This window comes from Thermopetrobacter sp. TC1, assembly GCF_000746275.1.
Taxonomy (GTDB): Bacteria; Pseudomonadota; Alphaproteobacteria; order Rhizobiales; family Aestuariivirgaceae; genus Thermopetrobacter.
In genome coordinates this window covers 618,362-731,317 of sequence record NZ_KN050828.1, presented here as the reverse complement: position 1 = coordinate 731,317, position 112,956 = coordinate 618,362, and the positions used below count along the sequence as shown (strand labels likewise).

The 112,956-nt window shown below is 62.8% G+C and carries 103 protein-coding genes, 1 tRNA gene and 1 pseudogene (2 of these 105 only partly in view); 46 read left to right on the top strand and 59 right to left on the bottom strand.

Annotated elements, in window-relative coordinates:
- Together EK16_RS06985 and EK16_RS06980 are read right to left on the bottom strand one after the other, a co-directional pair.
- A protein-coding gene (locus EK16_RS06985; protein ID WP_038035495.1) for a nucleotide sugar dehydrogenase crosses the window boundary here: on the bottom strand, positions 1-977 show its 5' portion. It extends 337 nt beyond the left edge of the window; the window shows 977 of its 1,314 coding nt (coding positions 1-977); its start codon is at positions 975-977; the stop codon falls past the left edge of the window.
- Positions 978-1,209: 232 nt separating this feature from the next.
- Complete coding sequence (locus tag EK16_RS06980) at positions 1,210-2,514, bottom strand: uracil-xanthine permease family protein (RefSeq protein ID WP_038035493.1); 1,305 nt, start codon at positions 2,512-2,514, stop codon at positions 1,210-1,212.
- Between the two features lie 295 nt (positions 2,515-2,809).
- Between EK16_RS06980 and upp the strand changes: the two genes are divergently transcribed.
- From upp to ubiB, 3 genes are all read left to right on the top strand, one after another.
- The gene (gene upp, locus EK16_RS06975) at positions 2,810-3,442 is read left to right on the top strand and encodes a uracil phosphoribosyltransferase (RefSeq protein WP_038035491.1); all 633 of its coding nucleotides are present in this window, start codon (positions 2,810-2,812) and stop codon (positions 3,440-3,442) included.
- 141 nt (positions 3,443-3,583) lie between these two features.
- Positions 3,584-4,036 carry a Fur family transcriptional regulator gene (locus EK16_RS06970; protein ID WP_038035489.1) on the top strand — a complete coding sequence of 151 codons (453 nt, stop codon included), beginning with the start codon at positions 3,584-3,586 and terminating at the stop codon, positions 4,034-4,036.
- Between the two features lie 9 nt (positions 4,037-4,045).
- A complete protein-coding gene (ubiB, locus tag EK16_RS06965; RefSeq protein ID WP_038035486.1) occupies positions 4,046-5,593 on the top strand; it encodes a 2-polyprenylphenol 6-hydroxylase in 1,548 nt (515 codons plus the stop codon).
- 63 nt (positions 5,594-5,656) lie between these two features.
- Here the strand turns inward: ubiB and EK16_RS06960 are convergent, their stop codons facing one another.
- Together EK16_RS06960 and EK16_RS06955 are read right to left on the bottom strand one after the other, a co-directional pair.
- A complete protein-coding gene (locus tag EK16_RS06960) occupies positions 5,657-6,103 on the bottom strand; it encodes an NfeD family protein (protein WP_038035485.1) in 447 nt (148 codons plus the stop codon).
- 130 nt (positions 6,104-6,233) lie between these two features.
- Positions 6,234-7,238 carry an SPFH domain-containing protein gene (locus tag EK16_RS06955; RefSeq protein ID WP_369793091.1) on the bottom strand — a complete coding sequence of 335 codons (1,005 nt, stop codon included), beginning with the start codon at positions 7,236-7,238 and terminating at the stop codon, positions 6,234-6,236.
- A gap of 271 nt (positions 7,239-7,509) precedes the next feature.
- Here EK16_RS06955 and EK16_RS06950 point away from each other — a divergent pair, with 271 nt between their 5' ends.
- The 3 genes from EK16_RS06950 (at position 7,510) to EK16_RS06940 (ending at position 16,121) form a co-directional block, all read left to right on the top strand.
- Complete coding sequence (locus EK16_RS06950) at positions 7,510-9,384, top strand: sensor histidine kinase (protein WP_038035482.1); 1,875 nt, start codon at positions 7,510-7,512, stop codon at positions 9,382-9,384.
- Positions 9,385-9,908: 524 nt separating this feature from the next.
- Positions 9,909-14,612, top strand: a complete 4,704-nt coding sequence (gene gltB / locus EK16_RS06945) for a glutamate synthase large subunit (protein ID WP_081910336.1) — start codon at positions 9,909-9,911, stop codon at positions 14,610-14,612.
- A 78-nt stretch (positions 14,613-14,690) separates the two neighbouring features.
- Positions 14,691-16,121 carry a glutamate synthase subunit beta gene (locus EK16_RS06940; RefSeq protein ID WP_038035480.1) on the top strand — a complete coding sequence of 477 codons (1,431 nt, stop codon included), beginning with the start codon at positions 14,691-14,693 and terminating at the stop codon, positions 16,119-16,121.
- A gap of 225 nt (positions 16,122-16,346) precedes the next feature.
- Here EK16_RS06940 and EK16_RS06935 read toward each other — a convergent pair whose 3' ends face one another.
- Positions 16,347-17,063 carry a rhomboid family intramembrane serine protease gene (locus tag EK16_RS06935; RefSeq protein WP_051929039.1) on the bottom strand — a complete coding sequence of 239 codons (717 nt, stop codon included), beginning with the start codon at positions 17,061-17,063 and terminating at the stop codon, positions 16,347-16,349.
- Positions 17,064-17,091: 28 nt separating this feature from the next.
- Complete coding sequence (locus tag EK16_RS06930; RefSeq protein WP_038035478.1) at positions 17,092-17,673, bottom strand: cob(I)yrinic acid a,c-diamide adenosyltransferase; 582 nt, start codon at positions 17,671-17,673, stop codon at positions 17,092-17,094.
- A 168-nt stretch (positions 17,674-17,841) separates the two neighbouring features.
- On the opposite strand from EK16_RS06930, the gene thpR reads away from it, so the two are divergent.
- Positions 17,842-18,378, top strand: a complete 537-nt coding sequence (thpR, locus tag EK16_RS06925; RefSeq protein WP_038035477.1) for an RNA 2',3'-cyclic phosphodiesterase — start codon at positions 17,842-17,844, stop codon at positions 18,376-18,378.
- Positions 18,379-18,456: 78 nt separating this feature from the next.
- On the opposite strand, the gene EK16_RS06920 is transcribed toward thpR, so the two are convergent.
- Entirely contained in the window at positions 18,457-19,569 is a 1,113-nt protein-coding gene (locus EK16_RS06920; protein ID WP_038035476.1) for a site-specific DNA-methyltransferase, read from the bottom strand.
- A 271-nt stretch (positions 19,570-19,840) separates the two neighbouring features.
- Between EK16_RS06920 and EK16_RS06915 the strand changes: the two genes are divergently transcribed.
- Positions 19,841-20,209 carry a hypothetical protein gene (locus tag EK16_RS06915; RefSeq protein ID WP_038035475.1) on the top strand — a complete coding sequence of 123 codons (369 nt, stop codon included), beginning with the start codon at positions 19,841-19,843 and terminating at the stop codon, positions 20,207-20,209.
- A gap of 152 nt (positions 20,210-20,361) precedes the next feature.
- Here the strand turns inward: EK16_RS06915 and EK16_RS06910 are convergent, their stop codons facing one another.
- Complete coding sequence (locus tag EK16_RS06910; RefSeq protein ID WP_038035474.1) at positions 20,362-22,047, bottom strand: NAD+ synthase; 1,686 nt, start codon at positions 22,045-22,047, stop codon at positions 20,362-20,364.
- A gap of 150 nt (positions 22,048-22,197) precedes the next feature.
- On the opposite strand from EK16_RS06910, the gene EK16_RS06905 reads away from it, so the two are divergent.
- Positions 22,198-23,121: a sensor histidine kinase gene (locus tag EK16_RS06905; protein WP_038035473.1), complete on the top strand. Its 924-nt coding sequence runs from the start codon at positions 22,198-22,200 to the stop codon at positions 23,119-23,121.
- A 128-nt stretch (positions 23,122-23,249) separates the two neighbouring features.
- On the opposite strand, the gene EK16_RS06900 is transcribed toward EK16_RS06905, so the two are convergent.
- The 6 genes from EK16_RS06900 to EK16_RS06875 form a co-directional block, all read right to left on the bottom strand.
- Complete coding sequence (locus tag EK16_RS06900; protein ID WP_051929038.1) at positions 23,250-23,747, bottom strand: F0F1 ATP synthase subunit B family protein; 498 nt, start codon at positions 23,745-23,747, stop codon at positions 23,250-23,252.
- A gap of 47 nt (positions 23,748-23,794) precedes the next feature.
- A complete protein-coding gene (locus tag EK16_RS06895; RefSeq protein WP_051929037.1) occupies positions 23,795-24,280 on the bottom strand; it encodes a F0F1 ATP synthase subunit B family protein in 486 nt (161 codons plus the stop codon).
- Positions 24,281-24,444: 164 nt separating this feature from the next.
- Entirely contained in the window at positions 24,445-24,669 is a 225-nt protein-coding gene (locus EK16_RS06890; protein ID WP_038035472.1) for a F0F1 ATP synthase subunit C, read from the bottom strand.
- A 103-nt stretch (positions 24,670-24,772) separates the two neighbouring features.
- Positions 24,773-25,543 carry a F0F1 ATP synthase subunit A gene (locus tag EK16_RS06885; protein ID WP_051929036.1) on the bottom strand — a complete coding sequence of 257 codons (771 nt, stop codon included), beginning with the start codon at positions 25,541-25,543 and terminating at the stop codon, positions 24,773-24,775.
- 188 nt (positions 25,544-25,731) lie between these two features.
- Positions 25,732-26,181, bottom strand: coding sequence for an AtpZ/AtpI family protein (locus tag EK16_RS06880; RefSeq protein ID WP_038035471.1), 450 nt, complete (start codon positions 26,179-26,181; stop codon positions 25,732-25,734).
- Positions 26,182-26,223: 42 nt separating this feature from the next.
- Positions 26,224-26,706, bottom strand: coding sequence for a low molecular weight protein-tyrosine-phosphatase (locus tag EK16_RS06875; RefSeq protein ID WP_038035470.1), 483 nt, complete (start codon positions 26,704-26,706; stop codon positions 26,224-26,226).
- Between the two features lie 296 nt (positions 26,707-27,002).
- Here EK16_RS06875 and EK16_RS06870 point away from each other — a divergent pair, with 296 nt between their 5' ends.
- On the top strand, positions 27,003-27,746 hold the full coding sequence (locus EK16_RS06870) for a Bax inhibitor-1/YccA family protein (protein WP_038035469.1): 744 nt from the start codon (positions 27,003-27,005) through the stop codon (positions 27,744-27,746).
- Positions 27,747-28,263: 517 nt separating this feature from the next.
- On the opposite strand, the gene EK16_RS11515 is transcribed toward EK16_RS06870, so the two are convergent.
- Complete coding sequence (locus tag EK16_RS11515) at positions 28,264-28,734, bottom strand: c-type cytochrome (RefSeq protein ID WP_197059637.1); 471 nt, start codon at positions 28,732-28,734, stop codon at positions 28,264-28,266.
- 165 nt (positions 28,735-28,899) lie between these two features.
- Positions 28,900-29,064, bottom strand: a complete 165-nt coding sequence (locus EK16_RS12250) for a hypothetical protein (protein WP_156098512.1) — start codon at positions 29,062-29,064, stop codon at positions 28,900-28,902.
- Here EK16_RS12250 and EK16_RS12420 point away from each other — a divergent pair.
- The 4 genes from EK16_RS12420 (at position 29,063) to EK16_RS06850 (ending at position 32,778) form a co-directional block, all read left to right on the top strand.
- Positions 29,063-29,215 carry a hypothetical protein gene (locus tag EK16_RS12420; protein ID WP_197059636.1) on the top strand — a complete coding sequence of 51 codons (153 nt, stop codon included), beginning with the start codon at positions 29,063-29,065 and terminating at the stop codon, positions 29,213-29,215. The two genes, EK16_RS12250 and EK16_RS12420, sit on opposite strands and share 2 nt — an antisense overlap.
- 69 nt (positions 29,216-29,284) lie before the next feature.
- A complete protein-coding gene (gene lysA / locus EK16_RS06860; protein ID WP_038035468.1) occupies positions 29,285-30,550 on the top strand; it encodes a diaminopimelate decarboxylase in 1,266 nt (421 codons plus the stop codon).
- Between the two features lie 253 nt (positions 30,551-30,803).
- Positions 30,804-31,973: a NapC/NirT family cytochrome c gene (locus EK16_RS11905; protein WP_081910333.1), complete on the top strand. Its 1,170-nt coding sequence runs from the start codon at positions 30,804-30,806 to the stop codon at positions 31,971-31,973.
- Positions 31,974-32,133: 160 nt separating this feature from the next.
- The gene (locus EK16_RS06850; protein ID WP_051929034.1) at positions 32,134-32,778 is read left to right on the top strand and encodes a tetratricopeptide repeat protein; all 645 of its coding nucleotides are present in this window, start codon (positions 32,134-32,136) and stop codon (positions 32,776-32,778) included.
- 78 nt (positions 32,779-32,856) lie between these two features.
- On the opposite strand, the gene EK16_RS06845 is transcribed toward EK16_RS06850, so the two are convergent.
- From EK16_RS06845 to EK16_RS06800, 10 genes are all read right to left on the bottom strand, one after another.
- On the bottom strand, positions 32,857-33,660 hold the full coding sequence (locus EK16_RS06845) for an ABC transporter ATP-binding protein (protein WP_051929131.1): 804 nt from the start codon (positions 33,658-33,660) through the stop codon (positions 32,857-32,859).
- Between the two features lie 98 nt (positions 33,661-33,758).
- Positions 33,759-34,505 (bottom strand): ABC transporter ATP-binding protein, encoded by a 747-nt coding sequence (locus EK16_RS06840; RefSeq protein WP_038035466.1) that lies wholly within the window; start codon positions 34,503-34,505, stop codon positions 33,759-33,761.
- Between the two features lie 4 nt (positions 34,506-34,509).
- On the bottom strand, positions 34,510-35,562 hold the full coding sequence (locus tag EK16_RS06835) for a branched-chain amino acid ABC transporter permease (protein ID WP_038035464.1): 1,053 nt from the start codon (positions 35,560-35,562) through the stop codon (positions 34,510-34,512).
- Between the two features lie 13 nt (positions 35,563-35,575).
- Positions 35,576-36,475 (bottom strand): branched-chain amino acid ABC transporter permease, encoded by a 900-nt coding sequence (locus EK16_RS06830; RefSeq protein WP_369793088.1) that lies wholly within the window; start codon positions 36,473-36,475, stop codon positions 35,576-35,578.
- Positions 36,476-36,599: 124 nt separating this feature from the next.
- A complete protein-coding gene (locus EK16_RS06825) occupies positions 36,600-37,832 on the bottom strand; it encodes an amino acid ABC transporter substrate-binding protein (RefSeq protein WP_038035461.1) in 1,233 nt (410 codons plus the stop codon).
- Positions 37,833-38,079: 247 nt separating this feature from the next.
- Positions 38,080-38,943: a D-amino-acid transaminase gene (locus EK16_RS06820; protein WP_038036199.1), complete on the bottom strand. Its 864-nt coding sequence runs from the start codon at positions 38,941-38,943 to the stop codon at positions 38,080-38,082.
- A gap of 247 nt (positions 38,944-39,190) precedes the next feature.
- Positions 39,191-39,421 carry a 30S ribosomal protein S21 gene (gene rpsU, locus EK16_RS06815; protein WP_038035460.1) on the bottom strand — a complete coding sequence of 77 codons (231 nt, stop codon included), beginning with the start codon at positions 39,419-39,421 and terminating at the stop codon, positions 39,191-39,193.
- A 243-nt stretch (positions 39,422-39,664) separates the two neighbouring features.
- Positions 39,665-40,759, bottom strand: a complete 1,095-nt coding sequence (locus tag EK16_RS06810) for a 5-(carboxyamino)imidazole ribonucleotide synthase (RefSeq protein ID WP_038035458.1) — start codon at positions 40,757-40,759, stop codon at positions 39,665-39,667.
- Positions 40,760-40,768: 9 nt separating this feature from the next.
- Positions 40,769-41,269: a 5-(carboxyamino)imidazole ribonucleotide mutase gene (gene purE / locus EK16_RS06805; protein WP_038035455.1), complete on the bottom strand. Its 501-nt coding sequence runs from the start codon at positions 41,267-41,269 to the stop codon at positions 40,769-40,771.
- Between the two features lie 368 nt (positions 41,270-41,637).
- Positions 41,638-42,333 (bottom strand): DUF3426 domain-containing protein, encoded by a 696-nt coding sequence (locus tag EK16_RS06800; protein ID WP_156098511.1) that lies wholly within the window; start codon positions 42,331-42,333, stop codon positions 41,638-41,640.
- A 196-nt stretch (positions 42,334-42,529) separates the two neighbouring features.
- Between EK16_RS06800 and ftsE the strand changes: the two genes are divergently transcribed.
- From ftsE to EK16_RS06785, 3 genes are all read left to right on the top strand, one after another.
- On the top strand, positions 42,530-43,207 hold the full coding sequence (gene ftsE / locus EK16_RS06795) for a cell division ATP-binding protein FtsE (protein ID WP_038035452.1): 678 nt from the start codon (positions 42,530-42,532) through the stop codon (positions 43,205-43,207).
- The gene (locus EK16_RS06790) at positions 43,204-44,196 is read left to right on the top strand and encodes a cell division protein FtsX (protein ID WP_038035451.1); all 993 of its coding nucleotides are present in this window, start codon (positions 43,204-43,206) and stop codon (positions 44,194-44,196) included. Before ftsE ends, EK16_RS06790 begins: the two co-directional genes overlap by 4 nt.
- A 77-nt stretch (positions 44,197-44,273) precedes the next feature.
- Complete coding sequence (locus tag EK16_RS06785) at positions 44,274-45,098, top strand: lysophospholipid acyltransferase family protein (protein ID WP_081910332.1); 825 nt, start codon at positions 44,274-44,276, stop codon at positions 45,096-45,098.
- Between the two features lie 103 nt (positions 45,099-45,201).
- Here the strand turns inward: EK16_RS06785 and EK16_RS06780 are convergent, their stop codons facing one another.
- From EK16_RS06780 to galE, 4 genes are all read right to left on the bottom strand, one after another.
- Positions 45,202-45,918 carry an SH3 domain-containing protein gene (locus EK16_RS06780; protein ID WP_231573630.1) on the bottom strand — a complete coding sequence of 239 codons (717 nt, stop codon included), beginning with the start codon at positions 45,916-45,918 and terminating at the stop codon, positions 45,202-45,204.
- Between the two features lie 98 nt (positions 45,919-46,016).
- A complete protein-coding gene (locus EK16_RS06775; RefSeq protein WP_231573629.1) occupies positions 46,017-47,027 on the bottom strand; it encodes an SGNH/GDSL hydrolase family protein in 1,011 nt (336 codons plus the stop codon).
- Between the two features lie 142 nt (positions 47,028-47,169).
- On the bottom strand, positions 47,170-48,450 hold the full coding sequence (locus EK16_RS06770) for a lytic murein transglycosylase (protein WP_051929033.1): 1,281 nt from the start codon (positions 48,448-48,450) through the stop codon (positions 47,170-47,172).
- Complete coding sequence (gene galE / locus EK16_RS06765; protein ID WP_038036195.1) at positions 48,447-49,433, bottom strand: UDP-glucose 4-epimerase GalE; 987 nt, start codon at positions 49,431-49,433, stop codon at positions 48,447-48,449. The genes EK16_RS06770 and galE overlap by 4 nt, the downstream gene beginning before the upstream one ends.
- 189 nt (positions 49,434-49,622) lie before the next feature.
- Between galE and galU the strand changes: the two genes are divergently transcribed.
- From galU to EK16_RS06750, 3 genes are all read left to right on the top strand, one after another.
- Positions 49,623-50,525 carry a UTP--glucose-1-phosphate uridylyltransferase GalU gene (galU, locus tag EK16_RS06760; RefSeq protein WP_038035449.1) on the top strand — a complete coding sequence of 301 codons (903 nt, stop codon included), beginning with the start codon at positions 49,623-49,625 and terminating at the stop codon, positions 50,523-50,525.
- Between the two features lie 63 nt (positions 50,526-50,588).
- Positions 50,589-51,896, top strand: a complete 1,308-nt coding sequence (locus EK16_RS06755) for an NAD(P)/FAD-dependent oxidoreductase (RefSeq protein ID WP_038035448.1) — start codon at positions 50,589-50,591, stop codon at positions 51,894-51,896.
- 60 nt (positions 51,897-51,956) lie between these two features.
- Complete coding sequence (locus tag EK16_RS06750; protein ID WP_038035446.1) at positions 51,957-52,745, top strand: SDR family NAD(P)-dependent oxidoreductase; 789 nt, start codon at positions 51,957-51,959, stop codon at positions 52,743-52,745.
- 222 nt (positions 52,746-52,967) lie between these two features.
- Here EK16_RS06750 and EK16_RS06745 read toward each other — a convergent pair whose 3' ends face one another.
- Positions 52,968-53,552: a CarD family transcriptional regulator gene (locus EK16_RS06745; protein WP_038035444.1), complete on the bottom strand. Its 585-nt coding sequence runs from the start codon at positions 53,550-53,552 to the stop codon at positions 52,968-52,970.
- Positions 53,553-54,264: 712 nt separating this feature from the next.
- Positions 54,265-55,167, bottom strand: coding sequence for an MBL fold metallo-hydrolase (locus EK16_RS06740; RefSeq protein WP_231573628.1), 903 nt, complete (start codon positions 55,165-55,167; stop codon positions 54,265-54,267).
- 332 nt (positions 55,168-55,499) lie between these two features.
- Between EK16_RS06740 and EK16_RS06735 the strand changes: the two genes are divergently transcribed.
- A complete protein-coding gene (locus tag EK16_RS06735; RefSeq protein WP_051929032.1) occupies positions 55,500-56,750 on the top strand; it encodes a CaiB/BaiF CoA transferase family protein in 1,251 nt (416 codons plus the stop codon).
- A 92-nt stretch (positions 56,751-56,842) separates the two neighbouring features.
- Here EK16_RS06735 and EK16_RS06730 read toward each other — a convergent pair whose 3' ends face one another.
- From EK16_RS06730 to ffh, 6 genes are all read right to left on the bottom strand, one after another.
- A complete protein-coding gene (locus EK16_RS06730) occupies positions 56,843-58,771 on the bottom strand; it encodes a DUF505 domain-containing protein (protein ID WP_038035442.1) in 1,929 nt (642 codons plus the stop codon).
- Between the two features lie 278 nt (positions 58,772-59,049).
- Entirely contained in the window at positions 59,050-59,175 is a 126-nt protein-coding gene (gene ykgO, locus EK16_RS06725) for a type B 50S ribosomal protein L36 (protein WP_038035441.1), read from the bottom strand.
- Between the two features lie 275 nt (positions 59,176-59,450).
- Positions 59,451-60,182, bottom strand: a complete 732-nt coding sequence (gene trmD, locus EK16_RS06720; protein ID WP_038035440.1) for a tRNA (guanosine(37)-N1)-methyltransferase TrmD — start codon at positions 60,180-60,182, stop codon at positions 59,451-59,453.
- Between the two features lie 50 nt (positions 60,183-60,232).
- Entirely contained in the window at positions 60,233-60,865 is a 633-nt protein-coding gene (gene rimM / locus EK16_RS06715) for a ribosome maturation factor RimM (RefSeq protein ID WP_081910331.1), read from the bottom strand.
- 149 nt (positions 60,866-61,014) lie between these two features.
- Positions 61,015-61,410 (bottom strand): 30S ribosomal protein S16, encoded by a 396-nt coding sequence (gene rpsP / locus EK16_RS06710; protein WP_038035439.1) that lies wholly within the window; start codon positions 61,408-61,410, stop codon positions 61,015-61,017.
- 57 nt (positions 61,411-61,467) lie between these two features.
- A complete protein-coding gene (ffh, locus tag EK16_RS06705) occupies positions 61,468-63,096 on the bottom strand; it encodes a signal recognition particle protein (RefSeq protein ID WP_038035438.1) in 1,629 nt (542 codons plus the stop codon).
- Positions 63,097-63,516: 420 nt separating this feature from the next.
- Here ffh and aroB point away from each other — a divergent pair, with 420 nt between their 5' ends.
- The 5 genes from aroB (at position 63,517) to EK16_RS06680 (ending at position 68,963) form a co-directional block, all read left to right on the top strand.
- On the top strand, positions 63,517-64,689 hold the full coding sequence (gene aroB / locus EK16_RS06700; protein ID WP_081910330.1) for a 3-dehydroquinate synthase: 1,173 nt from the start codon (positions 63,517-63,519) through the stop codon (positions 64,687-64,689).
- Positions 64,689-66,020 (top strand): HlyC/CorC family transporter, encoded by a 1,332-nt coding sequence (locus tag EK16_RS06695; RefSeq protein WP_051929031.1) that lies wholly within the window; start codon positions 64,689-64,691, stop codon positions 66,018-66,020. The genes aroB and EK16_RS06695 overlap by 1 nt, the downstream gene beginning before the upstream one ends.
- 214 nt (positions 66,021-66,234) lie before the next feature.
- Entirely contained in the window at positions 66,235-66,984 is a 750-nt protein-coding gene (locus EK16_RS06690) for an electron transfer flavoprotein subunit beta/FixA family protein (RefSeq protein WP_038036183.1), read from the top strand.
- A gap of 1 nt (position 66,985) precedes the next feature.
- Positions 66,986-67,945, top strand: a complete 960-nt coding sequence (locus EK16_RS06685; RefSeq protein ID WP_038035437.1) for an electron transfer flavoprotein subunit alpha/FixB family protein — start codon at positions 66,986-66,988, stop codon at positions 67,943-67,945.
- A 142-nt stretch (positions 67,946-68,087) separates the two neighbouring features.
- Positions 68,088-68,963 carry a 3-hydroxybutyryl-CoA dehydrogenase gene (locus EK16_RS06680; protein WP_038035436.1) on the top strand — a complete coding sequence of 292 codons (876 nt, stop codon included), beginning with the start codon at positions 68,088-68,090 and terminating at the stop codon, positions 68,961-68,963.
- 103 nt (positions 68,964-69,066) lie between these two features.
- On the opposite strand, the gene ubiG is transcribed toward EK16_RS06680, so the two are convergent.
- Positions 69,067-69,849 carry a bifunctional 2-polyprenyl-6-hydroxyphenol methylase/3-demethylubiquinol 3-O-methyltransferase UbiG gene (gene ubiG / locus EK16_RS06675; protein WP_051929030.1) on the bottom strand — a complete coding sequence of 261 codons (783 nt, stop codon included), beginning with the start codon at positions 69,847-69,849 and terminating at the stop codon, positions 69,067-69,069.
- A 210-nt stretch (positions 69,850-70,059) separates the two neighbouring features.
- Here ubiG and EK16_RS06670 point away from each other — a divergent pair, with 210 nt between their 5' ends.
- The 6 genes from EK16_RS06670 (at position 70,060) to EK16_RS12650 (ending at position 78,577) form a co-directional block, all read left to right on the top strand.
- Entirely contained in the window at positions 70,060-71,313 is a 1,254-nt protein-coding gene (locus tag EK16_RS06670; protein WP_038035434.1) for an aspartate kinase, read from the top strand.
- A gap of 160 nt (positions 71,314-71,473) precedes the next feature.
- Positions 71,474-73,741 carry a phosphoenolpyruvate--protein phosphotransferase gene (gene ptsP, locus EK16_RS06665; RefSeq protein ID WP_038036181.1) on the top strand — a complete coding sequence of 756 codons (2,268 nt, stop codon included), beginning with the start codon at positions 71,474-71,476 and terminating at the stop codon, positions 73,739-73,741.
- 152 nt (positions 73,742-73,893) lie between these two features.
- The gene (locus EK16_RS06660; RefSeq protein WP_038035433.1) at positions 73,894-75,021 is read left to right on the top strand and encodes a helix-turn-helix domain-containing protein; all 1,128 of its coding nucleotides are present in this window, start codon (positions 73,894-73,896) and stop codon (positions 75,019-75,021) included.
- A gap of 155 nt (positions 75,022-75,176) precedes the next feature.
- Complete coding sequence (gene prfA, locus EK16_RS06655) at positions 75,177-76,268, top strand: peptide chain release factor 1 (RefSeq protein ID WP_051929029.1); 1,092 nt, start codon at positions 75,177-75,179, stop codon at positions 76,266-76,268.
- A gap of 56 nt (positions 76,269-76,324) precedes the next feature.
- Positions 76,325-77,215 (top strand): peptide chain release factor N(5)-glutamine methyltransferase, encoded by an 891-nt coding sequence (gene prmC / locus EK16_RS06650; protein WP_038036179.1) that lies wholly within the window; start codon positions 76,325-76,327, stop codon positions 77,213-77,215.
- A 441-nt stretch (positions 77,216-77,656) separates the two neighbouring features.
- The gene (locus tag EK16_RS12650; protein WP_051929027.1) at positions 77,657-78,577 is read left to right on the top strand and encodes a DUF4167 domain-containing protein; all 921 of its coding nucleotides are present in this window, start codon (positions 77,657-77,659) and stop codon (positions 78,575-78,577) included.
- Between the two features lie 103 nt (positions 78,578-78,680).
- Here the strand turns inward: EK16_RS12650 and EK16_RS06640 are convergent, their stop codons facing one another.
- Positions 78,681-79,529 (bottom strand): SDR family oxidoreductase, encoded by an 849-nt coding sequence (locus EK16_RS06640; RefSeq protein WP_038035431.1) that lies wholly within the window; start codon positions 79,527-79,529, stop codon positions 78,681-78,683.
- A gap of 165 nt (positions 79,530-79,694) precedes the next feature.
- On the opposite strand from EK16_RS06640, the gene mobB reads away from it, so the two are divergent.
- Positions 79,695-80,228, top strand: coding sequence for a molybdopterin-guanine dinucleotide biosynthesis protein B (gene mobB, locus EK16_RS06635; protein WP_038036176.1), 534 nt, complete (start codon positions 79,695-79,697; stop codon positions 80,226-80,228).
- The gene (gene glp / locus EK16_RS06630; RefSeq protein WP_038035430.1) at positions 80,225-81,508 is read left to right on the top strand and encodes a molybdopterin molybdotransferase MoeA; all 1,284 of its coding nucleotides are present in this window, start codon (positions 80,225-80,227) and stop codon (positions 81,506-81,508) included. Before mobB ends, glp begins: the two co-directional genes overlap by 4 nt.
- Before the next feature lie 306 nt (positions 81,509-81,814).
- On the opposite strand, the gene EK16_RS06625 is transcribed toward glp, so the two are convergent.
- From EK16_RS06625 to EK16_RS12245, 4 genes are all read right to left on the bottom strand, one after another.
- Positions 81,815-82,090: a BolA family protein gene (locus tag EK16_RS06625; RefSeq protein ID WP_038035428.1), complete on the bottom strand. Its 276-nt coding sequence runs from the start codon at positions 82,088-82,090 to the stop codon at positions 81,815-81,817.
- A 73-nt stretch (positions 82,091-82,163) separates the two neighbouring features.
- The gene (locus EK16_RS06620) at positions 82,164-83,126 is read right to left on the bottom strand and encodes an acetyl-CoA carboxylase carboxyltransferase subunit alpha (protein ID WP_038035426.1); all 963 of its coding nucleotides are present in this window, start codon (positions 83,124-83,126) and stop codon (positions 82,164-82,166) included.
- 213 nt (positions 83,127-83,339) lie between these two features.
- Positions 83,340-84,359 (bottom strand): site-specific tyrosine recombinase XerD, encoded by a 1,020-nt coding sequence (locus EK16_RS06615; protein ID WP_081910328.1) that lies wholly within the window; start codon positions 84,357-84,359, stop codon positions 83,340-83,342.
- Positions 84,331-84,480 carry a histidine kinase gene (locus EK16_RS12245; RefSeq protein ID WP_156098510.1) on the bottom strand — a complete coding sequence of 50 codons (150 nt, stop codon included), beginning with the start codon at positions 84,478-84,480 and terminating at the stop codon, positions 84,331-84,333. Before EK16_RS12245 ends, EK16_RS06615 begins: the two co-directional genes overlap by 29 nt.
- 189 nt (positions 84,481-84,669) lie before the next feature.
- Between EK16_RS12245 and EK16_RS06610 the strand changes: the two genes are divergently transcribed.
- Positions 84,670-85,251: a shikimate kinase gene (locus EK16_RS06610; RefSeq protein ID WP_038035424.1), complete on the top strand. Its 582-nt coding sequence runs from the start codon at positions 84,670-84,672 to the stop codon at positions 85,249-85,251.
- Between the two features lie 103 nt (positions 85,252-85,354).
- Here the strand turns inward: EK16_RS06610 and EK16_RS06605 are convergent, their stop codons facing one another.
- Positions 85,355-85,615, bottom strand: a complete 261-nt coding sequence (locus EK16_RS06605) for a DUF2312 domain-containing protein (RefSeq protein WP_038035423.1) — start codon at positions 85,613-85,615, stop codon at positions 85,355-85,357.
- 81 nt (positions 85,616-85,696) lie between these two features.
- Positions 85,697-86,563, bottom strand: a complete 867-nt coding sequence (locus EK16_RS06600; RefSeq protein ID WP_231573627.1) for an N-formylglutamate amidohydrolase — start codon at positions 86,561-86,563, stop codon at positions 85,697-85,699.
- A 159-nt stretch (positions 86,564-86,722) separates the two neighbouring features.
- Here EK16_RS06600 and EK16_RS06595 point away from each other — a divergent pair, with 159 nt between their 5' ends.
- The 5 genes from EK16_RS06595 to EK16_RS06575 all read left to right on the top strand — a co-directional run bounded on the left by EK16_RS06595 (position 86,723) and on the right by EK16_RS06575 (position 92,060).
- Positions 86,723-87,241 carry a DUF1036 domain-containing protein gene (locus EK16_RS06595; protein ID WP_081910415.1) on the top strand — a complete coding sequence of 173 codons (519 nt, stop codon included), beginning with the start codon at positions 86,723-86,725 and terminating at the stop codon, positions 87,239-87,241.
- A gap of 237 nt (positions 87,242-87,478) precedes the next feature.
- Positions 87,479-88,945 carry a pyruvate kinase gene (gene pyk, locus EK16_RS06590; RefSeq protein ID WP_038035421.1) on the top strand — a complete coding sequence of 489 codons (1,467 nt, stop codon included), beginning with the start codon at positions 87,479-87,481 and terminating at the stop codon, positions 88,943-88,945.
- Between the two features lie 205 nt (positions 88,946-89,150).
- Positions 89,151-90,140, top strand: coding sequence for a TRAP transporter substrate-binding protein (dctP, locus tag EK16_RS06585; RefSeq protein WP_038035420.1), 990 nt, complete (start codon positions 89,151-89,153; stop codon positions 90,138-90,140).
- Between the two features lie 124 nt (positions 90,141-90,264).
- On the top strand, positions 90,265-90,777 hold the full coding sequence (locus tag EK16_RS06580) for a TRAP transporter small permease (protein WP_197059634.1): 513 nt from the start codon (positions 90,265-90,267) through the stop codon (positions 90,775-90,777).
- An 8-nt stretch (positions 90,778-90,785) separates the two neighbouring features.
- Entirely contained in the window at positions 90,786-92,060 is a 1,275-nt protein-coding gene (locus EK16_RS06575) for a TRAP transporter large permease (protein WP_038035419.1), read from the top strand.
- A gap of 99 nt (positions 92,061-92,159) precedes the next feature.
- Here the strand turns inward: EK16_RS06575 and EK16_RS06570 are convergent, their stop codons facing one another.
- The 3 genes from EK16_RS06570 to lipB all read right to left on the bottom strand — a co-directional run bounded on the left by EK16_RS06570 (position 92,160) and on the right by lipB (position 94,572).
- Complete coding sequence (locus tag EK16_RS06570) at positions 92,160-92,840, bottom strand: 2,3-bisphosphoglycerate-dependent phosphoglycerate mutase (RefSeq protein WP_051929024.1); 681 nt, start codon at positions 92,838-92,840, stop codon at positions 92,160-92,162.
- Positions 92,841-92,857: 17 nt separating this feature from the next.
- On the bottom strand, positions 92,858-93,664 hold the full coding sequence (gene dapB / locus EK16_RS06565; RefSeq protein WP_038036169.1) for a 4-hydroxy-tetrahydrodipicolinate reductase: 807 nt from the start codon (positions 93,662-93,664) through the stop codon (positions 92,858-92,860).
- 155 nt (positions 93,665-93,819) lie between these two features.
- Complete coding sequence (gene lipB, locus EK16_RS06560) at positions 93,820-94,572, bottom strand: lipoyl(octanoyl) transferase LipB (RefSeq protein WP_081910414.1); 753 nt, start codon at positions 94,570-94,572, stop codon at positions 93,820-93,822.
- A gap of 106 nt (positions 94,573-94,678) precedes the next feature.
- Between lipB and EK16_RS06555 the strand changes: the two genes are divergently transcribed.
- Positions 94,679-94,765 (top strand) — tRNA-Leu (locus EK16_RS06555).
- 15 nt (positions 94,766-94,780) lie between these two features.
- On the opposite strand, the gene EK16_RS06550 is transcribed toward EK16_RS06555, so the two are convergent.
- The gene (locus EK16_RS06550) at positions 94,781-94,990 is read right to left on the bottom strand and encodes a hypothetical protein (protein WP_156098509.1); all 210 of its coding nucleotides are present in this window, start codon (positions 94,988-94,990) and stop codon (positions 94,781-94,783) included.
- A 53-nt stretch (positions 94,991-95,043) separates the two neighbouring features.
- Between EK16_RS06550 and mgtE the strand changes: the two genes are divergently transcribed.
- Positions 95,044-96,438 carry a magnesium transporter gene (gene mgtE, locus EK16_RS06545; protein ID WP_038035417.1) on the top strand — a complete coding sequence of 465 codons (1,395 nt, stop codon included), beginning with the start codon at positions 95,044-95,046 and terminating at the stop codon, positions 96,436-96,438.
- Positions 96,439-96,469: 31 nt separating this feature from the next.
- Here mgtE and EK16_RS06540 read toward each other — a convergent pair whose 3' ends face one another.
- The 3 genes from EK16_RS06540 to EK16_RS06530 form a co-directional block, all read right to left on the bottom strand.
- The gene (locus EK16_RS06540; RefSeq protein WP_038035416.1) at positions 96,470-96,988 is read right to left on the bottom strand and encodes an RNA pyrophosphohydrolase; all 519 of its coding nucleotides are present in this window, start codon (positions 96,986-96,988) and stop codon (positions 96,470-96,472) included.
- Positions 96,989-97,127: 139 nt separating this feature from the next.
- Entirely contained in the window at positions 97,128-98,390 is a 1,263-nt protein-coding gene (locus tag EK16_RS11505; RefSeq protein WP_051929023.1) for a divergent polysaccharide deacetylase family protein, read from the bottom strand.
- A 66-nt stretch (positions 98,391-98,456) separates the two neighbouring features.
- On the bottom strand, positions 98,457-100,637 hold the full coding sequence (locus tag EK16_RS06530; RefSeq protein ID WP_038035415.1) for a primosomal protein N': 2,181 nt from the start codon (positions 100,635-100,637) through the stop codon (positions 98,457-98,459).
- Between the two features lie 40 nt (positions 100,638-100,677).
- Here EK16_RS06530 and EK16_RS06525 point away from each other — a divergent pair, with 40 nt between their 5' ends.
- The 3 genes and pseudogenes from EK16_RS06525 to EK16_RS06515 all read left to right on the top strand — a co-directional run bounded on the left by EK16_RS06525 (position 100,678) and on the right by EK16_RS06515 (position 106,147).
- The gene (locus EK16_RS06525; protein ID WP_081910326.1) at positions 100,678-101,718 is read left to right on the top strand and encodes a tyrosine recombinase XerC; all 1,041 of its coding nucleotides are present in this window, start codon (positions 100,678-100,680) and stop codon (positions 101,716-101,718) included.
- Between the two features lie 91 nt (positions 101,719-101,809).
- A pseudogene (locus tag EK16_RS06520) lies at positions 101,810-103,573 on the top strand (adenosylcobalamin-dependent ribonucleoside-diphosphate reductase); the annotation flags it as partial.
- 468 nt (positions 103,574-104,041) lie between these two features.
- The gene (locus tag EK16_RS06515) at positions 104,042-106,147 is read left to right on the top strand and encodes a L,D-transpeptidase family protein (RefSeq protein WP_051929021.1); all 2,106 of its coding nucleotides are present in this window, start codon (positions 104,042-104,044) and stop codon (positions 106,145-106,147) included.
- 115 nt (positions 106,148-106,262) lie between these two features.
- Here the strand turns inward: EK16_RS06515 and EK16_RS06510 are convergent, their stop codons facing one another.
- The 4 genes from EK16_RS06510 to amrB form a co-directional block, all read right to left on the bottom strand.
- Positions 106,263-107,393, bottom strand: a complete 1,131-nt coding sequence (locus tag EK16_RS06510) for a CobW family GTP-binding protein (protein WP_197059633.1) — start codon at positions 107,391-107,393, stop codon at positions 106,263-106,265.
- A gap of 4 nt (positions 107,394-107,397) precedes the next feature.
- Positions 107,398-108,759: a D-alanyl-D-alanine carboxypeptidase family protein gene (locus EK16_RS11500; protein ID WP_051929019.1), complete on the bottom strand. Its 1,362-nt coding sequence runs from the start codon at positions 108,757-108,759 to the stop codon at positions 107,398-107,400.
- Positions 108,760-108,909: 150 nt separating this feature from the next.
- Positions 108,910-109,419 (bottom strand): cyclic nucleotide-binding domain-containing protein, encoded by a 510-nt coding sequence (locus EK16_RS06500; protein WP_038035414.1) that lies wholly within the window; start codon positions 109,417-109,419, stop codon positions 108,910-108,912.
- A gap of 159 nt (positions 109,420-109,578) precedes the next feature.
- Positions 109,579-110,379 carry an AmmeMemoRadiSam system protein B gene (amrB, locus tag EK16_RS06495; protein ID WP_038035413.1) on the bottom strand — a complete coding sequence of 267 codons (801 nt, stop codon included), beginning with the start codon at positions 110,377-110,379 and terminating at the stop codon, positions 109,579-109,581.
- 117 nt (positions 110,380-110,496) lie between these two features.
- Between amrB and amrS the strand changes: the two genes are divergently transcribed.
- A complete protein-coding gene (amrS, locus tag EK16_RS06490) occupies positions 110,497-111,621 on the top strand; it encodes an AmmeMemoRadiSam system radical SAM enzyme (RefSeq protein WP_038036145.1) in 1,125 nt (374 codons plus the stop codon).
- A gap of 145 nt (positions 111,622-111,766) precedes the next feature.
- Here the strand turns inward: amrS and EK16_RS06485 are convergent, their stop codons facing one another.
- Together EK16_RS06485 and leuC are read right to left on the bottom strand one after the other, a co-directional pair.
- Complete coding sequence (locus EK16_RS06485) at positions 111,767-111,916, bottom strand: hypothetical protein (protein WP_156098508.1); 150 nt, start codon at positions 111,914-111,916, stop codon at positions 111,767-111,769.
- 265 nt (positions 111,917-112,181) lie between these two features.
- Positions 112,182-112,956: the 3' portion of a 3-isopropylmalate dehydratase large subunit gene (gene leuC, locus EK16_RS06480; protein WP_038035411.1), read on the bottom strand. It continues 629 nt past the right edge of the window; only the last 775 of its 1,404 coding nucleotides appear in the window; the start codon falls outside the window, past its right edge; it ends in the stop codon at positions 112,182-112,184.

Here is a 112,956-nt window from a genome sequence, read left to right as displayed (position 1 = left end):
TTGACTGCCCGGCCCCGTTCGTTCAGGGCCAGCATGACCTTGGATATGACGAAATCCGGCATTGAGGAGTTGATCTCGCCCGCAAGCTCGATGAAGCGGGTGTGCACGCCGTATTCCCGCGCCTTCCAGGTCAGATAGAACGGATCGATGGGAATGCAGTGTCCGCCCAGCCCCGGCCCCGGCCAGTAGGGCACGAAGCCGAAAGGTTTCGTGGCCGCTGCGCGAATGATCTCGTGAATGTCCAGCCCCATGCGGTCGGCCACGATCTTCATCTCGTTGACAAGGCCGATGTTGACCGCGCGATGGATATTTTCGAGCAGCTTGGTCATCTCCGCCGCCTGCGTGGAGCTGACCGGCACCACCTCCACCACCACCTGTTCATAAAGCGCAATGCCCACATCCCGGCACGCCGGCGTGGACCCGCCCAGAACCTTGGGGATATCTCGCGTGCCAAAACGCGGGTTGCCCGGATCCTCGCGCTCGGGCGAATAGACGACAAAGATCTCCTCGCCCACGTGCAGCCCCCGCGCCTCGATCGGCGGCCGGATCACCTCTTCCGTGGTTCCGGGCCAGGTCGTGCTCTCCAGCGACACCACCTGACCGGGCCGCAGATGGGGCAGGATGGCCTCAAGCGTGCTGGTGACAAAGCTGAGATCCGGCTCGCGATGCACATCCAGAGGCGTGGGCACGCACAGGATCAGGGCATCGGCCTCCTGCGCCCGCGAAAAATCGTCCGTGGCGGTCAGCCGGCCTGAATCCGCCGCCCTTTTCACGCGGTCGGTGCCGATATGACGAATGTAGCTTTCCCCGGCGTTCAACGCCGCCACCTTCTTGGCATCGATGTCGAAACCGAGAACGTCAAAGCCCTCCTCCACATAGGCGAGGGCCAGCGGCAGGCCGACATAGCCCATGCCGAGAATGCCGATCCGCGCACGCTTTTCCTTCAGTTTCGCAATCAGGGAAGTCTTGTAATTCATGAAACGCGTCCCGAACGGATGTCAAAGCTGATGACGGGCGTGAAAAGCCCGCATGGCGCATGAGTCGTTGACGGCCATAGACCAATCGCGTTCCGCAGGCAATGATTCCGCACCTGTTTCCTCATGCCGCGCCCACACTCTCCGGGGTGAAAAAGAACACCCGCGCCTGAAGATCTGGCGCGGGCGTCGTTTTCGGGATGGATGGCAGAGCCCTTTGGGCGCAAACGGGCGCTCAGGCCTCTCCCTTTTCTTCAAGTTCGGCCTTCACCTCGCTCCAGCGCCGCCGCCCGGGCAGCAGCAGATGCAGGGCCAGGCCGACCAGGGCGGCAAGGCCAATGCCCCCGAGGGCGAAGCTGCCCACCGAGAGCTTCAGATTGCCGATGCCGACCACGAGAATGAGCGCGACAATGGCGAGATTGCGCGGCTTGGTGAGATCCTCCTGTGCCCGCACCAGCGTGTTGATGCCAACCACGGTAATCGCGCCGAACAGCAGCATGAGAATGCCGCCCATCACCGGTGTCGGAATGGTTTGCAGCACCGCGCCCAGCTTGCCCACGAAGGAAAGCGCAATCGCCCACAGCGCCGCCCAGGTCATGATGGCGGGGTTGAAGGCCTTGGTCAGCGTCACTGCGCCTGTGACCTCCGAATAGGTGGTATTGGGCGGACCACCCAGAAGGGCCGCGGCCGAAGTGGCCAGACCATCGCCGAGCATGGTGTTTTCCACGCCGGGGTCCTTCAGATAGTCCTTGCCCGTCACGTTGCTGATGGCGATGATGTCGCCGAAATGCTCAATTGCCGGCGCCAGCGCCACCGGCAGCATGAACAGGATCGGCTCCAGGCGGAATTCCGGAAAGACGAAAGCGGGCACGGAGACGAGCGCCGCCTTGGAAATGGGCGAGAAGTCCACAAGATTGGCTATGCCTGCCTGGGTCATGATGATCGCCGCCACATAGCCCACCGCGGCACCGCCAAGAATGGGCACCACCCGCAACAGCCCCTTGCCCTTGATGGCGAGCAGCACCGTTGTGCCCAGAGAAATGGCCGCCAGGGCAATGGCCGGCCCCTGATCGAAGAGCTTGCCCGTGCCGTCGCCCGTCTTGCCCAGGGCGAGGTTGACCGCCACCGGCGCCAGGATGAGGCCGATGACCATGATGATCGGTCCTGTCAGCACCGGCGGCAGATAATGCTCAAGCCAGGCGCTGCCCTTGATCCGCACGAGAAAGCTGATCACCACATAGACCAGACCCGCCGCGGCCAGACCGCCAAGTGTTGCGGCCATGCCCCATTGCTCCTTGGCAGCGATGATCGGAGCGATGAAGGCAAAGGACGAGCCGAGAAAAACCGGCACCTTGCCGCGGGTGACGAGCTGAAAGATGAGCGTGCCAAGCCCGGCGGTAAACAGCGCCACGTTGGGATCCAGCCCTGTCAGCAGGGGCACGAGCACCAGCGCGCCGAAAGCGACGAACAGCATCTGCGCGCCGACGAACCACTGGCTGATGTGAAAGTGGTATTGCGGCGTCGACAAGTCGAGTTTCATGATCTCCTCCCCTCGTACCGCTCCCCCGGCGCCGGGCGCCTCCCTCTAGTCCGGGCGCGCTTGTCCGCGCCCGCCTTGCGCACCGGCGGCTTGCGGGCAGCCTATGCGGCGGCATTGAACGATGGCAAGCGGGCTTGCGGCGTTATCCAAAGAATTGGCCGGTTTTTCGCACCTGTGGACAAGCGATCCGGCGACACTGGCCCGGATGCCGCAATCGGCCCTATCTTCTGGGCACCCAGGATCATGGGCCGGGATGGACTTTCCGCCTCCCGGCCACAGCCCGAGGAGAACGGAGATGTCCGCCGAGGTGACCATCGTCGACCACCCGCTCATCCAGCACAAACTGACCCTGATGCGCGACAAGAACACGCCATCGGCCGTGTTCCGTCAGCTATTGCGCGAGATTTCGCTGCTTCTCGGCTATGAGGCCCTGCACGATCTGCCGCTCACCACCCGCCATATCGAAACGCCGCTGGCTCCGATGGATGCCCCCATCCTCAAGGGCAAGAAGCTGGTGCTCGTTTCCATCCTGCGCGCGGGCAATGGTCTGCTTGAGGGCATGCTGGATCTCGTCCCCTCCGCCCGTGTCGGCTTCATCGGCCTCTATCGCGATCCCGAAACTCTGCGCCCGGTGGAATATTACAAGAAGCTGCCGGAGGGCATGCCGGAGCGCACCTCCGTGGTTGTCGATCCCATGCTGGCCACGGGCAACTCCGTCTGTTTCGCCATTGACCGGCTGAAGGAAGCCGGCGCCCGCGACATTCGCTTCATGTGCCTGCTCGCCGCGCCGGAAGGCATCTCCAATCTGCAGAGCCGCCATCCCGATGTGCCCATTTTCACCGCCGCCGTGGATGAACGCCTCAATGATCACGGCTATATCGTGCCCGGCCTTGGCGATGCCGGCGATCGCATGTACGGCACCAAGTGAGCGCCCGGCCGGCGGCGGGCATCTCCGATCACTCGCACATCTGTTGTGCGCGGCGAAGCGGCGAATTGCCTTGTTTCTGCAAAGCTTCTAAAAACGGGTTCGAAAACGGGGGCCGGTCCCCGCTGGGAGCGAGAGGATGTCATGAACCGCATCGAGAAAGCCTGCCTCGAGAAAGGCATGCGGATGACCGAGCAGCGGCGCACCATTGCCCGCGTCATCGCCGAAGCCACCGATCACCCGGACGTGGAGGAGCTGCATCGCCGCGCAGCCGCCATTGATCCGCGCATTTCCATAGCCACCGTCTATCGCACCGTGAAGCTGTTCGAAGATGCCGGCATCCTCGAACGTCACGACTTCGGCGACGGGCGCGCCCGCTATGAGCCGGTCAGCGAGGAGCATCACGATCATCTCATCGATCTCAACACCGGCGAGGTGATCGAGTTCAGTTCTCCGGAAATCGAGGCGCTGCAGGAAAAGGTGGCGCGCGAGCTGGGCTACAAGCTCGTCGATCACCGTCTGGAGCTCTATGGCGTCAAGCTGAGCGAGGCGGAGAAGAAAACCGACGCGCCCAAATCATCAAGCGATGAGAGCTGACGGTCTCCCATGCTGCGTGCGCCGGGCCATATACTGCGGCTGGCGCGGGCCGGTCGCGTGCTGGCCCGTCACGAGGGCGTCATTCCTGAAAGCGAACTTGCCGAAGCGCCCCTGATCGCACGTCTGGCCGTGCGTCTGGCCCGCATTGGCGGCCGGCCGCGCGGCAAGGAGAAGGGCGGGCTGTCCCCACTTTCCGCCGCGCTTGCCGATCTCGGCCCCAGCTGGATCAAGCTCGGCCAGTTTCTGGCCACGCGTCCCGATATCGTCGGCATGGAGCGGGCGCTGGAGCTCACCGAGTTGCAGGATAAGCTGCCGCCCTTTCCCACCGAACAGGCGAAAGAAGAAGTCGCCCGCGAGCTGGGCCGTCCCGTTGAGGCCCTGTTTGCCGAATTCGGCCCGCCTGTCGCCGCCGCCTCCATCGCTCAGGTGCACAAGTGCCGCACCAGCGACGGGCGCGCGGTGGCGGTCAAGGTCCTGCGCCCGGGTGTGGAGCGCCGTTTCGCCCGTGATCTTGCCGATTTCTATTTCGCCGCCCGCCTCATTGAAAAATGGCACCACCCGTCGCGGCGCCTGAAGCCGGTGGAAGTGGTGCAGACCATGGAGCGCACCGTGCGCAACGAGATGGACCTGCGCATGGAGGCGGCCGCCCTTTCGGAAATGGCCGAGAACACCCGTGATGATCCGGGCTTTCGCCTGCCGCAGGTGGACTGGACGCGCACATCCCGCCGCGTGCTCACTACCGAGTGGATCGACGGCACGCCACTTTCCGATATCGAAGCCTTACAGCGGAAGGGGCATGATCTGGAGCGTCTCGCCGATACCGTCATTCAGTCCTTTCTGCGCCAGACCCTGCGCGACGGCTTCTTTCACGCCGACATGCACCAGGGCAATCTCTTCGTGGATGATGTCGGAAACCTCGTTGCCGTGGATCTTGGCATAACCGGCCGCCTCTCCCCCTTTGAGCGCCGGGTGTGGGCGGAAATTCTCTATTGCTTCATCACCCGCGATTATCGCCGCAATGCCGAGGTGCATTTCGAAGCCGGTTATGTGCCCTCGCACCATAACATCGACGAATTCGCCCAGGCCCTGCGCGCCATCGGCGAGCCCACGCTCGGCCGCCCTGCCGAGGAGGTTTCCATGGGCCAGCTCCTGGGCCAGCTGTTCAAGACCACGGAGCGCTTCGACATGGCCACCCAGCCGCAGCTGCTGCTCATGCAGAAGACCATGGTGGTGGTGGAAGGCGTTGCGCGCACGCTCAACCCGCGGCTGGATCTGTGGCGCTCCGCCGAGCCGGTGGTGCGGGAATGGATCGAGACCCACCTTGGCCCTGCCGGCCGCGCCGGACAGGCCGCGCGCGACGCCGCAGGCGCCGGCCGCGCTCTCTTGCGCCTGCCGGAGATGCTCGATCAGGGCGCTAAAGCGGCACAAGCCCTTGCCGACATGGCCCGCGCACAGGAAGAAGCCGCCCGCCGCGGCAGTGACTGGAAACAGGCCCTACCCCTGTGGATCGCCGCCGCCGCCCTCATCGCCATCGCCCTCGGCCTTTGGCTGACGTGAACGGCACAAACCGTGCCATCCGCGAAAAATCGCCTTTATGCCTTTATTCAGACTCGGCCATTCTCAGGCCGGTTCCACGCTCAGCGTCATGCGTTTTTCATCCACGCCCACGACCTTCACCCGCGTGCCCTTCGGCAGGTCAGGCCCGGTTACCCGCCAGAGCGTATCGCCGATCTTCACCTCGCCATGACCGTTCTGAATGGGGCGAGTAAGTGTCGTTACTTCTCCGATGAGAGAATACAGCCGCCGGTTCAGGTCCGGCCGGTCGGTTTCCTTGTTCAGTTCAAGGCCGATATAGGGCCGCACGCCAAAGACCAGCCCCACCGACAGAACGGCGAAGGCCAGGGCCTGAATCTGCCAGGACAGGCCGGGAATGAGCCAGTCGATCACACCGGTGAACAATGCGGCAAGCCCAAACCACATGAGAAAGATGCCGGGAATGATCACCTCGGCAATCAGCAGCAGCATTCCTAAGGAAAACCAGCCGTAGTTATCCAGAAACTCGGCCATGTTCTGTCCTCCGTTCCCGTCCCGGCGCGCGTGCACGTCACGCGTGGCTTCAGGCGGAAATGCCCTTCTCCTTCAGGCTTTCTCGGGTTTCGTGACTTCGAGGCAGCCTCTCCGCATCAATCCTGAAGGCTTATCGTCCTCCCGTGGGCGGAATGGGGCTGCCGCGGCCGGAGCGCGCCCCGCCGGCGGCCGGCGATGATGGTGTTTCTGCGGCCGCGCCCTCCTTGCCCAGCGCTTCCTTGGCGATTTCCGCAATGCCGGCCAGCGAACCGATCACGGAAGAGGCCTCCACCGGCATCATCAGCACCTTCTGATTCGGGGCCGCTGCCAGTTGTTCCAGCGCCTTCATGTAATTGTTGGCCACGAAATAGTTGATGGCGCGCACATCACCCTCGGCAATCGCCTGGCTCACCATGCGTGTGGCATTGGCCTCCGCCTCCGCCAGACGCTCCCGCGCCTCCGCTTCGCGATAGGCGGCCTCCCGCTCACCTTCCGCCTTCAGGATTTTCGCTTCCTTCTCGCCTTCCGCCTTCAGGATCTGCGACTGGCGCACGCCTTCCGCCTGCAGGATGGCCGCGCGCTTCTCACGCTCGGCGATCATCTGCTGCGCCATGGCATCCACGAGATCCTGCGGCGGCAGAATGTCCTTGATCTCAATGCGCGTCACCTTCACGCCCCAGGGGCCGGCCGCCTCGTCCACCACCGAAAGCACCCGTGCATTGATCTCGTCACGGTGGGAGAGGAGCTGATCGAGATCCATGGAACCGACCACCGTGCGGATATTGGTCATCACCAGATTCATCATCGCATATTCGAGGCGGTTCACCTCATAGGTGGCGCGGGCGGCATCGATGATCTGGAAAAAGGCCACGCCATCCACCTGCACCATGGCGTTGTCCTTGGTAATCACTTCCTGGCTCGGCACCTCCAGCACCTGCTCCATCATGTTCGCCTTGTTGGATATGCGGTCGAACCAGGGAATGATCACATGAAAGCCGGGCTGGAGGGTTTTCAGGTATTTTCCGAACCGCTCCACCGTATAATTGTAGCCCTGCGGCACGATCACGATGCCCTTGTAAAGCGTGATCAGGACCAAAAGCAGCAGAATGATGATGACGATGGATGCGCCCTGAATAACCATGCCTTCTCTCCCATCCGTCCTGATGCGGCAATACAGCCGCGATTCACTCCGAAAATAAAGGATCACCATCGAAAAGGCGAGAAAAAGGCCGTTCTGTCCTGATGCTTGCGCCCGGAAAGCAATGATAAACCCTGAAAGACGGAATCCTTCCGGGATTTCCCTTCCGTTAAGGCTTGCCGGTCTCTGCTTGGCGTGACGGGGGCGTAATGGAGCGCATTCCGGCCAAGGGCCGCATGAATGCGCGGGGAGGGAACGGAGGGCGACCATGGCCCCGATCGACCAGGACACCCGATCCGGACCGGCCGGATCCGCACGGCGGCTCAAGCCGCAAGAGACGGAACCTTCGCTGATCGATGGCAGAAGCGGCCTGCCAGATTCCGAACGACGCGCCCTGCGCATTCAGCAGGCGCAGTCGATCATGCGCATGACGCCCTGGAATTTGCTGCTCAATATCGCCGCTTCGCTGGTTCTGCTTTTTGTCGGACACAAGGCCCTGCCCGGGCGTATTCTCTTCATCTGGGTGGGCGTCAACATCCTGCTGTCCGTGCTCATTTTGCTGCACTGGCGCATGGCGGCCCGCCGCTGTGCATCCCGCGCCTGCGCGGCAGGATACGTGCGCGCCATTCTCATTCAGGGCATTCTGCTTGGCATCACCTGGGCCATGCCGCCCCTGCTGTTCCTGCATGTGAAGGATCCGGAGCTGTCCATCCTTGTCGTGGTGCTCACATTAGGCGCGTTCTCCCTCGGCGCCTTCCGGCTCTCGCAGGTGCCGGCGGCTGCCGCGTTCTACATCGCCCTGCCCACGGCCTCCCTCACCGTCTATGCCATCACCGGCCTGTCCGGCGCCGTCGGGGCCGCGGCCGCGCTTTTCTGCATCGGCTATGCCGCAGCGCTGATGCTCATGGTCATGCTGCGTTATCAGGATGCCGTCGCCATCATCCGCAATCAGGCCGAACTCAAACGCCAGCGCGATATCATCCGCCTGCTGCTGCATGAATTCGAGGAAAAGGCCAATGACTGGCTCTGGGAGGCCGATGCTGAGGGCCGGCTTACGCACGTAACCCCGCGCCTGGTGGAGCTCACGGGCCTGCCTGCCGAGCGCCTGCGTGGGCGTGCGCTCGCCGATGTTCTCGGTGCCGGAGAAAAGAGCGAGGCCTGGCGGACGTTCGAGAATGCACTGCGCCGCGGCGACAAGGTGGAAGGGCAGGTGCTGCCCGCCTGCATCCGTGGCCGGCGTCGCTGGTATCGGCTCTATGCCCGTCCCCTGAAGGACGCCAAGGGCCGTCTCATCGGTTTTCGCGGTGTTGCCAGTGATGTCACGGCCCAGGTGCTGAGCGAGCGCAAGCTGAAGCGCGAAAAGGAAGAGGCCCAGCGGGCCGCGCGTGCGCGCACGGATTTCCTTGCGCTCGTCTCGCATGAGCTGCGCACGCCGCTGAATGCCCTCATCGGATTCTCCGAGCTTCTGGAGAAGGAAAGCGCCGGGCCGCTTTCCGCCGAGTATCAGGAATATGCCCGCCACATCTCCGATGGCGCCCGTCAGCTCTCCCGCCTGATCAACGACATCCTCGATTACACCCGCTTCGAGCGCAAGAAGCTTCGCCTCATGGAGCAGGACGTGGAGCTGATCGACCTCGCCGAGATGGCCATGCGCCAGATCGCGCGCGATCCCCGCGCCAGCGGCCTTGATCTCAGGCTCGATGCCCCCGACGGCGAGCTGCTTGTGCGCGGCGATCCCGTGCGCCTGAAACAGGTACTGGACAACCTGCTGACCAACGCCGTGAAATTCACCGATGAAGGCGAAGTGCGCCTGCACATCGGCATCATGCCCGATGGCGGCGTGAAGGTCTCGGTCAGCGATACCGGCCCCGGCGTGGACATGGAGGAAGCCGAAAAGCTCTTCGAACCCTTCCGGCAGGCGGAAGGCACCCTGACTCGTCGCCATGACGGCATCGGCCTCGGCCTGCCCATTGCGCGCTCGCTCATTCGCCTGCACGGCGGAGATCTGTGGCTGGAGGAGGCCGAGGGCGGCGGCTGCAAGGCCGTGTTCACCCTGCCGCCGGAGCGCGTGCTCTCCCGCCCGGACGATCCCGCCGGCAAGACCCGGGAGGAGAAAGAACATCACCTCTCCCAGGCCGCTTGAGGACACAACGGTCCCATCGGCCGAAAGCGTGATCCCTTCCGTCCACATCATGAAAGCCCCCCTGCGGCCAATGGCGCAGGGCGGGCTTCTTGCCTCATATTGGTTAATCTGGCATAACCGCTGAAACTGGGACAGAATGGCTGTCCTATCTTGGCGGCGCGCGGCAGCAGGGGGTAGCCGGGACGGATAGACCGGACAGGCCGCGCATGCAGACATGGCGGACAAGGCTGCGATCAGGCGTCCGTCATGCGATGCCGTTGGATTGCCGGCCGATTTCGTCATGGGCCGGCCTGGGCAAGACGGCGGTCCCGGGCGGTTTTATCCCCAAAGGGACCGCATCGTCCGCGGGCATCGTCCCTGCCGCCAGCTTCCAGCCGAACGGCGCAACGCCCGCATCGGGGCGCACGCCGCGCCTGCTGACTCATGGCGCGGTGCGGGGAGAATGACCGCAACAAACGCGCATCACCGGCCGGAAGAAAAAACGAAGGGGCAGAGGGAAGTCAGGAGAAGCCGAAAGGAACGACATGAACACGCATCCGAAGGTCTTGCACGAAGCCCGTGATCTCCCGGGGCGCAAGCGGCAGGGGCTTTATGACCCCGCCAACGAGCACGATAACTGCGGCGTCGGCATGATCTGCCGCATTACCAACGAGAAGGATCACGGCATCATCGAGAAGGGCCTGGAGATCCTGCGCAATCTGGAGCATCGCGGTGCGGTGGGCGCCGACCCGGAGGCGGGCGACGGCTGCGGCATTCTCATTCAGCTGCCTGATGCCTTCTTCCGCAAGGAGGCGGAGAAGCTGGGCATTGCCCTTCCCGAGGAAGGCCAATATGGCATCGCTTTCCTGTTCCTGCCGCGCGATGAGGAAAAGCGCGCCGCGGTTGAGAAGCTGTGGGAGGAGGTAATCCCGCAGGAGGGGCTGACGATCCTGGGATGGCGCGACGTGCCCACCGATTCCTCCCAGCTCGGCTATTCGGTGAAAGACGGCGAGCCGGTGAGCCGGCAGATCTTCATCGGCGCCGGCGAGGGGATTGCCGATCAGGATCACTTCGAGCGCAAGCTGTATGTGGCGCGCAAGGTGGTGGAAAACCGCGCGCGGCAGGAGCTTAAGCTGTCGGAGGAGGAGTTTTACGTGCCCTCCTGCTCCTCGCGCACCATCACCTACAAGGCGCTGGTGCTGCCTGACCGGCTGGAGAAGTATTATCCGGATCTCGCCGATGAAACCATGGTCTCGGCGCTGGCGCTGGTGCATCAGCGCTTCTCCACCAACACCTTCCCGTCGTTCCCGCTGGCCCAGCCGTTCCGCTTCATCTGCCACAACGGCGAGATCAACACCCTGCGCGGCAACATCAACTGGATGGCGGCGCGGCGCATGGCCATGAAGTCCGACGTGCTGGGCGAGGATCTGGAGAAGCTCTGGCCCATACACTACGAGGGCCAGTCGGACTCGGCCTGCTTCGACGCGGCGCTGGAGCTTCTGTATCACGGTGGCTACTCGCTGCCCTACGCCATGATGCTGATGATCCCGGAGGCGTGGGAAGGGCATCCGCTCATGGACGAGGAGCGCCGCGCCTTCTACGAGTATCACGCCGCCATCATGGAGCCGTGGGACGGCCCGGCGGCCATCGCGTTCACGGATGGCCGCGTCATCGGTGCCACGCTTGATCGCAACGGCCTGCGTCCTGCACGCTACTTCGTGACCAAGGACAACTACCTTGTCCTTGCCTCGGAGATGGGCGTGCTTCAGGTGCCGGAAGAGAACATCGTGGAGAAGTGGCGCCTGCAGCCGGGCAAGATGCTGCTCGTTGATCTGGAGCAGGGCCGCATCATTCCCGACGAGGAGATCAAGAAGCAGTTGGCCACCCGCCGCCCGTGGAAGAAGCTTTTGGAGCAGGGGCAGTTCAAGCTCAAGGAGCTGCCGGAGGTGGGCCAGTCCGCGCCGAAGACCAATGTCTCGCTGCTCGATCGCCAGCAGGCCTTCGGCTACACGCAGGAAGACATCCGCATGATCATGGCGCCCATGGCCAACACCGGCCAGGAGGCCGTCGGCTCCATGGGCACGGACACGCCGCTGCCGGCGCTCTCCGACAAGCCGCGGCTGCTATATGACTACTTCCACCAGCTCTTCGCGCAGGTGACCAACCCGCCCATCGACCCCATCCGCGAGGAGTCGGTGATGAGCCTCGTTTCCTTCATTGGTCCGCGGCCGAACCTGCTGGGGCTCAATGACGAGACGGTGCTGAAGCGGCTGGAGGTCTCCCAGCCCATCATCTCCAACAAGGGGCTGGAGAAGATCCGCGGTATCGGCGACATCTCCGACAACCAGTTCCGCACCATCACGCTGGACATCACCTATAACGTGGAGCGCGGGCCGGAGCACATGGAGGCGGCGCTCACCGACATCTGCGCACAGGCCGAGAAGGCCGTGCATGACGGTTACAACATCATCATCCTCTCCGACCGCCTCGTTGGGCCGGATCGTGTGCCCATCCCGGCGCTGCTCGCCACCTCCGCCGTGCACCATCACCTCATCCGCAAGGGGCTCAGGACGTCCGTCGGCCTGGTGGTGGAAACGGGCGAGGCGCGCGAGGTGCATCATTTCTGCACGCTTGCCGGCTATGGCGCGGAGGCCATCAACCCCTATCTCGCCTTTGAAACGCTGGAGCATCTCCGGCCCTATCTGGCCGAGGACATATCGGCGGAGGAGGCCGTACACCGCTACGTCAAGGCGGCGGACAAGGGCATTCTGAAGGTGATGTCCAAGATGGGCATCTCCACCTACATGTCCTATTGCGGCGCGCAGATTTTCGACGCCGTGGGTCTGAACTCCGAATTCGTGGAGAAGTATTTCGCCGGCACCAACACCGCCGTGGAGGGCGTGGGCATTCGCGAGATCGCCGAGGAGACCTTCCGCCGGCACATGCTGGCCTTTTCTGATGCGCCGGTGCTGGAAAACCTGCTGGACGTGGGCGGGCATTATCACCAGCGCGTGCGCGGCGAGCGGCACGTGTGGTCTTCAACCGCCATCGCCAACATGCAGCACGCCGTGCGCGGCAATATTCCGGAGAAGTATCGGGCTTTCGCTGAAGAGATCAACAAGCAGGGCCGTGAGGCCTGCACGTTGCGCGGCCTGTTCCGCATCAGAACCGCGGAGGAAATGGGCCGCAAGCCGGTGCCCATCGAGGAGGTGGAGCCGGCCGAGGAGATCGTGAAGCGCTTCTCCACCGGAGCCATGTCCTTCGGCTCCATCTCGCGCGAGGCGCATACCACGCTGGCGATCGCCATGAACCGCATCGGCGGCAAGTCCAACACCGGCGAGGGCGGCGAGGAGCCGGACCGCTTCAAGCCGTTGCCCAACGGCGATTCCATGCGCTCGGCCATCAAGCAGGTGGCCTCCGGCCGCTTCGGCGTCACCACCGAGTATCTGGTCAATTCCGACGTCATCCAGATCAAGATGGCCCAGGGCGCCAAGCCCGGCGAGGGCGGCCAGCTGCCCGGCCACAAGGTGGACGCGGTGATCGCCAAGGTGCGTCACTCCACACCAGGCGTGGGCCTTATCTCGCCGCCGCCGCACCATGACATTTATTCCATCGAGGACCTGGCGCAGCTCATCTTCGACCTGAAGAACGTCAACCCCAGGGCCGACATCTCGGTGAAGCTGGTGGCGGAAGTGGGCGTGGGCACCGTCGCCGCTGGCGTGTCCAAGGCGCGCGCCGATCACGTGACCATCGCCGGCTGGGACGGCGGCACCGGCGCCTCGCCGCTCACGTCCATCAAGCACGCCGGAAGCCCATGGGAAATCGGCCTTGCCGAAACCCAGCAGACGCTGGTGCGCAACCGGCTGCGCGGGCGCATCGCCGTGCAGGTGGACGGGGGCTTACGCACCGGGCGCGACGTGGTGGTCGGCGCGCTGCTGGGCGCGGATGAATTCGGCTTCGCCACCGCGCCGCTGATCGCCATGGGCTGCCTGATGATGCGCAAGTGCCATCTCAACACCTGCCCGGTGGGCATCGCCACGCAGCACCCGGAGCTGCGCCGGCGGTTCAAGGGCGCGCCGGAGCACGTCATCAACTACTTCTTCTTCGTGGCCGAGGAGGTGCGTGAATACATGGCCATGATGGGTTTCCGCACCTTCGACGAGATGATCGGCCAGACGGAGTTCCTCGACAAGGAAGAGGCGCTGGAGCACTGGAAGGCCAAGGGACTGGACTTCACCCGCCTGTTCGAGAAGCCGGACGTGCCCGACGACGTGGCCATCTATCACTGCGAGGAGCAGAAGCACCCGATCGACAACGTGCTTGATCGCAAGCTCATCGAGATCGCCCAGCCGGCGCTGGAGAAGGGCGAGCCGGTGCGGGCCGAAATCGCGGTGAAGAACACCGACCGCACCATCGGCGCCATGCTTTCCGGCGAGGTGGCCAAGCGCTACGGCCACGCCGGCCTTCCGGATGACACCATTCACTTCTCCATGCGCGGCACCGCCGGGCAGAGCTTTGGCGCCTGGCTGGCGAAAGGCATCACACTCGATCTCGTGGGCGATGCCAATGACTATGTGGGCAAGGGCCTCTCCGGTGGCCGCATCATCGTGCGCCCGCCGGAGAAGTCGGGCATCGATCCGGAGAAGAGCATCATCGTCGGTAACACGGTGCTCTATGGCGCCATCTGCGGTGAGGTCTATTTCCGCGGCATCGCAGGCGAGCGCTTCGCCGTGCGCAACTCCGGCGCCGTGGCCGTGGTGGAGGGCGTGGGCGATCACGGCTGCGAATACATGACCGGCGGCTGCGTCGTCGTCATCGGCCCCACGGGGCGCAACTTCGCCGCGGGCATGTCCGGCGGCATCGCCTACGTGCTGGACGAGGAGGGCGACTTCGAGCGCCGCTGCAACCTCGCCATGGTCGATCTGGAGCCGATCCCGGCCGAGGACGAGGCGGCGGAGGACGTGCTGCGCCGCGGCGAGATGGAGACGCACGGGCTGGTGGACGTGCTGCACGAGATGGACAAGCACGACGCCCAGCGCCTGCGCATCCTGCTGGAGAACCACAAGCGCTACACCAACTCGCCGAAGGCGGCGCACATCCTGGAGCACTGGGATGAGTATCTGCCGAAATTCGTGAAGGTGATGCCGGTGGAATATCGCCGGGCGCTCAAAGAACTGGCCGAGAAACAGGCCCGGGAAGGCGACCTGGAGAAGGAAATCGGCGTTGCCCCGTCACCGGCGGCGGAGTGATCTCAAACAAACGAAAACAATCAAAGGCCGGCGCGCGAAAGCAGCGCGCATGCCGGCGGGAGCAGACAGGGCTGAACCATGGGCAAGGTTACAGGGTTTCTGGAAATTCCGCGGCGCGACCGCGGCTATCAGCCGGTGGATGAGCGCATCCGCCACTGGGATGAGTTCGTCATTCCGCTGTCCGACGAGGAGCTGAAACAGCAGGCGGCGCGCTGCATGGACTGCGGCATTCCCTACTGCCACAACGGCTGCCCCATCAACAACCAGATCCCGGACTGGAACGACCTGACCTATCGCGGGGACTGGAAGACGGCCATCGAAAACCTGCACACCACGAATAACTTTCCCGACATCACCGGGCGCGTCTGCCCAGCGCCATGCGAGGCCGCCTGCACGCTCTATCTCGAGGACATTCCCGTCACCATCAAGACGGTGGAATGCCAGCTGGCCGATCATGCCTGGGAGCAGGGCTGGATTGTGCCGAAGCCCCCGGCGAAGAAAACCGGCAAGCGCGTGGCCATCGTCGGCTCCGGCCCGGCGGGGCTGGCCGCGGCCCAGCAGCTGGCGCGGGTGGGTCACGAGGTGCACGTCTACGAGAAGAACAAGTATCCCGGTGGTTTGCTGCGCTATGGCATTCCGGATTTCAAGCTGAACAAGAAAATCGTGGAGCGCCGCGTGCAGCAGATGGAAAAGGAAGGCGTGACCTTCCACACCGGCGTGCACGTGGGCGTGGATTTGTCCATCAAAAGCCTGCTTGATGAATTCGATGCCGTGCTCATGGCCGGCGGTTCGGAAAAACCGCGCGACCTGCCCATTCCGGGGCGCGATTTGCATGGCATCCATTTCGCCATGGAATTCCTCACCCAGGCCAATCGCCGCGTCTCTGGCGAGGGCCTGCGCGAAGGCGAGGAGCCGATCACGGCCGAGGGCAAGCACGTGCTGGTCATCGGCGGCGGCGACACAGGCTCGGACTGTGTGGGCACCTCCATCCGCCAGGGGGCGCTGTCGGTGACGCAGGTGGAAATTCTCCCGAAGCCGCCGGAGCGCGAAGACAAGCTGCTGACCTGGCCCAACTGGCCGCGGAAACTCCGCATCTCCACCTCGCAGGAGGAGGGCGCGGAGCTGATGTGGTCGGTGCGCACGGAGGAGTTCCTGGGCGACGAAGAGGGCCGGGTGCGCGCCGCGCGTATGGTCAAGGTGGATGAGAAGCTGCAGCCCATCGAGGGCACGGACTTCGAGCTCAAGGCCGATCTCGTGCTGCTTGCCATGGGCTTTGTGCACCCCGTGCACGAGGGCATGATCGAAGAGCTTGGCGATGCCCTGGAATTGGATGAGCGCGGCAACGTGAAGGCCGATGAAATCACCTATCAGACCTCCGTGCCGAAGCTTTACGTGGCCGGAGACATGCGGCGCGGTCAGTCACTGGTGGTCTGGGCCATCCGCGAAGGCAGGCGGGCAGCCGCCGCCATCGATGAAGCGCTCATGGGCGAAACCCTGCTGCCGCGCTGATAAACATCATAACGCGATAAAAAACCATCGCCCCGCCGGTTTCTTGTGCCTGCGGGGCCTTTTGCGTGGTCGCCTCCATCTACACTCGTCATACCGTAGATCAGCCGGTATCTAAGGACACAAACGCATGAGTTTGCGGCACGAGACCTAAGGCTTTCGCCGGGGTGACGAGATAAATGGCATTGGCGTGTCGTGTAATGTGGTTCGCCTCAAAGAAATTTGCATTCATCCTTGCGCGCGCCCGGTCTTCTCCGCCCGTTGCAGCCGTGCCGTCAGCCAGGGGCGGAACAGCATCGTGAGGACAAAACCGGTGACAAAGCCGCCGATATGCCCCCACCAGGCGATGTTCTGCCCGGTGCTGCCGCCAATGAGCACGGAGAACACCTGAAACCCGATCCAGCCGCCTAAGGCCCAGGCAGCGGAGATGCGCAAGGGAATGCGCATGAACAACAAGACCCACACCCGCGATTTCGGATAGAGCAACATGTAACTGGCCAATACGCCGGCCACTGCGCCCGAGGCCCCGATCATCGGCAGTTGCGATTCCGGCACCATCAGCGTGTGCAGAAGCGCCGCGGCGATGCCGCAGAGAAGATAAAAGGCGAAAAAACCGAGATGCCCGAACCCGTCTTCCACATTGTCGGCGAATACCCACAGAAAGGCCATGTTGCCGATCAGATGCAGCCAGCCGCCATGCAGGAACATGTAGGTCATGAGCGTTAAAAACCCGGGAATGACCACCAGGGCGGGATCGAGCACGGCCTGATGGGAGATCACCGCCGGAATTGCCCCGAAGGAGAGGGCCACGGCCTGCGCCTCCCGCTCCGCCAGCCCGTAGCGGGTCCAGAGAAAAATCGCCACGTTGATCAGCACGAGGCTCAAGGTCACCACCTGATAGCGGATGACCCGGATCCGCACGGAATCATGCAGCGGCAGGAACATGTCCCTTGCTCCCCGAGCCCGTAACGCCTCACATCTCCCGCTTGCGCCCCTCGCCGGGCACCCACAGCACGTCTCCGCCCGCATCTTTCGCCGCATGCCGCGCGGCCACGAACAGATAATCCGACAGGCGGTTGACATAGGCCAGCGCATCGCTGCCGACGCTGCCCGGTTCCGCCGCCGCCAGCTTGACCAGACTGCGCTCCGCCCGCCGGCAGATGGCGCGGGCCAGATGCAGATGCGCCGCAAGCGGCCCGCCTCCCGGCAACACAAAGGAGCGCAGCGGCTCAAGATCGGCATTCAGCGCATCGATACGCGATTCCAGCCAGGCCACCTGCGCCGCCACGATCTTCAGGCCGCCCTCGTTTTCCGCCTGCGGGGTGGCCACCTCGGCGCCAAGATCAAACAGATCATTCTGAATCAGCGACAGATCGGCATCGATGATCGCATGCGCCTCGGCATATGTGCGCGCAACGCCCAAGGCGGCATTGGTCTCGTCCACATCCCCGATGGCCATAAACCGCGGATCATCCTTGCGCCGCCGTGAACCGTCGGCCAGGCCGCTTTCTCCGGCATCGCCCGTTCGTGTATAGATGCGATTGAGCTTGACCATGCCGCCATTCCCCGCTGATCACTCAGGATACTTGATCAAACCGCCGGTCTCTCTCCGGTCAGTGATCCGCCCTTTGACTGGACTTGCCGGGCATCACACGGCAATTCTACATCACCGCTGCGGATTGTGAACGACCCGCACCGTTTCAGGGGATTTCAGGAGGCTGTCATGCCACGCTTGTTCACGGGGCTGGAAATACCGGAAACCATCGCCGAACGCCTGAACATGCTCAAGGGCGGCGTGCCCGGCGCCCGCTGGATCGAGCCGGCGGACTATCATGTCACCTTGCGCTTCATCGGAGACGTTGATGACGCCACCGCCCGCGAGATCGAGGAGCGGCTTTCAACCATCCATCAGCCGCCTTTTTCCATCCGTCTTTCCGGTCTGGACTGGTTTGGCGGCCGCAAGCCCCATTCCATTCATGCCCTTGTTGAGCCGAATGAGGCCCTAAGCCGCCTGCAGGCCGCCCACGAACGCGCCTGTCAGGCCGCGGGCTTGCCGGCCGAGGGCCGCCGCTTCATCCCGCATGTCACGCTGGCGCGCTGCCGCGGCGCCTCTCTGCCCGCCGTGCGCTCCTTTGTGCAGGCCCATGGCCTGTTCGCCACCGAGCCGTTTCCGGTCTCGCGCTTCGTGCTCTTTTCCGCCCGCCCCTCACGCGGCGGCGGCCCCTATCTGGTGGAACGCGCCTGGCCCCTGCAGGCCTGAGCCATGACCTGCGCTCGATGAAGATCCCGCCCGCATGGGACAAACCGGTATGTGCATGAAAAACGCCGCGCCAGAACGTCAGGAGGCCAGTTCCTTCATTTCGGCGCGGATCTGCTGCCTGAACATGTCGATGGGAACAAGCCGCCCCTTGCGGCGCACGTGCCAGAATGTCCAGCCGTTGCAGGCCTCCATGCCCTGAACATGTGCGCCGATCTTGTGAATGGAGCCGGTGGCATCACCCGCCACCAGCGAGCCATCCGCCCGCACCTTGGCGGAATAACGCTGCTGCGCATCCACCAGCACCTCGCCCGGCTTGATCAGGCCGCGCTCCAGCAGCATGCCGAACGGCACCCGCGGCTCGGCCCGTTTGCCGCGCGAAACCGAAAGCGCCTCGCCATTCAGCCGCCGTACCTTCGCAATCCGCGCCCGCGCTGCCTCGGCATAGGCGGCATCGCGCTCAATGCCGATGAAGCGCCGCCCAAGGCGCTTGGCTACCGCCGCCGTGGTGCCCGACCCGAGGAAAGGATCCAGCACGATATCGCCCGGCTTGGTGGAGGCCAGAATCACCCGATGCAAAAGCGCCTCCGGCTTCTGGGTGGGGTGCAGTTTCTTGCCCTTCTCGTCCTTGAGGCGTTCCGCGCCGGTGCAAATGGGCAAAAGCCAGTCGGAACGCATCTGAACATCGCCGTTGAGCGCTTTCATTGCTTCATAGTTGAAGGTGTAGCGCGCCTTTTCGCTCCGCGCTGCCCAGATGAGCGTCTCATGCGCATTGGTAAAGCGCCGCCCGCGGAAATTGGGCATGGGGTTGCTCTTGCGCCAGATGATGTCATTGAGGATCCAGAAGCCCAGATCCTGTAAGATTGTGCCGACGCGAAAGATGTTGTGATAGGAGCCAATCACCCACAGCGTACCGTCTGGCTTGAGAATGCGGCGGCATTCCGCCAGCCAGGCGCGGGTGAAATCGTCATAGGCCGCAAAGGAATCAAAGCGGTCCCACGCATCGGTCACGCCCTGAACGCGCGACTGATCCGGACGATGCAGGGCCTTGTCGGAAAGCTGAAGGTTATAGGGGGGATCGGCAAACACCAGATCGACGCTGCGCGACGGAATGCGCCGCAGCTCCTGCAGGCAGTCACCGACAATGACCTGATCCAGCAGCGGCTTGATATCCCCCTTGGCCTCAAAGCCCATGACCCTGACATCCCCCCTGACGCATGACAAACACACAGATCAAGGCCGCCTCTGGCCGCCTTTGCCCGAAGGCGTGCCATCCCCAGGCGACAGGGAAAGGATAGGGCCGGCCTGCACGGGGCTGAATCGCTTTTGTGTTTCGTGGTTAACGCCCCATTGACCATCGCCGCGGCTGAAAACGAAGCCTTTGCTTCCCATATAGACAGGAAAAGGGGCAGGCCCGGATATCCTGGAGCCTGTGGTGTGTCATTCAGGAAGGGGAGAAACCGAAATGAGCATAGAGGCCCATGTCGCCGTCGTGCGCAGCTGGAGCGTGCACATGTCCTTTCGCACGGCGGAAGGCGGCATCGCCCGCCATACCATCACCCTGAAATTCCGTCCCAACGGCGAGCCCCTGCGCCATGCCTATCTGCATTTCATCTCCGGCGGGCAGGGCAAGGAAAGCACCTATTCGGAAAGCAGCCTGTCCATCGCGCTGCCCTATGAGGAATTCCGTGACTGGCTGCATATCCTGCAGACGGAATCGCCGCTGACGTTCACCTGGACGGTGGACACCAAGAGCGGCAAGGTCATGGGCGTTTCCCTCTTCACCGGCGAGGAGCCCCCCGGCGAAGGTCTCGCCGATGCCGATTCGCAATAGATTTTGGCAGACCATGCTGTGTCTTCAGACAAGCACGCACCACCCGCACCCATTCTGTATGGGTGTGGGTGTTGCGCTCATTCTGCCCATGCAGGAATGATCCACCACCCTTTCGCATCCGGGCGGTCTGCCCGCCCGCGTGACCCTCCCGATCAAGGGCGCTCGCGAAAGGCGTTGGTGATGGGATACCGGCGGTCGCGGCCGAAGTTGCGCCGGGTGATCTTCACACCCGGCGCGGCCTGCCGGCGTTTGTATTCGGCCACATAGAGCATGTTCTGCACCTTGGCCACGAGCGCGACATCGAAACCATGCCGTTCGGCGATGTCTTCCACCGCCGCTTCCTCCTCGATCAGCCCGCGCAAGATGGCATCCAGCACCTCATAGGGCGGCAAGGTGTCCTGATCCGTCTGGTGTGGTCTCAGCTCCGCCGTTGGCGGACGCGTGATCACGCTTTCCGGGATCACGGGACCTTCCGGTCCGTGACAATCCGGCGGCCGCATCTGGTTGCGCAGGCGGGCGAGCCTGTAGACATCCGTCTTGTAGACATCCTTGATCGGGTTGAAGCCCCCGTTCATGTCGCCATAGAGCGTGGCATAGCCCACCGCCATTTCCGACTTATTGCCCGTGGTCAGCACCAGCGCGCCGAACTTGTTGGAAATGGCCATGAGGATGGTGCCGCGCGTGCGCGATTGCAGGTTCTCCTCGGTCACATCGAAGGTGGTGCCCGCGAACATGTCCTTCAGAGCGTCGAGAAAGCCCCTCACCGGCTTATGAATGGGCACCACGTCATAGCGCACGCCCAGGGCCTGGGCCACGTCATGCGCATCCTTGAGCGATTCCTGGGATGTATATTCATAGGGCAGCATCACGCAATGCACCCGCTCCGGCCCCAGGGCATCGGCGGCAATGGTGGCCACCACCGAGGAGTCGATGCCGCCCGACAGCCCCATGACCACGCCGGGAAACCTGTTTTTCTCCACATAGTCGCGCGTGCCCAGCACACAGGCGCGCCAGACCGCTTCCATGCCGAAGGGGCGCTCCGCACAGGTCTCCGGCAGAAAGCGCCAGCCCTCCGCCGTTTTCTCCAGCGCCACCGTCAGGGTATCTTCCGCGAAGGACTGCATGCGCCAGGGCACGTCCGGCTGCGTGTCATCAGGCGCGGGATGGGGGTTGACGGCAAAGGAGCCCCCGTCGAACACCAGCTCGTCCTGCCCGCCGACGAGATTGAGATAGGCAAGCGGCCGCCCGGTTTCGGCCACGCGCTCACGCATGAGATGCAGGCGCACATCGAACTTCTCCACCTCGAAAGGCGAGCCGTTGATCACGATGAAGGCATCCGCCCCCTTTTCCGCCAGATGGGCGCAGACCTGGGGTTTCCAGGCATCCTCACAGATGGGAACGCCAAGACGCACCCCCCTGAATTCCACCGGATCCGGCAGCGGGCCGGCCGTAAACACCCGCTTTTCGTCAAAAACGCCATAGTTGGGCAGGTCATGCTTGAAGCGCAGGGCCTTGATCGCCCCGTCGGCCAAGAGCGCCACAGCGTTGTAGGGTTTGTCCCCATCCAGCCACGGCGTGCCCACGATCACACCCGGACCGCCCGCATGCGTCTCTTTCGCCAGCGCCTCCACCGCCCGCATGCAGGCGCGCACGAAAACCGGACGCATCACCAGATCCTCCGGCGGATATCCGGCGATGAACAGCTCCGGCAGGATGACGAGATCCGCTCCATCCGCCCGCCCCTCGGCCAGGGCGGAACGGACGCGCGCGGCATTGCCCTCGACATCGCCGACAAGGGCATTCAGCTGGGCAAAGGTTATGCGCAGACGCGTGCTCATGAGCACGATGTTTACGGGGCCATGCGCCTGAAAGCAATGCGCGTAAGGGTCTATGACAAATCAGTAATACGCCCATTAAGGGTGTTTTAAGACCTGTCGGATACAACCTTGGGTGTTCCTGGTCGAACGTCCCTTGTGTCTTCGTTCCCTATGACGGTGGAAGACAGAAGAAACGAAGCCACTCGTCATTCCGTCTCTGCCGACGACGGGGCGAAGAGCGGTACGGCGGGCAGCCCGGAAAGGGCGGCCCGCCGTGCCCGCCACAGGCTTATCAGGGCTCTGGCCCAGGACTTCCGAACCCCGCTGGACCTTATCATCGGCAACGCTGACCTTCTTCTTTCCCCCGATCACGCCGGCCGTCTCGATCCGGAGATGCTGCTGTCGGTCAAGACCATGCGCTCCGCCGGCCGCATCCTGTTGCGCAACATCACCGATCTTTTGGACCTCATGCGCCTGGAAGCCGGTGAAGTGCATCCGGAGCCGGAAGGAGTCTCCCTTCAGGCAATCATCGATCGCGCCATGTGTGGACTCGCCGCAGAAGCGGCGGAACGCGACATATCCCTCGCCGCGGAATTCTTCTGGCAACAAGAGCCGCAAGTCCATCTGGATCGCCGCCTGCTTCTGCAAGGCTTGAATCGTCTGTTCCGGCATGCTCTGGCTGTTAACGGGCCGGACGGGCATGTCGCCATGCGCTGCTGGCGCACGACGGGTGAACGGGAAGAGGCGCACATGGCCGTTTTCTTCGGCCTTGGTATCTATAGTGCCGATCACTTAAGGCGCGCCTGGGAGGACGAAGCCGGCCTGCCCGAACTGGGCCTGAGCGATCTGGCCAGCAATCATGCCCTGCCTCTTGCGCGCGGGCTTCTCGGCATGGGCGGTGCAAGGCTTGCCCTCTCACTTGCGCCCCATGAAGACATCCAGGCCCTGCTGAACCCGGACGTTCGCGCAAAGACAACGTGCAAAGACGCCATTGCACGTTTCGCCGATTCCCTGAACACGGAAAGCCGCGCCTGCCTGCTCGTCAGCTGGCCTGTGCATTGGCCACGGGGGAGGAAGAAGAAAAAGGCACACTGAAATGCAGCCGCACTGCAGCGGTTCATCACGTCCCTCCCCTTTCTGAAACAGAAGCCGCATGACGAAAAGCGAAAGGCCGCCCTGCCGGACGGCCTTCAACATTCCGGATCATTCATGGGAACGGGCAATCAGTGAAGCCGCTCACTGATCGTCTTGACCGAATCGTCGATCAGCTTCGTGGCTTTCGCTCCCTTGATGTGCTTGCGCAGAACCTCTTCTGCCGTGGCGACCGAAAGCTCGGCGGCATGGGTGCGAATGTCCTGCACCGCCTCGATCTCCGCGCGCTTGATGGCATCCTCCGCCGCGGCCCGCCGCCGCTCTATCATGGCCTCGAAATCCCGCCGCATTTCCGCCGCCAGGGCCTCGGCTTCCTGCTTGGCCACGTCAAGGATCTCCTGCACGTCCCGTTCCGCCTGCTTGCGCTTGGCTTCGTGGCTGGCCAGAAGTTTCTGGGCCTCCTCGCGCAACTTGCGCGCATCTTCCAGCTCCTGGCGGATGAGATCGGCCCGCTCGTCGAGAATGGCGCCAACGCGCGCCGGCACCTTGTAATAAAGCGCTGCGCCGACGAGAATCACGAAGGCCACGGCCACCCAGAATTCGATATCCGACAGGAGTTCGAGCATCATCCGCCTCCTTGCACCAGCACGCGAAAAATGAGCGCCAAAAAAGGAGCCTATCCGCGCAGTCTTTTTTCCAGCGCGCTTTTCAGCTCCTTCTCCTCCACCGTCTCACCCGCCACTTTGGCCACAATCTCGCCGGCGAGATCCGTAACGGCCTCTTCAATGCCCTTCAGGGCCTTCTCCTTGGCCTCGCGCACCTGTTTCTCGGCAAGGGCAATCTTCTCCGCCAGCTCCGTTTCGATGCGCTGGCGCTCCTCGCTCAGTTCCCGGGAAATTTTCTCGCGTGTCTCGGCGATCATCGCCCGCGCCTGCTCTCGCGCATCCCGGATCGCCGTCTCATAGGCCTCAAGCGCCGCCTCAGCATCGCGCCGCAGCCGTTCGGCCTCCTCGATATCGTCCTGAATGCGCGAGCGCCGGTGTTCGATGGCTGCGCCGATGGCCGGAAGCGCCTTCCTGGCCACGATCCAGTAGAGAAGGCCGAAGGTGATGATCAGCCAGAAGATCTGAGACGGATAGGTGGATATCTCCAGGTGCGGCATGACCTGATTTCCTCTCGCAGATGGCTCCGGCAAGGCGCCTCATCCCGCCGATCCCGGGCGGAATGCCGAAGACCGGCGGGATGATGAGTTCTTTCAGAAAAACCTGCACATGCCAGGCCCGAAGCTCCGCCCGGCTTCTCCCGTTATCGCCCGATGAAGGAAAATCAGGCATACAGGATCAGCATGGCGAGACCGAAACCGATCAGACCGGTCGCCTCCGCCAGGGCGAAGCCCATGAGCAGGTTCATGCGCTGGCTGTCTGCTGCAGCGGGATTGCGCAGGGCTCCGGCGAGATAGTTGCCGAAGATGTGACCGATACCGATGCCGGCACCTCCCAGAGCGACCGCTGCCAGACCGGCGCCGATGTAGCGTGCAGCTTCAGCTTCCATGGACCACACTCCTTTGATTGGTTGAAAGGGTTGTTTCGTTGTTTCCTTTGTTGGCCTTCCGGCCTGTTGCCGGATTGCTGCTTTGCTCCAATCCGTTCCTGCTTCAGTGATTCATGTGCAGGGCGTCGTTGAGATAAATGGTGGTCAGCAACGCGAACACGAACGCCTGCAGAAAGGCCACCAGAAATTCCAGAGCCGTGATCGCCACCAGAATTGCCAGCGGCAGCCAGCCGCCAAGAATGCCCAGCATGATCACGAAGGCTCCAAAAATCTTGAACAGGATGTGCCCCGCCGTCATGTTGGCCGCCAGGCGGATGGACAGGGTGATCGGCCGCAGCAGATAGGAAAACACCTCAATGGGCACGATCAGCGGCAACATCAAGAGAGGCACCCCCTTGGGCACGAACAGGCGAAGATAACCCGCCCCATGCTTGATGAAGCCCACCACGGTGGCCAGCACGAACACGAAGATCGCCAGCGTGAAGGTGACGGCGATATGGCTGGTGACCGTGAAGGAGTAGGGAATGAGGCTTAGGGTGTTGGCCGCAAAGATGAACATGAACAGGGTGAAGATGAGCGGAAAGAAGGCGCGGCCGGCGTCTCCCAGGGTATCGCGCACCATGCTGGCGACGAATTCGTAGGAGACCTCCTTCATGGATTGCCAGCGCCCCGGCACCAGGCGCGTACCGCCGCCCAGCAGGAACACGGCCAGCACGACAAGCGTGATCACCATCCACAGCGAGGAATTGGTGAACGACAGATCCAGCGCCCCGATCTTGAGCGGCACGATCGGCTGAATTGCGAACTGATGCAGGGGATCGATCCCCTTTTCAGCGCCATGCTCGGCTGCGGCCGCCGCCGCTTCCGCTGCCATGTTCGCTGCACTCGCCATGTTCGGCTCCGTCATGTCGAATGACGCCATCCGCCCCGCCAGCCTTGGCAAAGAGGGCGGATGCCGTTCCGATTGCGACTGCCTTCCGCGATATGACGGACACAACGTGCATCCGTCATCCGGATCGCGCCCCTTTTATCCTTGTCCGCGCACAATCTCAACGGCCAATTTCATACGTCATTGGGCGGATTGCCGCAGGTTTCGCCCTTTCTTCCGCCATGCGAATGCAAGGGCGCCCGCTCTGTCTCCGCGTCCTTTTCCGAACCTCGCGTTTTCATTTCCCCGCGCATGATGTTGCGCACGGCCGCGGCAAGGCCAATCAGCAGGAAAAGAACGATGAAAAGCGGACGCGTGCCCGCCCAGCGGTCCAGCCAGTACCCGATGAACAGACCAAAGGCGATGCCCGCCGCCAGCTCCGCAAGCAGGCGCACGGCCGTATTCAGGGCCGCTCCTGCGTCTCTTGCCGCGCCTGCCTCGCCCTTGCGCCGGCTGCCTCGCGTCGCCTTGAAGCGCTCAATGCGCGCTTTCAGCTCCTCAAGCCGGGCCTGCTCATCCGCCCCGCCGGGGCGATCCTTTTGAAGCGTGCGAAGCTCTTTTTCTTTTCGCGGCGAAGGCATCATGCTGATTAATTATCATTACGGGGCAGGCGCCTGAGAAAGGCTTCACCGCCCCGGACCGTTCAGGCGCTCTTCCACATGATCGGCAAGGCCGCGCGCCGCCTCTTCCAGAAGGGACAGCACATAGGCAAATCCCTCCTCGCCGCCATAATAGGGATCCGGCACCTCATCCTCCGGAGCGGAGGGCGCAAACTCCATGAACAGCCGCACCTTTTCCGCATGTTCCGGCCCGGCCATGCGCAAAAGGTGATCCAGGTTTTCACGATCCATGGCCAGCACAAGATCATAATGCGCAAGGTCCTGTCGCGTCACCTGCCGTCCGCGCAGATGGGCAATGTTGTAGCCCCGCGTCCCTGCCGCCTTCACCGCCCGCGGATCCGGCGGCTCGCCTACATGCCAGTCGCTGGTGCCAGCCGAATCGATCTCCACGCGCTCACCCAGGCCCCGACGCGCGATCTCGGCGCGGAACACGCCCTCGGCCATGGGCGAGCGGCAGATGTTGCCCAGGCAGACAAAAAGGATCTTCATGAAGCCTTAACCTTCCCGTCAATGCGTGTCAGGAAGCCATGCTCCCTGACGAAGAATTAAGGTGGTTTTGCGCCCGCATGCTATAGAATGGATAGGGACATGTGCCAATGCCTCTGTCCGGAAACCTTTTGCCGCAACAGTTGCATTCCGGAAACGGAATCGCCATATGGCGCAAAGCGGCTTTCCGGCATAAGATGGCAGCACACAGAACGCATGGAGAGAGCGCCTCTCCGGACAAACATGCACGAACCATTACCAACGCAACAAACATCGACGAGGGAACGGAGCAGACGCACATGAACAGATACGATCTCAGACCGACGGCGCAGACCGACGCCCGCGTTGGCGCCCGCGCCCGGATTGACGAAGGCCTGCGCAGCTATATGCTGCGGGTCTACAACTACATGGCGCTCGGCGTGGCCTGGACGGCCATCGTCACCCTTTTCCTGGGCCTCAATCCGCCGCTGATGCTCACGCTGGCCACGGGCATCGGCATGTGGGTTGTCTTTTTCGCCCTGCTGGCCCTGGGCTGGTTTGCGCCGCGCCTGATCTTTTCCGGCAATGCCGCAACCGCCTGGCTGGCCTATTTCGCCTATGCCACGCTCTGGGGCGTGCTGATCTCGCCGATGGTCTTCTTCTACCTCAGCATGAACCCGGCCATCGTCGTGCGCGCCTTGCTGATCACGGCCATCACCTTTGGCGCCACATCCCTTGCCGGATACGTGACGAAGAAGGATCTTTCCGGCTTTTCCGGGTTCTTCTTCATGGCCTCCATCGGTCTGCTCATCGCCATCGTGGTGAATGCCATCTTCTTCCAGTCCACAATGGCGAGCCTGATCACCTCCATCCTGGTGGTTCTGCTGTTTGCCGGCGTCACGGCCTGGGAGACTCAGACCATCAAGCAGATGTATGTGGAGGGTGATCTGCCCGAGATGGCGCGCTCCAAGGCCATCTTTGGCGCCTTTGCCCTTTATGGCAGCTTCGTCACGCTGTTCATCCACATCCTGAACATTCTGGGCATCATGAGCAGCGATGACTGAGCGCCGCGCTCCCTGAAGCTGCAGATTCGCAGATTCATTTCTGCAGCCTTCAGTGATCAGGAGACACACAGGATTTTCCGGCCCGGCATCAGGCACGATGCCGGGCTTTTTTATCCCTCACGCTCATATGCAGACATGCGCCGCCCCAATGGGCCCTCACACCGTCTCGCCTAAAAAGAGAGGCGTTGGGCAATGTCTTGAGCATAGGGTTGCGAAACTGACGCAAACCGACGCCTGATCGCCACGATTTCGGCACGATTTCATCACCCTCTGGTCATCAGCATGGATGATTCTTTTACGCGTTGCCTCAGCAGAAGGCCCGGCACCCGGCAGGATGTTGCGCGGCAGACGGTCCAGCCAAGCCCCCCAGCCCCGTTCCGTCTGCCCGCTCCCGCCAAAAGGTGCCGGGCCGCTTTTTTACTCACAAGGCCGGAGCCCCCATCCGGAAACCAAAACAGGCTCCGGAAAGAACCAGAGCCTGCATGATGCACGATTGTTGGATAAGAAAACCAACCTGTCACATCTTTTTGGGCAGGCGGTATTCCTTGTGACACGCCTTGCAGCCGTCATTGCCAAGGGCCATCACCGCCTTGGCCAGCTTCTCTTTCGTATCCGCCCCTTCGATCTTGCCGGCAAGAGTAATGGCCTTGTCGAAAAGGGCGTTGAACTCATCCTTCATCAGCCAGATTTCCGGCTTGGCGCGTGTCTCGCCCTTGTCGGAGCCTTCAGGAAAGTTCGCCTTGGCTTTCTCAAGTGCGGCCATGAGCGCCTTGGCATGCGCTTTCACCGCCGCCGCATCAAAGGCCATCTCACCCTTCACCATGCCCACAAGCGGCTTGAAATTCTTCTTCGCCTCCTTCATGGCCATCTTGCGCTCGGCAATGGGGCCACCCTCCGCCCCGCCTTTCATCATGCCGGACGCCATGACCATGCCGGCCATGGCAACCATGCCGGTCGCAAACGCAGCCACCGCCAAACGTTTCTTCATGCCTGTCATTGTTTCCATCCTCTTGATAGGACCAAACCCTGTTTGGAGCCGCCATGGGACGGCCCGCTCACATGAAAATCCCCTGTCCTGCCCATGCGCTTTCGCATGGCTGTCCCGCGGGGAATGCTGGGGAGCACATCCAATTTATCATTATTCTAATGTGCATCAACGAAAAAGTGCCGAAATGCCCTGTTCCCGCTCTGACAATTTCGTGAGCGGCGCCTTGCCGTTGCGCGATGAAGAAATCAGGAGTGCTTGGTTCCGCGCCGCTTTTGGCCTATCAGAAAAATGAAACTTGAAAGCCACATCCGCTTCGGGGACTTCGGCCATGAACCGCCTGCACAAGATTCTGATCGCCATTTTGTCTGCCGCTTTCCTTGCCGCCTGCGGTGCCGCTGGCAAGCCCGAACCGCCACCGGGAGCCAAGAAACCGGATCCGGACCGCGAGATCGTTCTCGATCCGTTGATCCGCGAGCGTTAACACTTAGAAGACGCAATCAATTCTCCAGAGACCACAGGATGGATTGTTCCCTCAGGGACGAGGATCTTCATGCATCATTTTGAATACAGAAACGGCATTCTCCATGCCGAAGACATCCCCATCCCCCGCATTGCCGAGGAGGTGGGCACACCGGCCTACATCTATTCCCAGGCCACCATCCTGCGTCACTTTGATGTTTTCGATGCGGCCTTCGCCGGTGATCCGCATCTGGTCTGCTATGCCGTGAAGGCCAATTCCAATCAGGCGGTGCTCAGGCTGCTTGCCGATCGCGGTGCCGGCTTCGATATCGTTTCCGGCGGCGAGCTGGAGCGCCTGCGCGCGCTTGGTGTGCCTGGCGAACGCATCGTCTATTCCGGCGTGGGCAAGACGGCGCAGGAAATGGCCGCGGCGCTTCAGATGGGCATTCGTTGCTTCAACGTCGAATCCTGGCCCGAGCTGGAAAGGCTCTCCCGTGTCGCCATCGGCGTGGGCAAGACGGCTCCTGTCTCCATCCGCATCAACCCGGATGTGGATGCCAAAACGCACGAGAAGATCAGCACCGGCCGCCGCGCCGACAAGTTCGGCATCTCCTGGCTCGCTGCCCGCGAGATCTATGCCCGCGCCGCCCGCCTGCCCGGCATCACCATCCGCGGTGTGGACATGCATATCGGCAGTCAGATCACCGATCTTGAACCGTTTGAGCGGGCCTTTGCCCTGCTGGCGGAGATGGTGGAACAGCTCCGCGCCGACGGGCATGACATCCGCCATGTCGATCTCGGCGGCGGCCTGGGCGTGCCCTATCACGGCGATACCGACATTCCGCCCCATCCCGACGACTATGCCGCCATGGTCCGCCGCATCTTCGGTCACCTCGATGTGGAATACCTTATCGAGCCGGGCCGGCTCATTGTCGGCAACGCCGGCATCCTCATCGGCCGCGTCCTCTATGTGAAGGAGCAGGAGGACAAGATCTTCGTCATTACCGACATTGGCATGAACGATCTCATCCGCCCCACGCTCTATGAAGCCTTTCATCACATCCTGCCGGTGCAGCAGCGCCCCGATGATGCGCCGCTGTTCACCGTTGATGTTGTGGGGCCGGTTTGCGAAACCGGCGACTATATCGCGCGCGATCGCGCTCTGCCGCAGCTGGAGCCGGGCGAACTCATCGCGGTCATGACCGCGGGCGCCTATGGCGCCGTGCAATCCTCCTGTTACAACACCCGCCCGCTGGCGCCGGAGGTTCTCGTGAACGGCGAGACATTCGCCCTTGTCCGCCCCCGTTTCGAGATCAGCGACATCATCGGCCTCGACAGGCTTGCCCCCTGGCAGTGATACCAAGTTGTGTAAAGGCTGACCGGTGAAATCGCCCCGCGCCCCCACCCAAGCCCTTGTTTTTCATAATTGGGGGGTTGGGTGGGGGCGTGGGGCGGTGGGCGGTTCATTATGCAGGGTGGTATGAGAGGCTCCTTCAGCAATCTTCTTGTTCGCAATTGACAATCATCAAGTACCTGTGCCCCTCCTGCCGCCATAGGAAGGGCCGCCTTTTTGGCATGAGGGGAAGGAAAACACTCAGGAGAGGGTCTGCATGCGCGCGTTCTGGCGTGGAAGTCTTTTTGCGGCCATTGGTCTGATCGTGCTTGGCGCCATTCTCTGGGGCGGTTTTCTCACCGCGCTGGAGGCCACGAACCGCACCGGTTTCTGCATCTCCTGTCACGAGATGCGGGACAACATCTGGCCCGATTACAAGCAGTCCGCCCACTATGCCAACCGCACCGGCGTGTCTGCCGAATGTGCGGACTGTCACGTGCCCAAGGCCCTGGGGCCAAAGCTGTGGCGCAAGCTGCTGGCCGCCAACGATCTGTGGCACACGATCATCGGCAGTGTGGATACGCCTGAGAAGTTCGAGAAAAAGCGCCTCACCCTCGCCAGGCGCGTCTGGGCCCGCATGAAGGCCAGTGATTCCGGTACTTGCCGCTCCTGTCACAATGCCGAGCGCATGGATCCTGCCCGTCAGGCCCGCTTCGCCCGCCGCATTCATGAGGATGCCTTCAGGCAGGGCAAGACCTGCATCGACTGCCACAAGGGCATCACCCATCGCCTGCCGAAGGACATGCCAAAGGAAGAGCGGCTGGTGGAAGACACCAGCAAGTGGAAGGACGATCCCGATTACGCCGAAGAGATCATGATGACCTGCGCGCCCTGCCACGGCCCCAAGGGGCAGGGCAAGCCGGACGGTACCTATCCGCGCCTCGCCGGGCTTGATCCGGTCTACCTCGCCCGTCAGCTGCGCGCCTTCAAGGCGAGAAAACGCATCAACATTCCCATGCAGCCCTACGCCACCGAGCGCGAACTGCCGGAAGAGGACGTACAGATCATCTCGCTCTATCTCTCCCGCATCAAGCTGCCCAACCGCCTGGGCAAGATCGACAAGAAGAATTTCGATCCGCTCGCGGTGCTGCAGCGCTCCAAGATGGTGGTGAACGTGCCCCTGTGGCGGCGCGGCAAGGTGGAGGCCGGCGCCCGCCTCTACGCCCGGGAATGCGCCGGCTGCCATGGCAAAAAGGGAGAGGGCGACCCCAACCGCGCCATTCCGCCCCTGACCGGACAGTACAGCGCCTATCTCAAGCGCCAGATCAAGGCCTTCGCCGAAGGCCGCCGGCAGCATGACGATCCGCGCGATGCCGCCATCTTCGCAAGCTTCAGCGAAGGCGAGATCGACGACATCCTCGCCTGGCTCTCCGTTCAGGACGACTGAACGGCCCACCCCTGAAAACGATGTGCGGGGCGGTCGGCTCCGATCGCCCCGCAAACTGTGCCTTGCTGCCGAAAAAGCGGTGCACGAGCTGCTTACCGCAATGGGGATGCAAGCCTGATCATGCCCTTGTCCCTGATTGGCCAGGCGTTATGATGCGTGCATGCGCAAGATCCTGAACATCCTCTTCGTTTCTTTCCTGCTGGCAGGTGGTGAGGCCTCCGCCGTTTCCGCGGCGCCTAAGGCGGTTCCCGCACCCCCGAAGGCTGAAAAGACAAAGCCCGATGCCGGCAAGGATACCCGCAGGAATGCGGATCCCGGCCAAACCCGCGCCGATCTGCTCGATTCGCTGTTTGCGCGCCTGCATCAGGCTGATGATCCCGCCACCGCTTCCGTCATCGCGCAAAGCATCCGCGACATTCTGGCAAAACCGGATTCCCCTTCTGCCGCCGTCTTGCTGTCTCAGGCCGATCGCGCCTTGAAGGCGGGACGCATCGATGTCGCCCTTGATCTTCTCGATCTGCTCACCGAGCGCTACCCCGAGTTTGCCGAAGGCTGGTATCGCCGCGCCCTTGCCCGTTATCTCATGGAGGATCGCAAGGGCGCCCTTGCCGATCTTGACAGAACACTTGCGCTGGAGCCGCGCCATTATGAGGCATGGATGACCAAAGGCTCCATCCTGCAGGAGATGAAACGCTTGCGCGAGGCGCTCACGGCCTTTGAGGCGGCCAGCACCATCTATCCTGCGCTCAAATCGGCGCAGGATGCCGTGCGCGAGCTGCGCTTCAAGCTTGATCAGCAGATCTGATCGCCCCGTCCATCACCATCCCGGCGCGGCGCGAACGCGGAGCATGCACCACAAGCATGTCTCTTCCGGCAAACGCCTTTAGCCACCGAGGAAGAGACGGCCTACGTCCGGGTCTTCCAGCAGTTCATCGCCCGGTCCGGCCTTGGCCAGCTGCCCGGAAACCAGAACATAGCCGATATCGGCGAACTCCAGCCCCTTTTTTGCGTTCTGCTCGACCATGATGATGGTCTTGCCTTCCGTGCGCTGCAGATCATCGAGAATTTCAAACACCATGTCGATGAACCGCGGCTCCAGACCGATGGAGGGCTCATCCACCAGCAGCACCTCAGGCTCCATGACCAGGGCGCGCGAAATCTCCAGAAGCCGCCGCTCACCGCCGGAGAGCACCCGCGCCGGCTGGTTGCGCCGCGCCGCCAGCCGCGGATATTTCTCAAAGACGCGCTCGGCCGCCTCTTTCGCCTCTTCCGGCCTGTCCTTGAGAAAGCCGCCCATCCACAGGTTCTCTTCCACCGTCATGTCGGGGAAGACGGAATTGTCCTGCAGGATATAGGCCACGCCGGCTTCCTTCAGCTTCTGGTTCGGCTTCATGTGGGTGACATCCCGCTCGCCGATGCGGATGACACCGGAATAGATGTTGGTGAAGCCGAAAATGGAATGCAGCACTGTGGATTTGCCCGCGCCGTTCGGGCCGATCAGACACAAGGACTGCCCCTTGCCCAGGCGCAGCTCCATGCCGTGCAGAATTTCCATGCGCCCATAACCGGCGTGAAGCTTCTCAATGGAAACAAAAGCATCGCCCCCGGCCAGATGCAAAAGCTCCTCCGGCGTCGGCGCGTTTTCGGCGATCCTTTCCGCCTCCCGCGCCACGGCGTCCACGGACATCACCACATCCACGCCGCCCTCGCCATAGCCGGAGATGCGGCGCCGGCGCTCTTCCTCGCTCTCGCCTGTGCGTTTGTCCCTGTTGTCCTCGGCCATCGTCAGTGCGCTCCCAGATAGGCGTCGATGACGCGTGGATCGTTGCGGATCTCCTCCGGCTTGCCCTCGGCCAGCATCTCGCCATGGGCCAGGCAATAGATGCGTTCCGCCAGATTCATGATCACCCGCATGTTGTGCTCGATCACCAACAGCGTAATGCCCAGCTCCTCGTTGGCACGCCTGAGCCGGTCGATGAGGCCGTTGATCAGGGTGGGGTTGATGCCGGCCGTCGGTTCGTCCAGCAGCAGCATGTCGGGCTCGTTGATCAGCGCCATGGCGAATTCCAGCAGCTTCTGCTGGCCGAAGGAAAGATCACCGGCATAATGATAGCGTTTGGAATAAAGCCCGACGAACTCGAGAAGCTCCTTGGCCCGCTCGATCCCCACCGAATGCCGGGAATGCAAAAGGTCGAAGAAACCGCTTTTCCGCTCCGGCAGGGAAATGAGCATGTTCTCCATCGCGGTCATGCGCCCGTAAATGCGCGTCTGCTGAAAGGTGCGCAACAGGCCGCGCCGGGCGATGGCGCCCACGCGAAGCCTGGAGATCTCCTCCCCCTTGAACCAGATCTCGCCTGCATCGATGGGATGATATCCCACGATGGAATTGAACAGGGTCGTTTTACCTGAGCCGTTCGGGCCGATCAGCCCCACGATTTCGCCCCGCTTCACCTGCAGCGACACGTTGCGATTGGCGATCACGCCGCCGAAAGCCTTGGACACATTGCGCACATCCAGAAGCGGCCGGCTCATGGCGTCAGCTCCCCTTTCTGGCATCGGCGGCCTCCATTTCCTCCTCCGTAGGTCCGAAAATTTCCGGCCAGCGCTCCTTGAGCCAGCCCACGATTCCCTGCGGGAAGAAAACGACGATGATCACAATCAGCGCACCCAGCGCCACCCGCTGCCAGCCCAGCAGGAACGTCCAGAACAGCTCCTTGGTGATGTAGAACACCGCCGCGCCGATCACCGGGCCCCACAGCGTGCCCATGCCGCCGAGAATGGCCATCAGGATCATCCACACGCCGATCTCCGCGCCGTTGAAGGCGACATCGATGGGATCGATGAACTTGGAGATGTTGCCATAGATGCCGCCGGCAATGCCCAGGAAGAAGGCGGAAAGCGCCCAGGCGATGATCTTGTTGCGCGTGGTGCGGTGGCCCATGGCCTCCGCCTTGTCCTCATCGTCACGAATGGCGTTGATCGCCAGGTGATAGCGCGTGGAATACAGCCAGGCGAGAAAGCCGAAGGTGACGGCGGCCAGCGCGAAGCTGAGGTAGTAGAACAGGATGGTGGTATCGATCGAATCGGGAGGCGTCGGTGTCACCATGCCCGATCCGGCACCGATGAATTCCCAGCCCGAGGCCAGTTCACCCGCCGCCACCGCCAGCCCCAGCGTGGCAATGGCGAAATAATGCCCGCGCATGCCGAGGATCAGGCTGCCGAGCAGCAGCGCAACGAGCGCCGCAATTACGCCTCCGACAGGCAGGCCCACGGCCAGCCCCGTATAAAACTGCGCGGCATCGAAGACGAATTCGGTGCCGCCGCCCTTCGCCGCCGTATAGGCCGCCACCGGATAATAAAGCCCCACCTGCACCACCGCTGCGGCATACATGCCGATGCCGAAGAAGACGATGTTGCCGAAGGAATTGTAGCCCATCTGCCCGCCGACGAGGTCCCACGTCAGCGCCAGCACGATGAACAGCCACAGCTTGGAGAACTGCGAGACATAGGCGGGAAACAGCCAGGGGCCGAAAAGCCCGAGGAGCCCCAGCGCGACGACTGCGAGGATGCTGACCAGGCGCTTGTTCATGGAGCCGCCCTCCTCACTTCAGATACTGCCGCCGCTGCGCCAGCCGCCACTGCCGCCACACGAGCACCACCACCAGCAGCAGGAAGACGAAGGCGAGCTGGAATTCCGTGCCCAGCAGGAAGCCGGCGAACTGTTCCGCGACACCCAGCCCCAGGCCCGAGGCGATCACCCCGACCAGATTGCCCAGGCCCGCCAGGATCACGATCATGAACGAGCGGATCGTGTAAGGCAGGCCCATATAGGGATGGATGGAATAGGCCATGACCACCAGCGCACCCGCCGCACCGCACAAGGCGGCATTGATGGCGTAGGTGGCGGCATAGACACGGTCGGTGTCGATGCCGAGAATGCGCGCGGCGCGGGCGTTCTGCGCGGTGGCGCGGATGGCCTGTCCCATGCGCGAGCGCTTCAGGAACAGCCACAGCCCGAAACCGATCACGAAGGCCAGCACGAAGGCCAGCGCCTTGATGTGCGGCACCGTGACCATGTTGTCGAACAGATAGGAGATCCCGAGATTGCTCTCCGCCGTGCGCACATCGGAGCCGAAGATCTCGTTCATCAGCTGCTGCAGCATGATGGAGATGCCGAATGTGGCCAGCAGCGAAATGAACATGTCGGCATCGACGATGCGCCAGATCACCAGCCGGTAAAGCCCCCAGCCGAGGATGAAGAGGACCACGGCGGCGATGGGAATACCCGCCAACGGCGGCAGGCCGAACTGCATGGCCAGAAGCGTGATGAATCCGCCGAGTATGACGAACTCGCCCTGGGCGACGTTGATGATGTTCATCACGCCCCACACCAGCGCCATGCCGAAGGCGGCCAGCGCGAAAATGGCGCCGATCCACAGCCCGTCGAGCAAAAGCTGGATGTTGAAGATGGGAGCGTTAATGAGCAGCGACAGATTGTTCACGGGATCCGCCCTCCGCGCGACATCGCTGAAAACGAGGCAATGGGCCTTGAACAGTGCGCCGCATGCCGGCCGCCCCCCTAATTACGGGGCGGCCGGTGCATGCGTCAGGCCGTTCTGGTGATGATCACTTGCGCTCAGACCACTTCGGCCGCGGGATCACAGCCTTCGCCTCGGCCCATTTCGACGGCGCCACCACCACGTACTTTCCATTCAGCACCTGATAGAGCACCATGGGCTTGGCGATGTTCTTGCCCGTCTCGTCGAACTTGACCGGACCGTAGAACGTCATGAGATCCGTCTTGGCCAGCGCATCGCGCACCTTCTGCGGATCCAGCGACCCGGCCCGCTCGAAGGCGTCCTTGTAGACAAGGAGCGCCGCGGCCGATTCGGCGGCCTGATAGGGCGGATCGTAGTTGTAGGTCTTCTTGAACAGCTTGGCGAAATCCATCGCCGAGCCGAAGATCTTGTCGGAATACTTCAGCGTCGGCGCCCACTGCGAGGCACAAAGCGTATATTCGGCCGCCTTGCCGAACTTCTTGATGATCTTGGCGGAATCGCAGTGGGTCATGGCCACGACCGGCACGTCCACCTTCATTTCCGCGATCTGGCGCACCGCCGTGGCCGCACCCTTGGCATGGCCGGAGACCACCAGCATGTCCGGCTTGAGCGCCTTGACCTTGGTCAGCGTGGTGGTCATGTCGTTGAGCTCCTTTGGGAGCTTGTCGTCGATGACCACCTTCATGCCGTATTTCTTGGCATCCTCGATGACGCCGGCGCGGATGTCCTGGCTGAAGGGATCGTTCTCCATGGCGAGCGCCACGGTGATCTGATTAGGCTTCTTGCCCAGCTTGTCGGCATTCTCAGCCGTCAGCGCCACCGCGGACTGCAGATACTGCTCGGAGGTGGAGAGTACCGCGAACAGATACTTGTAACCCTTGGTGAACAGCGAGCGCGAGGCACCGTTCGCCTCGACCATCGGCACCTTGTACTTTTCCGTCACCGGCGCGATGGCCTTGGTCAGGCCGGACGAGTACGGCCCGAGCATGAACTTGATGCCGTCCTGCTTGATCAGGCGCTCGGCAAGCTCCGCGCCGCGGGCGGGCGTGGATTCGTCATCGTAATACTTCACGGCGAACTTGCAGGTCTGATTGCCGACCTTCACGCCGCCCTTCTCGTTGATCACTTTGACGGCCAGATCATAGCCGTTCTTCGTGTGCGTGCCGTTGGTGGAATACTTGCCCGTCAAGGACACGGCAGCGCCCAGCGTGATCGTGCACTCGGCAGAGGCGGCACCGGCCGCGGCAAAAAGCGCGCCCGCGGCGACGGCCACCATCAGGCCCTTGCGAAACGTTTTCATCTGAACTCCTCCCTCTTGGCTCCAAATGCCCGGGTTCTTTCTTGTTCCGGGATCATTCGGAAACAGGCGCAAAACACGCTACACTCTTGCCCGCCCCCTGACAAGCATTCCTTGCCCGGATTGGACAAAAGGGCTTACCTCTTTGACAGACAAGGGAGAATTCAGCAAGGCGTCTTCCTGAGGGCCTCTCCTGTCACCAGCGCAAGAAGCCGTTTTCGGCACGAAAGGAGAAACGGGCGGGATTGGATCAATCCGCGGCCCGCACCTGAGCGAGGGCATGATCGAGATAGGCCTGACGCAGCCTTCTGGTGATCGGCCCCGGCTCGCCATTGCCCACCGGCCTGCCCTCGATCTCCACCACCGGCAACACGCCGAACGTCGCCGCCGAGGCGAAAGCCTCATCCGCGTTCTGCGCCTCTTCGGGCGTGAAGGGCCGCAAGTCCACGGGGATGCCTTCCTTTTCCGCGATCTCCAGCAGCACGGAACGCCTGATACCGGGCAGGATGTGCCCCCCTTCCAGGGGATGGGTGATGATGGTGCCGTCCTTGACGATATAGGCGGAAGAGGAGGTACCCTCCGTCACGTGGCCGTCTTCCACCATCCAGCCCTCAAAGGCATGCTTCTCCACCGCCTGTTCCTTGGCCAGCACCTGCGCCAGCAGGGCGATGGACTTCACCGAGCGCAGTTTCCAGCGCAGGTCTTCCACAAAGGCCACGGAAACGCCCGTTTCCGCCCGCGGGTTGTCGATGATGGACAGCGTCTTGGTAAAGGCAATAACCGAAGGCAGCGCCCGCCGGGGAAAGGCAAAATCGCGCTCGGCAACGCCGCGCGTCACCTGGGAATAGATCATGCCCTCCACGAGCGCATTGCGCCGGATGAGCTCCCGGTGCATCTCCACATAGGCATCCTTGTCCATGGGCCACTCAATCCCCAGCGCCGCCAGCGAATTGTCCAGCCGCGCCAGCATCCGCTCCACGTCCACAAGCTGCCCTTCCAGCACCGGGATCACTTCGTAGGCACCATCGCCGAACAGGTAACCACGGTCGAAGATGGACACGCGCGCCTGATCTTCACGCACATATTCCCCGTTCACATAGACGATGCGGGCCATGCCCTTCTCCCTGCTTTCATGCGCTTTGTTCCGTTCCAATCTCGCCAGCCAGTTTCGGAGATCCCGCCCATGAGCGCAAGAGTTTCACGCATTCCTGCCGTCCTTAAAACATCCGCCCTCGGAAGGCCGCCATGAAAAAGGGGATTCACGAACCTTCCATTCGCGAATCCCCTAAAAAGCTTTGGTCACGTTCGGCTTTTAGCGCCGCCGGCACATTCGCGCCAGCATACCCGGCGGCATGACCGATTCAGCGTCCCTTCTTGCCACCCTTGGGCAGAAGGCCCTCGCGCTGGAGCTTCTTGCGCAGAAGCTTGCGCGCCCGCCGGATCGCCTCTGCCTTCTCGCGCTTGCGGCGCTCGGAAGGCTTTTCGTAGTAGGCACGCAGCTTCATTTCGCGAAAGATGCCCTCGCGCTGCATCTTCTTTTTCAGGGCCTTCAGGGCCTGATCGATATTGTTGTCGCGTACGATGACCTGCACTGTTCGTTCACCCGCCTTTCGCCTGAATGTTCATCCACGTTTCCGGTTTCACCGATCAGAACGCCCCACCCGCCCTCAGACCACCTTCATGGCCCGGACGGCATGAAACGCCCTGTCGGAAAATGCGAAAGAACCTGCCGCAAGAAGCAGGCCCCTTGCGGTTCGGGCCTTGGATAACAGAAAACCCCTTCCGTGTCGAGAGGGCAGACCCTGCCGAAAGTCACCGCGCCATTAATCAGGGCTTCAATCGTGGCTTAGAGGCTTCAGCCGGGTCACGTGCCCCATCTTGCGCCCCTCCCGTGCCTCCCGCTTGCCATAGAGATGCAAAACCGCATTGTCCTCGCCGGCAATCGCGCGCCAATGCTCCACTTCACTGCCGAGGATGTTTTCCATCACACAATCGGAATGCCGCGCCGGATTGCCCAGGGGCCAGCCGCAAATGGCCCGGATGTGCTGTTCGAACTGGGAAATGGCGCAGGCCGCCTCCGTCCAGTGTCCGGAATTGTGCACCCTTGGTGCCATTTCGTTGATCAACAGCACCTCTTCACCATTCCCGACATCCGCCACGAACATCTCCACCGCCAGCACGCCCACATAATTCAGCCCTTCCGCGATCGTCCGCGCCATCTCCACCGCCCGCCGCTGCATGGCGTCAGAAATGCCGGCCGGCACCGTGGAACGCCGCAGAATGCCGCCTTCATGCACATTGCGCGGAATGTCATAGGCGACAAAGGCGCCATCCATCCCCCGCGCGGCAATGACGGAAATCTCGCAGGAAAAGGTGACGAACGCCTCCAGAATGCAGGGCACGCGCCCCAGCCGCTCCCAGGCGTCAAAGGCGCTGTCGCCCGGATAGAGGATCGCCTGGCCCTTGCCGTCATATCCCAGCCGCCGCGTTTTCAGAAGCGCCGGCATGCCCACCCTGGCCAGGGCCGAGCCCAGTTTCGCCGCATCATCCACCGGCGCGAACTTCGGCGTGGCAAGGCCAAGCTCCTGCACGAAGCTCTTTTCGATCAGGCGGTCCTGCGCAACCTCAAGGGCCCTGGGCTCCGGCCGCACCGGCACCCGCTCGGCCAGATGGCGCGCCGTTTCAACCGGCACGTTCTCGAACTCGTAAGTGACCACATCCACGTCGGCCGCAAAGGCATCGAGCGCAGAGAAATCGTCATAGGCCGCTTCCGTATGAGCGTGTGCCACCTCGAAGGCCGGATTGTCCCCCTTCGGCGCGAAGATATGGGTGCGCAGCCCCAGCCGCGCCGCGGCCATCGCCAGCATGCGCCCCAGCTGACCGCCGCCGAGAATGCCGATGGTTCCGCCCGGTCCGATCACCCCGGTCATGAACCCGCCTCACGCCTCCTCATCCGTGGGAAATTCCGCCACCGCCTCGGTCTGTTTCCGCCGCCACTCATCCAGCCGTTGTGCCAGCGCCTCATCGGAAAGCGCAAGCACTGCCGCCGCCAGCAGCGCGGCGTTCACCGCGCCTGAGCGTCCGATCGCCAGCGTCCCCACCGGCACGCCCGCCGGCATCTGCACGATGGACAGAAGCGAATCCTTGCCCGAAAGCGCCCGCGACTGCACGGGAACACCAAACACGGGCAGCGGCGTCAACGCCGCGGTCATGCCGGGCAGATGCGCCGCACCGCCTGCCCCGGCGATGATTACCTTGAAACCCTTCTCCCGCGCCGTTTGGGCAAATTCGTAAAGCCGCTCAGGCGTTCTGTGCGCCGAAACGATGCGTGCCTCATAGGGCACGGCCAGGGCATCCAGCGTCTCGCAGGCTGCCTTCATCGTCGGCCAGTCGGACTGCGACCCCATGATCACCGCCACCAGCGGCCGCTGCCTGTCCATGCGTTTTCTCCCTCTCCCCTCGCGTCAGCACACCGCGCCGGGCCCGGCATCGCCAAAAAGCCCGACCGATTACGGGCCGGAGTATAGCCGCAAATGGTTCCGGGAAAACCGCCGGGCTTGAAGCGGGACAAAACGTCTCGCCCGACTGTTCATGACCACGGCCGAAACGGACTAACTTTCATTTAAGAATCCAGCCAGTAATTCACAAAACCGTCTCGCGTCCCCGCCCAAGCACCCTGCACATATACAATATCGGGTGGCCTAAGCGGGGGCGCGGGGCGGTGGGTGGTGCGAAAATTCGCCTTTGGGCGAATTTTCGATTGGACTACGGCGAAAGGTAAAAGGCCCTTGCTTGCGGGGAAGCGCAATCAGGAACGCGGCAGGGCCTTCACCTCCACGTGATGCACGCCTTTTGGCGGGTGGGCCAGGCGCGTGGCGAACTGCAGTGGCTTGCCGGGCGCGGCCCGCACCACCTGATCATCCTTGAGTTCCCATTCGTGCAGCACCTTGCCCTGGGCGTCACGCAGGATGAATTTCAGCCGCGGCGTCTTGCGCGGCAGGCTGCTGATATTGCGGATGCGCCCGGTCACGGTCAGCACATCCTCGCCGCCCGTGGTCCGTCCCAAAGTGGCCATCACGCCCGTGGCCTCAAACCCCACCGGATGCACCGGCACGCCCGCCTTGGCGTAAAGCCGGCTCGTGCCGGGCAGCATCTGCGCCACACGATCCGGCATGCTCACAAGCACCCCCGCAGAGGCCAGAACGAACACGGCAAGGGCGATCCAGCGCCGTCTCTCCTGCCGCAGGCGTTGCTCCCGCGCCCGGCGCGCCTCTTCCGCCGCCAGGGCCTCACGCGCCAGGATTTCCGCCTCATCATCCACCGCATCCGCTGCCGCCGTCTGCGCCTTGCGCGCATGAGCGTGCCGTGCCGGCATCAATGATGCAGACGCCTTCAACCCGTCTTCTTGCACCACCCACTCATGACCGCAGACATGGCAGCGCACCAGGCCGGTTTCGTCCGGCATGTCGCCGGTGGTTGCGCAGGACGGACAGGTCACTATCATCGTTTTGGCAATCCCTCGCTCATCAAGTGATTCTTCTTTCCCGCCCGGCCATGTCATTCCGGTATCCATGAAATAGGCACACGTCGCCACATGCGGCTTTAGCCGGACGAGAAGAGCGCCTCTTAACGCCATGTTAGGGGCGATCATGGTTAAGGGGGGGTAAAGGAGCATCAAAAGGGGCAGGAGAGGTATAGGCGTGATCACGCTGGAAAACGTCGGCGTTCGCTATGGCACAGGGCCGGAAATCCTCCGCGATGTCAGCTTCCGGCTTGCCAAGGGCGAAATGGCCTTTCTCACCGGCCCGTCCGGCGCCGGCAAGACCACGCTTTTGCGCCTGCTTTACCTGGCGCTCAGACCCACGCGCGGGCTGATCCGCCTTTTCGGTGAGGATGTCACCGCCGTCTCCCGCGCCCGCCTGCCGGAACTGCGCCGGCGCATTGGTGTCGTCTTTCAGGATTTTCGCCTTCTTGATCATCTCACCACGTTTGAAAACGTCGCCCTGCCCCTGCATGTCGCCGGGGTTCGCGCCGATGAATATCGCGACAACATCCTGGAACTTCTTGAGTGGGTGGGCCTTGGTGATCACGTCAATGCCTATCCACGGGTGCTCTCCGGTGGTGAGCGCCAGCGGGCGGCCATAGCCCGCGCCATCGTCAGCAAGCCGCATCTGCTGCTCGCCGATGAACCGACGGGCAACGTCGATCCCCAGCTCGCCCGCCGTCTGCTGCGGCTTTTTGTGGAGCTCAATCGTCTGGGCACCACCGTGATCATCGCCACCCATGACGCCAGCCTGATCGCGGCAACGCCCGGTGCCCGCGTCATGACTCTGCATCAGGGACGCCTGTCCATCACGCCGGCGGGAGAGGCGGCATGACCGCGCAGACGAAAAAGCCCGGCGGCTGGGGCGCTCCCGTGCCGAAAGGCTTGAGCGGTCGCAACATTCTGCCGCGCACGCATGCCCCCTTGCGCACCTTCATGGTCGCCATGGCCGTGATGACCTATCTCGCTGCCGTGGCCATTGGCGGCATGTTCATGACCTGGCGCGCCATTCAGATCTGGAAAAGCGGCGTGGTTGCGGAAGCCACGGTGCAGATCCTGCCGCTGTCCGAACCTGAACAGAACAGCGGCAAAGCGCAGAAATTGCCTGCAACCGACATGAACACGCGCGTGCAACAGGCCGTGCGCTTTTTGGAAAAACGCCCGGAAGTGAAATCCCTGCGTGTTCTGACCGATCGCGAAAACCGCGCGCTTTTGCAGCCCTGGCTGGGCGATGTCTCCATCATGCAGGACGTGCCCCTGCCGCGCCTCATCGCCATTCGCCTCAACCCCGAACGCAAGATCGACATCGCCGCGCTTGACCGCGCCCTGCGCGCGGCCGTTCCGGGTGCGCGGCTGGATGCACATGGCCGCTGGGTGCGCGCCCTCTCTCACATGGCCAGCACCGTGTTCTGGCTGGGGCTTGGCATTCTTGCCGCCATCATCATTGCCGCTGTCGTTCTGGTCGTGCATGCCGCCCGCGCCGCCCTGGAAAGCAACCGCGAAACCATCGAGGTGCTCCATCTCGTGGGCGCCAGGGATTCCTTCATTGCGCGACAAGTGCAGCGCCTGTTTCTGCGCGCAGGCTTCCTTGCCGGCATGCTCGGCGTCGCCGCTGCCTGGCTCACCTTCGCCCTGCTCGCCCTGCTTGCTCCGGCGGAAGGCATTCGCGAGGGCGCCTGGCAATTGCTGTTCGGCGCACCGGAAAAAATCGCCTATCACTATGGGGCCTGGCTCATCATCGTGCTGACCGCCACCACCATTTCCCTCTTGAGCGCCCGCACGGCGGCCATGCGCATCCTTGCCGAAATGTTTGCCGAGCCCTGATTGCGCATGCATGCTATCTGACAGGCACGATTCGCCCACGCCGCACACGATCGGGACTGCTGTCGGGATACGTGACCATGAGCACAGAAACGCAAGGATCCACGCAAACACAATCCACATCCAGAACCCCGCGCCTGACCGCCAGGGTCATCATCGGTTCCATCGCGCTCAACCTTGCTTTCTACACTCTCTATCCCCTGGTCATGATCGGCGGCTTCTTCTTTCTCTTCACGCCCCGCCGCTGGTCCATGGCCGCGCTGAAATGGTGGTCCGGCGTTTTCCGCTTCCTTTGCCGCTCTCTTGCCGGCATTCGTGTGGAATTTCGCGGTGTGGATCGCATCCCGACCGGTCCCCTTCTCGTGGCCGGCAAGCATCAGTCCATGTGGGAGACCTTTGCGCTCTATGATCTTTTCGAGGATCCCGCCATCGTTCTGAAAAAGGAACTCATTTATATTCCGCTCGTTGGCTGGTTCATCCTCAAGTTCCGCATGATTCCCATCGCGCGCGAAAAGGGCCCCAAGGCCTTAAAAGACCTGGTCAGGACAGCGCAGGCCGCCATCAGGGAAGGCCGGCAGATCATCATTTTCCCGGAAGGCACCCGCCGCCCCGTGGACGCGCCGCCGGATTACAAGCCGGGCGTTGCCGCTCTTTACGGCCGCCTGAATGTGCCCTGTGTGCCTTTTGCACTCAATTCCGGCCTGTTCTGGCCGCGGCGCTCCTTCTGGCGCTGGCCGGGCACCATCGTCGTTGAGTTCCGTCCGCCCATTGAGCCGGGCCTGTCCAAGCGGGAATTCATGGAGCGCCTGCAGGACGCCATAGAGCCCACCGCCCATAACCTCGCCCGCGAAGGCCGCCGCCAGCTCGCCGAACAGGGTTACCTCCCCTGGCCGGAAGAGGAATGAGCTTCAGGCCGGGTTTCAGGTCTTGAAAGAGACTGAAGGGGGTACGCCAGGGCTTTTCGCCCCTGGCCCATACAATTTTAGGGTCACAGACGCCCGCAAGGGATCATTTGGCGGCGGCGAATTTCTCCTCGGGATAGACGCCCCACAGGGCATCCTGCTCGATCCAGCCTTCGATGTCATGAACGACGAGACGGCACCATTGTCCGTTGCATTCCTTGAGCTTGCCGATGACGCCGCTTTTCACCCTGGCGATGATCCGTCCGTCCGGTGCATCGCGCAACGCCAGCAGGCCGGACTTGTTCCATGGCGCCACCATTGCCGTGCGCCAGCCAGACAGCAGCGTGCGCAGCACCCAGCCTTCGGAGCCATCCGCATCGCGAATGCGCCGCCAGTTACCGAATTCCGCCACCACTTCCACCGGCAGGCCGCGCACGTGATAGACCCAGGCCACACTGTATTCACGCGACGGCCCCCGGCGCACCCGCACCTTGTTCCGTTTGAGGGAAACGAATCGCGGCAAGGGCAGGCCCGAGGCCGGCCCACGTGCGATGGGCAGAGAGGCCGTTTGCAGCGTGGCGTCGGCCTCCGTTACCGCTTCACCGGAAAGGGAAGGAGAAGCGTTTCCCGCCTGTGCGGCCATGGCCGCCAGAGCTGCGGTATCATAGCCGCCCTTCTCCGTGGCGGCCGTTTCATGACGCGCATCGGCGGCGCCATCGAGAAACAGATAACCGGCACCGACGGCCAGCATCACCACCACGCTGACTGCCACGCCCCCCAGCAGACCGAAACGGGTTCTCAGGCGCCCATCCTCCGCACGCATGGCTTCTCCCCTCGTCACTCTCCGGCTCGCATCCTCTGTTCCGTGCGCGAACGCTTCACAACCCTGCATATATCACACACAAGAGCATTTATTCTTGCCTAACGGGGCGGAAAACTGAAGTCATCGCTTCGCCCCGGCTGCGCTCCGGGCCATATGCCGTCCCGAAACAGCCGCCCTGCCACGCTCTCCTTGGCCACAAGCCGCCGCAGACGCGAAAGCGTATAACTGCCCTGCCCCTCTCCTTCAGCGACGATCGGTGCGTTCTCTTCCGGCAAAAGCTCCTCTGGCACGATCCAGGCCCCGCCGGTTGGGGTTTCCATGCCCACGAGCACCCGCTGTGCGGCCGCAGTGGAGGGGGGCTTGGCACCGTCCTGCGCCACTTCGCCGCTGCCTTTTTCCACCACATCCACATCCTTGAGCATCACGCTCGCGACCAGACTGGCGAGCTTGGTGTTGCCCGGCTTGATGAATTGCACGCCATTGCGCGCGCGCAAACGCCGGAAGAGACCATTGACGTCAAAGCCGTTTTCCGTGAATTCGCCCTCGTCATTGGCGAATTCGCGATAGATGTCGATGTAACGCACGCCATTGGCTTCTGCCTGCGCCCGGATGATGGCGGCGATGTGCTTCAGCTTCTCGTTCAGCGCCTTGTCACGCACCGGCGGCAGGCCGACGATGTAAAGCGCCACCCGTCGTTTCAGGAATTCACTGATCAGGCGATTCCAGCGCTCGGCATAGGCCTTGTCCCATTCCGGCGAGCCGAACGGCAGCGTCACATCCCCCATGCGGATATCGCGGGCATCGTTGGCCCCGAGCATGACGATGCCGATATCCACCGGGCGCGAATCGAGTGTATTGGCCACGACCTGACGCCAGTCATAAAACCCCGGCCGCGCAAGCCCGGTGCCTTCGCGCAGGCGTCCTTTCGCCTCAAAGCGATCATCACCCTTCAGAACGCGCCACAGCCCGGCCAGAAGCCCCGTGGCCATGCGATCGCCAAAGACCATGATGCGATAGCGCTCCTGCGGCTGGGCGATGTAGCTCGCCGCCTGCACGCGTATGCTTGGGGCAAAGGCCAGTGCAATGAGAAGCGAGGCAAAAAGCAGCATGCCGATCCGCCAGGACGGCTGCGAAAGAGCTCGGCGCTGGCGCCCGATTGAGCGAAGGTTGTCTCCTTCCTGGAGCATGGGCATCATCGCGGTATGGCGGAACGGATCCGGCCGGGCTTCGTCGCTGCGCTAGTGTGCCCGATCAGCGCCCGCGACGCAATCGCTCCAGAAGGCTGGCATTGACATAGCCGTCCGCCGGCAGACCGGCCGCCTGTTGAAAACGCCGCACGGCCGCGCGCGTTTTCGGTCCGATGTGCCCCTCGAAAGCCCCGCGATAGAGCCCTTCCCGCGCCAGCATCTTCTGCAGCTCGATGCGTTCGGACCGCGTCAGTAGCCTGTCCTGAACCGGCCAGCGCGCAACCAGCGGCCGCCCGCCCGCGATGCGATGGGCAAGCCGCCCCACCGCCAGCGCATAGGCATGCGACTGATTGTAGGCGAGAATGGCCCTGAAATTGCGCGTCACCAGAAAAGCGGGCCCGCGGCTGCCTGCGGGTAACAGGATCCAGGCCTTTTCATGCCGGGCATAGAAGCGCTTCGCCGCCGCCGGCCGCACGCCTAAGCGCTCCCAGTCCCGGATGCGCCGTCCGTGATGCATCCCGGCCAGCGCGTAATTGAACCCTTTCGGTAACCGCACCTCCCAGCCCCAGGGCAATCCGCGTCGCCAGCCCCGTTTTGCAAGATAGTTGGCCGTGGAGGCCAGGGCATCGGAAATGGAATTCCAGATATCCCGCCGCCCGTCCCGGTCGAAATCGACCGCGTAACCGAGATAGGTGGTGGGAATGAACTGCGTATGCCCCATGGCCCCGGCCCAGGAGCCGGTCATGCCCGTCAGCGTGATATCGCCAGACTGCAGGATTTTCAGGGCGGCGATCAGCTGGTTGCAGCCATATTTCTGGCGCCGGCCCGTATAGGCCAGCGTCGCCAGAGAGCGGATCACCGCCTTGCGCCCCTTGTGTGCGCCGAAATTGCTCTCGATTCCCCAAATGGCCAGAAGAATATGCCGGTCCACACCATATTTCAGCTCAAGCGCGCGCAGCAACCGCGCATGCTTGCGCAGCAGGGCCCGGCCCTTGGCGATCCGCTCCGAGCTCACCCGGCGCTCGATATAACGCCAGACGGGTGTTGTGAATTCCGGCTGCTTCTCCTGCCGTGCCAGAACCTCCCAGTCGGGCTCGAGGCCGGAAAAGGCGCGACGATAGGTCTTGCGCGAAATGCCCGCCCGCCGCGCCACTGGCCAGAATTCATCGATGAACTGCTTGAAGGATGCCGCCGCCGAAAGCCTGGCCAGCCCGCTCAAGCCCGCCCGTTCGGCCAGCGCACCCTCCGAAAGGCCACACAACAGGGCCAGCGCAACAAGCAGCGCGCGCCGTGTTCCTTGCCGCCTCGAACGACCATTTCTCCTTGTGAGCCACAAGAAGCTCATGCGTTGCGCTCCATCAAATGCCGCTCCCAGGCATAGGCGGAGGCCACGATCTCCTCCAGGTCATCATGCTGCGGCTGCCATCCCAACAGCTTGCGCACCTTCTCCGCACCTGCCACCAGCGCCGGCGGGTCCCCCGGCCGCCGCGGCGCTTCCTCCACGGGAAAGTCATGCCCCACCACCTTGCGCACGGTGTCGATCACCTCACGCACGGAAAAGCCGCGTCCATAGCCGCAATTCATCACCTCGCTCTCGCCGCCGCGGCGCAGATGATCCAGCGCATCCACATGCGCGGCGATCAGGTCGGTGACATGGATGTAGTCCCGGATGCAGGTGCCGTCCGGCGTGTCATAGTCCGTGCCGAAGATGTACATCTTCTCGCGCAGGCCCAGCGCCGTCTGACAGGCCACCTTGATCAGATGCGTCGCCTCCGGCGTTGACTGCCCGGTGCGTCCCTGCGGATCGGCCCCGGCCACGTTGAAATAGCGCAGCGCCACATAACGCAGATCGTGCGCAGCGGCCACGTCGGCCAATGTCCACTCCGTCATCAGCTTGGAGCGCCCATAGGGATTGATCGGCGCAAGCGGCGAATCCTCAAAGGCCGGATTATGCTCCGGAATGCCATACACGGCGGCGGTGGAGGAAAAGATGAAATGCGGAACGTCCTCCTGCACCACCGCCTCGATGAGGTTGCGGCTCTTGCAGGTGTTGTTGTGATAGTACTTCAACGGATTTTCCACCGATTCCGGCACGATGATGGAGCCGGCGAAATGAATGACGGCATCCACCTTGTGCTCGCGAATGATTTTTTTCACCAGCGCCGCATCGCCGATATCCCCCACGACCAGCTTTGCCGCCGGTGAGACCGCCCAGTCGAAACCGGTGGAGAGATTGTCGAGAACAACCACGTCCTCGCCGCGGTCGGTCAGGGCATACACCATGTGTGATCCGATATAGCCCGCACCCCCGGTAACCAGAACTGCCATGATCTCCAATCCTCGCCTTGCGCAATCGTTCGGCTCACATCCCGGCCGGCAGTCGGACGGGCAAGAAGGAATTCCGAAAGAAAAGTCTGCTTCAATCCCCTCAGCAAAAGGTAAACGGCCGCATGATTTTCACGCAGCAATGCGCCGGCCGATCAAAACAATTCATCAACGAACACGGAGAAGTGATTCATGACGGATCGCCCCTTATCCCGCCCTGTGCGCAAGGCGGTTCTGCCCGTTGCCGGTCTTGGCACCCGCCTGCTGCCCGCCACCAAGAGCATTCCCAAGGAGATGGTCACCGTCGTGGACCGTCCGGCCATTCAGTGGGTTGTTGATGAGGCCCGCGAGGCCGGTATTGAGCATTTCGTCTTCGTCACCGGCCGGGGCAAGCAGGCCATCGAGGACCATTTCGACCGCGCCTACGAGCTGGAGGACACCTTGAAGCGCCGCGGCAAGACCGCGCTTCTTGAAAGACTCCTTGATGATCTGCTCCCGCCCGGGCAGTGCAGCTTCGTGCGACAGCAGGAACCCCTGGGCCTTGGCCATGCCGTCTGGTGTGCGCGGGATGTTATCGGCGATGAGCCCTTCGCCCTGCTGCTGCCGGACATGCTGGTTCAGGGCACGCCGGGGTGTCTGCGCCAGATGATGGATATCTATGCCAAAACCGGCGGCAACCTTATCGCCGTGGATGAGGTGCCGCGCGAGGAGGTGCACAAATATGGCGTTGTCGGCATCGACGAGGACCAGACAGTCGGCCGCGCCATGCGCATCACCGAGATGGTGGAAAAGCCGGATCCTCAAGAAGCGCCGTCCACCTTCATCATCTCAGGCCGCTACATCCTGCAGCCCGAAATTTTCGCTCTCATCGAGAAAACCGAACCCGGCGCCGGCGGCGAAATTCAGATCACCGATGCCATGCGTGCCCTGTTGCGGGATCAGCCTTTCTGGGCCGTGCCCTATGAGGGGATCACTCATGACTGCGGCTCGCCGCTTGGCTTTCTCAAGACCAACCTCGCCTTCGCCATGGATGATCCCGAATTGGCGCCTGCCTTGAGGGAATTCTTCGAGGGGTTCGGCAAAAGCGGCTCTTGACGCTCAACGGGCAACAGGCGCAGCATCGGCGCTGACGCACATCTGAATGCGCCTTGCTTCGCCATGCCCTCATCACAAAAACAGCCGGATCCGCGCCCTTTGCCGCAGCGTGCCGATGTCGTCATCGTTGGCGGTGGCATTGTCGGCGCCGCCAGTGCCTTTTTTCTCGCCCGGCGTGGTCTGTCCGTTCTTCTGCTGGAAAAGGGCGAGATCGGAGGCGAACAGTCCGGCCGCAACTGGGGCTGGGTGCGGCGCATGGGCCGCGATCCCCGCGAAATCCCCCTGGCGCGGCGGGCGTTGCACCTCTGGCCGCGCTTGAAAGAGGAATACGGTATCGACACCGGCTTTGTCCCCTGCGGCATTCTCTATCTCTGCCGCACGCCACGCGATCTGCGCGCCCGTCTGCGCTGGTTCGAGCGCCATGCCGGCGAGGCCGGAAGCGACATTCGCCTTCTCACAGAAAAGAAGACCGCCGCCCTCCTGCCCGGGCTATCCCGGCCCGTGGCCGGTGCGGTTTACGCCCCGCGGGATGGCCGCGCCGAACCTGAAAGGGCCACCCGCGCCTTCGCCAAAGCCGCAGAAAAGACAGGCGCCCGTATCCGGGAAAAATGTGCCGTTCTCGCCCTTTCACGCACCACTGGCCGCATCGATGGCGTGATCACCGAGCATGGTGAAGTGCGCGCCGAATCGGTTGTTCTCGCCGCCGGTGTCTGGTCGCGCATTCTCCTTGAACGCTTAAATACCACCCTGCCTCAGCTTGGCGTCATCAATTCCGTGGCCACGCTGTCGGTTGCCGGCGATGTGCCGCAAACAAGCCTTGGCGCGGGCGCCTATGCCTTCCGCCGCCGCCATGACGGCACATTCATCTTTGCCCACGGCCGCATTTCCGAAACCGTGTTCACCGTTCAGCACATCCGCTTTTTCCGGCATTTCCTGCCCGCCCTGAAGGACGAATTCGCAAACCTGCGCCCGCGCCTGGCCAGCCCCTTTCAGCCCTGGGCACACAGCACCTATCCTGGCGACATCAGCCCGGAGCCGTTCACACACTTCCGGGTGCTCAACCCCGCTCCGTCGCTGCGCATCCTGAACAAGGCGTTGAAGGAGGCCAAAGCCGATTTTCCGGCTTTTGCAAACGCACGCATGCTGAAAGCTCATGCCGGCGTCATCGACGTTCTGCCCGATGCCGTTCCCGTGATCGATGCGCCGGATGCCACGCCGGGCCTTGTGATCGCCACCGGATTTTCCGGACACGGTTTCGGCCTTGGGCCCGCAACGGGTGAGCTGGTGGCCGCTCTCGTGACGAATGATGAGCCCCGCGTTGATCCCACGCCCTTCCGGCTGGCCCGGCTGGGATCGGGCGGAAGGATCTGATAGGCTCGGCCGGCCATTCTTGAAAGTGTCAACAAGGACCACTGAGGGGAGGAGAGAACCATGCGCTTCGCTGGCAAGACCGTCATCGTCACCGGTGGCGCCAAGGGCATCGGCAAGGCCTGCGTGCAACGCTTTGCCAGGGAAGGCGCCCGCGTCGTCATCGCCGATATCGACGAGGAAGCCGGCGAGGCCGTGGCCGAAAGCATCAGGGCCGCAGGCGGCGAGGCCCTCTTTCGCGAATGCGATGTCACCCGCCGGCTGGATGTGCGCAATACCGTACAGGCGGCGGTGGATGCCTATGGCCGCCTCGATTTTCTGATCAACAACGCCGGCATTGTTCATGCCGCCGATTTTCTGGAGCTGAATGAGGAGGACTTCGACCGTGTTCTTTCCGTAAACCTCAAGGGCGCCTTTCTCATGGGCCAGGCTGCCGCCCGTCAAATGGTCGCACAGGTGGAAGCTGGTGAGGCACCGGGCGCCATCGTCAACATGAGTTCGGTCAACGCCGTGCTCGCCATTGCCAATCAGGTGCCCTACACCGTCTCCAAGGGCGGCCTCAATCAGCTCACCCGCGTCATGGCCCTGGCCCTTGCGCCCTATGGCATCCGCGTCAATGCCATTGGCCCGGGCTCCATCATGACCGAAATGCTCGCCGCTGTCGCCACCGACGAGACCGCCCGCCGCAAGGTGCTTTCACGCACGCCCCTGGGCCGCATCGGCGATCCGGAAGAGATCGCCGCCATCGCCGCCTTTCTCTGCAGCGAAGACGCATCCTACGTCACCGGCCAGTGCATCTATGCCGACGGCGGCCGCCTGCCCCTCAATTACACGGTGGAGCCCAAAATGTGAGCCCAACATGGTGCACGCGGGCATGGCGGCACCAACCACAAGCGTGCCGGCAGATGCAGATAGAGAAAGAAAGCCGCCTTCCCTGTTACGCCTTCGCAAACGTGCACCGGTTTTCACAGCTGCTTCTTCCTGAAAGAAAAAAGGGAAAATGAAAGGGCCGGCGCCTTGCGGCCCCGGCCCTTGAACATCCATCCTGGAAAGAATGCGAGACAGGCACGCGCTTCAAGCGGCCTTGCTGGACTTGCCCTTGCGCGCCGCTTCGTGCTTGGCGGCAGCGTCCGCAAGCACTTTCTCGATCTCGGCGATGGCTTCCTTTTCCGTGATGTCCTTCACCGCCGCCACTTCGCGCGCCAGCCTGTCCAGCGCCGCCTCGTAGAGCTGACGCTCGGAATAGGACTGCTCCGGCTGGTTCTCGGCGCGATAGAGATCACGCACCACTTCCGCCACATGCATGATATCGCCGGAATTGATCTTGGCGTCATATTCCTGCGCCCGGCGCGACCACATGGTGCGCTTGATCCGCGGCCGCCCGCGCAACACCTTCATCGCCTCCTCGATCACGCCGGAGCCGGAGAGCTTGCGCATGCCCACCTGCTTGCACTTGTTGGTGGGCACCCGCAGGCGCATCTTCTCCTTCTCGAAATCGATGACATAAAGCTCCAGCTCCATGCCGGCGATCTCTTCCTTCTCGATGCCGACGATCTTTCCCACGCCATGGGAGGGATAGACGATGAACTCGCCCGGCTGGAAGGAAAGCGCGTCCTTGTCCTTCTTCTCCGCCTTGGAGGTCTTCTTCTTGGCTGCCATGTCTGGGTATCCTCTCGCTCCGGATGAGCCCCTGTCGTTGCGGATGCCTCGCCCTGCAGCCCGATGCGGCACGGGCGACACATCCGTCCGGACATTTAAGCAGGCGATCACGCTCGGCGCTGGCGATGGCCCCGCAATGAGGGCATGACACGACATTCCGCCGATCGGCCATTCGCACAGCGGACGCGAAATACGCGCGCCCTGCCCTCTCGGCGGAACCGGTCACATGTTCAGCCTTGGCTGAAATGGAGCCCGTGCATGCCGATTGTGACTGCCCGCAGACGCAAAAAAACGGACCTGCGCGCGGCAGGATCCGAGAATTCCAATGCTCACGCTGCCATGAATACCATATTTTAACGAAAGGTTAAAGAGGCACAGAGGGCACAACCCCTTGCCGGAGGCCGGATTCTGCCCTCATGGTTAACGCGCGTTCACCATTTTCTCCGCAATTCTTGGCATACACCAACACGCCAACAAAAGAACCCGCCGCCCGAGGGGAAGGCGGCGGGTCTTGCCTGTCTGCATGAGGGGAAGTCAGGCAGGCGGTCAATGCCGGAACGGAGGGGGAAGGGAGGGGAGGAAAGGAGAGAAGAGGGAGGGGACTGCTCTTCTGTTCACATCTCCGTTCCGGCAATCCGTGATGTTTCGTTCGTTTCCCTTGTCTCTTTTGGCTCCTGCTGTCCCTGTCTCAGTCCCGTGCCCGGCCTTCGGCTTACAGGACGTTGATGGGCACCTTCAGGTAGCGCACGCCGTTGTCCTCCGGCTCCGGAAAACGCCCGGCATGGATGTTCACCTGGATGGAGGGAATGATGAGCTTCGGCAGCGACAGCGTCGCATCGCGCGCCGTGCGCATCTTCACGAAGTCCTCCTCGCTGATGCCGTCGCGCACATGGATGTTCTTGCGGCGCTGTTCGCCCACCGTCGTCTCCCAGGCCGGTGCGCGCCCCTTCGGCGGATAGTCGTGACAGACAAAGATGCGCGTCTCTTCCGGCAGGGAGAGAATGCGGCGGATGGAGCGATAGAGCGTGCGCGCATCGCCGCCGGGAAAATCGGCCCGCGCCGTGCCCACATCCGGCATGAAGATGGTATCGCCAACAAAGGCGGCATCACCGATCACGTGGGTCATGCAGGCCGGCGTGTGCCCCGGCGTGTGCAGGGCAAAGGCCCGCATGGAGCCGATGCGGTATTCCTCACCATCCGTGAACAGATGGTCGAACTCTTCCGCCTTGCCCGCCAGCGCACGCGGATCGTTGAACACCTTGCCGAAAACCTTCTGCACCGTGGTGATGGGCCGGCCGATGGCGATTTTGCCGCCCAGGCGCTCCTTGATATAGGGCGCCGCCGAGAGATGATCGGCATGGGCGTGCGTCTCGATGATCCAGTCCACCTTCAGCCCCTGCCCACGCACGTGCTCCACAAGGCGGTCGGCCGAATCCGTATGCGTGCGCCCGGCAGCGGCGTCATAATCCAGAACCGGATCGATGATCGCGCAATGATCGCTTTCCGGATCCTTCACCACATAGCTGATGGTCGCCGTCTGCGGATCATAAAAGCCGGTCACCTCCGGCTTCACGGAAAGATCGACGCGCGGCAGCTCGATCGTGTGCATGGTCATCGTCCTTCTCAAGGCCCCCGTTTTGCACCCGCGCCTGTGCATTGCCCAAAGGCAGGCCTTGCGGCGACGGGCGTATATTAGAAATTCGTGATATGTAATGGGGTGCACCCAGCGAATAATCAAGTGAATTAGTCGGGATTTCCATATATTGGAATGATTCTGAATTTCTCGTCACAATCCGTTTCGGCAAAAAATCCGAAAGTCGGCCTTGACCGCCGCGCGCTTCGCCGAAACTCTGGGCCATGTCCGCTGGCGGGATGGGATAACAATGCAACACGCCCATCAGTCGCCGCCGAGCATTATCACAAGCATGCCAAACCGTGGTCAGGGCCATGCCCAACGACAAGACTCCGCCCGAAACACCGCCCGGACAGGTCACCGGTCCGCTTGCCGGTATTACCGTGCTCGACATGACGCGCGTTCTCGCCGGTCCCTACATGACCCAGATTCTGGGAGATTTCGGGGCGGATATCATCAAGGTGGAGCGCCCGGGGCGCGGCGACGACACCCGCGGCTGGGGCCCGCCTTTCGTGAAGGATGCTGCCGGCAACGACACCGCAGAGAGCGCCTATTATCTCTGTGCCAACCGCAACAAGCGTTCCATCGCGGTGGACATTTCCACGCCGGAAGGCGCAGAGATCATCCGCCGCCTCGCCGCGCAATCGGATGTTTTCGCCGAAAATTTCCGCCCCGGCAGCTTAAAGCGCTACGGGCTGGATTATGAGAGCCTGCGAAAGATCAACCCACGCCTCATCTATTGCTCCATTTCCGGCTGGGGTCAGACGGGGCCGAACCGCGACAAGCCCGGCTATGACCTCATGGCGCAGGGCTTCGGCGGCATCATGAGCCTAACCGGCGAGCCGGACGGCGAACCCATGAAGGTGGGCGTGGCCGTGGCCGATGTCGTCTGCGGCCTTTATGCCGCCAGCGCCATTCTCGCCGCCCTGCATCATCGTGAGCGCACCGGCGTTGGTCAGCACATCGACATTGCGCTCGTCGATACCCAGATCTCCTGGCTCGTCAACGCCGGCATGTATTATCTCATATCAGGCGAAAACCCGCCGCGGCTGGGCAATGCCCATCCCAACATCGTGCCCTATCAGGTCTTCGCCTGCGCCGATGGTCATGTCATTGTCGCCGTCGGCAACGATGCCCAGTTTGCCCGCTTCGCCCGGTTCATCGGCCGCCCCGAACTGGCCGAGGACGAGCGCTTTGCCACCAATGCCGCCCGCGTTCGCAATCGCGCACAGCTCATTCCCCTCATCGCCGATCGCTTGAAAGTCATGCGCCGCGAGGACATCGTCAGCGGGCTGGAAGCCATCGGCGTGCCCGCCGGCCCTGTCAACCGCCTCTCCGATGTCTTCGCCAGCGATCAGGTGGCCGCCCGCGACATGCTCGTGCACATGCCGCACCCCCTGGCGGCACAGGGAGAGGTGCCGCTGATCGGCAATCCGGTGAAATTCTCGCACACACCGGTCAGCTATCGCCGACCACCACCCCTGTGCGGAGAACACACCGAGGAGATTTTGGCCGAATTCGGAATCCACCCGTCGACGGAGACGGATGAGGAGTCTTCCGCCTGAACCGGAAAAGGCCGGGAAGAGAGCTTCCCGGCCTTGAGGTAAGGCATCCGTCATGTTGCTGCTGTCATGCCGGATGCATGACCGTGCTTTTATCAAGCGGCATAGGCCCGCTCTTCGCTGGCGCGCGGCGACATGCGCTCCACCGCCTCCAGCAGCAACAGCCCGGCCTCGTTGATGCTGTTGCGGCCGATAAGCCCCGCGGCCCTTGCCTGCTCCAGCGCGTTTTCAAACGCCTCCTGCGACAGGCCGGAGCGCTTCATCGCCTCCTTGACGTTGCGCGGCAGAATGCGCACCTTGCGCTCCTTCACATAAAGCGAGCCCACCTCGCGCAGCGCCTTGAGCAGACGATAGACCACCGGGTTCACCGGATTGCCAAAGCCCTCCGGCACGCCCGCCAGGGCGCGGTCCATCAGCTGCCCGGCCTCCGTCTCCACCACATTGCCATCCGGCAGGATATCGATGAGATGCCGGGTCTCCAGTTTCTCCAGCGCCCAGCGGATGCGCTCCCGGTCCAGCTTGTCCTCCAGCGCCGCATAGACCTCATCCACGGTCATGCCGCGATCGGGAATGCGATGGAACACCTCCATCTCGTAGCGCGTGAGCAGCGGCAGCCGCTCCACCGTCTCGGCCAGGTGCGCATAGAAGCGCCCCGATTCCGTGGCCTCCATGGAGCCGACGATCTGCTGCGCCCGCGCTTCGTCCCACCAGGCCCGGGCCGGCGCATCATAGGTGCGGCGGGCGATGGACACCGCCTTCACCGCCGTCGCCGTCACGTCACGGTGATTACGCTCCTGATCGCGGCGCACGGCATGCCCGGTTTCAGTCACGGCATAGACCGTCTGCCCGCGGGTGCCGATGCCGGAGTGGACAAGCCGAACCGCCTCCAGAGACAACAGCGCTTCCCGCAGCTCGAAGTTGTCGTCATACCAGCGCGCCAGATCCTTGGCCTCGGCAAACTTTTCCGCAATCAGCCGGAACTTCTCCGGCATCTCCTTCAGGCGCCGGCCATAGCGCTCCAGCAGGGCCTTGTACTGGCGCGCCTTGCGGTCGATCATCTCGCGGCGGATGGTCTCGAAATCGGCCTCAAGATCCGGATTGTCCTTGCGCTTCTCCTCGATGCGGCAGATGGCCTCCAGAACATCCGCCTCCTCCGCCTCGATGGAGAAGGTCCACACCCGGCCCTCATCACCGCAACGCCACAGGCGCCAGACCTCAAGCGCCCATTCGCCGGCGGGCAGAAGCTCGGTCATGTCCCGAACATAGCCCAGCGCCTCCAGCTGCACATAGCCTTCCGCATCCAGCTCCACGCCATCAGCACAGGCGGCCAGGAGCTTCAGGATCTCCTCGCTCAAGGCATAGCCCTCGCTGACGAAGCCGCCGAGCTCCAGCGTGCGCTTCACCGCCTGCCCGAGCGTGGTGAAGGCATAGATGTCGGAATTGGGCGCCGAGTAGGCAATCAGGCGCATGCCTTCCAGCATGTGCTCTTCATGCGAGCCCGTGGACAGACGCGCCGATTCCGCAGGGCCTTCCATCAGGTGCCGGATGTGATTGGCAAGCTCCGCCGTGATCGCGATCTCGGGATCCAGCGCCCGCCAGATCCTGAGAACATTCTTGCCGGCCTCGCTTAAAATCACGCGCCGCGAGCCATCCTCGCCCTTGCTTTCCTCGGCAAGACCGCGCTCGAGCAGGGGCTTTTCGCCCAGCGGCCCCACGCGCCCGGCCCGGTCCGCCGCCCTGAGCAGGGTAATGATGTCCGAACCGATGAAGCGCCAGCCATCCGGCCACTGATCGAGCGTGGGCAGCTTGCCGCCCAGCACCAGCGCGCGAATGACCTCGGCCAGCTCCTTGCCGAGCGTGGTCGGGATCCGCTTCAGCGGCCCGTCCTCCCGCGCCAGACCCTGCACCTCCAGCTCGAGATAGGTCTTGCGGTCCACTTCCTCGATGTCCGTCCACGCCTTGCCGGATTCGGCGTCCTTGCGCATGTTCTCCAGCGCAATGGCATGTTCCTTGGTGATGATCATGGGATGTCCGTCCTCCAGAAATGATTGACTGATGACCGATGAATGCAACGTGCGGGGAGACCTCCCCTTAAGACGATTTTCGGATGGGGCTGAGAGATTTTGCCCGCCCGCCTTCACTCTTTTGAATGGGAACAGAGCGGGAGCGTTTCAATGCCCTTCATGGCGAAATGTCCGGTTCATGCATGACGCACAGGGCCAAAATAAAAATGCCGGGGCATGCAAGGGCATGACCCGGCATTGATCCCGTATGAACCCGGCGCAAAAGCCGGATAGGTGCTTCAGCCCTGGCGGGCCTTGTAGCGCTTCTTGACCTTGTTGATCACATACAGCCGGCCGCGGCGACGCACGATGCGATTGTCCCGGTCACGCTTGGCCAGCGAGCGGAGCGAATTGCGGATTTTCATGGTGCTGCCCTGCTCTGGTTCGATGTTGCCGTTCTTGCCTCTTGCCTGCCGCCTCTGCCGCGCTCCGTTTTCAAGAACATCCTGGCTGCCCCGGCAGGACGGGCATTAAGAAAACACAAACGAGCGCGCAAAAGCCCTTTGCGCGCCCCGCCTGGTGCGGCAGGGATACAGAAGCCACGCCTATGCTGTCAAGCCATGGCGCACCAAAAGCCATCATGGCATGACCATGCAACACAGACACACGGCCGCAATCCCGCCGCCGGAGACGTGTCCGATCAGCCGTCCGTGTCTTCCGCCCTGTCCCTGCGTGCGAGATAGCGCTGCCAGAGATCCGGCCGTCTGGCCTGGGTGATGGCCTCGGCCTGTTTCAGGCGCCAGCGTGCGATCTCGGCATGATTGCCCGAAAGCAGCACCTCCGGCACCGTGCGCCCCTCCCATTCCCGCGGGCGCGTATAATGCGGATATTCCAGCAGATCCTTCTCGAAGCTCTCCCACTCTCCGGATTCGTACTTGCCCATCACGCCGGGCAGAAGCCGCACCACTGCATCCAGCAGACAAATGGCCGCAGGTTCGCCACCGGAGAGCACGAAATCGCCAATGGAAATCTCTCGCAAGCCGCGCCCCTCAATCACGCGCTCATCCACGCCCTCGAACCGCCCGCACACGATGAGCAGCCCCGGCGCTTTCGCGAATTCCCGCACCAGTTCCTGGGTCAGCGGTTCGCCGCGCGGGCTCATCAGAAGGCGCGGACGCGGATCATCCGCGCTTGAAACCGCATCGATGGCGCGCGCCAGCACATCCGGCTTCAGCACCATGCCCGGCCCGCCGCCATAAGGCGTATCATCCACCGTGTGATGCTTATCAAGCGCGTAATCCCTGATGTTTTCCACCTGCAGCGACCAGATGCCCTTCTTCAGCGCCTGCCCCGCCAGCGCGAATCCCAGGGGCCCCGGAAACATGTCCGGATAGAGCGTCAGCACCGTGGCGGCAAAGGCGGGGTTCGACATGCGTTCAGCGCTCCGGCAATGAAAAAGGGTATGTCGCGGAAATGCAGGGCTCAGGCCTTTTCGGCATCATCGGAAGGCGTCTTTTGCGCCTGACGGGCCTTGTTCTTTTTCTGCCGGCGCTGCTTGTGGCGTCCGGAACCGGTGCGCTTTAAGGCATCCTCTTCCAGCTCCTTGGGCGGATTGATGATGACCCGCCCTTTCGCGATCTCCACCTGCGGCACCGCCTCTTTCGTGAACGGCAGATAATAGGTTTCCCGCGCGCCTTCCGGACGGATTTCCAGAAGATCGCCGCTGCCGAAATCATGCACGGCGATCACCTCGCCCCCCGGCGAGCCGTCGCGTTTTATCGCTTTCAGGCCCACGAGATCGGAATAATAGAAGGTGTCCTCATCCTCCGGCTCCGGCAGGCGCTCCCGTGGCAGCTTCAGTTTGCACCCCCGCAACAGCTCGGCAGCATTGCGGTCCTCAACGCCTTTCAGCCGCGCAATGAAGGCCCCTTTTGTCGGGCGCAACCGCAGAATCTCCACCTCCTGCGGCCCGTCATCCAGCAGCAACGGCCCATAGGCCGCGATATCTTCAGGCGTTTCCGTAAAGCTTCGGATCTTCACCTCGCCGCGGATGCCATGGGCGGAAGTGATCACGCCCATGACAACCAGCTTCTCGTGTTTTTCCTTTCGGCTCATGGCCGCAGTCCTTCACGCAACGCCAGATGGCGGTGCCCGGAACCCGAAAGGCGCAATGAACCATCCGCGCCCACGACAGCGCCCCCTCCCCGGACATGACGGACGAAGCGGCAAATACGCGCTTTTTTTTACGCGGATGGCTCCGCCCTTCAGCTCTCGGCGGCTTCGGCCTCGCCCTCTCCGCCTTCGTTCTCGGCGGCGGCAGCCTCCGCGGCCTTGGCCTCCTTCTCCGCCTTGCGTGCCAGAGCCTTCTCGCCCGGCTGACCCTTCTTGGGATTGTAGCGCGGCGGCCGCTTGGCAAGACCGGCGGCATCAAGGAAGCGCAAAACACGGTCCGTGGGCTTCGCCCCCACCGACAGCCAGTACTTGATGCGATCCTCTTTCAGGGTCACCCGCTCGGGATGATCCTTGGGCAGCAGCGGGTTGTAGGTGCCCACCTTCTCGATGAACCGCCCGTCACGCGGCGCGGTGTTCTCCGCCACCACGATGCGATAGAACGGACGCTTCTTGGCGCCGCCCCGCGCCAGACGAATGCGCAAAGCCATGTGTCGTCTCTCCTTTCTGCTTGTTTTTCGAAAAACCGAAAACCTCGTTCGTGATGATTAGCGCTTCTTCTTGCGACCCTTGCCCTTGCCGCGGCCAAGGGGCGGAAGGCCGCCAAGCCCCGGCAAGCCGGGCCCGCCCATGCCCGGCAGGCCTCCCATACCCGGCAAACCCGGCATGTTGCCAAGCCCGGGCAGACCGCCGCCCGGCAACCCGGGCATGCCGCCGGGCGCTGCCGGCTGGCCACCGCCATCCTTCAGCCCCTTGGCGAGATCGCGCAGCTCCGGCGGCAGGCTGGCCGGATCCATGCCGGCAAGCTCCGCCTGCAGCTTCTCGATTTCCTCCGGCGAAGGCCCGCCGCCAAAACCGAACATGCCGCCCAGCCCCCCTTTCTTCCGGCCCATTTTCTTCATCATGTCCGCCATCTGCCGATGCATTTTCAGCAGGCGGTTGACATCCTGCACCGTGGTACCGGAGCCGGCGGCGATGCGTTTCTTGCGTGAGGCGTTGATGATCTTGGGAAACAGCCGCTCCTTCGGCGTCATCGAGGAGATGATGGCAAGCTGGCGCTTCAGCACCAGATCATCGAGATCAATCCCGGCCAGCTGCTTGCGGATCTTGCCCATGCCCGGCAGCATCTTCAGGATGCCCTGCATGCCGCCCAGCTTCTGCATCTGCCTCAGCTGCTCGGCGAGATCCTCCAGGGTGAAGGCGCCTTTCTTGAGCTTCTCGGCCAGCTTGCGCGCCTTTTTCTCATCAATGGTGCGCGCCGCCTTCTCCACAAGCGAAACCACATCGCCCATGCCCAGGATGCGATCGGCGATGCGATCCGGATGAAAGGCCTCGAGATCTTCCAGCTTCTCGCCCACGCCCATCAGCTTGATGGGCTTGCCGGTCACCGCCCGCATCGACAGCGCCGCGCCGCCCCGGCCATCACCATCCACGCGCGTGAGCACGATGCCGGTGATCCCCACCGCCTCATCGAAGCTCTTGGCCAGGTTCACGGCATCCTGACCCGTCAGCGCATCCGCCACCAGCAGCGTCTCGCGCGGCTCGGCCACGGCCCGCACATCCTGCACCTCTTTCATGAGGTCTTCGTCGATGTGCAGCCGCCCGGCCGTATCGAGAATGACCACGTCATAGCCGCCTCTGCGCCCTTCCCGCACGGCGCGTTTCGCAATCTCGACAGGATCCTCGCCTTTTACGATCGGAAGGGAATCCACGCCGGCCTGCCGCGCCAGCGTCGCCAGCTGCTCCTGCGCCGCCGGGCGATAGACGTCAAGCGAGGCAAGCAGCACCTTCTTGCGTGCCGCATCCTTGAGCCACTTGGCGATCTTCGCCGAGGTCGTCGTCTTGCCCGAGCCCTGCAAGCCCACCATCAGGATCACGTTCGGCGGCTCGCCCTCCACCAGCAGCGGTGCATGCGCGCCCAGAGTCTCCACCAGGGCATCATGCACGATCTTGATCACCATCTGGCCGGGCGTGACCGACTTGATCACCTCCTGGCCGACGGCGCGCTGCCGCACCGTGTCGATGAACGAGCGCACCACGGGCAGGGCCACGTCCGCCTCGATCAGCGCCCGGCGCACCTCGCGCATGGCGGCGTCCACATCCTTTTCCGAAAGGGCGCCGCGCCCCGTGAGCCGGTCGAAAATATCCGAAAGACGATCCTGCAGCGTATCGAACATGGGCCCTTATCCCGTTTTGTCGTGCTTTCCGCTTGCGATCGCGCCTGTTGCGCAACCCGCCGGTCAGAATGACACATCCATGCCGGCGATACCATGGCGGCCGATTGCGCAAACACCGATCGCGCCCGTGGGCGAACCCTCGCTGACGGGCGTTGACCCTCCTGCCTCCCGGTCATGCAGCGCCTTAAGCGCTATGCCATGTGCAGGACGGCCGGCGTGACGATTTCATCGCGCCTGTATGGAAAGCCGGCTTGTTCTAGAAGAAATTCCGCACAGGGTCAACGCTGCCTTTTCGCCGCTTGAGGCCGTGCGCCTTGCCATTTTCCGGCCGCCGCCCTTTGGCTTTTTGTCAAAAAGACGATAGAGGACGAAAAGGATGAAGGGATCACGCCCGGCAATCATGATCATGAAAGCAATACGATGACGGATCCGAAAGACGATATCAGGGAAAACGACGAGGGGCTCGATATTGAGATCGTCGAGACCACCATCGTGCCGGTGGACCTGGGCGAACGCGCCTATGACATCGAGATCGGCCCGGACATTCTCGAATTCGCCGGCATCGAGGTGGCCGAGCTTCTGCCCCGTCCCAAAACCCTGATCGTGACCGACGAAAACGTCGCCGCCCTGCATCTTGAAACCTTAAGCGAGTCGCTGAACGATGCCGATATCGAACACGAGGCCATGGTGCTGCCCGCCGGCGAGGCCACCAAGAGCTTTTCGCATCTGCAGGCGGTGGTGGAGCGCATTCTCGAAAGCGGGCTTGAGCGGCGAGACGCCATCATCGCCTTCGGCGGCGGTGTCATCGGCGATCTGGCAGGCTTCGCCGCCGCCATCGCCCGGCGCGGCATGCATTTCATCCAGATTCCCACCACCCTGCTCGCACAGGTGGACTCTTCTGTCGGCGGCAAGACGGGAATCAACTGCCGCCTCGGCAAGAACCTGATCGGCGCCTTCCATCAGCCGCTCAAGGTCATTGCCGATACCGCCGTCCTCGACACCCTGCCGAAACGGGAGCTGCTCGCCGGCTATGCGGAAGTGGTCAAGTACGGTCTGCTGGGCGATGCCGCCTTCTTCACCTGGCTGGAGGAGCACGGGCCTGCCCTGCTGGCAGGAGACATGGCCGCCCGCCAGCACGCCATTGCCCGCTCCTGCGAAATGAAGGCTCAGATCGTCGCCGCCGATGAAAGGGAAAGCGGCCGGCGCGCCCTGCTCAACCTTGGCCACACATTCGGCCACGCCCTGGAAGGCGCCCTCGGTTATGACGGCACCCTGCTGCATGGCGAGGCCGTGGCCATCGGCATGGCGCAGGCCTTCCGCTTCTCCGAGCGCCTGGGGCTTTGCCCGGCCGGGCGCGCCGAACGCATCGCCGCCCATCTGCGCGCCGTGGGCCTGCCCACGGACCTGTCGCATGTACGCGATCGCCTGCCCGATGCCGCAGGCCTGCTTGAATTCATGCGACAGGACAAGAAGGCGACTGGCGGCAGGCTCGTTTTCATTCTCGCCCGTGACATCGGAGAAGCCTTCATCACCGATACCGTGGACGAAAAGGAGCTGCTCGCCTTTCTTGATGAAGAACTGGAGCGTGCCTGATGGATGCCCGCATCTGGCTGCTGGCTCTGGCCGTGGCCTTTCTCATTGTCCTCTCGGCCTTCTTTTCCGGCTCGGAAACCTCCATGACCGCCATTTCCCGCGCGCGGGTGCATCGCCTCGCCCAGAAGGGAGACAGGCGGGCCAGGGTGCTGGAACACCTGCTGTCCATGCCGGAGCGGCTGATCGGCGCCATCCTTCTTGGCAACAACCTCGTCAACATTCTCGCTTCCGCCCTGGCCACCACGCTGTTTCTGGAGCTCTTCGGCCCCGCCGGCGTGCTGTGGGCCACGCTGGTCATGACCGCGCTCGTCCTTGTTTTCGGCGAGGTCATGCCCAAGACCTACGCCATCCTCAATCCCGACCGCTTCGCCCTGCATGTTGCGCCTATCGTTTCCCTTGTCGTCAAGGTTTTCGCTCCCGTGGTATCCGTGGTGGAAAAGCTGGTGCGCATGGCGCTCAAGGCCTTGGGCGCCGATACGCGCAATGCCGGCAATGCCCTGTCTTTCCGCGAGGAGCTGCGCGGGGCACTGGATCTGCATCATGCCCGCGGCGAGGTGGTCAAGCGCGACCGCGACATGCTCGGCGGCGTGCTTGACCTGCGGGAGCTCACCGTTGCCGATGTCATGGTCCACCGCACCGACATGAAAAGCATCGACATCTCCCGCTCCCCCCGCGAAATCCTGCAATACGTGCTGGACAATGGCTTTACCCGCTACCCCGTCTGGCATGAGGAGCCGGACAACATCATCGGCATTCTTCACGCCCGCGATCTGCTGGCCGCCATTGCCGGCGCCGGCGGCAATGTCGATGCCATAGACATCCGCACCCTGCTCATCGCCCCCTGGTTCGTGCCCGATTCCACGCCGCTTGCCGATCAGCTCGCCGCCTTCCTCCGGCGCAAGATGCATTTCGCCCTGGTGGTGGACGAATATGGCGAGCTGGAAGGGCTCGTTACCCTTGAGGACATTATGGAGGAAATCGTCGGCGAAATTGCTGACGAGCACGATCGCGCAGCCCAGGGCATCCGCCGCGAGGGATGCAGCTATATCGTCGATGGCGCCATGCCCGTGCGTGATCTCAACCGCCTCTATGACTGGTCACTGCCCGAGGACGAGGCCATTACCATCGCCGGTCTCGTCATTCACGAGGCGCAGATGATCCCCGATCCGGGTCAGGCCTTCACCTTTCACGGTTTCCGCTTCGAGATCCTGGACAAGGAGCGCCACCGCATCACCCGCCTGCGCATCACCCCCCTCAATGACGACACCTGCACCGATGCGGAGCGACCATCTTCTGTCTCCGCTAGCGAAAACGGAAAAACTGACTCTTGAATACGCACACGCATAATCAGGAAGCCTTGTACTGAAAGCCGAAATCACCGGCCAATGGCTTGCGCGTGGGAGATGACACGAAAGCGTCCTAGGAAATTGGTCTGAACAGCGGACCTTCCGCCCCTGGCCTGCGTTGACTTTTCACCACCCCTTCTTCAATCTCGCCCTCGAAAAAGGCGTCCTGACATTCAGTCAAAAGAGCGAAAGGGCCATCATGAAGATCCTGGTCCCCGTGAAACGGGTCGTGGACTATAACGTGCGCGTTCGCGTCAAGGCCGACGGCTCCGGCGTCGATCTCGCCAACGTGAAGATGTCCATGAACCCCTTCGACGAAATCGCTGTGGAGGAGGCCGTGCGCCTTAAGGAGGCGGGAACGGCCGAAGAGATCGTCGCCGTCAGCATCGGCCCGAAGGCCGCCGAGCAGACGATCCGCACCGCGCTGGCCATGGGTGCGGACAGAGGCATTCTGGTCCAGACCGAGCAGCGCACCGAGCCGCTGGCCGTGGCCCGCATCCTCGCCGCACTGGTGGAGAAGGAGCAGCCGCAGCTCGTGATCATGGGCAAGCAGGCCATTGATGACGACTGCAATCAGACTGGCCAGATGCTTGCCGCGCTTCTCGGCTGGCCGCAGGGCACCTTCGCTTCAAAACTTGTCATCGAGGGCGAGCATGCCGAAGTCACCCGCGAGATCGATGGCGGCCTTGAAACCCTGCGTCTGAAGCTGCCTGCGGTGATCACCACCGATCTGCGCCTGAACGAGCCGCGCTATGCCTCCCTGCCCAACATCATGAAGGCAAAGCGAAAACCCCTGGAGGTGACCGATCCCGACGCGCTTGGCGTGGACATCACCCCCCAGCTTGAAATCCTCAAGGTGGAGGAGCCGCCGCAGCGCAAGGCGGGTGTTCGCGTGAAATCCGTGGCGGAACTGGTCGATCGGCTCAAGAACGAGGCGGGAGTGATCTGAAATGGCGGTTCTTCTCGTTGCCGAACATGACAATGCCACCCTTAACCCGGCCACGGCCCGCGCCCTGACCGCGGCCAGAGCCATTGACGAGACAGTCGATGTTCTCGTTGCCGGCAAGGATTGCGCCGGCGTTGCCGATCAGGCCGCCCGCCTGCAGGGCGTGCGCCGCGTGCTCCTGGCCGATGGCGACAGCCTCGCCCAGCAGATCGCCGAGAACATGGAAGCCCTGATCGTGCCGCTCATGCAGGGCGAGAGCTACTCCCACATGCTCACGCCGGCCACCACCACGGGCAAGAACTTCGCGCCGCGCATCGCCGCCCGCCTCGGCGTCATGCAGATTTCCGACATCATCGCGGTGATCGATGCCGAAACCTTCAAGCGGCCCATCTACGCCGGCAATGCCATAGAAACCGTGCGCCAGCCGGCGGAGAAAAAGATCATCACCGTACGCACCACCGCCTTTCAGGCAGCGGAAAGCTCAGAAATAGCAGCCCCGGTTGAAACCGTTGCAGCGCCGGCACCCAATCCTGCTGTCGAATTCGTTTCCCGTCAGCTCACCGAATCCGACCGCCCCGAGCTCACCCAGGCCCGTGTCGTCATCTCCGGCGGTCGCGGCATGGGCTCGGCCGAGGCCTTCGAGATGCTGGAACGCATCGCCCGCAAGCTCAACGCCGCCGTTGGCGCCTCCCGCGCCGCTGTCGATGCCGGTTATGTGCCCAATGACTATCAGGTGGGCCAGACTGGCAAGGTGGTGGCGCCCGATCTTTACATCGCGGTGGGCATTTCCGGCGCCATCCAGCATCTGGCCGGCATGAAGGATTCCCGCGTCATCGTCGCCATCAACAAGGACGAGGAAGCACCCATCTTTCAGGTGGCGGATTACGGCCTCGTCGCCGATCTCTTCGAGGCGCTTCCCGAGCTGGAGAAGGAGCTGGACCGCGTTCTCGGCGACAAGGGCTGATGCGCCGGATTTTATGAGGAGATGCCCTGGGTCCTGCAAACGAGGCTTGCCGCCCGCCGCGCGCGGTTATAGGCTCTGCCACTGCCCGCGAAGGAATCGGGCGGATAAGAACGGTTGCGGCTAGGCGCAAGGGGCTTTCGTCATGGAGATTCGCAAGGTCGGGATCATTGGCGCCGGTCAGATGGGAACCGGCATCGCCCATGTCTGTGCAGTGGCCGGATACGACGTCTTGCTCAACGACGTATCCGAGGACGTGCTCAAGAACGCACTCGCCACCATCAACGGCAACATGGCCCGCCTCGTGCGCAAGGGCAAGCTGGACGAGGAGACCCGCAAGAGCGCGCTGGAGCGTATCCGGCCGGTGGCCGATCTTTCCGCCATGGCCGAATGCGACATCGTCATCGAATCCGCCACCGAAGACGAGGACATCAAGCGCGCCATCTTCGCCGAGCTCTGCCCGCACCTGCCGCCGGCCACGCTGATTGGCACCAACACCTCCTCCCTGTCCATCACCCGCCTGGCGGCCGCCACCGATCGCCCGGAGAAATTCATGGGGGTTCACTTCATGAACCCCGCGCCTTTGATGGAGCTTGTTGAGCTCATCCGCGGCATTGCCACCGATGATTCGACGTTCGAGACCTTCAAGGCCTTTGTCACCTCCCTCGGCAAGACCATTGCCGTTGCCGAGGATTTCCCCGCCTTCATCGTCAACCGAATCCTCCTGCCCATGATCAACGAGGCCATCTACACCCTCTACGAGGGCGTAGGCACGGTGGAGGCCATCGATACCGCCATGAAGCTGGGCGCCCATCATCCCATGGGCCCGCTGGAGCTTGCCGACTTCATCGGCCTCGATACCTGCCTGTCGGTGATGCAGGTGCTCTATGAGGGACTGGCCGATTCCAAATATCGCCCCTGCCCGCTGCTGGTGAAATACGTGGAGGCCGGCTGGCTGGGCCGCAAGACCAAACGCGGTTTCTATGACTACCGCGGCGAAAAGCCCGTTCCCACCCGCTGACACGCCCGCAAAAAGCCGCCCACTGCTTCCGCCCGGAACGAAAAGGGCCACAAGGGCAGCGCGTCCGTTCTCATCCGGACAGCTCCGGAATGACCTCCCCTGGTCAGGCGGGGCGTTTGCGGGCCAGCAGCATGTAGTTCACGTCCATGTCCCGGGGCGCCTTCAGCCATTTGCCCGAAAAGGGATTGTAGGCCACGCCGGTGCGGTCGATCACCTCCAGCCCGGCCGCATTCAGCCAGTCCTGAAGCTCTTCGGGCTTGACGAATTTCTCCCACTGATGCGTGCCGCGCGGAAGCCAGCCCAGGACATATTCCGCCCCGACAATGGCCATGGCAAAGCTCTTGAAGGTGCGGTTGATGGTGGCACAGAACATCAGGCCGCCTTCCCGCACCAGCTGCCCGCAGGTGCGGATGAAGGCCGGCTGATCGCTGACGTGCTCGATCACTTCCATGTTGAGCACGACGTCAAACGTCTCTCCTGCTTCCGCCAGCGCTTCTGCCGTGGTCTGGCGATAGTCCACCGCAACGCCGCTTTCCTCCGCATGCGCGCGGGCGGCACCGATGTTTTTCGCAGAAGGATCGATGCCTGTGACATCCGCCCCCATCTTCGCCAGGTTTTCCGAGATGAGCCCGCCGCCGCAGCCGATGTCGAGAATGCGCACATCCTTAAGCGGCAGCCGTTCGCGCGGATCCAGGCCGAACTGCGCCGTGACGTGATCCCGGATATATTGCAGGCGCACCGGATTGAAGGCATGCAGCACTGCGAATTTTCCATCCGGCCGCCACCATTCCGCCGCGAGTGCGGAAAATTTGGCAATCTCCGCCGGATCGACCGAGGCCGCCTGCGTCTCTTCGTTTGCTCCCGCGGCTTTCTCACCCGCACCCATCTCGTCGCCTCCCGGAGTTGTCACGCATCCTCTTCATCGGCTCTTCAGGTCATAGCGGGCGGGCCGAATTTGCGCAAATGCCTTGCCTTTCCTTTCCGGCGTGGCTAAGGGTTGGCGCGTCGCGATCCTGACATGCGGATCGCACCGAGGGCAAAAGCCACCATCCGCAACCATCCGTGTGAGGCGAACAGGCAACGGGCTTTGAGTGTCATGAGCCGGCTGGTGATGAAATTCGGCGGCACGTCTGTGGCCGATCTGGACCGCATCCGCAACGTCGCCCGTCACGTCAAGCGTGAGGTTGAGGCCGGGCATCAGGTCTCAGTCGTGGTCTCGGCCATGGCCGGCAAGACCAACGAGCTCGTCGCCTACTGCGAGAACATCTCACCCCTCTATGATGCGCGCGAATATGACGTGGTGGTGGCTTCCGGTGAACAGGTCACTTCCGGCCTTCTTGCCATGACCCTCCAGGAAATGGGCATTCCCGCGCGCTCCTGGCAGGGCTGGCAGGTGCCGGTGAAGACCGACGGCATGCACGGCGCCGCCCGCATCATGGACATTCCGCCGGACAATCTCGTTTCCGCCCTGGATCGCGGCATGGTCAATGTCATCGCCGGCTTTCAGGGCATTGGCCCCGACGGCCGCATCACCACGCTGGGCCGTGGCGGATCGGATACCTCCGCCGTTGCCGTCGCCGCCGCTCTTGGCGCGCGCTGCGACATCTACACCGATGTCGATGGCGTTTACACCACCGATCCGCGCATCGTCTCCAAGGCCCGCCGTATTGAACGCATTTCCTATGAGGAGATGCTGGAGCTTGCTTCTCTGGGCGCCAAGGTGCTGCAGACCCGCTCCGTGGAACTGGCCATGGTGCACAAGGTACCGCTGCGGGTACGCTCCAGCTTCGACGATCCGGATTCTCCCTTCCAGGTCACCGAGGACGGGCGCGGCCCCGGCACACTGGTTTGCGACGAGGATGAAATCATGGAACAGCAGGTCGTTTCCGGCATCGCATACTCGCGCGACGAGGCACAGGTCGCCATCCGCAGGGTCAAGGACAAGCCGGGCGTTTCCGCCAGCATCTTCGGCCCGCTCGCCGATGCGGGCATCTCGGTGGACATGATCGTGCAGAACGTCTCGGCAGACGGCGTGTTCGCCAATCTCACCTTCACCGTCGCCCGCAAGGACCTGCCCCGTGCGCTCAAGGTTCTTGAAGAGAACCGGGAGCAGATTGGCTATGAGGAGATCGCCTCCGCCGACAATGTCGCCAAGGTCTCCATCGTCGGCATCGGCATGCGCTCCCATGCGGGCGTTGCCGCCAAGATGTTCCGTACGCTGGCGGAAAAGGGTATAAACATCGAGGCCATCACCACCTCCGAGATCAAGGTCTCTGTCCTGATCGATGAGGCCTATCTGGAGCTGGCCCTGCGCGCGCTGCATTCGGCCTACGGGCTGGATGCCGCCTGAAGGCGTGTGACGGACGCTGCAAGACCGCAAGGAGACGGATCGTGAAAACCGCCATGCTTATCGCGCTTCGCATTCAGGCAATCGCCGCCGCCGCGCCGTGCACCGCGGTAGCGGGCGTATGCGCATGGCGAAAAATTCGCGCGCAGGGAGGCGCCGGCTGATGACATTCACCGCCATTGGCCCGCGCGTCCTGCTCCGAAGGTTGCGCGAGGTCATGGCGGAGCAGGGCACGGCGCAGGAAAAGCTCGATCACATCGCGCACCTCGTGGCCGCCAATGTGGTGGCGGAGGTCTGTTCCATTTACGTCCTCAATGATGAGGGCGAACTGGAGCTTTACGCCACCGAAGGCCTGAAACCCGAATCCGTGCACCGCGTGCGGCTGCGCCCCGGTGAAGGCTTGGTCGGCACCATCGCCGAAACGGCCGAAACCCTCAATCTCTCCGACGCTCAGGCGCATCCCGCCTTCAAGTATTTCCCCGAGACGGGCGAGGAGATCTATGCCTCCTTCCTCGGCGTGCCCATCCTGCGCGGCGGCCGTGTTACCGGCGTGCTCACGGTGCAGAACCGCCGCCCCCGCCACTATACGGAGGAAGAAGAGGAAGCCCTGCAGACCACGGCGATGGTCCTGGCCGAGTTCTTTGCCTCGCCGGAATTCCGGGCCGAATATGAACGGCGCGGAGAAAGGCGCTCCCGCCGCCTGCATCTAAGAGGCGAGGCCCTGCACCCCGGCGTGGCCCTGGGCCATGTCGTGCTGCATCAGCCCCGCGTCGTCATCCGCAATTTCGTCGCCGACAACATCGAGACCGAAATCGAGCGCCTGCACGAGGCTTTGCAAACCCTGCGCACCCAGGTCAACGATCTCATCGCCACAACGGGGCTTGCCGCCCATGGCGAACATGCCGAGATCTTCGAGACCGTGCGCATGTTCGCCCATGATCGCGGCTGGGTGCGGCGCATCGAGGAAGGCATCCGCCGCGGCCTTTCCGCCGAAGCGGCCGTGGAGCGCGTTCAATCCGACAATCGCGCCCGCATGCTGCGCCAGACCGATCCCTACATGCGCGAGCGCATGCATGATCTTGATGATCTCGCCAACCGCCTCCTGCGCATCCTCACCGGTCAGGTCGGCACCGCCGCCCAGGGCAAGCTGCCCAAGGATGCCGTGATTGTCGCCCGCAACATGGGCCCGGCGGAACTGCTGGATTACGACCGTGAGCGCCTGCGCGGCCTCGTTCTTGAGGAAGGAGGCACCGGCTCACATGTGGCCATCGTCGCCCGCGCCCTGGAAGTGCCGACCATCGGGCAGGTGGAGGGCATCACCGATCTCGTCGAGAACGGCGATGCCATCATTCTCGACGGCCGCACCGGCGATGTCCACGTGCGCCCCACGCCCGAGATCGAGCAGGCCTATGTGGAAAAGGTCCGCCTTTATGCCCGGCGGCAGGAACGCTTCGCCCGCCTGCGCCACAAGCCGGCCATCACCCAGGACGGCGTGCGCGTTTCTCTCAACATCAACGCCGGGCTGCTCGTCGATCTGCCCCATCTTGAGGATTCCGGCGCGGACGGCATCGGGCTTTATCGCACCGAACTGCAGTTCATGCTGACCCGCACCCTGCCCCGCCGCGAGGAGCAGGAGAAGCATTATCGCGCCGTGCTCGAGGCGGCCGGAGACAAACCGGTCGTCTTTCGCACCCTTGATGTCGGCTCCGACAAGGTCCTGCCCTACATGCAGACGGAGCGGGAGGAAAATCCCGCCATGGGCTGGCGTGCCCTGCGGATGGGGCTGGATCGTCCGGGCCTTCTCAAGATGCAGCTGCGCGCCCTGCTCGCCGCCGCCAGTGGCAGGGTTCTGAACGTCATGTTCCCCATGGTCACCGATGTGGGAGAATTCCTCGCCGCCCGCAGCTATGTCGTTCAGCAGATCGAGGCCATGCGCAAGACAAACCGCGCCCTGCCGAAGCGCGTGCGCATCGGGGCCATGGTGGAGGTGCCGGCCCTGTTCTTTCAGCTTGACGAGCTGCTGCGCCACGCCGATTTCATCTCTGTCGGCTCCAATGATCTGCACCAGTTCCTCTTTGCCGCAGATCGCACCCATCCGCGCATGGCCCATCGCTATGATCCGCTGCATCCCGCCATGATCCGCCTGCTGGATCAAATGGCGAAAAAGACACGCGCCCGCGGCGTGCCTCTCTCATTGTGCGGCGAAATGGCGGGCAACCCCCTCGATGCCATGATCCTCATCGCCCTTGGCTTCACATCCCTCTCCATGGCGCCCGCCGCCATCGGGCCGGTCAAGGCCATGGTGCGCTCGCTCAACCGGGCCGATCTCGCCCGGCGCATCCCCGTCTGGCTGGCGGAAGGCCGCGAATCCTTGCGCGAACGCGCCGCCATCTATGCCCGGGAACATGGCGTTGTTCTCTATTCCCGCTGATGAGGCCACGCATATTCGCCAAAGCACCGCCTTCCCGCGTATGTGTTCACCAAACGCTTACCATTCCCGTTTACCATGAGCGCAGGCATGAAACGGAAAGTTGGCACAGAAAAAGTCTGTGCCATGGTTGTGAGCGTCACGGACACCTCGCCATGTACGATCATCCTCATGCGCCGGCGCCGCGCGCCAGTTTTCGCCCCAAACCGGACGGATCCAAGGATCCTGCCGGCGAGATTGGCTGGTATCTCCAGCGCGAGCGTGAGCTGCGCGGCATCTCGCTGGAGCGCGCCGGGCAGGAGACCGGCATTCACCCCAATCATATCGACGCCATCGAGGCCGGCGCGCTGGATCGCTTGCCCGATCGTGCCACCACGCTGGACATGATTGGCAAATACGCGGCCTATCTCGGCTACGATCCGCAGCCGCTCGTGCGCCGCTATGCCGCGCTGTTGCCGAAGGCCGAAAAGAATGGCCTGCTCTCTTCAGCGCGCATCATCGCCTTTCCGCTTCTGAAACGATTGAGCGACGTCTCATCCGGTGCCGGCGGTATTGTCGCCTCCGTGCTTGCCGTCGTGCTCGTCTTTGGCGGGCTGGTCTGGGCCTTCCTGCCCGGCTCCGATGAGCCCGGCGAGGGCTGGACGGAAATCACCGCGGAAGCGGAAACGTCAGGAAAAACGGCTTCGGCCGATCAGGGCATGCCCGCAAATCAGGCCGCCGATCCGCGCATCGTCGGCTCCATTTCCGCTCTCGCGGAAAAGGTCGCCGGGGAAGATACACCCGCAGCCGCGGCCAGCGCGGAGGGCCAGAACACCGCGCCTTCACAGCCCGATGCCATCGCCGCTCTCATCGCCCGCACAGTTCCTGACCTCGCCACCGAAGCCGCAGGCCACGGCGCGATAGAACAAACAAGGCAGAAAGCTGAACCAGCTGCCGCTTCCAATTCGGGAAAGGCCGTCAAAGCCCATGAGAAAACCAGGGTCTCCACAGCTGCCCCTGCTGCCGCGCCTGCGCACAGCATCACCCTGCGCAGCCGTGCCGAGATCTGGGTGCAGCTGGAGGACAAGCGCGGCCGCTCGCTCTATCGTGGCACCATGATCCCCGGCGCGACCTATACGCTGCCGCGCACGGTCGATCCCGACACCCTGCTCCTGACTACGGGCAACGGCGCCGCCCTTGAGCTCATCGCCGACGGCAAGGCCTTGGGCCCGCTCAAGCCCGAAGGCGGCCCCATCGTTGCCGCCGAATTCGGCAAGCTCATCAAGGAGCGCCTGAAAAACTGAGTGCCCGATCAAAAACGAAACGCCTGAAACCGCCCCGCGCCCGTCCGGCGCGGGGCTCTTGACTTTCCCGCCCGCCTGTCTCACCACCGAAGCGTGATTTTCCCGCCATGACGGCGATGATGCATGCATGATCCGGCAAGGAGGCAACGGCGGCGATGTCCATCGCCCACTCCGAGAAGATCGACCGTATCCTGGCCCGCTTTGATGCCGTGGAACAGGCCCTGGCTCAGGGGCCAACGGGCGAGGAATACGTGCGCTTGTCCCGTGAATATGCCGAGCTGCAGCCCGTTGTGACCATAGCGCGGGACTTGCGCGCCGCCTTGCAGGAAAAGGCCGACCTTGAGGAGCTTCTCGCCGATCCGGAAATGGCCGAAATGGCCCGCAGCGAGCTTGCCGAGGTGGAAAGGCACATAGAAACCCTTGAACACAGGCTCAAGCTGGAGCTTCTACCCAGGGACAAGGCCGATGAGCGCAATGTCATTCTTGAAGTGCGCGCCGGCACCGGCGGCGAGGAGGCCGCGCTGTTCGCCGCCGATCTCTTCCGCATGTATCAGCGCTATGCCGCCGCCAAGGGCTGGACGGTGGATGTGCTCTCCGCGTCCGAATCCGATCGCGGCGGTTACAAGGAGATCATCGCCGCCATCAAGGGGCCTGCCGTCTATTCCCGTCTGAAATTCGAATCCGGCGTGCACCGGGTTCAGCGCGTGCCTGAAACCGAGGCCGGCGGCCGCATTCACACTTCCGCCGCCACCGTTGCCGTTTTGCCCGAGGCGGAGGATGTGGACATCCGCATTGACGAGAAGGATTTGCGCATCGACGTTTTCCGCGCCTCCGGCGCAGGCGGCCAGCATGTGAACACCACCGATTCCGCCGTGCGCATCACGCACTTGCCCACGGGCATCGTCGTCACCCAGCAGGATGAACGCAGCCAGCACAAGAACCGCGCCAAGGCCATGCAGATTCTCCGCGCCCGCCTTTTCGAGCGCGAACGCCGCCGCCAGATGGAAGAGCGCGCCGCCGCCCGCCGCGGCCAGATCGGCTCCGGTGATCGCTCCGAACGCATTCGCACCTACAATTTCCCACAGGGGCGCGTCACCGACCACCGCATCAACCTCACCCTTTACAAGCTCGACGAAGTCCTTGCCGGTGAAGCGCTGGATGAAATCATTGACGCTCTCATCGCCGAGGATCAGGCCGCCCGCCTCGCCGCCCAGGAGGAAGGTGCGAAAATCTCTGGCGAAACATGATCCATCGCTCCAATTCTCCCCAAGGCTTTGCCGAGCAGGCAGGCCTCATCCCCGGCATGCCCCGCCAGCAGGCCCTTCATGCCGCCGCCCGCCGGCTGCAGGAGACCCTTGGCCTGACTTTCGACGAAGCGGTGCGCGATGCCCGCCTTCTGCTCCTGGATGTTCTCGACATTTCCCACGCCGCCCTCATCGCCGAGGGCGATGTGCCCATAAGCCAGGCTGAATGGCGTCAATTCGCCACCCATCTCAGCCGCCGCGCCCGGCACGAACCTGTCTCGCGCATCCTCGGCACCCGTCACTTTTTTGGCCGCCCCTTTCTAATCACGCCCGCCGTGCTTGATCCCCGCCCGGAAACCGAGCATCTCGTCGAGACCGCTTTAGCGGCCCATGCCCTTCTGCCCGAACCCTTGCGTGAAGCGCCGCGCATTCTCGATATCGGTGCCGGTTCGGGCGCCATCATCGTCTCCCTTCTCGCCGAACTGCAAAGAGCAAAAGGGCTTGCTCTCGACATTTCAGAAGCCGCCCTTGCCGTCACCATGCGCAATGCCTGCCGCCATGGCGTGGCCGGCCGCTTAATCTGCCGCCGCAGTGACTGGCTCTCCGCCCTGAAGCCGGATGAGCACTTCTCCCTCATCGTCTCCAATCCGCCCTATATCGCTCAGGAAGAGCTCGATACGCTCATGCCGGAAGTACGCCATTATGATCCCCGCATCGCCCTGGATGGCGGCCCGGGCGGCCTGCGTGCCTATCATGCGCTCACGGCGGCCGCGTCCCATCTTGCGCCGGGCGGTTTTCTCATCGTGGAAATCGGTATCGGACAGGAACGCGCCGGGCGTGCCATCCTTGAGCGGGCCGGGCTGAAGGAACACCCGCGCCTGCCGGCCGTACACGCCGATTATGCCGGCATCCCCCGCGTCATCTGCCTTGCGCGATTGACCAATGAGTAAGGAAGTGGACAGATTCCTTGACAAATGGCTTGGAAAATGAACATCAGCGCGGTAAAAGAGATTCGATCCGCATGGAACGCAGAATTGTTGCGGGGGGCGAAATCGCGTATCATTCGCCCATGACGCAAGCAGCCGGTGAGCGGCGCACCGGCAAAGGATAAGGCCGCTACACGAAACACGCGGCCACATGAACGTGACAGGAGGCCACTCGTCTCCAGCGGTTTGCATGGAGAGACTGGAACAATAACGGGCGTTTCCGGATAGTCAGTCAAAAGGCCGACACACGAACAGCAACGCGACAGAACCATCGAAAGCCAGCCCCTGCCCCTCATCCGCCCAAGTGCAGGAAGAGGTGACGGGCGTGTGCATGCCATGGCTTTCGATCCGGCAGGCAAGAGAAGAACCAGACTCGTTTTCAAGGTTGGAAGAACCGAAGCACCGATGAGACAGCCACAGCACAAGCGCAATGCCCGCGCCCGCAACCGGCGCCAGCCCAATCCCATCAACCGCGTCTATGAAAGCAACGGGCCGGACGTGAAGGTGCGCGGCACCGCCCAGCACATTGCGGAAAAGTACATGCAGCTGGGCCGCGATGCGCTCTCCGGCGGCGACACCATCAAGGCGGAAAGCTATTTCCAGCATGCCGAACATTATCTGCGCATCATCGCCGCCGCCCAGGAGCAGATCCAGCAGCGCCGCCAACAGCAGCAGGAGGCGCGGGAACAGCGCATGCGTGGCAATGGCCGCAGCCGTCCGGCGGCAGACCCCGCGCCGGCCCCGGTGGAGGAAACGCCTGCCGAGCAGCCGGTTGAACAGCCGGTTGATCCCGCTCTTGCCGCTTCCGTCGAGGACGCATCCGTCACCATGAACGGTGATGGCGCCATGCCGGAAGCCACCGTGGACCTTACCGCCGAGGCTGCTCCTGCCGCCGCTTCCGCCGATCCGGCCAATGGCAATGGCGGCGCTGGCGAGATGACCTTCGTTCTCGCATCAACAGACTCTGCGGACATGCTCGCGACTGAGGAGACGGGTCCGGTTGCGGCCGATCCCGGTAACGGCATCGACAGCGCCTGGGAAGGCCCGCAGCCGAGCTTCCTCATCACCCCCGCCCTGCCCGCTGAATCCGAGCCGGAACCTGCCGCCGAGACCGAGGCCGGCGATGGGGCTGGCGATGAAGCTTCCGCCGCAGAAACGCAAGCCTCTTCAGCGGAAGCGGAAGCCAAGGATGAAGCGGCGGAAAAGACCACCACCAAGCGCCGGCGCACACGCCGCACACGCACCACGACCACCCGCAGAACCCGCAAAACAGCGACCAAAAGCGAAGATTCCGGCAATGAGGCCACTGATTCTCCCGGCAGCTGAGCAGCCCGGAGGATGAATGGGTCAGAACAATCCTCTCCAAGGCGCTGAACGCCGGATATGCCTTGCGAATGATTGAAGGCAGGACAGGAGGGATCCGGTCCGGTCAGGTCCGGTCCGATGCCCGATCCAGGAGTGCATCCAGCCAGCGCGTGGGCAGAAGGCGCTTCAGCATCGCCATGACGTGGGTCGGCACCGTTACGTAATAGCGCGGTTTTGGCCGCGGGCTTTCCACGGCGTGCACAAGCTTCTTCAACACCGCCTCCGGCGGCAGCTTGAAGGGATTGGGCCGCCCCTCGCCTTTCAGCGTTTGCATGCGCTTCTTGTAATAGGTGCGCCAGTAAGAATGCTCGATGTCGATATTCTCCCGGAAATGCCGCAGTGCCGTCTCGGTGAACTTCGAGAAAATGGGCCCCGGCTCGATCAGGGAGACGAAAATGCCACTGCCGCGCAGCTCCAGCCGCAGGGTATCGGTCAGCCCCTCGATGGCGAATTTCGAGGCATTGTAGGCGCCGCGCCACTTCATCGCCACAAGCCCGAGCACCGATGAATTGTTCACGATGCGGCCATGCCCCTGTGCCCGCATTACGGGGATCACCTGCCGGGTCAGATCGTGCCAGCCGAAAACATTGGTCTCGAATTGCCGGCGCAGCACCTCTCTTGAGAGATCCTCCACCGCTCCGGGCTGACCATAGGCACCGTTGTTGAACAGCGCATCCAGCCGCCCGCCGCTCAACCGTAAAACGTCGGAAACACAGGCGGCGATGGATTCCGGCTCGTCATAATCGAGATAGAGCGCATCCAGCCCCATATCCTTGAGGGCCTCGATGTCCTCTTCCCGCCGTGCCGTGGCAAACACGCGCCAGCCCCGCGCCATCATGCCCAGCGCACATGTCCGGCCGATGCCGGAGGAACAGCCCGTGATCAGGATGCAGCGTCTTTCTTCTCTCGTCATGGCCCCAGGCGCGAATCGCCGGAATGCTTTCGTCCTGCCGGGTGTGCCCGCCTGCCTGCGTCAGGTCAAGAGCATGCAACGGAAAGCCTCTTGCCTTGCCGCTGAAGGCGCAGGATAACCTTCGCAAGCCTGTGAGTGCGGAAGAAGGAAAGAGACATCCCGCCCATGCGCAAGACGATCTGCGGACGCAAGGTTATCGGTGTCGCCGGGTTCAAGAACGCCGGCAAGACCACTCTGGTGGAAGGTCTCGTGCGCGCTCTTTCCGCCCGCGGCTATTGCGTCTCCACGGTCAAGCACGCCCATCACAGCTTCGATATCGATCACGAGGGCCGCGATTCCTTTCGTCACCGCAAGGCGGGGGCGCGTGAAGTCGCCGTCGTTGCCCGCAACCGCTGGGCCATCATCCATGAAAATCCGCCAAACGAGGACGCGCCCGGCCTGGAGGAGATGCTCGTGCGCATGAGCCCCTGTGACCTCGTGATCGTGGAAGGCTACAAGGGCGGGCCGCATCCCAAGATCGAGGTGCGCAATCTCGCACTTGATCATCCCCGTCTTGCCGATGAGGAACCGGAAATCGTCGCCATTGCCGCGTCCGGCCCGCTAAAGGATGAACGCCTGCCCGTTTTCCTGCGCGATGATTATGAGGCCATCGCCGACTTCATCGTCGAATTCATGCAGCTGGGGGAGCCAAAGTCATGAATCGCCAGCCCAGACGCCTCGCCAACGACTGTTTCGCCGCCCTTGACACGCTCATGCCGCATGCGCAGGCCATGGCCCTGCTCAAAGAGCGCATCCGCCCCGTCGTTGATACCGAGGAGGTGGCGCTCGAAGAGGCGCTTGGCCGTATTCTCGCCGAGGACGTGATCGCGCCACGAGACATTCCCGCCTTTGACAACGCGGCCATGGACGGTTTCGCCGTGCGGCATGCCGACCTTAGCCCCGATGACGAAACAGCCCTTCCCGTTTCCATGACCGTTTTTGCAGGCGATGTGCCCCGCCCGTTGCCGCCCGGCACGGCTGCCCGCATCTTCACCGGCGCCCCCATGCCGCAAGGGGCTGACACCTGTGTCATGCAGGAGGACGTCGAATATGACGAGGCGGCCAAGATGGCCCGTTTTCCCGCCGGGATTCCTGAGGGAATCAACGTGCGCCCAGCCGGCGAGGATCAGGCCCGCGGCAAGGCGGTGGTGCAGGCAGGCTGGCGCCTGCGCGCGCCGGAACTGGCAGCTATTGCCTCCACCGGCCAGGCCCGCGTGCGTGTGTTCAAGCCGCTCACCGTGGCGCTGATGTCCTCCGGCGATGAAATCATCCGCCCCGGCACACCCTGGCACGAAGGCGCCATTTATGACGCCAATGCCTATATCCTGCGCGGCGCGCTCGCCGGCCTTGGCGTGCGCATTATCGATTTTGGTGTTCTGCCTGATGAAAGGGACGCCATCGAGCAGGCCTACGCCAAGGCGGCCGAGGAAGCAGACGTGATCATCACCTCCGCCGGCGCCTCCCAGGGAGAAGCCGATTACATGGCGGAAACCGTCGCCCGCATGGGGCAGCTGCATGCCTGGAAACTCGCGATCAAGCCGGGCAAGCCCATCGGCTTCGGCCAGATTGGCGATACCGTCTTTCTCGGCCTGCCCGGCAACCCCGTGGCCGCGTTCGTCACCTTCCTCATTTATGGCTGGCCGCTGCTCAACACTCTGGCCGGGCATGTCTGGCAGGAGCCGCGACGCATCGTCCTGCCCGCCGGCTTCACCATGAAGAAGCGCAAGCAGGGCCGGCGCGAATTCCTGCGCGGCTGGCTGGAAACCACAGCCGATGGTCAAACGGTGGTGCGGCGTTTTCCGAAAGACGGTTCTGGCCTGATCTCATCGGCGGTGGCCGCCACCGGCCTCATCGAGCTCACCGAAGACATGCCCGCCGTCAACGAGGGCGATTCCGTGCGCTTCATTCCCTTTGGCGCTTTCGGCATTCCCCCGAAGTGATGCGCGGCCAAAAGCGCCTGACGGCAACGGTGCAATGATCTCCTGAAAACGTCAACAACCTACGGGATTCACACATCTCTTAATACCAAACAAATTCAATAGGTTAACTGTTAACTAAGGTTTTGTGAAACACTCTAACACGATACCCACCTCGTCATACGGGCGAAAGCCGGTATCTCAGCCCATTGACTCATGCATTTGGGTCCCGAGACCCCGGCTTTCGCCGGGGTGACGCAAAAGATAGTGACCTTATGTTGTGTGTGAATGCCGTAGGTCAGGAAGCAGCCTGGCGGCGAACGGAACCGTTTATTCTCCCGGCGCCTTGGCGGTGATGGACAGGGCGTGGATGCGCTCTTTCAGAAGATCGCCCAGGGCCTCGTTGACCATGCGGTGCCGCTGCACCAGCGGCTTGCCGGCAAAGGCCTGTGAGACGATCACCACATGAAAGTGTGATTCGCCTTCCGGATGGGCGCCGGCATGCCCGGCGTGGTGATGGGACTGATCAAGGATCTCCAGATGCTCCGGCTGCAAGGCGGCGCGCAGCCGTTCTTCCATCGCGCGTCCCACGGGTCCCAGTGTCATCGCCGCTGTTCCTCTTCGAGGCTGTTGTTGCCCTGATGCGATGCGCCAGATCTGGCCCGATTGCTTTCCGTCGTCATCCCAGATTCCGCCCTATGGAGAGAAAACGCTCCCGGCGCAGACGGCGGATTTCATCCGGTGACTTGTCCATGAGCGGCTCAAGCGCCCGGGCAATCGCCTCGCCCGCCGCCTTGATCGTCTCCTGTGGCGCCCTGTGCGCACCGCCCACCGGCTCCGGCACGATCTCGTCGATCACGCCGAATTCCTTCAGATCCTGCGCCGTCAGCCGCAGCGCCTTGGCGGCATCGGGTGCCTTGGCCGAATCCCGCCACAGGATCGAGGCCGCTCCCTCCGGCGAGATCACTGAATAGATCGCGTGTTCGAGCATGAGCACACGGTTGGCGGTCGCAATGGCGATGGCGCCGCCCGAGCCACCCTCGCCGATGATAAGCGCCACATTCGGCACCCCCAGCGTCAGGCATCGCTCCGTGGAGCGCGCGATGGCCTCGGCCTGTCCGCGTTCCTCCGCGCCCACGCCCGGATAGGCGCCCGCAGTATCCACGAAGCTGATCACCGGCAGGTTGAAACGCTCGGCCATGTCCATCAGCCGCACAGCCTTTCTGTAGCCTTCCGGCCGCGCCATGCCGAAATTGTGCTTCTGGCGGGAGGCGAGGTCATGCCCCTTCTCCTGTCCGATCACCATCACCGGCTCGCCGCGAAACCGGCCCGGCCCGCCGATGATGGCATGATCCTCGGCAAATTTCCGGTCGCCGGCCAGCGGCGTGAAATCCGTGATCAGCTCCCGGATATAGTCCAGCGTGTGCGGCCGCTCCGGATGCCGGGCAACCTGCGTTTTCTGCCAGGGATCGAGATTGGCGTAGAGATCGGCCAGCGCCTTTTCCACTTTCTCTTCCAGGCGGCCGATGTCTTCATCAAGCGAGACGGTATCCTCCTCGCCCTCGGCGGCGAGAGACTTCAGCTCCGCAATCTTGCCTTCCAGCTCCGCGATGCGCGTTTCGAAATCGAGATAGGTTTTCATGACGTATTCCTGCGGAAGACATGCCGTGCATGACCAAGGACGACACAGGGCATGTCTCCGTTGCCCCCTGGATGTGACGGAATCGGGGCGGAAGAAAAGCAAAGGGCTTTTCCGTCCGGCCCGGCCGCCCGTTTCTGACCGTTCCGCAAACCGGCCAGAAAGTGGCCGCCGCACCCCGTTCTGTCAACCGCAAATCCCATGAAAGCGCATGCCTCACCCGCGCCGCGCCAGCGGGTGATGAGTCTCCACTGTGCGGCGCAGGGTTTCCCCCTGCACATGGGTATAGATTTGCGTCGTGGCGATATCGGCATGGCCCAGCATGAGCTGCACCGCACGCAGATCCGCCCCGCCTTCCAGAAGATGCGTGGCGAAGGCATGCCTGAGCACATGGGGCGATATGCGGCGGGCATCCAGACCGGCCCGCTTAGCCAGCCGCTTCAGCTCGCCGGCGAACTGCTGCCGGGTCAGATGACCGCTGGCGCCGCGGGACGGAAAGAGAAAATTCTCCGCATTCAGCGGCACGCCGCCTCTTTGTCGCACAAGCAGCGCCTTCCATTCCTTCACAAGCGCCATCACCGCCGGCGCCACGGGCACGATACGCTCCTTGCCGCCCTTGCCGCGCACCCGCAGGAAACCGTCCTGCTCATGCACCTGCCCGGCCTTCAGCCCCACCAGTTCCGAAACACGAAGCCCGCTGGCATAGATCAGGGCCAGAAGCGTGTGCATCCGCCGTGTGCGCAGCCGCGCCGCCTTCGTGCCCGACTGCTCGGCCACCGCCATCTCGGCCTGCGCCTGTTCAAGCAGCCGCACCACCTCCTGCCTGGAAAGCGTCTTTGGCAGATTGCGTCGCACACGCCCGCTTTCCACCGCCTCCGCCGGATTGTGAGAAAGCAACCCCTCGCCATAGAGAAAGGCATGAAACTGCCGCACGGCAGAAAGCCGCCGCGCCTGCGTGGCGGGTGAAAATCCGGCATCGGCCAGCCCTTCGTGCCAGGCCTGGATATCGCCCCGTTCCACTGCTTCAAGCGCCATGCCGCGCGAGGCCAGATATCCCAGATAGTCCTCAAGATCACGGCGATATGCGGCCAGGGTGTTCTCCGCCGCGTTGCGCTCTGCGCTCAGCATGTCGAGAAAGCGCTCAAGCCACGCCGCCGCCCGCCTGCTGTCAGCGGCGCCTTTTGATGGTGCCGTGGTCTTCCGGCTTTCAGCGTTCCGTGTTCTCGAAGCGGTCATGGGGCAGATCCCGCACCACGTTCTGGGGCTTGGGCGGAAAACTGGATAGCGCCCAGCCCGCCGCGTAGACGAGTCCAGCAAGCACGAGCAGCGTTAACAGAAAGCGAAGACTGTCCGGCATGGCCTTTTTCCCCGTTTGCTGGCCGTGTTGAAGGAAACGGACAAAACGCGCGTTTTCATGCCTTTTGACCGATACGCCCCGGCGCGCTAGAAGGGCCGCACATGAACGCCGCAACAATCCGGCGGCGAACGAGAACCATCACGACCGGCACTGAACAAACGGGTTGAACCTCAAGGGATCCTGGCGCGCATGGGTGCGAAGAGCATAAGGAATTGCATCGAGCGCATCAATGCCCGCCTGGGCGATCGCTCCATTGTGCTCGTTGGCCTCATGGGCGCCGGCAAGACCACCGTCGGCCGCCGCCTGGCCAAGCGCCTGGGTATTCCCTTTGTCGATGCCGACATGGAAATCGAGCGTGCCGCCGGCAAAACCATTCAGGAAATCTTCGAGGAGGATGGCGAGGCCTTTTTCCGCGCCGGCGAGGAGCGGGTCATCGCCCGCCTGTTGAAGAACGGCCCGCAGGTGCTCGCCACCGGCGGCGGCGCCTGGATGAGCGAAAAAACGCGCCAGCGCGTGCGCGAAACCGGCATTTCCGTCTGGCTGCGCGCCGATCTCGACATTCTCATGGAACGGGTCTCGCGCCGCCCCGGCCGGCCCTTGCTGAAGGCGCCGGATCCGCGCCGCGTCATGCAGGAGCTCATGGAAAAGCGCTATCCCGTTTACGCCGAGGCCGACATCACCGTGGAAAGCCGCAACGTGCCGCACAAGGTTATCGTCAACGACATCATCCGCGCCCTCTGCGCCCACCTCGCACGGGAAGGCGATTCATGAGCGCCACCTGCACGCCTTTTGCAACGCTCAACCGTTTCAGGCAAAAACAGTCTTTGCATCAGCAGCAATCTCAATCGCAGGAACGCAGGCTTCACCCGCCGTTTCAGGCCTCCGGCTCCGGCGCCATGCCAAGGGCGTGCAGATAGGTGGCGAGCAGGGCCTCTTCCTCTTCGCGTTCGTGCGGATCTTTCTTGCGCAGGCTGATGACCTTGCGCAGGATCTTGGTATCGAAGCCCATGGCCTTGGCCTCGGCATAGACTTCCTTGATGTCCTCCGCGATCGCCTTTTTCTCTTCCTCGAGGCGCTCGATGCGTTCAACGATGCTGCGCAGCTGTTCCTGAGCGAACGAAGGCGTTGTGTTCATGGCGTTTTCTCAATCCCCCATTCCGGAGCCTGTTTGAGAGTGTCCCTCCGCGCGCGGAAATTGCGAATCGCCGCGCGCAGTTCAGCCCGTGTTTGCGTCGGGCTCACCTATGCCGTCAAGAGCTTCGCGCACGGCCCTGGCAAGCCGCCGTGCCCAAAGGCGCTGCCCTTCTTCGCCGGTCACCAGATCCTGCCTGAGCTCGATGAGCACATGCGGCAGCCTGCGGGAAAAGCCATGCCGGTCCATGGTATCGCCCGCCAGACCGCCGCGATAGGGTTCGTTGTCGCCAATGAGCAGATCGGGATTTTGCCTGATCAAGGCATCCCGCACCGCCTGCGAGAAACCGGGATCGCGCGGATCATAGAGGACCGCCGCATGCCACGGCCGCGGCACGCCCCGCCAGACCGGCGTGAACGAATGCACCGAGACCAGTGCCGGCCGCGTTCCGGCGGCGAGAAAGGCGTCGATCGTCTGCGCGATGGCCTTGTCATAGGGGCGATAGAATCGTTCAAGCCGCCTTTGCCGTTCTGCGGCATCAAGATGCGCATTGCCGGGAATCACCGATCCGTCCGAGATGCGCATGATCAGGGTCGGATCATCCTCGCCCCGGTTGGGATCGATGAGCAGGCGGGAGAAACGCGACAGCACCGCCGGCGCCGAAAGCGCCTCCGCCAGCAGGCGGGCCACGCCGGCCGCGCCGATATCCCAGGCGATGTGCCGCATCAATTCGCTCGGCGGCAGACCCAGGTCGGCATATTCGGGGGGAATGGCATTGCTGGCGTGATCACAGATCACGATCACCCCCGAATCAATCCGGCCCGGCAGGCGCTCATGGCTTTCCGCCTCGATTCCCGGCAAAACGGCACCATTGCCGGACCGCGCCGGCCCGGACGCCATGCCGTTGCCGGATGTGAAGCCATCGGTTTCTGTGAAGGATATCCGCTCCATGCGCCGTTACATGATCCAGAACACCGACCGGTTCAAGAGGGCCGCATGTCATCAGACGGCCATTTTCCCGCCGCATTCGCATAGGATTTGACGGGCTGCTCCCCGGCGGTCTAGAACACCTTCACGCACGTGAGTGCCATGGCGTCAACGAAAATGAACATGTCCCATCCCGCAGCAGCGCCCGCAAAAGGCATGAAGGCTTTGCGCAACGTTTCCCTCTTTGCCTGCGTATTTCTGGGCATTGCAATGGGCCTTTCCGCATCGGCCCGTGCGGATCTCAAGCTCTGTAACAAGACGAACAGCACCGTTGGCGTGGCGCTCGGCTACAAGGATTCCAAGGGCTGGGCCTCGGAAGGCTGGTGGAACATTCCGCCGCGGGAATGCAAGACCTTGCTGGAGGGCCCCCTGATCGCCCGTTACTATTACATTTTCGCCGTGGATTACGATAAGGGCGGCACCTGGGGCGGCAAGGCCACGCTCTGCACCCGCGACAAGATTTTCACCATCCGCGGCCGCAAGCATTGCGAGGCACGCGGTTTCAGAACCACCGGCTTTTTCGAGGTGGATACGGGCGAGGAGACGGACTGGACCGTCACCCTGTCCGACGAGCCGGGCACGGCATCACCCGGCAGCAACACCTCCGCCAGTCCGGGCAAGACCCGCCCGCGCAAGAAATGAGCCCTTAAGGGGACGGATCCGGGCACCGGCTAATGGTGATCATCCCGTGATCGGGATGGCAGGGCAGGCATGCAGGCCTATTCGGCGTGAGGGGCAATGCCCAGACGAAGCCTTGCGCATCATGCGCGTTCATGATGATCGGGCCGGACCTTTTATGAGCGGATCCGGAACCATGAGCGCAACGCGCACACCAAGACGGGGAAGGAAGAAAACATCGGGGACTGTAAGAGGGGAGCCGTGAGACGGGAACGCAATGTCAAGATCCTGGCCACACTGGGGCCGTCGTCCAGCACCGAGGCCATGGTGGAAACGCTCTTTCTGGCCGGAGCGGATGCCTTTCGCATCAACATGAGCCACTCCACCCACGAGATGCTGCGGGAATATCATGCCATCATCCGCCGCATCGAGGCCCGTTACAATCGCCCCATTGGCATCCTCGTGGATCTGCAGGGCCCCAAGCTGCGCATCGGGGAATTCGCCAACGAGCCTGTGCTCCTGAAACCCGAACAGGAATTCGTCCTCGATGACGATCCCACGCCTGGCGATGAACATCGCGTCTATCTGCCGCATCCGGAAATCTTCACCGCCGTGCGTCCCGGCGATCAGCTCCTGCTCAATGACGGGCTCATCCGTCTCGCCGTGAAAAGCGTCGAGCCCGGCCGCATCGTCACCCGCGTCATCTACGGCGGCGAGCTTTCCTCCCGCAAGGGTGTGAACCTGCCCGATACCGTGGTGCCTCTCTCGGCCATGACCGAGAAGGACAAGGCCGATCTTGATGCCGCCTGTGAGCTGGGGGTGGACTGGATCGCCCTGTCCTTCGTGCAGCGGCCGGATGATGTTGCCGCCGCCCGCAAGCGCATCCGCGGCCGCGCCGGTGTTCTGGCCAAGATCGAAAAGCCTTCCGCCTTGCGCTGCCTGCGCGAGATCATCGAACTCTCCGATGCTCTCATGGTCGCCCGTGGCGATCTCGGCGTGGAGCTGCCGCTGGAATCCGTCCCCGGCTGGCAGAAGCGCATCACCCGCGCCGCCCGCAAGGCCGGCAAGCCCGTGGTCATCGCCACCCAGATGCTCGAATCGATGATCGAAAATCCCTCGCCCACCCGGGCGGAGGTCTCGGACGTGGCCACCGCCGTCTTCGAAGGCGCCGATGCCGTGATGCTCAGTGCCGAATCCGCCGCCGGCAAATGGCCGGAGGAGGCGGTGCTCACCATGGATCGCATCGCCCAGAACGTGGAAAGCGATCCCAATTATCGCACCATCATCTCCGGCCAGCTGGAGACCCGTCCTGAGCCCACCACCGCCGATGCCATCTCCGCCGCCGCCCGCACCATCGCCGAAACCCTGCGCGTGGCCTGCATCGTCAGCTACACCTCTTCCGGCTCCACGGGCTTGCGCATTTCTCGCGAGCGGCCGGCCGTGCCCATCATTGCCTTGTCTCCCCGGGTGGAAACGGCCCGTCGCCTCTCCATTGCCTGGGGGCTGCATTGCGTGCTCACCGATGACCCCCGCGATCTCGATGACATGGTGGATCGCGCCTGCAGCATTGCCTACCGCGAGGAATTCGCCCAGATTGGTGATCGCGTCCTCATCACCTGCGGCGTGCCCCTGGGCACCCCCGGCGCCACCAACATGCTGCGCATCGCCGACGTAACCCCCGCCATGGCCCGTGAGATCACCGAGGAAACCGAGCCCCGCCTTCTCTGACACAAAGAAGCGAAGACCTTTTCATCCCCGGCCATGGTCTTTTCCGCCCCGATGGATGGAGTCCATCCTTCCATGGATCCGGGCCATCTGCGCCGAAAGTGGCAAGGATGGTTGACCTTTGCCCCGTATCCGTCCTTTAATCCCGCAAGGGGGCACATGAGGGAAGACGCACAACGGACGGGTCAGGTCCGGGGAGGAGAAACTCATGATCAGACGCACCATGCTGGGATTGCTGGCCGCCGCTGCCATTGCCGGTCAGGCGGTGATGGCGCAGGCCGAGACGGTTCTGCGCGTGACCCTGCAGCTGCCCATCAAGCACCACCTCGGGCAGAACATGCTCGATTTCAAGAAGGAGGTGGAGGCCAAGACCAACGGCGAGATCAAGATCGAGATCTACCCCTCCGCCCAGCTCTACAAGGACAAGGAGGTGCCGCAGGCGGTCTCCTCCGGCGCCATCGAGATGGGCATCGCCTCACTCACGCGTTTCGCCGGCACCATCCCGGCCGTGGACATCTTCTATGTCCCCTTCATGTTCGACAGCCAGGAGAAGGTGAAAAAGGCCACAGCGCCCGAGTCTCCCATCCGCAAGGCGCTGGATGAGGCCATTCTGAACACGGGCGCGCGTGTTCTGTGGTGGCAGGCTTTCGGTCAGGCCATCGTGCTGTCCAAGAAGAAGCCCATCCGCCTGCCCGAGGACATGAAGGGCTTAAAGGTCCGCGTCTTTGGCAAGACCATCGGCGAGACGGTCAAGGTTCTTGGCGGCTCGCCCGTGCTCATGAGCGGCTCTAAGCAGTTTCTCGCCTATCAGCGCGGTGCGGTGGACGCCGGCATGACCGGCATCACGGCGGTGAAATCACGCAAGCTCTATGAGGTGATGGACTATCTCCCCCTCCCCCGCCATGCCGACATCGAGTTCATCGTCATCATCAACGAGAAGGTCTGGCAGGGGCTCAAGCCTGAACACCGCAAGATCATCATGACCGCGGCGCGCCGGGTGGAAAAGGAGCTGCGCGACAAGATGAACGCCATCGAGAACCAGGCGCTGGAAGACATCCGCCCGAAGATCAAGGTCATCGACTTAACCGAGGAAGAGCGTGACAAGTGGCGCAAGGCCACCCGCCCGGTTGTCGATGCCTACATCAAGAACGCCGGCGAGCTGGGCCGCAAGCTCGTGGACATGGCAGGCAAGCTGTGATCGGCGCTTCCGGCGTGATCGCGTTCTCTGTGTGAATGATCCTGCTGCGGGGCGCCGGGGAAGGCGAAAGTCTCATCGGCGCCCCGCGCACTCTCCTGGCGGCGTTCATGAAAGGAAATCCGGCATGAGGATGCTGTCCCGGATAGATCGCATCAGCGCCCTTGCTGCGCGTCTGGCGGCGTGGATGTTCTTTGCCATCGGCCTGATGGTCACCTGGGAGGTGATCACCCGCAAGGTCTTCAACAGCCCCACTATCTGGGTGGATGAAGTGGCCCGTTTCACCCAGGTCTGGGCCGTCTATCTCGCCGCCGCTCATGTTCTCAAGCGCCGCGAGCTCATTCTGGTGGAGATCATTCCCGTTGAAGGCCGCCCGACCCGCCGCCGCCTGCTGGAAAGCCTCACCTTTGTCATCGTCGCCGTCTTCTCCGCCGTCAGCGTCTGGTACGGCACCGCCATCGTCATCGAATCCATCCAGCTCGGACGCCACACCTCCACCATGCTCGCCGTGCCCAAGTGGATGACGGAAAGCGCCATTCCCATCGGTTTCGGCCTGCTCTTCCTGCAGGCCGTCACGGAGCTTGTGAAACTCTGGCTGCCGGGCGCCAGCCCGCAGCAAGACGGTGCACGTTCAGGATAGGGCCGCCCATGACCACCCTGCTCATCCTTCTCGCCCTGTTCGTGCTGCTTATCTTGCGCGTGCCCGTGGCCTTCACGCTGGGCGGGCTTGGCCTCGTCCTGCTCATTTTCGGCGGCTTTTCGCCCGTCATGGTGCCGCAGGCGCTGTTTTCCTCCATGGACAGCTTCATCCTGCTTGCGGTGCCGCTGTTTCTGCTGATGAGCAACATTCTGCTGCGTGGCGGCATCGGCTCCGATCTCTTTTCCGCCGTGCAGAGCTGGGTGGGGCACTGGCCTGGCGGGCTGGGGGTGGCCACCATCATCTCCTGCGCCATTTTTGCCGCCATTTCCGGCTCTTCCGTGGCCACCGCCGCCACCATCGGCACCGTGGCCATTCAGGAGATGACCAAACGCGGTTATGAGCGCTCCTTCGTTCTCGGGCTGCTGGCGGCGGGCGGCACGCTGGGCATTCTCATTCCGCCGTCAATCCCGATGATTCTCTATGGCGTGATCACCGAGGAAAGCATCGTGCAGCTCTTCCTCGCCGGTATTGGCCCCGGCCTGTTCCTGGCGGCGCTCTTCATTGTTTATGCCATGATTCACGCGCGCTTCTCGCCCACCTACCGCCCCGTGCCCAGGGCGACCTGGCAGGAGCGCAAGACAGCGACATTGAAAGCCCTGCCCACGGTGTTGCTTGCCGCCATCGTCATTGGCGGCATCTACGCCGGCTGGTTCACACCCTCGGAAAGCGCCGGCATCGGCTTTTTCGTCTCCCTGATCATCGTTTTCGCCATGCGCCGCATGACATGGGAGAAACTGCGCGAGGCGGTGGAAGCCTCCATGAAAACCACCGTCACCATCTTCCTCATCGTTGCCGGCGCCAAGCTTTTCGGCAAGGCCATCACCCTCTACCGCCTGCCGCAGGAAATCTCGCTCTGGATCGCCGGTCACATATCCGAGCCGGCCCTGTTCGTGCTCATGGTCGGCCTGGTGCTCCTTGTCATGGGCTTCGTTCTCGAATCCCTCTCCATGCTGCTGATCATGGCCCCGGTGCTCTATCCCTCGCTGGAGCACATGATGATCGACCCCATCTGGTTCGGCATCTTCTTCGTGGTCATGATCGAACCCGCCCTCATCCCCCCGCCGGTGGGGCTCAATCTCTTCGTCATTCAGGCGGTTGCCCGCTCATCGCTGTGGGAGGTGGTGCGCGGCGTCTGGCCCTTCATTCTCATTCTGCTCGGCACGGCCGCGCTGCTCTGGTTCTGGCCGCAGCTCGCCCTGTTCATTCCCTTCCGCCTCATGTGAAGGCGCAAAAAACCCGCCGCTTGCACAAGGCAAGCGGCCACGGCCCAGCCCTGAAGACAAATTGATTCTGAACGCCCTTTTTGGGCGGGGGAGAAAAGCTCAGGCCCCGGCGCTGCCCTTGCCGTCGGGGATGGAGGTGGTCCAGCCCTCTCCGTGATCCTCCGCACCGAGAATTTCCTTCTTCACGATGCGGCCATTCTCATCGAAGTGATAGACGATGGGCACACCCGTTGCCAGTTCAAGCTTCAGCACCTGTTCCGGTGTCAGCTTCTCCAGCCACATGATGATGGCGCGCAGGGAATTGCCATGCGCCGAGACCAGAACATCCTCACCCGCCAGAACCTTGGGCAGGATGTGTTCGCGGAAATAGGGCAGGGCCCGTTCTGCAGTATCCTTCAGGCTCTCACCCCCGGGCGGGCGCACGTCATAGGAGCGCCGCCAGATGTGCACCTGCTCGTTGCCCCATTTGCGGCGCGCCTCATCCTTGTTCATGCCGACGAGATCGCCATAGTCCCGCTCGTTGATCGCCTTGTCGCGGGTTACGGGAATGTCCGTCTGTCCGAGGTCTTCAAGAATGATGTCGAGCGTGTGCTGAGCGCGCTTGAGATCAGAGGTGAAGGCCTCATCAAAATGCATGCCCTTCTCTTTGAGCAGGCGCGCCGCCTTGTGTGCCTCGGCGATGCCCTCCTCGGTCAGGTCCACATCGGCCCAGCCCGTGAAGAGGTTCTTCTTGTTCCATTCGCTCTGTCCGTGACGGACGAGCACCAAGGTCCGTGACATCGTCCCCTACTTCCCCCCTACAGATCGTTGAGGCCCAGCACATCGGCCATGGAATAGAGCCCCGGTGCCTTCTCTGCCGCCCACAGGGCCGCACGCACTGCCCCGCGGGCGAAGATCTCGCGGGACTGCGCCCTGTGTTCCAGGCGGATTGTCTCATCAGGCCCGGCGAAGATCACCGTGTGCTCGCCCACCACTGAACCGCCGCGCAACGTGGCAAAGCCGATCGCCCCTTCCGGCCGCGGCCCGGTGTGGCCTTCGCGGCAGTAGATGGCATTGTCGTCCAGCGGAATTCCCCGGCCCTCCGCCGCCGCCCGGCCCAGCATGAGCGCTGTTCCCGAAGGAGCATCCACTTTGTGGCGATGATGCATCTCCACGATTTCGATATCGAATTCCACCCCCAAGGTGGCCGCCACCTTGCGCGTCAGCGCCACCAGCAGATTAACACCCAGGCTCATGTTGCCGGCCTTGACAATGCGCGCATGCCGTGCTGCCGCCTCGATGGCCTTTTCCTGATCGGCGGAAAGGCCCGTGGTGCCGATGACATCGATGATGCGAGCCTGCGCGGCCAGCTCGGCCAGATAGACGGTGGTCTCCGGCGTGGTGAAATCAATGACGCCATCCACGCGGGAAAGCAGCGCAAGCGGATCATCACTCACAGAAACGCCCACCGGCCCGACACCGGCCAGCTCACCCATGTCACGCCCCACCGCCGGCGAACCCTTGGCCTCCAGTCCGCCGGCCAGCTCCACGCCCTCGGTTTCCAGCACGACGCGGGTGATGGCGCGTCCCATGCGCCCTGCTGCTCCTGCCACGGCCAGCTTCAAGGTGCTCATCCGCTCCCGCCTCCAGATGGCTAGAAAATGACCGGAAGATGCTTAAACCGCCCGGTTGCGGGTGATAGCAGGCAAGCGTGCGCCTGAAAAGCCGAAAGTTGTTCAAAAAATCCTCTCATGCCCCCAAACGGAGGGTACAAGCCGCGTCACACCCCGTCCACACGCACATCCGGCAACGCTCCCGCACCGGACACAAGAGGCCCGAACAAGGCCGAAAACGCCTGTATGAGCGCCGCATCCACCGCGGCCATCGAAACATCAAGGCCCAGTGCCTTCAAGGAGGTCACGCCATGATCGCGGATGCCACAGGGCACGATCCCCTTAAAGTGGGAAAGATCCGGCGCCACGTTCAGCGCCACGCCATGCCAGCTCACCCAGTGTGAGACCCGAACACCGATGGCCGCAATCTTTTCCTCGCACGCGTCATCGCCCGCCTCTCGTCTCACCCAGACACCAACGCGATCCTCCCGCCGTTCTCCGTGAACGCCCAAGTGCGCCAGGGTATCGATGATCCATTGCTCAAGCCCGGCGATGAACAGCCGCACATCCCGCCCGCGGCGGTTCAAGTCCAGCATGACGTAGGCCACCCGCTGTCCGGGACCATGATAGGTGTACTGCCCGCCGCGCCCCGTGCGGTAAACGGGGAATCGCCCCGGATCAAGAAGGTCTTCCTTGCGCGCGCTGGTGCCGGCGGTATACAGCGGCGGATGTTCCAGAAACCACACCTGCTCCGGCGCCTCACCCGCCCGGATCGCCGCAACGGTCTTGCGCATGGCCGCAAGCGTTCGCTCATAGTCTGAAAGGCTGGGCAGATGATGCAGAATCACGGGCTCTTCACGACGCAGTCGTGTCAGGGCCCTGGTGAGAAAATCCCGTCGTTTCTCAGGCGTATCATGCATGACGGCGCTTCCCGCCCGGTTTCTTGTAACACCGGGCCTGTCTTGATTTTCGATGCCAATCTTGATAAACACCAGCGCGCCGCCTACATCAATCGGCGGCAAAAGTGCGGCCGTGGCGGAATTGGTAGACGCGCAGCGTTGAGGTCGCTGTGGGGTAAAACCCGTGGAAGTTCGAGTCTTCTCGGCCGCACCATTCATTAGGCACTTTTCACGGCAGTTCCTTTCGTGATTGCATGACGGTTGCCTGATCGTCCGGGTCCTGAAGGACCATTTCGACATCACCGAGACGGAAGCCAGGCCGGGACAGCGCGTCATCGCTGTCCTTTTTTGTCGCTTCCGTCCCTTCCGCCACCATTCCGGGCTTGCCTGCAGCCCCCGGAGGCGACCACACTGGCGATGGCGAATCGTCGCCGATCACCTTGAACACCCTGCAACCGATACGATTCGAACCGACATTCAGGGCGGCGCTTCATGACCGGCAGCGAGACACTGCATATTCCACCCGTGCGCGACGAGGACGGCGCGATTTCCGCGGAGTTCCTCGAGGCGGTGGAACATGCCATCGATATTGGCGACATCCATGAGCTGAAGCGCCTGGTTCACGATCTGCACGAAGCCGATCTTGCCGACGTCATTGAGCTTCTGCCGCCCAAGCAGCGCATTCGCCTCATCGACATGCTCGACCGCGCCTTCAACGTCGAGGCGCTGACCGAGCTGGAGGAAGGCGTGCGCGATGAGCTCGTTGAGGCGCTGCCCATTCGCGTCATCGCCCGTGCCGTACGCAAGCTGGATACGGATGATGCCGCCTGGCTGCTCGCCGATCTCGACGAGAAGGAAAAACGCGAGATCCTTTCCCGCGTGCCAAAGCCGGAGCGGGTCGTTGTCGAGCGCGCCCTCGAATACGGCGAGGACACCGCCGGGCGCTACATGCAGACCGACTTCGTCGCCGTCCCCGAGCACTGGACGGTGGGCGAAGTGATCGACTATCTGCGCACGGAAGAGGACCTGCCCGACGAATTCTTCGAGATCTACGTTGTTGACCCGCGGTTTCACGTCCTCGGCACGGTGACCACCGCGCGCCTTTTGCGCACGCCGCGCGAAACGCCCATCACCAAGATCATGGAGGAGCCGGACGCCATTTTCCGCGTCACCGACGACATCGAGGACGTCGCCCGCCAGTTCGAGCACTACAATCTCGTTTCCGCGCCCGTCGTCGATGAATCCGGACGTCTGGTCGGCTCGCTCTACATCGACGACATCGTGGACGTCATCGAGGAAGAGGCCGAGGAAGACATGCTCTCCCTCGCCGGTGTGCGCGATGAGGAAATCACCAGCTCCGTCTGGGAAACCACACGCTCGCGTTTCGTATGGCTGCTGGTCAACCTGGGCACGGCGGTTCTGGCTTCCTGGGTAATTTCCTGGTTTGACGCCACCATTCAGCAGATGGTGGCGCTGGCCGTGCTCATGCCCATCGTCGCCTCCATGGGCGGCAACGCCGGCACGCAGACCATGACCGTCGCCGTGCGCGCCCTGGCCACGCGGGAACTGGGCCGCGCCAACATGTGGCGCGTCATCGGCCGCGAACTCGCCGTCGGTCTGCTCAACGGCCTTCTGTTCGCCATCATCATGGGCGTTTTTGCCTGGTGGTGGTTCGGCATGGACGACCTTGGCCTTATCATCGCCGCCGCCATGGTGGTGAACATGATCTCGGCCGCCCTGGCCGGCATTCTCATCCCCATCGTGCTGGACCGGCTGGGCATCGACCCGGCGGTGGCCTCATCGATCTTCGTCACCACCGTAACCGATGTCGTGGGTTTCTTCGCCTTCCTCGGCCTTGCCGCCTGGTGGCTGGGATTGGGCGGATGAGACGTCTGGCCACGTGATTCACGGGCAACCTTCAGGATTTGAATTCTCCGGCACGGATGCGCTCCGGCACATCCCGGAAGGCCTCCACCACCTGTTCATACACCCCGCGCTTGAAAGGCACGATGAGCTCCGGCAGCTCTTGCAGAGGCGCCCAGCGCCAGGCGTCGAATTCCGGCGGATGCCCGTGTCCGGAAATGTCGATCTCCTCCTCCGGCCCATCAAGAAGAGCGGCGTACCATTTCTGCTTCTGCCCGCGATAGCGCCCGCCCCAGGCCTTGCCGATCAGATGCTCGGGCAGGTCGTAGGTATACCAGTCCGGCGCCTCCGCAATGATGCGGGCGCTTTTCACGCCGGTTTCCTCCGCCAGCTCCCTGAGAGCGGCCGTCCGCGGATCCTCGCCCTCATCGATACCGCCCTGCGGCATCTGCCACCACAGTCCCTTGCCCTCGTCATTGGGTTTATCGGCCCGCCGCCCGATCCAGACGAGCCCTTCCGGATTGAACAGTGCCACGCCTACGCAAGGACGATAGGGCAGGTCCCTTCCGCTCATGAGCGATCCCCGATCCGTTCTTGATGGTTCCGGAAAAAAGGTTCTGCCCCGTCGTCTAGCGAATGCCCGCCCGCAAATGAAGCGGTTTTGCTCAGCCAGTTCCATGATTTTCAAGGCAGGCACCTTGAAGGAGGGGCACTCACCGCCCCTTCAGCCGATAGAGGGCAGAAAGCGGCACAAGAAGGATCTCGCCCTTTGCGATCCGCTGATCATTCCAGATATCCACCGCTTCCAGGGTTTCCTTGAAGGCCGAACCGATGCCGATGGCATGTCCGCGCATCTGCGCCAGTGCCTCCAGCTGCGCCAGCGCCGCACGAATGGCGCCTTCGGAGCGCTCCATATCAATGCGCAGATCCGCCCTTAATGCCGGAACACCCAGGCGCCGCGCCAGATCGAGACTTTTCGAGCGCTCCGTGATGCCGTCATCGAGAAAAACAAGCCCGCGCCGCTTCAGCTCCCGCAAGACCGGCTGCAACGCGCTCTCCGAGGCCAGAAACTTTTGCCCCGTATAATTGACCACGCCGATGTAACCGCCCGCCTTTCCCATGAGTCGCTTGAGCTTGCCCAGGGTATCGGCCACGCTCGCCGAGACCAGTAGTGTCTGCGGCCCCGGATTCACTGCCGGATATCCCCAGGGCTCCATCGGCACCTGCAGCATCACCTCATGCCCGGCCCGCCGCGCGCGGTTGATGTCCCTCTGCAGGGCGGACGCCAGCGACGCGAAGGCCAGGGTCACCTCCTCCGGCAAAACGCGGATGGCCTCATCCGTCCGTTTCGGATTGAGGCCCAGCCCGCCAATGACAAGCGCAATCTTGGGCTTTTTCGAATGCAACACCGAAGCCGGCACCGGCCGCGCATAGGCCCGCCAGGGCTTGCGTCCCTTGTGTATGCGCGGCAGCAGGCCAAACGCCGTGCGCTCAATGAGCTCCCGCTGTGGTGCCGGCGGCAGGGAGACCCGCCCATGCCGCACACCGCCCAGTGCCGCCACCTTGCGCCGCCCTTCACCGCCAGCCGCCCGTTCATCCGGTCTGGAGGGCAGGCTTTCCGCATCGATACCCACGCCGGGATCATCCGGAACCAATTCGAATTCCGAGCCACTCCCGTTGCCTGAGCGCTCGATGGTGATGATGCGCGCGCCATCCTTGCGCACACGTGTGCGCGTGGTCACCGCGCCGGGATCGGCCTGATCGGTGCTGCCCGTTTGCAGGGGATCGACCCGTTCGACCTTCGCCCGCGCCAGGGTCAGGCTCTCATCCGCAGGCGGCATCAACCACCCCCACGCCACGAAACCGCACACCAGCCCCACCGCGGCGACCCAGGCCGCCTGCGCCGGTGTCGGCCGTTTTGACAGCCAGCGTTTCAGCCGCCCTTGCGGCTTCAGTGGCTTGCGAAGCTCGTCCATGGTTCGTCCCTGCCCCCGGATGGCGGATTGACGATCGGGTGATTCGTCGCCGGCATTATAGCCGCTTCACAGGAAATGGTAGGGATCGATGTCTACCTCCAGTTTTATCGATCCGGGAACGCGCACATCCTTCAGCCACGCCCTAAGAAAGGCTTGCAGATGCACCTTGCGCGAAGCCTTCACCAGAAAGCGCTGACGGTGCCGGCCACGCACCATGGCGATTGGCGCCGGCGCCGGCCCCAGAACCAGAACCTCTGCCGCCCGCGGAATGCGTCTGGCGAGATCATGACATAAGGCATGCAGCGCCTCTTCATTGCGCGAAGAGAGAATCAGGGCGGCAAGCTGCCCGTAAGGCGGCATGCCCGCCTGTTCGCGCATGCGCTTTTCCAGCGCGATGAAGCCATCCCTGTCCCCTTTCACCAGGGCCTGCATCAGAGGATTGTCGGCCATCCATGTCTGCACCAGCGCCCGTCCCGGCCGTTCCGCACGCCCGGCCCGTCCCGCCACCTGTGCCAGAAGCTGCCAGGTGCGTTCGCCCGCACGCGGATCCACCGTTTCCAGCGCCAGATCGGCATCGACAATGCCCGCCAGCGTCAGTCGCGGAAAATGATGCCCCTTGGCCACAAGCTGAGTGCCGACGATGATGTCATATTCCCCCCGGGCAATGGCCTGGATCATGCGTTTCAGCCGCGCGCCGCGCAAAAGATCGGAGGACAGAACCGCAATACGCCTGCCCGGCCAGCGTTCCGCCGCCTCCTCCGCCAGACGTTCCACGCCCGGGCCCACCGGCGCCAGTTTGCCGGCAACGCCACAGGCGGGGCACGCTTCGGGCATCGGGCTTTCATGTCCGCAGTGATGGCATAAAAGCACGTTGCGGAAGCGATGATGCACAAGCCACGCCGTGCAATGCGGGCATTGCAGGCGATGGCCGCAGGCCCGGCACAAGGTCAGCGGCGCATAGCCGCGCCGGTTGAGAAACAGCAATGCCTGTTCGCTGCGATCGAGCGTCTCGCTCACCGCCTCCACCAGCGGCGGCGCCAGCCAGCGCCCCGACTCTGGCGGTGTCTCGCGCAAATCGACGAGCTGCATCTCCGGCAGGTACGCCCCGCCATGGCGTTTTTTCAGGGTCACGTGGCCATAACGCCCCCTGTCCACATTGACGAGGCTTTCCAATGAGGGCGTCGCCGAGGACAGAATCACCGGGAATTCACCCAGCGCCCCCAGCACCACCGCCATGTCCCGACCATGATAGGGCACGCCCGAATCCTGCTTGTAGGCCGTCTCGTGTTCCTCATCGACAACGATCAGGCCCAGATTGCGCCAGGGCAGAAACAGGCCCGAACGCGCCGCCACCACGATGCGGGCCCTGCCCTCCGCCACCGCCCGGAACACCCGTGATCGCGCCGCCGGCGTCATGTCGGAATGCCATTCCGCCGGCTCGGCGGAAAATCGCTGTGCCACCCGTTTCAGAAAGGTGCCGGTCAAGGCGATTTCCGGCAGCAGGAGCAACACCTGTTTGCCCTTCGCAAGCGCGGCGGCCATGGCCTCGAAATAGACCTCCGTCTTGCCCGAACCGGTGACGCCATCAAGCAGGGTTACGGAAAAGCCGCCTTCCGCCACCCGCGCCCTGAGCACGCTGGCCGCCGCCTCCTGCTCCGCATTCAAAGCAAGCCCGGAAGGCCGCGCCGCTTCCGGCTCTTCAAAGGGCGCATCCTTCGGCAGCGGCAGGGGCAGAAGAACGCCCGCATCGATCAGACCGCGCACAACTCCCGGCGAAACCCCGGCCAGACGTGCGATTTCCGCCGCCGTCAGCGGTGGTGAATCCGCCACCAGCCTTAAAACCCGCGCCCGCTGCGGCGTGATGCGCATCCCTTCCGGCACATCCTCCGCCAGCCGCCAGGTCAGTCGCTCCCTCCGGCCAAGAAGCGCATCGCGCGCACCCATGCACAGCCGCAACACCAGACCGCGTTCCACCAGATAGTAATCGGCCACCCACTCCACGAACCGGCGCTGCACCGCGCCCATGGGCGGCATGTCCAATCGCTCGCTTATGGATTTCAGCGGCCGCTCAGGAACGGCAAATCGTGTGCGCCACACCACACCGGTCTCGATGCGCGCGCCCAGCGGCACCCGCACCCAGTCCCCCGCTTTCAGGGAATCTTCACCCTCGGCCAGGTAACTGTAGGGATGATCGATCTTCAGCGGCAGAAGCACATCAACGATATGCCGCGGCGAATCCTCGTTCATGCTCGCGAGATTGCGACCTGTTTAAGGCATTGTCCAGCCCATGACCCGCAAGGCCTCACAATCCCGCCCGAAGGCCACCGCTGAAGAGGCGGTGACACCCGCTCTTACGCGCTTCGGTTTCGCATCCGACGTCGCCGAAGCCCTCTCCGCCTTCCTCGACCATCTCGCCCGCGCCCGTCATGCCAGCCCACGCACGCTTGAGGCCTATGCCCGGGATTTCGCCACCTTCGGCATGTTCCTGATGGATCATTTCGGCCACCCGGCGGACTTGGACGCGCTGCAGGCCCTCACCCCCGCCGATCTGCGCGGCTATCTCGCCCGCCGCCGGAAAGAGGGAGATTCGCCGCGCACGCTCGCCCGCCGGCTTTCGGCCCTGCGCAGTTTCATGCGCTGGCTGGAACGGGAACGCGACATCGCCGTGCCTGCCCTGTCCGTCATCCGTGGGCCCAGGCGCGATCCCGTCCTGCCTCATGCCATGCCGGAGCGCGACGTGCGCCGGCTGATCGAGACCGCCCTGCAAACCGAGGAACACCGCCCCGCCTGGGTAACGGCGCGTGATACCGCGCTGCTTCTGCTGATGTGGGGCTGTGGCCTGCGCATTTCCGAAGCCCTTTCCATCACGCGCGCGCAGGCCGAGGCCCTGGCCGCGAACCGGGAAGACATGGTGCGCATCATCGGCAAGGGCGGCAAGGAGCACCTCGTTCCCGTGATCGCGCCGGTGCGGCGCGCTATCGCCGATTATCTTGCGCGCCTGCCTTATGACGTGCCTGAACACGAGCCGGTCTTCCGCGGTATCAAGGGCGGCGTGCTCTCTCCGCGCCTGATCCAGAAACTGATGCAAAGGCTGCGCGGTGCGCTCGCCCTGCCGGAAACCGCCACGCCCCATGCCCTGCGCCATTCCTTCGCCACCCATCTGCTCGCCTCCGGCGCCGATTTGCGCACCATTCAGGAGCTGCTTGGCCACGCCAGCCTCTCCACCACCCAGATCTACACCCACGTTGATACCCGTGGCCTTCTGGAACAATACGCCCAGGCGCATCCCCTGGCCGTGAGCACGGATGCAGAGAACGACGCGTTATGAGACCTGCGCCATTCACAGAACCGGCAAGGCATGCGAAAATGATGATATGAAAGCGCAATCGCTCACCTGCACGGATGTGCCGCTGCCTGACATGCCGCCGATCTCTCGCGAGATCTGGCAGATCAAGTATCGCTACGTGCATCCGGAAAACCCGGCCGCCTCCGATCGCGACGTGCGGGATACCTGGCGGCGGGTGGCGCGCGCGGCCGCTTCTCTCGAGCCGCGCAATCAGGAGGCCTGGGAAGCGCAATATTGCCGCATTCTCTCAGACTTCCGCTTCCTGCCCGGCGGCCGCATCCTCGCCGGCGCCGCCACCCACAGGCAGGTCACCCTTTTCAATTGCTTCGTGATGGGCACCATCGACGATTCCATCGCCGGAATTTTCGATGTGCTCAAGGAATCGGCGCTCACGCTTCAGGCCGGCGGGGGCATCGGTGTTGATTTCTCGCCCATCCGCCCGCGGGGTGCCCGCGTGAAAAGCATCGGGGCGGAGGCTTCCGGGCCTGTCAGTTTCATGGAGGTGTGGGACGCCATGTGCCACACCATCATGTCCGCCGGTCATCGTCGCGGCGCCATGATGGGCACGCTCGCCTGCGATCATCCGGACATCGAGGCCTTCATCACCGCCAAGGCCGAGCCCGGCCGCCTGACCAACTTCAATCTCTCCGTCCTCGTCACCGATGCGTTCATGCGGGCCATTGAAAACGACGAGGACTGGCCCCTGCGCTTCGGCGATACGGTCTGGCGCACCGTGCGCGCTCGCGATCTCTGGGATCTCCTGATGCGCTCCACCTATGATCATGCCGAGCCCGGCGTGATCTTCATCGACCGCATCAACGAGAAGAACAATCTCGCTTATCTCGAGGAGATCCGTGCCACAAACCCTTGTGGCGAACAGCCCCTGCCGCCCTATGGCGCCTGCCTTCTTGGTTCGGTCAACCTGGTGAAATTCATCCGCGAGCCCTTCACCCCCCAGGCCCGGCTGGACGAAGAGGCCCTGAAAGAAACGGTGCGCATCGCCGTGCGCCTGCTCGATGCCACCATCGAACTGTCCTACTACCCGCTGCCGCAACAGCGCGCCGAGGCCATGGCCAAGCGCCGCATCGGCCTGGGGCTGACCGGGCTTGCCGACGCCCTCGCCATGATCGGCCTGCGTTATGGTAGCGATGAAGCCGCCCGCATGGCCGAAACCTGGATGGCCCTGATCGAACGGACCGCCTATCTGGCCAGCATTGAGCTTGCGAAGGAGAAGGGCGCCTTTCCCGTTTTCGATGCCGATGCCTATCTCTGCTCCGGCCATGTTTCCGAGCTGGATGCCGACATCCGCACCCACATCCGCGAACACGGGATTCGCCACGCCCTGCTCACCTCCATCGCCCCCACCGGCACCATTTCGCTGCTTGCCGGCAATGTCTCAAGCGGCATCGAACCCATTTTCGCCTATGATTATGAGCGCCGCATCCGCCAGCCCGACGGATCGGTGCGCACCGAGACGGTCACCGACTGGGCCGTGGCCCTCTGGCGCCAGCTGAAAGGCGAGGATGCGCCTTTGCCTGAAAGCTTCGTGACCGTGCAGGATCTGACCTGGCATGATCACCTGCGCATGCAGGCAGCGGTGCAGCGTCATGTCGATTCAGCTATTTCCAAAACGGTGAATCTGCCGGAAGACATCCCCTTTAAGGAATTTCGCGACGTGTACATGCAAGCCTGGAAACTGGGCCTGAAAGGCTGCACCACCTATCGCCCCAACCCCGTCACCGGCTCGGTTCTGGTCTTCCCCGGACAGAACAAACCCTCCTTGAGCATGCACGAAGCCAAAAAAGAAGCTTCATCCTCCACGAAAGAGGCACAAGGCGAAAAGGCTCAGGGAGAAGTCTGCCCGCGTTGTGGCATGCCCACCATCCAGCACGCCGAGGGCTGCGTGCGCTGTCTCTCCTGCGATTCCTCCGGCTGCGCTTGAAGAGCTCATGCTTCACGCCGCGCTCGATGGGCATCCTATCCAAAACCCTTAAGAATTCACGAAAAAGGTGCGGATGTTTCGCCTTGAAACGTTGCGATTGCATCACAATTGCCAAAAATTTGCGCGATCTCGCCAAACCCCTTCTTGCGTCAACATTTCGGCAAGGATACCTTCGCCAAGGTGTATGGGAGCGGAAACCTTTCCAGCTTTCCGCTTTCGCAAAACGGGGGCCGGCATGCCACCGCCCCGCATGAACGCCAGGGACGGCCACGCCCAGAAGGCCTGAAAGGAAAGTCCGTTTCCGTATCTTGCGTTTCATGTTCGGGGGTCAAAGGGCGTGCCAGAACAGGTGATGAGAACATCATGAAGCGGCTGGTTCCGGTCTTTCTGACTGCAGCGTTTTTTGCCCTGCCGGGTCTGGCGGGCGTGCACGAGGCGGCCTATGGGGCGCAGACCAATTTTGGTCCTGCCAAGAAAACGAATTTCAAACCCCGCAGTACCACGCAGAAGAACCAGCCCAACCGCCCGCGCACACTTCGCCGCAACTTCGATTTCTTCGGCATTTTCGCGCCGCCTCCGGCGCGCCGCAATCAGGGGGTCCGCATTCTTGGCCCCAATGGCGAAGTCTATTATAGCGGCGGAAATCGCGCCCCGCAGCGCATCATCTCCCTGCCGCCGGAAAAACCGAAGATCTACACCTATCCCGCACCGAAAACGGTCTCCCTCGCAGCGCCGGGCTTAAGCGGCAATCCCGCCAGTGAGATGGCCACGCGCATTCTTGATGTTCTGCGCAGTGGCAAGGCCGGGCTGTCCGTCCTGCCCGAGCATCGCAAGGCCATCGTCGCCTTCTACAAGGCGCGCAACTTCGAACCAATCTGGGTCAGCACCAGCGGCGTGCGCGAACGGGCATTTGATGTGGTCGCTCTTCTGGCCAGGGCGCCGGAGGAAGGGTTGCCTGAGGAAATCTATCGCCTCCCCGCCGTCTGGGAAGTGGATGGAAACGTGCAGGCCCTTCAGGGCGAAAAGGACCGGCTTTCCCGGTTCGAGGTGCAGCTCACCGCCATGGCCTTGCGCTATGCCCGGCATGCCTCCGGCGGCATGGTCGATCCCAACAAGCTCAGTGCCTATCACGACTTAAAGCCACCCAGGGTCTCGACCAAAACGGCCTTGGAAAAGCTGGCTTCTTCCGCGAACCCGGCCGCATGGCTGAAACGCCTGCTGCCCATACACCCGGCCTATGCCGCGCTCAAACGGGAACTGAAACGCCTCTCTTCCGGGCCGAAGCTGCCGCCATTGCCGCCCATTGCCACCGGTGGCGTCATCCGCCCCGGGGAGGAGGATGAGCGCATTCCCCTCATCCGCCGCTATCTTGAGCGCGCCGGCTTTCTGAAGAAGGCACAGGCCGAAACCCCGGTCATCACGCCAGCATCCACCCATGCTGACGAGGTTGACGATGCTTCGGGCACAAACGAGGCCGCAACGGGCATCGCTCCGGCCGGAACCGACATCCTTGCCGATTCCACCCTTTATGATCCTGCCCTGGTCGCCGCCATCAAGGCCTTTCAGAAAAAGGCCGGGTTGAAACCCGACGGCATCATCGGCCGGCGCACCATTGCCCGTCTTAACGCTCGCGGCCGGGACACGCATGCCGCGCGCGCTGCCAAACTGCGCCTGAATATGGAGCGCCTGCGCTGGATGCCGCGCGATTTTGGCCGTGTGCATTTCCTCGCCAATCAGCCGGCTTTTGAGGTCTATCTCGTCAAGGACAACCGCACGGTCTGGAAAAGCCGCATCATCATCGGCAAGCCCACCAACCAGACCGCTTTCTTTTCCGACGAGATGGAGCTTGTCGTCTTCAATCCCTATTGGGGCGTGCCGCAATCAATCATCACCAAGGAATTCATGCCCAAGCTGCTGCGCGATCCCTCCTGGCTCGATCGCGAGGGCTATGAAATCTACGATCGCACCGGCCGGCGCATTTCTTCCGCTTCGGTTGACTGGTCCCAGTATGCGGGCATGTCCAAGGTACCTTTTGATGTCCGCCAGCCGCCGGGCAAGAAAAACGCCCTGGGCCATCTGAAATTCCTTTTCCCCAACAGCCACTCCATCTACATGCACGACACACCAGCGCGCTCGCTGTTTCAGCGCAAACGCCGCGCTTTCTCCCATGGCTGCGTGCGTGTGCAGGATCCGCTTGGCCTGGCGCAGCAGGTCACCGGTCTGACTCCTGAGGAAATCAAGGCCCGTATTGCATCGGGCAAAAACCAGAAAATGCGCCTGAAGCAAAAAATTCCCGTTCACCTGGCCTATTTCACCGCCTGGCCGGACAATCAGGGCCGCATCCGCTATTACGCAGACATCTACGGGCGTGACAAACGCCTGCAAAAGGCCATGAACAAGGTGAAAAACGCCCTGCGCGTCCCCGTGCCGGAAGCCGGCTCATCGGTTGCGGATGTCACCGATTTCTGAAATCGCGCATCCTTCTGCCTTCGTGTAAATCTTGACCATTGCGCTGCTTATCCCGATGGACTCTGCCGGTTTCCGGCACGCAATGAAACGCTTTCCTTCCTCGGCGCACATTCCATCAATCACCATCCGGCAGGGTGCTGAGGGTTTGATCCGTCATTGCCTTGCCGCCGCCGCGCAAGGGATCGGTAAGGGCAGTGAAAAGTTTGCGGGCGGCGTCTTCTATTGGCTTCAGGGAAATGCCGACGATGCGGGTGTAGCGGTTATTGCCCGGCCAGGCAGGCAGGCGCGCGGGCGGATGAAAGATGTGCTGCACGCCGTGAATGACGAGCGGATGCTCCGGATCCTCACGCACATGGATGATGCCTTTCAGCCGCAGAAGATCAGGGCCGAAATTGGCCCGGAAGAGATCGACGAGAATGTCCACGTCCACGAGGCTCATGGGCGCATCATGGTCAAGAACGAAAGTATGGGCATGGGTATGGTCGTGGGTGTGCGCGGCGGTTTGTTCGGTTTTTGATGGTTGCGGCAGCCATGAGTGAAGGCGCACCGTGCCCGTTTTGGCATCAAAAAGAGCGGCGTCAAAAAGGGCCTCGAATGAGAGCGCATCAGGCTCCGGAAAAATGATGCGCGCATGCGGCGCGGCACCCTTCAGGAGCGTGCCCAGATGAGAAAGATGTGCCTCTTTCTGCCCAGGGGGAAGAAGGTCGATCTTGGAGACGACGATGCGATCGGCGATGGCGAGCTGTCTGCGGACTTCCACATGATCGCGAAGACTGATCTCGCCAGTGAGGGCATCGAACAGGGCAATGACCGCTTCCAGGCGCAGGCGCTGCAGAAGCCAGGGGTGAGCCATGATCGTGTGCAGAATGGGTGCGGGATCGGCCAGGCCTGACGTTTCCACGATGATGCGATTGAGCCTTGGCAGGGCGCCGCTGACCGCCTTGTGCAGAACGTCGATGAGCGTTTCGACGAGATCGCCGCGCAAGGTGCAGCACATGCAGCCCGAAGCCAGCTCGATCACTTCCCCCGGCGTGGTCTCGATCAGGAGATGATCGAGGGAAGCTTCGCCGAATTCGTTGACGATGACGAGGGTGCCCTGCATCTCCGGTGCAGAGAGCAGGCGGTTGAGCAGGGTGGTCTTGCCTGCCCCCAGAAAGCCGGTGATGACGGAGAAGGGCAGCGGATCATCCGGGATTGAGGCACCGGCACGATGATCCGGCGGCAGGGCGCTGTCCGCACCGGGCATGTCTTCATCCTCCATGCGCGGGCGTAACTTTGAGGCGGGGCCGTTTCTTGCGCAGGTGCTGGCGTTTGCGCAGTTTTCTGGATTTGACGTTGATTTTTCTGACCTTGCGCGCCCTGGCCGCCTGTCGCCGCAGGCGTCTCTCGCTGTCGCCGATGATGGCCGTAGCCATCTGCCGGAAACTCTCCGGCGGATAGACGGTGCAGTCCACCTCGTGCAGGCGGGCGCGCGCACAAAGGGAAAGGGCCACCGATTCGGTCAAACGCCATACCAGTCCGGTGAAATGTGGCGGCGGCGAGAGGCGGGCCACGCCATAGAACTCCCCGAGATCACGCCAGGCAAGGCCGTTGGCCATGCGTTCGGCATCTATGATCTCTTCGGCGTTGACGGCATTCTTGAACTGGCCGAGGGCCACGGCCCAGCCGCCTGCATTTCGCGGCAGGGCATAACGGATCTGACGGCGGGCACAGATGCTCTTGCGCAGGTTTACTGGCTCGCTTCCCGTCTCGTTACGCAAAGCGGCGATAAACGGCCCTTTCTGCCAGCGGGAATCGGCAAGGCGCAGAAATCCTTCCTTCAGCAGCACCTTGGCGACAAGAGCACGGGTGTAACCCGTCTTGCGGCCGAAGACGACGGCGGCGATCTGACGGCCGTTGCGTCGGGCCGTGGCGAGCAGGTTGAAGCCGGAGGTGCAGAGAAAGCCGGTCTTCATGCCGTTGGCTTCCGGCATCATGAAGAGAAGCTTGTTGCGGTTGCGCCGTTTGTGGCCCTTCTTGGTGACATAGGGCGCGGAGAAATAGCGCCACCAGTCAGGATGCTTCTTCAGGAAGTGATGGTAGATGGCCATGGCGAGCAGGCCCATATCCCGCGCCGTGGTGTATTGCTGCGGGTTGTGCATGCCATGGGCATTGGCAAAGCGGGTGGCGCTCATGCCGAGGCGCCGGGCCGTCTCGTTCATGCGGGCGACAAAGGCCTCCTCTGAGCCGGCAACCGCTTCGGCAAGGCCGACGGCCATGTCGGCATCAGACCGCACCAGCAGAAAGGCGAGCATGGCATGCACCGTCATTTTTTCACCGGGCTTGGCACCGTAGCGCGCAGCGCCCCGGCCACCGCCATTGGCGGCCTTGCGGGAAATGGTCACTTCCGTATCCAGCCGCAGCCTGCCCTTCTCGACGGCGTCGAAGACGAGATAGGCCGTCATCAGCTTGGTCAAAGAGGCCGGATACCAGCGGCGGCCCGGTTCCTCGGCGAGCAAGACGCGGCCTGTATCCATGTCGAACACCAGCGCCGGCTGGGCCTGCAAAGGCCTGCCACTGGCCATGGCAATGGCCATCACTGCGAGGAACAGGGCTGAAATAAGGCGGCGCATGCGAGTCTCCGAAGCCTTAAGCCTTTCCGTCAAGGTATCCGGCCAGCGAGGCCGGGTTAGCACGCCAGCCGGAAATGAACAACGTTGGCACTTGGCGCATGAATGCGGCCAAAAGTGGCCCAAGTGCTTTCAGCCCCGTATTGACGGGTTTCAGCGGGTGGTGAAGGACTGGGCGTTTTCAAAAAGATCGCGGACACGTTCAAGATCGTGCATGGCGGTTTCAAGGCGTGAAAGCGCGTTGGCAAGCACCTGTTTGCCGAATTCCGGAAACTCCTGACAGGCGCGCATGAACAGGGTGTTGTCGATCTTCAGGGCGGTGATGCCGGTTTCGGCCACAGCGGTGAAATAATGCGGCAGGCGCGCGATCATGGCCATCTCGCCAAGAAAGGCGCCGGGGCCGAAGTGATGAACCTCCTCCCTTTCGCTTTGGACCTTTTCGGGCGTTTCTTCCTTACGTGACGCTGAGGCGGCCGTCACGCGCACGGAACCGGAGCGAATGAGCCAGGCGACATCGTCGGCCTCGCCGGCCCGAAACAGCGTTTCGCCGGCTGGCAGCTGTACGCGCTGGGCGGAGAAAACAAGCGCCTGCAGCGGCGTTTCGTCCACCCCCTGAAACAGGGGCACGGATTGCAGCCGCCTGACATCTTCCGCAATCGACATTCAGAACTCGCCCCTCGAAAAATCGCCCCGGTTAATCCCCCGCTTCAGGCAGGATTATTCGACGAAAAACCATAATGGAGCAACCGGCAATATGCCAATTGCTCCAGGAGACCGCGAGAAAACCCTTCATTTTGGATGGTCGGCGCGGTTTCAGACTCTTCAGGCAGCAAAGGCCCAGGCGCCATAGCCGACAACACGGGACTTGTCGCCGGCGGTATCTCCGGAATTGCGAAAATCGAGAAGAACGGGCCGCCATCCGCGCTTGCGCGCTTCATAAAGCAGGCCGGAAAGCGGCCGCACACCACAGGCATCATGCGGGCCAATGTGGGCATAATCCAGGGCCTCGATGCGCTTGGCGGTGATGGAATCATGCATGCGGGCCCGCTCGTAGGGTTCATAGTGCGACAGATCGGAAGAGATGATAAACAGCGTGTGGCCGTCATCCAGCGCTTCCATCACTTCCGCCACCTCTTCCGGCGTTGTCTCACCGACCACGAGCGGCAGCACCGGAACATCCGGAAACAGTGTCTGGATGAAGGGCAGTTCCACCTCCAGCGCATGCTCGCGGGCATGCGGGGCGTTGTCCACATGCACCTGCGGAAGGGCCGCAATGCGGGCGCGGGCCTCGGTATCCACCGGCACCACGCCAAGAGGCGTTGCAAACCCGTCCCAGGCGGGGGCGGCGATGCCGATGACCGGCATGGTATGCGCCGGCCCCATGAGAACGATGCGATGAACATCTCCCCGTTTTGCCGCTTCTTTCAGCGCGGCGAAGGCATGCGCGGCGATGGGCCCGGAATAAACATAGCCGGCGTGCGGGGCGATGATGGCCTTGACGTTTTGCATGGGCGGCACATCCTGCTCGGCTTCCACGAGCATTGTGCGCACCCAACGGGATAACTCATCCGCGTCAGCAGGATAGAACATGCCTGCGACGGCGGGCGGACGAATGCCGGGCATGATGCATCTCCTTGTTATTTCATACCTCGTTCCTACATCCCAGATATGAAGAGCAAGGGCATCTTCCAAGAGCCGGAAGGGGCCGGCGCTTCTGCATGCTTGAATACGGAGGCGGCCATGAGCGGACATGAACACGAGCATGAGCGCATCGAAGGCGTGCCGGCACGCTACTGGAGCCGGCTGGAGGATGGTCGGGTGGTCTGCGAGCTCTGTCCGCGCAAATGCCGCCTGAAACCGGGGCAGCGCGGCCTGTGCTATGTGCGGGCCGCGGATGAGAAGGGCGATCTCGTGCTTACCACATGGGGGCGCTCTTCCGGATTTTGCGTGGACCCGGTGGAGAAAAAGCCGCTCTATCATTTTCTGCCGGGCACGCCGGTGTTGTCTTTCGGGACCGCGGGCTGCAACCTGACCTGCAAGTTCTGTCAGAACTGGCACATCTCCAAAGCACGCAAGGATGACGTAATCCAGCGCGAGGCCGATCCGGCAACAATCGTGCGCATGGCGCGGGCCACGGGCTCACGCTCGGTGGCATTCACCTACAACGATCCGGTGATCTTCCTTGAGTATGCCCTGGATGTCGCCGATGCCTGTCATGCGGCCGGGATCAAGACCATCGCGGTGACGGCCGGATACATCGAGGAGGAGCCGCGCAAGGAGTTCTTCTCCAAGATGGATGCCGCCAATGTGGACCTGAAAGGGTTCACGGAGGATTTCTATCGCAAGCTGGCCAGCGGTCACCTCAAGCCCGTGCTTGATACGCTGCGCTACATCTATCACGAGACGGATTGCTGGCTGGAGATCACCACGCTGCTCATCCCCGGCCACAATGATTCCGATGAGGAGATCGCCGCGATGTCGCGGTGGATTCATGATCATCTGGGGCCGGATGTGCCTCTGCATTTCTCGGCCTTCTATCCGACCTGGCGGATGAAGGACGTGCCGCCCACGCCGCCGCAGACGGTGATGAAGGCACGGCGCATCGCCATGAAACAGGGCCTGCGCTATGTCTACACCGGCAATATCGTGGATTCGGAGGGACAGAATACCTATTGCCACAACTGCGGCGAGCTCTTGATCGGCCGCATGGGCTATGAGCTGACGGCCTGGAATCTCGTCAACAAGGGGCACTGCCGCAATTGTGGCGAACGCTGTGCCGGTGTCTTCGAGGAAAAACCCGGCAATTGGGGTGCGCGCTATCTGCCGGTGGATCCGGCCGCCTTCTCCATCCATGAGGAAGGATAAGCGATCAGCGCTTCCTTACGCCTCACATTGGGACTTGGTGCGGAGATCCATCCACTGAGGCCGAAATTCGGCGCAAGAAAGCTCTCCCTTTCCCGAACGGGGAAGGGAGAAACGCTTTTTTCGTTTTCAGGTCGAAATCCCGCGTTCAGCGATCAGCGGCCAGAACGGTCGGCTGTGTATCCATGCCCCCGTTGACAGCGGCAAACCCGGCGGCCGCCCCCACGGCGACGGTGGAAAGAATGAGCGCCACAAGGATGTTGCGCAAGAACCTCGCGTCAGCCTGAGAAACCTGCATGGCGTTCGCTTCTCCCGAAGAAATGTGTTTGTCCCCCTCGTTGTCTGCGACAGTGGTCGCAGACTCGCCATGCATGGATAACAGTGTCATGATTAACGCCCCCTGAACAGTTCCGAAAAAAGATGCCAAATGGCGGTCACGGTTCCTACACGTATTCGCCACAATTGGCAAGGCTTTTTGCACCAATTGCGCGCATGATGATTAATCTTCTCGCGCCTGAGAGGCAGAGGCGCGCCTCATGACGCGCCTTGCTCCATTGGCTTTCTCAGGTCCAGCTGCGGATATCCACGAAATGACCGGCGATGGCCGCCGCTGCCGCCATGGCGGGCGAGACCAGATGGGTGCGGCCCTTGTATCCCTGGCGGCCCTCGAAGTTGCGATTCGAGGTGGAGGCGCAGCGCTCCCCGGGCTCAAGCCGGTCGGCATTCATGGCCAGGCACATGGAGCAGCCCGGCTCGCGCCATTCGAAGCCGGCTTCCTTGAAGACCTTGTCCAGCCCTTCGGCCTCCGCCTGCTGCTTGACGAGGCCGGAGCCGGGCACGACCATGGCGCGGACGCGTTCATCCACCTTCTTGCCGCGGACGATCTCGGCGGCGGCACGCAGATCCTCGATGCGGCCGTTGGTGCAGGATCCGATGAAGACACGGTCGATGGTGATATCGGTCATTTTCTGACCGGGGCGCAGGCCCATGTATTCCAGCTTGCGCTCCACCATGGCCCGCCGCTCGGGGTCCTGAATATCGGCGGGATCGGGAACGACGCCGGTGATGGCCACGACGTCCTCCGGCGATGTGCCCCAGGTAACGAGCGGCGGAAGGTTGGCGGCATCGAGCTCCACTTCCTTGTCGAAGACCGCATCGGGATCGCTCTTAAGCGTGCGCCAGTAGGCCACGGCCTTCTCCCAGGCTTCGCCTTTCGGCGCCATGGGGCGGCCACGGAAATATTCAATGGTCTTTTCATCCGGCGCGATCATGCCGGCGCGGGCGCCGGCCTCGATGGACATGTTGCACACGGTCATGCGGCCTTCGATGGACATGTCC

Excerpts from the sequence above, each read along its gene's own strand:
- EK16_RS06980 (WP_038035493.1), bottom strand. The coding sequence starts at position 2,514 with ATGAAACTCGACTTGTCGACGCCGCAATACCACTTTCACATCAGCCAG.
- upp (WP_038035491.1), top strand. The coding sequence starts at position 2,810 with ATGTCCGCCGAGGTGACCATCGTCGACCACCCGCTCATCCAGCACAAA.
- EK16_RS06970 (WP_038035489.1), top strand. The coding sequence starts at position 3,584 with ATGAACCGCATCGAGAAAGCCTGCCTCGAGAAAGGCATGCGGATGACC.
- ubiB (WP_038035486.1), top strand. The coding sequence starts at position 4,046 with ATGCTGCGTGCGCCGGGCCATATACTGCGGCTGGCGCGGGCCGGTCGC.
- EK16_RS06960 (WP_038035485.1), bottom strand. The coding sequence starts at position 6,103 with ATGGCCGAGTTTCTGGATAACTACGGCTGGTTTTCCTTAGGAATGCTG.
- EK16_RS06950 (WP_038035482.1), top strand. The coding sequence starts at position 7,510 with ATGGCCCCGATCGACCAGGACACCCGATCCGGACCGGCCGGATCCGCA.
- gltB (WP_081910336.1), top strand. The coding sequence starts at position 9,909 with ATGAACACGCATCCGAAGGTCTTGCACGAAGCCCGTGATCTCCCGGGG.
- EK16_RS06940 (WP_038035480.1), top strand. The coding sequence starts at position 14,691 with ATGGGCAAGGTTACAGGGTTTCTGGAAATTCCGCGGCGCGACCGCGGC.
- EK16_RS06935 (WP_051929039.1), bottom strand. The coding sequence starts at position 17,063 with ATGTTCCTGCCGCTGCATGATTCCGTGCGGATCCGGGTCATCCGCTAT.
- EK16_RS06930 (WP_038035478.1), bottom strand. The coding sequence starts at position 17,673 with ATGGTCAAGCTCAATCGCATCTATACACGAACGGGCGATGCCGGAGAA.
- thpR (WP_038035477.1), top strand. The coding sequence starts at position 17,842 with ATGCCACGCTTGTTCACGGGGCTGGAAATACCGGAAACCATCGCCGAA.
- EK16_RS06920 (WP_038035476.1), bottom strand. The coding sequence starts at position 19,569 with ATGGGCTTTGAGGCCAAGGGGGATATCAAGCCGCTGCTGGATCAGGTC.
- EK16_RS06915 (WP_038035475.1), top strand. The coding sequence starts at position 19,841 with ATGAGCATAGAGGCCCATGTCGCCGTCGTGCGCAGCTGGAGCGTGCAC.
- EK16_RS06910 (WP_038035474.1), bottom strand. The coding sequence starts at position 22,047 with ATGAGCACGCGTCTGCGCATAACCTTTGCCCAGCTGAATGCCCTTGTC.
- EK16_RS06905 (WP_038035473.1), top strand. The coding sequence starts at position 22,198 with ATGACGGTGGAAGACAGAAGAAACGAAGCCACTCGTCATTCCGTCTCT.
- EK16_RS06900 (WP_051929038.1), bottom strand. The coding sequence starts at position 23,747 with ATGATGCTCGAACTCCTGTCGGATATCGAATTCTGGGTGGCCGTGGCC.
- EK16_RS06895 (WP_051929037.1), bottom strand. The coding sequence starts at position 24,280 with ATGCCGCACCTGGAGATATCCACCTATCCGTCTCAGATCTTCTGGCTG.
- EK16_RS06890 (WP_038035472.1), bottom strand. The coding sequence starts at position 24,669 with ATGGAAGCTGAAGCTGCACGCTACATCGGCGCCGGTCTGGCAGCGGTC.
- EK16_RS06885 (WP_051929036.1), bottom strand. The coding sequence starts at position 25,543 with ATGGCAGCGGAAGCGGCGGCGGCCGCAGCCGAGCATGGCGCTGAAAAG.
- EK16_RS06880 (WP_038035471.1), bottom strand. The coding sequence starts at position 26,181 with ATGATGCCTTCGCCGCGAAAAGAAAAAGAGCTTCGCACGCTTCAAAAG.
- EK16_RS06875 (WP_038035470.1), bottom strand. The coding sequence starts at position 26,706 with ATGAAGATCCTTTTTGTCTGCCTGGGCAACATCTGCCGCTCGCCCATG.
- EK16_RS06870 (WP_038035469.1), top strand. The coding sequence starts at position 27,003 with ATGAACAGATACGATCTCAGACCGACGGCGCAGACCGACGCCCGCGTT.
- EK16_RS11515 (WP_197059637.1), bottom strand. The coding sequence starts at position 28,734 with ATGAAGAAACGTTTGGCGGTGGCTGCGTTTGCGACCGGCATGGTTGCC.
- EK16_RS12420 (WP_197059636.1), top strand. The coding sequence starts at position 29,063 with ATGAACCGCCTGCACAAGATTCTGATCGCCATTTTGTCTGCCGCTTTC.
- EK16_RS12250 (WP_156098512.1), bottom strand. The coding sequence starts at position 29,064 with ATGGCCGAAGTCCCCGAAGCGGATGTGGCTTTCAAGTTTCATTTTTCT.
- lysA (WP_038035468.1), top strand. The coding sequence starts at position 29,285 with ATGCATCATTTTGAATACAGAAACGGCATTCTCCATGCCGAAGACATC.
- EK16_RS11905 (WP_081910333.1), top strand. The coding sequence starts at position 30,804 with ATGCGCGCGTTCTGGCGTGGAAGTCTTTTTGCGGCCATTGGTCTGATC.
- EK16_RS06850 (WP_051929034.1), top strand. The coding sequence starts at position 32,134 with ATGCGCAAGATCCTGAACATCCTCTTCGTTTCTTTCCTGCTGGCAGGT.
- EK16_RS06845 (WP_051929131.1), bottom strand. The coding sequence starts at position 33,660 with ATGTCCGTGGACGCCGTGGCGCGGGAGGCGGAAAGGATCGCCGAAAAC.
- EK16_RS06840 (WP_038035466.1), bottom strand. The coding sequence starts at position 34,505 with ATGAGCCGGCCGCTTCTGGATGTGCGCAATGTGTCCAAGGCTTTCGGC.
- EK16_RS06835 (WP_038035464.1), bottom strand. The coding sequence starts at position 35,562 with ATGAACAAGCGCCTGGTCAGCATCCTCGCAGTCGTCGCGCTGGGGCTC.
- EK16_RS06825 (WP_038035461.1), bottom strand. The coding sequence starts at position 37,832 with ATGAAAACGTTTCGCAAGGGCCTGATGGTGGCCGTCGCCGCGGGCGCG.
- EK16_RS06820 (WP_038036199.1), bottom strand. The coding sequence starts at position 38,943 with ATGGCCCGCATCGTCTATGTGAACGGGGAATATGTGCGTGAAGATCAG.
- EK16_RS06810 (WP_038035458.1), bottom strand. The coding sequence starts at position 40,759 with ATGACCGGGGTGATCGGACCGGGCGGAACCATCGGCATTCTCGGCGGC.
- purE (WP_038035455.1), bottom strand. The coding sequence starts at position 41,269 with ATGGACAGGCAGCGGCCGCTGGTGGCGGTGATCATGGGGTCGCAGTCC.
- EK16_RS06800 (WP_156098511.1), bottom strand. The coding sequence starts at position 42,333 with ATGATAGTGACCTGTCCGTCCTGCGCAACCACCGGCGACATGCCGGAC.
- EK16_RS06790 (WP_038035451.1), top strand. The coding sequence starts at position 43,204 with ATGACCGCGCAGACGAAAAAGCCCGGCGGCTGGGGCGCTCCCGTGCCG.
- EK16_RS06785 (WP_081910332.1), top strand. The coding sequence starts at position 44,274 with ATGAGCACAGAAACGCAAGGATCCACGCAAACACAATCCACATCCAGA.
- EK16_RS06780 (WP_231573630.1), bottom strand. The coding sequence starts at position 45,918 with ATGCGTGCGGAGGATGGGCGCCTGAGAACCCGTTTCGGTCTGCTGGGG.
- EK16_RS06775 (WP_231573629.1), bottom strand. The coding sequence starts at position 47,027 with ATGCTGCTTTTTGCCTCGCTTCTCATTGCACTGGCCTTTGCCCCAAGC.
- EK16_RS06770 (WP_051929033.1), bottom strand. The coding sequence starts at position 48,450 with ATGAGCTTCTTGTGGCTCACAAGGAGAAATGGTCGTTCGAGGCGGCAA.
- galE (WP_038036195.1), bottom strand. The coding sequence starts at position 49,433 with ATGGCAGTTCTGGTTACCGGGGGTGCGGGCTATATCGGATCACACATG.
- galU (WP_038035449.1), top strand. The coding sequence starts at position 49,623 with ATGACGGATCGCCCCTTATCCCGCCCTGTGCGCAAGGCGGTTCTGCCC.
- EK16_RS06755 (WP_038035448.1), top strand. The coding sequence starts at position 50,589 with ATGCCCTCATCACAAAAACAGCCGGATCCGCGCCCTTTGCCGCAGCGT.
- EK16_RS06750 (WP_038035446.1), top strand. The coding sequence starts at position 51,957 with ATGCGCTTCGCTGGCAAGACCGTCATCGTCACCGGTGGCGCCAAGGGC.
- EK16_RS06745 (WP_038035444.1), bottom strand. The coding sequence starts at position 53,552 with ATGGCAGCCAAGAAGAAGACCTCCAAGGCGGAGAAGAAGGACAAGGAC.
- EK16_RS06740 (WP_231573628.1), bottom strand. The coding sequence starts at position 55,167 with ATGACCATGCACACGATCGAGCTGCCGCGCGTCGATCTTTCCGTGAAG.
- EK16_RS06735 (WP_051929032.1), top strand. The coding sequence starts at position 55,500 with ATGCCCAACGACAAGACTCCGCCCGAAACACCGCCCGGACAGGTCACC.
- EK16_RS06730 (WP_038035442.1), bottom strand. The coding sequence starts at position 58,771 with ATGATCATCACCAAGGAACATGCCATTGCGCTGGAGAACATGCGCAAG.
- ykgO (WP_038035441.1), bottom strand. The coding sequence starts at position 59,175 with ATGAAAATCCGCAATTCGCTCCGCTCGCTGGCCAAGCGTGACCGGGAC.
- trmD (WP_038035440.1), bottom strand. The coding sequence starts at position 60,182 with ATGTCGAACCCCGCCTTTGCCGCCACGGTGCTGACGCTCTATCCGGAC.
- rimM (WP_081910331.1), bottom strand. The coding sequence starts at position 60,865 with ATGAGCCGAAAGGAAAAACACGAGAAGCTGGTTGTCATGGGCGTGATC.
- rpsP (WP_038035439.1), bottom strand. The coding sequence starts at position 61,410 with ATGGCTTTGCGCATTCGTCTGGCGCGGGGCGGCGCCAAGAAGCGTCCG.
- ffh (WP_038035438.1), bottom strand. The coding sequence starts at position 63,096 with ATGTTCGATACGCTGCAGGATCGTCTTTCGGATATTTTCGACCGGCTC.
- aroB (WP_081910330.1), top strand. The coding sequence starts at position 63,517 with ATGACGGATCCGAAAGACGATATCAGGGAAAACGACGAGGGGCTCGAT.
- EK16_RS06695 (WP_051929031.1), top strand. The coding sequence starts at position 64,689 with ATGGATGCCCGCATCTGGCTGCTGGCTCTGGCCGTGGCCTTTCTCATT.
- EK16_RS06690 (WP_038036183.1), top strand. The coding sequence starts at position 66,235 with ATGAAGATCCTGGTCCCCGTGAAACGGGTCGTGGACTATAACGTGCGC.
- EK16_RS06685 (WP_038035437.1), top strand. The coding sequence starts at position 66,986 with ATGGCGGTTCTTCTCGTTGCCGAACATGACAATGCCACCCTTAACCCG.
- EK16_RS06680 (WP_038035436.1), top strand. The coding sequence starts at position 68,088 with ATGGAGATTCGCAAGGTCGGGATCATTGGCGCCGGTCAGATGGGAACC.
- ubiG (WP_051929030.1), bottom strand. The coding sequence starts at position 69,849 with ATGGGTGCGGGTGAGAAAGCCGCGGGAGCAAACGAAGAGACGCAGGCG.
- EK16_RS06670 (WP_038035434.1), top strand. The coding sequence starts at position 70,060 with ATGAGCCGGCTGGTGATGAAATTCGGCGGCACGTCTGTGGCCGATCTG.
- ptsP (WP_038036181.1), top strand. The coding sequence starts at position 71,474 with ATGACATTCACCGCCATTGGCCCGCGCGTCCTGCTCCGAAGGTTGCGC.
- EK16_RS06660 (WP_038035433.1), top strand. The coding sequence starts at position 73,894 with ATGTACGATCATCCTCATGCGCCGGCGCCGCGCGCCAGTTTTCGCCCC.
- prfA (WP_051929029.1), top strand. The coding sequence starts at position 75,177 with ATGTCCATCGCCCACTCCGAGAAGATCGACCGTATCCTGGCCCGCTTT.
- prmC (WP_038036179.1), top strand. The coding sequence starts at position 76,325 with ATGCCCCGCCAGCAGGCCCTTCATGCCGCCGCCCGCCGGCTGCAGGAG.
- EK16_RS12650 (WP_051929027.1), top strand. The coding sequence starts at position 77,657 with ATGAGACAGCCACAGCACAAGCGCAATGCCCGCGCCCGCAACCGGCGC.
- EK16_RS06640 (WP_038035431.1), bottom strand. The coding sequence starts at position 79,529 with ATGACGAGAGAAGAAAGACGCTGCATCCTGATCACGGGCTGTTCCTCC.
- mobB (WP_038036176.1), top strand. The coding sequence starts at position 79,695 with ATGCGCAAGACGATCTGCGGACGCAAGGTTATCGGTGTCGCCGGGTTC.
- glp (WP_038035430.1), top strand. The coding sequence starts at position 80,225 with ATGAATCGCCAGCCCAGACGCCTCGCCAACGACTGTTTCGCCGCCCTT.
- EK16_RS06625 (WP_038035428.1), bottom strand. The coding sequence starts at position 82,090 with ATGACACTGGGACCCGTGGGACGCGCGATGGAAGAACGGCTGCGCGCC.
- EK16_RS06620 (WP_038035426.1), bottom strand. The coding sequence starts at position 83,126 with ATGAAAACCTATCTCGATTTCGAAACGCGCATCGCGGAGCTGGAAGGC.
- EK16_RS06615 (WP_081910328.1), bottom strand. The coding sequence starts at position 84,359 with ATGACCGCTTCGAGAACACGGAACGCTGAAAGCCGGAAGACCACGGCA.
- EK16_RS12245 (WP_156098510.1), bottom strand. The coding sequence starts at position 84,480 with ATGCCGGACAGTCTTCGCTTTCTGTTAACGCTGCTCGTGCTTGCTGGA.
- EK16_RS06610 (WP_038035424.1), top strand. The coding sequence starts at position 84,670 with ATGGGTGCGAAGAGCATAAGGAATTGCATCGAGCGCATCAATGCCCGC.
- EK16_RS06605 (WP_038035423.1), bottom strand. The coding sequence starts at position 85,615 with ATGAACACAACGCCTTCGTTCGCTCAGGAACAGCTGCGCAGCATCGTT.
- EK16_RS06600 (WP_231573627.1), bottom strand. The coding sequence starts at position 86,563 with ATGGAGCGGATATCCTTCACAGAAACCGATGGCTTCACATCCGGCAAC.
- EK16_RS06595 (WP_081910415.1), top strand. The coding sequence starts at position 86,723 with ATGTCCCATCCCGCAGCAGCGCCCGCAAAAGGCATGAAGGCTTTGCGC.
- dctP (WP_038035420.1), top strand. The coding sequence starts at position 89,151 with ATGATCAGACGCACCATGCTGGGATTGCTGGCCGCCGCTGCCATTGCC.
- EK16_RS06580 (WP_197059634.1), top strand. The coding sequence starts at position 90,265 with ATGAGGATGCTGTCCCGGATAGATCGCATCAGCGCCCTTGCTGCGCGT.
- EK16_RS06575 (WP_038035419.1), top strand. The coding sequence starts at position 90,786 with ATGACCACCCTGCTCATCCTTCTCGCCCTGTTCGTGCTGCTTATCTTG.
- EK16_RS06570 (WP_051929024.1), bottom strand. The coding sequence starts at position 92,840 with ATGTCACGGACCTTGGTGCTCGTCCGTCACGGACAGAGCGAATGGAAC.
- lipB (WP_081910414.1), bottom strand. The coding sequence starts at position 94,572 with ATGCATGATACGCCTGAGAAACGACGGGATTTTCTCACCAGGGCCCTG.
- mgtE (WP_038035417.1), top strand. The coding sequence starts at position 95,044 with ATGACCGGCAGCGAGACACTGCATATTCCACCCGTGCGCGACGAGGAC.
- EK16_RS06540 (WP_038035416.1), bottom strand. The coding sequence starts at position 96,988 with ATGAGCGGAAGGGACCTGCCCTATCGTCCTTGCGTAGGCGTGGCACTG.
- EK16_RS11505 (WP_051929023.1), bottom strand. The coding sequence starts at position 98,390 with ATGGACGAGCTTCGCAAGCCACTGAAGCCGCAAGGGCGGCTGAAACGC.
- EK16_RS06530 (WP_038035415.1), bottom strand. The coding sequence starts at position 100,637 with ATGAACGAGGATTCGCCGCGGCATATCGTTGATGTGCTTCTGCCGCTG.
- EK16_RS06525 (WP_081910326.1), top strand. The coding sequence starts at position 100,678 with ATGACCCGCAAGGCCTCACAATCCCGCCCGAAGGCCACCGCTGAAGAG.
- EK16_RS06515 (WP_051929021.1), top strand. The coding sequence starts at position 104,042 with ATGAAGCGGCTGGTTCCGGTCTTTCTGACTGCAGCGTTTTTTGCCCTG.
- EK16_RS06510 (WP_197059633.1), bottom strand. The coding sequence starts at position 107,393 with ATGCCCGGTGCGGACAGCGCCCTGCCGCCGGATCATCGTGCCGGTGCC.
- EK16_RS11500 (WP_051929019.1), bottom strand. The coding sequence starts at position 108,759 with ATGCGCCGCCTTATTTCAGCCCTGTTCCTCGCAGTGATGGCCATTGCC.
- EK16_RS06500 (WP_038035414.1), bottom strand. The coding sequence starts at position 109,419 with ATGTCGATTGCGGAAGATGTCAGGCGGCTGCAATCCGTGCCCCTGTTT.
- amrB (WP_038035413.1), bottom strand. The coding sequence starts at position 110,379 with ATGCCCGGCATTCGTCCGCCCGCCGTCGCAGGCATGTTCTATCCTGCT.
- amrS (WP_038036145.1), top strand. The coding sequence starts at position 110,497 with ATGAGCGGACATGAACACGAGCATGAGCGCATCGAAGGCGTGCCGGCA.
- EK16_RS06485 (WP_156098508.1), bottom strand. The coding sequence starts at position 111,916 with ATGCAGGTTTCTCAGGCTGACGCGAGGTTCTTGCGCAACATCCTTGTG.